Here is a 115,343-nt window from a genome sequence, read left to right as displayed (position 1 = left end):
TCAAGCGCTTCTTGAGATGCAGATGCGTCAACATCCATCACCAAGTAACCGATATCACCTTTGGTCATTAACGACTGACCAGAGATATTGATGCCTTGTTCAGCGAACAATGTATTGATCTTCGATAACACACCCGGCACGTTTTTGTGGATGTGAAGCAAACGGTGTTGACCATCAGAAAGTGGCAATGCGATTTCTGGGAAGTTCACCGCAGAAAGCGTCATACCTTTATCTGAGTAAGCAACGAATTTTTCAGCCACTTCTAAACCGATGTTTGCTTGCGCTTCCATAGTAGAACCACCAACGTGCGGTGTTAAAATCACGTTGTCTAAACCACGAAGTGGAGATAGGAACTCTTCGCCATTCGCTTTTGGTTCTTTCGGGAATACGTCAACCGCTGCACCAGCGATGTGACCTGATTTGATCGCATCTGCTAAATCTTCAATCACAACACATGTACCGCGTGCTGCGTTCAAGAAGATTGAGCCTTTTTTCATTTTCGCGAATTGTTCTTTCTTGAAGAAGTTACGCGTAGATGGAACATCTGGAACGTGTAGAGTCACGACATCTGCAGTTGCTAAAAGTTCATCTAAAGAGCCAACTTGACGTGCATTACCCAATGGTAATTTGGTCACAGCATCAAAATAGATGACTTTCATACCTAAGCTTTCTGCCAATACAGAAAGTTGTGAACCGATCGAGCCGTAACCGACGATACCCAAAGTCTTACCACGAGTTTCAAACGAACCCACCGCAGCTTTATTCCAACCGCCCGCATGCGTATCTTTCGATTTTTCAGGTACACGACGAAGCAGAAGAATTGTTTCAGCAAGAACCAATTCTGCGACCGAACGCGTATTTGAATACGGTGCATTGAAAACTGGGATACCACGAGACATTGCCGCTTTTAAATCGACTTGGTTAGTACCAATACAGAAGCAACCCACTGCAATGAGTTTGTTCGCAGCTTCAAAGATTTCTTCAGTCAATTGTGTACGGGAACGAATACCGATGAAGTGTGCGTCTTTAACCGCTTCTTTCAAAGCTTCGCCTTCAAGCGCAGTCTTGTGGTAGTCGATGTTGGTATAACCCGCTGCATTTAAGGTATCGATGGCATTTTGATGCACACCTTCTAACAGAAGGAAACGGATTTTGTCTTTAGGTAGTGATAGATGTTGGCTCATTACGGCTCCGCTACAAAGGCCAAAATTTAGTTGCAGTACTATAGCATAGAGCTTTGAGATATAAATATTTCGTTTAAAATTACCGCAGCAGAATTATTGATAATTTTTCAGTTCGAACTGAATTTTATTGGTTATACACATTTTGTTATTACAGTATCTTTATCCTAAGCTTTATCCCGTGCCTGCTTCTATGTAAAATGCAGAGATCTGATAGTCAAATCTGAAAACATCAGGTTTGCGCTGTTCTGCCGAGTTTCTATATGTTGAATACTGCATTTTAAGATATTGAAAAATATTGTGTTGTTATTCAAATGCTCTATCTTTACTTCTTGCTAGGCCTGTAAACGATGAATGCTTCAGTCGCTTTAACACCTGAGTTATTGACCCAATTAACGGCAATTGTGGGTGAAAACCGAATTAAAACCGATGCCGACAGTTTAGAAAATTGGGGACGAGATCACACGAAACATTTTGATCCGAACCCATCAGTCATCGTTTTCCCTTCAAGCACTGAACAAGTGCAGGCCATTGTTAAACTTGCCAATCAATTCAATGTCGCGATTACCCCATCGGGCGGTCGTACGGGGCTTTCAGCGGGTGCTGTCGCAACCAATGGCGAGATTGTAATTAGCTTTGACAAGATGAACCAGATTCTTGAGTTTTTCCCTGCTGACCGTATGGTCCGTGTTCAAGCAGGTGTAGTGACTGAGCAATTACAGAATTATGCCGAAGAACAAGGCATGTACTATCCAGTGGATTTTGCTTCAGCAGGTTCAAGTCAGATCGGCGGTAACATCGGTACCAATGCTGGTGGTATTAAAGTGATCAAATACGGCATGACCCGTAACTGGGTACTCGGTTTGACCGTGGTGACGGGCAAAGGTGATGTGCTGCGTTTAAACAAAGGCATGATTAAGAATGCGACGGGTTATTCCTTACAGCATTTGTTTATCGGTGGTGAAGGTACGCTAGGTCTAGTGACAGAAGCTGAGATCAAGCTTGAGCGTCAGCCACAAAACTTACAAGTAATGGTATTAGGCGCACCTGACTTTGAAGCAGTCATGCCGGTATTACATGCTTTCCAAAATGCAATTGATCTGACTGCGTTTGAATTCTTTGGTGAATTGGCAATGCAGAAAGTATTGGATCGTGGTCATGTACAACGTCCATTTGAAACGCAATGTCCGTTCTATGTGTTATTGGAATTTGAAGCACCGTATGAACCAATCATGGACAAGGCAATGCAGATTTTTGAGCATTGTATGGAACAAGGTTGGGTGATTGATGGTGTGATGAGCCAAAGTCTGGAACAGGCGCAAAGCTTATGGCGTTTGCGTGAAGATATTTCGGAATCGATTGCACCATTTATTCCATATAAAAATGACATCTCTGTGTTAATTACGCATGTACCTGCGTTTATTGCGGAAATCGATGCGATTGTTGCAGATAATTATCCAGACTTTGAAATCTGCTGGTTTGGTCATATCGGTGACGGTAACTTGCACCTCAATATTTTAAAACCTGAGAATTTGACCAAAGATGAGTTCTTTGCCAAGTGTCAGGTGGTGAACAAATACGTGTTTGATACCGTTAAAAAATATGATGGTTCGATCTCTGCTGAGCATGGTGTGGGGATGACCAAGAAGCCATATTTGGAATATTCACGTTCACCTGAAGAAATTGAATATATGAAAGCATTGAAGCTGGCATTTGACCCGAATGGGATTATGAACCCAGGCAAATTATTTGATCTTTAATGCTTGATTAGATAAAAGAAGTTCTTTTAAAAGCGTATCGAAAGATACGCTTTTTTATTGTGAAATAAAATCATAGTTAAGCTATATTTTAAGAAAATTTCGACACAGGCTTATACTTATCATGAGTGAGTTCTGAACAATGCTTATATGGGAGTTCTCTACTTTTGAAGGATCAAAAGGAGGCAAAAATCCTTTGTGGAACTGACAGTACATCCTTGTACAGCAGTTCCACATGGCGGCATCCATGCCGCCCGCACGATAGTAAACTGAGCTTTGACTTATCTATCTCCTATACGCTTTCCAACCCGTCAAAATATGATAAATCAGCGGTAAAAGGCAGAGTGTAAAGAAGCCACAGATTGCAACTGCCCATACAGGTAGATTCTGTGGATCTCCTAAAAAGAAATAAGCAAAAACGGAATAAGACAACATACCAAACATCACCATAGTGCCAAGGGGGAGAGTGATTCTAAAAATTAATAGGTTGGCAAAGTCTTTATAAGGTTCCATGTTTCGATTCAAAGCATAGGCAATAATCATGACCAGAATATAGCCCATGATAAACAGCATAAACAGAGTAGCGGCAAACAAGAGCCCTGTACGCCAACTCTTTTCTTGTGCAGAACGATCACCTGTTTCATAAACCACTTGAATATGATCTCCGACGACAGGCACATCACCTGAACGGACTGAATTATCCAAGAGCAATGTTCTGTTCTGATCATCTTTGAATTGAACTTGAGCGGTGTGCATGAGCGTTTGGGTTTTATATTTACGCCCGTTAGAGTCTGTACGTTCAGTATCAACCCACTCGGAAGTATAGCTCACGATGGTTGCATCATAGCTTGGCTTGGTTGCCAAAGCATAAACAGCTTGTGAAACCCAATAGGAAAAAGGGAAAAATAAAGAACTAATGCTAAAGATGACAACAAATAAATAAGCAAATTCGAACTTACTGCTATCACGATTCTTGGCTAAACGTTTTAGCCAAAATTTCGTGAGTACAAGTGACCAAATACACAAGATCGCAACGACCACCAAGAAAACCTGTCCCGCATAAGTCAGTTGCATGCATGATCCTATTTGTTATATTGAATGGAGATTGTCTTATCAGTCGATAATATTTATTAAATCAATGCGTACAGTAAAAAATATTATTGTCTCTCGCAAGTATAAATTTTTAAATAATGAAGTTATAGCAATGAACATCCATCAAGAAATCGAAAAACTGTTTCAACAACGTCAAGACATTCCATTATTTTATATTGAAAGTGGCAGTCGCTTATGGGGAATGGCCAGTCCTGACAGTGACTATGATGTGCGTGGCTTTCATTTACCGAGTAAAGACCAATATTTTGATTATAAAAAATATCGTGATCTGATTGAGATCATGGACGGAGATTTTGACTTTGTTTCTTATGACTTGGATAAAATGTTTGGGTTATTGGCAAAAAGTAACCCCACTGTTTTGGAGTGGGTCCGAGCACATATTGTATATTTTAATGCCTTTCCTGAATGGCAGGGTTTTCGTGATGGATTGCTAGAGCGAATCGACTATAGCGCCTTGTATCACCACTATTTATCACTGGCAAAAGGTGGGATGAAAGTGATGCAAACCGCAGATAACTTTACCTATAAGAAAGTCTTTTATTCGATTCGTGGTTTGATGTCGGCTGAGTTGGCAACCCAAGAACAGATGCCTGAGTTACTGATTACCGATCTGTTTGCGCAAGTGGATGCAAATGATCCATTACGGCATTGGGCAGAAGATTATCTGGAAATTAAAAAGCAGCAGAAAGAAAAGGTACAACTGCCTGAAGCAGAACAAGTCGCGATTCTTAATTTATTGGAACATAAGATCGAGCAGTTGGTGGAAAAGTCTATGCAGAAGGCAGATCGTCGTGCCAGTTTGGAAACGTATTTAACAGGCTATAGCCGTCATTTAAAACAGCATTATTATCAATAATATGATTCGTTTACTCATTACCTGAGTTCGACTTAAATATTCAATATGTCGAACTTAGGTTAATGGTTTTATCTGTTAAATCCCGCTGTTTAGAATGCGGATTTTTACATCCGCAACATGCTCTTTAGTGGCTTCAAAGTGTTGCTGCATATGTGCAGTTTGCATGTGCGCTGCTAAATGAGCTGTGCTTTGCCATTTCTCTAACATGATAATGCTATTTGCATCAGATGCTTGCATTTCTATCGCAGGAAGATGGTCAATCAGTGGCTCATAGCCATGACAGCCCTCTTCAGCCAGTACCGTTGGGATAATCTTTTGAAATGCGTCTAAGACCGCTTGGCGATGTTCCGCACCTGCATGGGTATGTATTTCAGCAATAATGGTTAGCATGATATTTTCTCACTTAATGGCTTGTGGCAAACAGCTGATCTAAATGTGCTTTGTACGCTTCAAGGTAACTTGGCACATTCGGCGCCTTGATGACATCATTGACGATAAATGTTGGTAGAGATTCCATACCCAAAAATTGATTGGCTTTATGGAAAGGTAAATAAACGCCATCAACGCCAACGCCGTGGAAGAATTGGTCTGGATCGGTAAAGGCTTCCATCGGTGCATTCCAAGTCAAAGACAACATGTATTTTTTACCTTGGATTAAACCACCAGAACCATACTTTTTAGATGCATCTGAACGGCTACGACCATCGCTGGCATAAAGTGAACCATGACCAATAGTGAAGATATCATCGATATACTTTTTCATGGTCCATGGAGCACCCATCCACCAACCTGGCATTTGATAGATCACCACATCTGCCCATAGATATTTAGCAATCTCGGCTTGAATATCATAGTCACTGTCGGTACGCGTCACTTGTACCTGATGACCTAAGGCAGTTAAATGTGCCTGAGAAAAATTGGTCAGGGTGTCATTTAATTCACCATTCGAATGTTCAAACTGTTTGGCACCATTAATAATTAAAATATTGCTCATGGGAGAACTCAGGAATAAATCTCTAAAAATATGCACGTATTTTAGGAAATCTATTCATGAGTAAAAATGCATAAATCAGCAAAATACTATTGATCAAAAGTCAACAATTGAGTTATTCGGCTTTTGATTTTTTAGTTTTATACCAACGACGAAGCCCCCATAAAATCACAATCGCTAAATACAGCGGCCATAGCATCACTAGCCAAATGATGGTTTCTCTAAAGCCATACAGTCCAATTTTAATGGCTTCCCAAACTCGACTGAGTAGTGGATCACTGTCCAATGTCGCAATGCGATGGATGTTGAGATCATGGGTTTTACGCACTTGTGACTGCTGGAAGAACTCCAGTCGAATGGTGCTATAAGCCAACCGATCTTTGACTTCTAAATTGGTCAGTTGCTGCAACTGATTGTTAACGGCATTTGATCCGCTGTTACTTTGATTGGCGGAATTCAGTTTTTCTTCGAGCAGTTTTAATTCATAACGCTTGGCTTCATAGCTCTGAGTATTAAAGTTCAGCATGAGGGGCAATAAATTATTTAGGAAAGTGGTCACCTGCGCATTGGGGATGCGGACTGTGAGCTGAACAGTCGGGGTAATTTTTTCATAGATGTCGACACTGCCATCAATTCGATCACGCTCAGACCGATCACTGACTTGATAATTAATCTGTTTTTCTTCGATATAGCCGTTGTATTGCAGTAATTGTTGTTCCAGTGCAGAGGTGGTTTTTAACACATCTTTCACTTCAAATTGCAGTTGTGCACTTTTCACCAATTGACGGTTTTGCTCTAAAGCACTCTGTTGATTGCTGACCAGTTGTTCTGGATTTTGAACTGCATTTTCTTGAGCAGCAGTACTGTCCATTGCAGCACTTTCAGTTGCGACAGCTGCATCGCTTGCTGCACCTTCTGGATGTTTGGAACAGGCAGCCAAAGTGCTACCCAAGATTAAAATAATGCTTAAATTCTTCGCTAAATCTGACATATCGGCATGTCCAAAGTAAGGTGATTTTGATGTTATAAACTGTGTTTTTTTAATCATTTGTTATGATCATCATCTTGCATGATGACAACAAATTTAATGCACGCCACATACATTTTGTTGCGTGGCAATTTAGTTTTGCATAGTAGCATAAATGAGCAAAATGGATTGGAGAGGTACAAAATGCATAAAATTGCGATGATCTTAGGCTGCATATTATTACTCAGTGCGTGTAATCAGCCGATTCCCCAATCTCAGCAGCAGGCAACGGTGCAAAAGAGTACGGTAATGCACGCGATTTTATCGGATCAGCCGGATCTGTTTCATGAAGAAAACAATTTAAAAATAGATCAGCAATTTAACCGCGCCGAAAATCCAACTGATGCGCAGGTCACTGTTGAACAAGCGCAGTTAGATGATTCAGTCATTGCTGTCCGTACACAATATCAATTAAAACGCGATCAGGATGTTTGGAAAGTGGTGAACAAGAAGCAAAGTTATCAATGTGCCAGAGGTGAAAATACGCAAAGTTTCCAATTTGAGTTATGCCCATAATCGGCAATTCAATTGCAGGGTTGGAGAAAACATAAGCAAAATTGTGGATAACTTTTTGCTTATACACATCTCAATCTTTGCCTTTTGGACTGTTTAAATTGCGGTCATTTTTAAAAAGTGCTAAAGTTGCGCGTGGCAATTTTTGCCAAAAGGTAAAACATTTACCAAGCTCACGTAATAAATCGTTTTTCTTCATACACCTTGTGAATACGGTGTTTTCACGTTTATCACATGCCTTCTCACAGCATGACATCAAAATTTAAATCTTAAACCATAAAATCTTGTGGTGATGATCCTATTTTCTATCGTTGAAAATGGGAGGCACGCCAGTTGGTTATTTTTGTGAACAAAACATGATGACGAATAATCAGAACATGACGTTAAACCGTATAACGCTCATGTTTCCTTTAGCTTTGGTGCTATTCGAATTTTCAGTTTATATCGGTAATGACTTGATTCAGCCTGCGATGCTGTCGATTACAGAACAATTTGCGGTCAGTGCAACGTGGGCACCGTCGTCAATGTCATTTTATTTGTTGGGTGGTGCCAGTGTCGCATGGCTGTTGGGACCGCTTTCGGATCGACTCGGCCGTAAAAAAGTGCTATTGGCAGGTGTGGCATTTTTCACGCTGTGCTGTTTACTAATTTTATTGACGCATAATATTGAACAGTTTCTGACTTTGCGCTTTCTACAGGGCATGGGTCTCAGTGTCATTTCTGCGGTTGGTTATGCGGCCATTCAGGAAACTTTTGAAGAGCGTGACGCCATTAAAGTCATGGCATTGATGGCAAATATTTCTTTGCTTGCGCCGTTGTTGGGTCCTGTACTCGGTGCTTTCCTGATTGATTATGTCTCTTGGCATTGGGGCTTTGTCGCCATTGCGGCGGTGTCTTTCATCAGTTGGTTTGGTTTAAAGAAATTTATGCCATCCACTCAGGAAAGCCGTAAACAACCAAAACAACCTTTTAGCCATATTTTTGATGACTTTAAAAAGGTATTCAGCAATCGCCGTTTCTTGGGGCTTAGTATTGCTTTGCCCATGGTCGGTATGCCTTTGATGCTATGGATTGCCTTATCTCCGATCATTCTTGTAGATGAGTTGAAGTTGAGTAGCGTGCAATATGGTCTCGCACAATTCCCTGTGTTCTTTGGCCTCATTGCCGGCAATATCATCTTGATCAAAATCATTGATCGTTTCCCGCTGGGTAAAACCATCTTGTTGGGTTTGCCGATTATGTTGCTAGGCACGCTGTTCTTGGTACTGGGTGTGATTTGGCAGGCTTATCTGGTGCCTTGTTTATTGATTGGGATGACTTTAATCAGCCTTGGTGAGGGGATTAGTTTCTCGGTGATGTACCGCTTTGCACTGATGTCTTCCGAAGTTTCCAAGGGAACAGTCGCAGCTGCGGTATCTATGCTGATGATGATCAGCTACTTTGTGGTGATAGAATTGGTTCGAGTGCTGTATACGCATTTCCATATCTGGGCTTTTGCTTTGGCAAGTGTGGTCTTGATCGTGTTGTGGTTTAGTTCACCACGCCATACTTTGAAACAGCATATGCAAGCCCGTGAACAGCAAGGAATACATTAAGTTTTTTGCTTTGATTTTCTGCTCACTTAATTTCTAAGCTGAGCAGCTTATTTTTTAACGAAACCAATTCAGTCAAAGTTTCTAGCAGCAGACTCATTTGTTTTAACAACAATGGATGTTGTTTAGAAACCTGTTCTTGCCGATTGAAGGCCTCAATTTCTGTCAGTAAATGTTCCAGATGATCTTGTTGAATGGGGGCTTGTTCGACCAGACTTTGCTGGAGTAGTTGTTCAATTTTATCCAGCAGATCGAGGATTTTGTCATCTTCGATTTTTTCACGTTGATGTCCCAAACCAGAGACATAGCTCAATTGGCTATGACTATAAACCAGATAACGAAAGGCATGTTGGATCAGTTCTTGATTGGGCTGAGGTTCAGTACTCAGACTGGAAATCATATTGGAGAGCTCGATTTGTGCATTGTGTGCCGCACGTCGTGTGGTTCGATATTTCAGATCAAGTTGGCGTCCTTGATGATATTGCTGTACCACCACATGCAGATACTCGAGCATGGTTTGATTGCTTTTCTTGATATTGTTGGAAATATTACGGAAATTCCAATCTGGCCAAATGAAATTGACCGCCAACCATGCAATTGCGCAGCCAATAAAGGTATCGATAATTCGTGGCAGAATAATACTAAAGCCCGCACCTTTTAAATTAAAAATCAGCAGCACCATCAAGGTTGCCATTACGGTGGCAAGTGCATATTTCTTTTGTCTTAAATAGAAAAATAATACCCCGCAAATCACAGTCAATACCAGTTGCCCCTCAATACTGGGAACAAAATACAGAATGGGAATCCCTAACAACACACCGAGCAAAGTACCGATCGTTCTGAGCTTGAGACGGCTCTTGGTGGCAAAGTAGGTAATCTGACAGACAAATAAACTGGTAAGTAAAATCCAATAGCCATTTTGGGCAAAGGGCAACAAGGAAATGGCATACCCAATGGCAAAAATCACCGCCAAACGAACAGCATGACGAAACAATGCAGACTGAGGGCTGAGCTGTTGTTTGATTTTCAAAATAAGATCTTGCACGCCTTGAATATCATCATCGAGCAAATTGAGGTGGTCTTGATGTTGCTGCGGTGAAAGCTGTTCGATATTTTGATTAAGTTGCAGTTGAGCAAATTGCTCATGCACACTTTTTAAATTATTTAAGATCAGTTCCAGATTTTTGACTTCAAGATTATCCGGATGCTGTTGGACCCAATCCTGCATGGAATATTCGAGATTTTCCAGTGCAGTACTGGCAGGCTCGCTCGGTTGAAAAGTTTGATGATGTAAAATGGCTTGGCTTAAATCATGGCAAGCTAAAGCCTGTAGCTGCATATTTTTTTGAATACGGAAAATCAAATCACTTCGGTTAAAGTTTTGATGAATTTTTTCATAGTGCAGATAGCTGGAAGTGACTTGTTCATGCATGTCTTGGGCAAAGTAATACAAATTGAGCCAATAAATACTGGTGCTGTTGACCCGTGATGCTTTTAAGCGAGTCAACAATGAGTTCTTGGCTTGATTCAAGCTATTTACAACTTGCGTATTCTTTTGCGAAAGTTCAAACAATAAAGTCTCAACATTGTTCCGATTATCTGGATCGAATAGGCGTGATTTGGCCTGTAGTAAGTCTGCAATATCCTGAAAAATGGTTGATATTTTTTCTTGTAAAGGCAAGGTTGGGCGAATAATAAAAAATAGGATTGAGGTTAGTCCGTACCATAAGGCACCCAAGACAAAATAACTCGGTTGCTGATACCAATCTGGATATTCGCCTAGACCGAACATGGTATAGATCGAAAGTAAAATCGTCCCAAAGGAAATGCTTGCATAACGTTGCCCCAATGCGCCTAAAAGAACTAATGCCGCACTGGAAAGACTGAGATAGACAATGAACCAAAATTTATAGGGTGCGAGAAACTCTAAAATAGTACTCACGCTAAAGAACAGCACACAGACATAAATCAGATTACGTAAACGAATACTGAGACGATCATCAAAATCGGTCAGTGCCGCAGCAATGGCGCCTAAGGTGACAGGAACGATCAGTTGTCCAAAACCGAGCTGATGTAACAGCAGGGTTGTACCACACAGCACAATTAAGATTTGCAGGCAATAAAGAAGAATCGAGTTGGAGCGAAAGCAATTGAACAGGGTAGATAAATTTTTCACGATTCTTATTCTTTGAAATGTTCTGGTTTCATCATACGAATAAATTTCCCAAAGGAAAGCATTGTTCGCCAGCAACGGGCACTATTTTTTAGCATAAATATTTGCATGATCTTTCAAATACTTGATTCTTCAAATAAGAGATAAGATGCAAAATTCATGCTCAGTTGTATTTTGTTATTGTGAAACTGGAAAATAAATAAAACTGCCTAAAAGCAGAGCAACTGTGGATAACTTGATAGATACCCACAGTATTCAAATTACTTAATTACACCGCAAGCGATACGATCACCGCCACCACCTAAAGGTTTTGGTGTATCTGAATAGTTGTCACCACCCACGTGAATCATGATGGCACGATTTTGAATATCAGCCAGCTTTAAACGTGGTGCAATCACAGGGGTGGTCGCAAAACCTTTATCATTGACCACCAACACGGGAAGGTCACCTAAATGTCCCGTTTCTGGCGTACCATGATGTGCAACCTTCTCCGGATTTAAATGGCTACCTGCCGCCAGTGCTGCACCCATTTTTCCATCTTTTAAAGCAGCTTCACAGGATGGATTTTCATGGATATGGAAGCCGTGTTCACCTGGAGACAGTTTCCAAAGTGCTGGTGTAATGAGTAAGCCTTTTGGGGTTTGTTGGAATGCAACAGTTCCGATCGAAGCACCAATGCCTTTCGCATCAACTTGATAGACTTGGATTAACTGTTTTTGATCAGCCGTGCTGGCCTGCGTTTGAATTTTTGACGCATTGTTATCTAAAGCAACTGAGGAACAGGCCGCGATACTTAAGCTCAAACAGCTCAGTAAAGAAAGTTTTTGAAGCATTGATGTCATTGCGAAGATATCCTTATAAATTATCTTTATTTGACGATTCAAACAAAGTCAGAGATATCTCGCAAGCGACATTAATCAATTGATGACAAAAAATTAAACAAAACGAACCTACTTCGGTTCAGGTGGTGCTTCCAGAGCTACAACAGGTTCATCGACATTTTCATGCAGCCATTCACGCCAGATCGCCAGCAAGATCGCTAAAATCACTGGACCAATGAATAGACCCACCAAACCAAAGCTGGCAATACCACCTAAAACTCCAAACATAATCAAAATGAATGGAATCTGGGTCGCACCTGAAATCACCAACGGGCGAATGACGTTATCCGAGCTGCTCACAATCAGTACACCCCAAACCACAACGCCAATGGCTTCCATGGTCTGACCTTGAGCAAATAACCACAGCCCCACACCGAGATATGAAATTGGAGTACCAAAAGGAATCAGCGCCAAAATAAAGGTGACCATAGTCAACAGCATTGGATTCGGTACGCCTGCAACAAAATAACTGAGACCCGCTAACAAGGCTTGTGCAACCGCAGTTAAACCGACACCGTAAACGACAGCACGTGTAGTTTCAGAAATCGTATCCAGATAATGATGTACGCGTGGACCAATCACCATTTCCAAGGCGCGGCTGACTTGCGCCAAGATCATTTGCCCATCACGGTAGAAGAAGAACAAGGTCATCAGGGCAAAGGTCAGCTTGACCAAATTACGGCTAATTTCGCTAAGGACAAAACGACCATAACTCAGGTGGCTTTGGATCCACTCAGCAATATTCTTGGTAATACTATTCGGGTCGTTACTCAGTTCATTGACGGTACGACTGATGTCTTGACCAATAATGGGCAGGTTTTTAATAAACTCAGGCACTTGTACATGACCTGAAAACAGTTGTCGTTGTAAATTAAAATATAAATTACGACCTTCCAGCTGCAACATAAAAATCGCGCAGATAAAAGGGACACCAATCACTAAAATCACCACCGTGATCATCAGGGTGGCATTAAGTGTTGGTCGGTTTTCACCAAAGAAACGACGTTGTACCCATAGATAAACAGGCCAAGTCATATAAGCAATAATTGCGGCCCAAAGGACAGGGACAATAAAGTATTTGAGAATACTAAATCCCAAAAAGAGCAGGACAAAGAACAGTCCAAACAGCAAAACGCGTTGTAAAATGGGAGCGTATTGTTGCACGATAGTATTTCTCTAGTGCTAGAAATTGAATAAAACCATCTTAACTGAAAAAGCGCTTAAGGGAAATTTTCATTTTCCACTTTTAAGATTTGATATCAAAAGATTACGTTTCTTTGCAAAGCTTAGAACCACTCGCTGGGATCATCCACCAACTGATTTAAAACAGGCTGCCATTGGCTTTGGATGCTGACATAATTTTTCTGGGTTTTATCAAAAACACTGAGCCCTTGCATCGCCAAAGTACCATAAGCACTGCGTTCTGAAATCCATGCCACAGGATCTTGTTCAATTTTGCTAAAGAAGTCTTGAATATCCTTTGAGCTGGCGCTGTTTGGTTTGACTCGATTGGCAATCAGCAAGATTTGCACTTTGCCTTTACGAATACGTTTGATGTCTTGCAGATGTTTTAAAAAGCGACGAGTACTATCGATATCAAAGAAAGAGGGCTGTAATGGGGTCACAATTGCATGTGCTTCACTGATCAATTGTTCGGCATGTTCACCCGAGAGTGCGCCTGGAGCATCAATAATTAAATAATCTAAATTTTTGGGCGCTTCACCAATCGATTTTTCATGTCGCCAATCCAGACTTTGAATGCCTGTGACAGTTTCAGGGCGTTGCTTTAACCATTGTAATGATGATTTTTGGTTGTCAGCATCTGCCAGCGCGACTTTATAGCCTTTTTGTGATAATGCGGCAGCGAGTGTAATAGCTGTCATAGTCTTGCCACAGCCACCTTTTTGATTTGCGATTAATATTGTCTTCATGAAATTAGATTTATTTAACTATGCGCTCATATTCATTCATACCTTAGCATCTTTTTGCGTCGAGTGTGTTACACATGACAAAAGTTTAATGTTGCAGTTAAATAGCGGCAGCACAGAAAAGGAAGGTTTGATATGTCGGTTTGGCTTGCAATGCTGATTGGTGGTTGTATTGGTGTCGTCATCACCACAATTATTTTGTCGAGCACACGTAACGGTCGGATTCAGGCAGAGTATGAAAAATATATCGCTGAACTTGAACTGGAACATAAACAGGCTTTGCTTGATGCGCAGAAGCGTAGTGTGAACACCAGTCGTGCAGTATTGAAAGGCAAAATGGCTGAACAATTTGCACCGATCTTGCCTGAATTTCGCTATCTGCCAAGCGATGCCAAGTTTTTAGGCGATCCCGTTGATTACGTTATTTTTGATGGTTATACCGACTTTCGCGATGGTGATGGCACCGCCGAAGATATTGAAGTTATTTTATTGGATATTAAAAGTGGTGGGGCGCGCTTAAGCAAAGGACAGCAGGCCATTGCTCAAGCGGTAACAGAAGGGCGTATCCGTTTTGAAACTTTGCGCATTGATTTTGATGATCAATGAGCAATCTCTAATTTTTGCACACGTGCCAACAGCATGGTCTGTGCAAGCATTGGAATACCTTCTGCATCAAAATATTCTTTTTCGATGAATTTAAATTTGGCTTGTAAGAGCTGACGTTCAATGTCTCGGTTCAGATGGCAGCCATCGGCAATGCGTTTTTGAATTGGGGTCAGCAACGTTTGCAAAGACTGTATTTTAGCAGAGCTTGGATGTTTGACATGCTCAACCAGATGAAAGGTTCCCGTCGGTTTAAGAACTCGATAGATTTCTGCCAGTGCTTGGTCTAAATGCGCAATGCTGCATAAGGTCCAAGTTGAGACAATGTGATCCAGAGATGCATCTGCAAAAGGCAGTTTCTCTGCGCTGGATTGAACATGTTTCACGTAAAAGGGCGCATGTTGCACACGATCAACCGCCAACAGATAAATATCAGGATTGGGTTCTAAGGCGTACACTGAATCCACATTGCCATAAAAGGGAATGTTTAGGCCTGTACCAAAACCAATTTCGAGAACTTCACCTTCAATCGGCAGCAGTAATTCACGACGTCGATCCATTAAGCTTGCCGTTTGCATGACTTGATTGAGTAAATGAGGAAACACCCGACGTTGATAGAATTGGTAAATCATAGAATTCCATTCGTTGATTCAGAAAAGAGGATACGGTAACTAAACCACAAAAACATGACTAAAGTGAGCTGGATTGTTACCAAATAAAGCACTTTTTTTCACCATCTAAGCATACTATGAAGAGAACTGCTTTTCTAAGTTTTTCGTTATTTTGAGGATGATTGAGCCATGAAGAAACGTCTATGGATGAGTTTATGCATGGTTGTTGCAATTGGGCAAACACATGCATCGACCAGTGGGGATGAATATAATATCGCCAATGGTTTATCACCAGTTGTGAAATATCAATCGATTTCAGTCCTTAAGCCTTTTGATGGCAACTTCCGTATTCTCGGATCAAAAGTCTACCATGATGATGAACAAGCTAAATTTTCTCCGATTGACTATGCTGTCAGCCTAGGTCTTTTTGCTGAACCTGAGATTGCACGGACGATTGACGTTCGTCAGTATGACCGTTATCTGAATTGGAAAATGACCAAACTGCCTGTGCCACCAGATCAAGCGATTAAAATGGTGTCCAATATGCACATTATTCCTGCCAATCCTGAAATTGCCAAACAAATCAAGCAGGTGAAGCGTGGAGATTTAGTGCAGTTAAAAGGTGAGCTGGTCGAGATTCGTGATAAGGATCTGGTTTGGAAATCATCACTGACGCCAGGTGGTATTGGCGATGGTGCGTGTGAATTATTCCGCGTGAGTTCGATTCAGTGGATCGAGAAACAAAATATTTAAGTAGATCTTCTAATAAATAAAAAATAGAGGGCAAAAACCCTCTTTTTTTATAGGCGAGAATTATTCAGCCTGCATTTTGGTTTCAGGTGTTTGTGCGCTTTTCCAGTGGTGTAATTGGCTTTGTGCATGCAAATATTCACTCAGATGATTCACTTGTTTATTTGCATCCGTTTGCGTCTGAGTCGATGCAGTTCCTTGATCGAGGACTTTAGCTTGCTGTTCCCAATAATCATAGAGCAAGCCTTGAATATAACGTCCTTGTTCCGTTTTTAACTCCAAATCTTTCAGCATAGCAAGTGCAGATTTCACATTGTCTTTTTGACGTTGCTGTTCAAATTCAGGAGTTAACGTATTGGCTTCTTTCATCTTGGCCAATTCAATTTCCATGCTATCGCTCATGTCGGTAAAGCGCTTGTCATAATCTTCTAAAATCGCAATATCATGACCATCATCTGCTGTGGCAGGGAACTGCTTGATTGGTGTTTGATTCAGCTGGCCAATCGCATCATTGGTTGAACTGCTTGGCTGCTCTTTATGGGCAGAAGGCTCTTTGTCTTTATTGCATGCACTGAGCATGAGTGCTGAACTGAGTACACAGGTGATGGCAAATGTGATTTTAAGATTAGGCATAGCTCAACTCGTTCAAGGATTAATTTGATATTTTCTGAAAATGATAGGCAAAAGTGGTATAGGGGAAACTAATCTGATCTTGCGCAGTTAAGCCCGTAAAATCAAATACAATTTGTTCAAACTTTGCTTTAAGTTGTTGTTGCTCTGCAGTGGGCATGGCTGCAATAAAACTGGTTGAAAGTAGGCGTTTACTGACCACTTGCTCTACCGTACCTACATGTTGCTGCTGAAAGGTGTGCAATTCGATCAAGTTAAACAACTGCTGGTTCTCGAAAACTTGTTTCCATAACTCACTATGGTAGCGTGGTGTATCTCCTTCGAGAGGCGCGATTTCATCAGCCAACGCTTTGACCCAGTCGACATCGGTATCCCGCTGATTCCAGATCAGCCCTAAATGACCGGATGGCTTGAGTACGCGATGCATTTCACTGAGCGTTTCGATATTGGCAAACCAGTGGAAAGATTGGGCACAGAGAATGGCATCAAGGGATGCATCTTTTAGAGGAAGTTGTGTGCTGGATGCTTGTAAACATTCAACCGAGGGATAGGCCAGCTGTAGTTGCTGCAACATTTCAGTAACGGGCTCGACTGCGATCACTTTGGCCTGTGTTTGAATCAGGTAAGGTAAGAATTTGCCAGTCCCTGCACCAAGGTCAATAACAGTGGAATTTTCACCTAGTTGGAGCCGATCTTGCAGCCAAACCGCTATTTCTTGCGGGTAACTGGGGCGTACCTGTTGGTAGAGTTCTGCCCCTAAACTAAAGCCTTTTTGTGCGGTAGGATGCAAGGATTGTGTCATTTTTTGCGCTTTTTAATCTGTCTTATCTCTATAAAATAAGATACTCCGCAATTATGGTTTGGCAAAGCCACCATTTGGTGACTTTTTGCTACAGGCCTAGGATCAACTTTTCAGTGTGAGCATGGATAAGCAAATAATATTTGAAGATGAGCATATTCGCGTTATTTTTTTAAAAGGTTCAAGTGACACTTTAGTGATTTCGTTTGGCGATCTGATTAGTCGCGCTAAAGGCATGTCTATTAATGCTGAAAAATCGTTAATAAAATATCAATACAATGTGATCGGCATCATGCCGAAACAGAAATCATGGTTTCCTAAAAGCAGCATGCTCCAGATGCAGCAGCAGATTCAGCCAATTTTAGAACAATTCAAAGGAATTGTTGGCTATGGTGGCTCTATGGGCGGCTATGCTGCGATCAAATATTCAAATTTATTGAATATGCAAAAAATAGTGGCATTTGTACCTCAGTATTCAATTGACCCTGATGTAGTACAGGATCGCCGTTATGCTGAGTTTTTTGATGCATCTATCCATCAGGATATGCAGATTCAGGCTGATGAGGTCGATTCATCACGTGAATACATTATCGTCTATGATCCTTACTATGCAGAAGATAAAGAGCATTTCTTAAAGATCCAGCCTTTATTGCCTAAAATGCACGTCATTCACTTGCCATTTACTGGTCATGAAGCACTGTCTGTTTTAGCAAGCTCGCAGTTGTTGAATGATTTTGTGGTTAAGCCATTTGAAATCACTTATTTCTATAAGCGGGTTCGAGAGGTTAAAAAGCAAAGCAAGTTCTATTATCGTCATGTGTTGGATGCTTTATTACCGCGGCATAATCAGGCTTTGCTCAAAATTTTGGAACAGAACGAAATTGCTTTAGATGAGCGTTATTTTGATGCCGTTCTCAAACAGAAGCTGGTACAGCAACTGTTTAATTTAAAGCAGGGTACGGAACAAAATTTGCATAAGCTTGGGGTACATCTGCACTTTGTTCAACATGCAGCGGCATTGCCAGCCAATGTGGTAACAGCACAAAATCACTTTGTGGTATTTAATTTAGCCAGCTTGAAACTGGAAAGTTATACGGCGGAAATCATTGCAGCAAACCAAGCGTATTTATTGCCCTTAAATCTCACGGCAAATACTTTGGTCAAACTAAGATTGAATGACGAATATTATTTTCTCACCATGAATGACCGTGGGATTCATAAACTGGTCAAAGATGGTGAGCCATTTGCACTGGATCAATCCCCACTGGTGTTTAAACACTATGCAGATTTTTATAGTCTGAGCTATAAGCAACTGACTTTAAGCTGTGATGCATCTGGCTTTACTCAATTTATTGAGAACAACGCAGACGAGCAAACCAAGCTACAACTCTGCTGAATCTTTTGATCGCAATAAACAGGCCCTTTGAATATTCAAAGGGCTTTTTTATATTTTATAGAAGGTTAATTCGCACCAATTTTAAAATCATGAAAATTAAGCTTTTGTTTTATTTAAATTAATTTAATTATTTCGATTAAGTTATAGTTTAGTTTTATAAATATTAAAATTTAGAATATCTAAATAGTATTAAGTTGATTGGAAAAAGATTAAACTCATCCTATGGTCTTGTTTGATATTGCTATGAAAAAATGATGACGATTTTTTGAAGCATATCTTGCAAGTATTAATCGTTTTTTCAGTTATTTAGGCAAATAAAAAAACAGTGCTGCATTGTTTGAGTATGGGATGTAAATCGTACTTTATTAAAAATATATGTGAAATACAAAGTGAATATTAGAGTTTATTCACATGGTTTTATAGAAAAAGAAGTGTGAACCACGCAGTGATCAATAAATAGAGAAATGGAGAATATGAATGAAACAAATTGCAGCATTTTTAATTGTACTACTCGCACTAGGTTTAGTGGTTTTCTATTTGAAGCCATCAGAGCAGACACCTTTAAAAGATGATGTAGAACATGCTCAGGTTAATGCTAAGCATTCGGACATCACTCCAACCCTGTCAGATAAAGAGGAGACTGTAACAACAGAACAGACCAATTCGCATAAGTTGAACGAACTTAAGAGCACTGAAAAAGACCCTCAACTTTATGATACGAAGAGCGATCCTTCGATACAACCGATCGATCCTGATACTGATCCAGCCAATCAAATCGAAAAACTTTAAATCATCTAGATTGTTTTATTCAAGAAAGAGCAGTTCATAAAACAGTTCTTTATCCAAGAACGATGGAGATTAATAGTGAATAATAAAACCTTATTGCTTTTAAGCCTATGTACTTTTTATACCACCACAACCTCAGCAGCACTGGATGCTGTGCAACTTAAACAACGACTCAGCACCGCGGCATTAAACAAAGTGTCGAATGGCAAAATTAATATGGATGCCTTAGCCGACAATGATTCCAATGATTTATTGATTGAATATGAGACCAGTGCAACCAGCACTGCTTTTGGGTGGGAAAAGCGCAGCCTGATTGCAGATGGTAAAAATCAGTTCAAAAATAAATTTGCCAAAGCAGCGGGTTTTCAAACCTTGCGTGAGTTTAATGGCATACCTCTGGGGCTATACCGTATTCAAAACCGTGAAACCTTAGCGCAGGTTTTAAATGATCCTTCCGTCAAAGGGGTTTATCCAAATCGTAAAAATGTGCCAACCACAATGCAAAGTTTACCCTTGATCAATCAACCTCAAGCGGTCAGCAATGGCTTTACTGGAGAGGGTTCAAGTGTGGCGGTGATTGATACAGGTGTAGATTATACACATGCTGATTTTGGCTGTACTGCAATCAATAGACCTGAATCAACTTGTCGGGTCGTTCTTTCGTTTGATGTTGCGCCGAATGATAATAGCCGAGATGATAATGGGCATGGTAGTAATGTTGCAGGGGTGATTGCTAAAGTTGCATCTAAAACTAAAATTATCGGGATTGACGTATTTCGAAATGTACGTGTGAATGGGCAAGCGGGGATAACTGCCTATGATAGTGATATTTTGGCTGGATTGAATTGGACTGTGAACAATGCGAGAGCCTATAACATTAAAGCTGTTAACCTAAGTCTTTCTGTATATGGCGTCAAGTACACATCTGAGTGTCGAAATAGTAGTTATAGCACGGCTTTTGCCAACGCGCGGGCGGCTGGGGTTATACCTGTCGTTGCGACAGGGAATGATGCATTTGCAGATGGAATTACTTCGCCTGCCTGTGTGGCGGGTGCGGTACGTGTTGGTGCAGTATATGATAGCAATGTTGGAGCATGGACATGGGGAAATCCTGTGAAATGTTCTGATCCAACCACAACAGCGGATAAAGTCACGTGTTTTAGCAACGGTGGTTCGTTGGTTACGTTGTTGGCGCCAGGCGCAATGATTACTGCTGGTGGTTATACTATGGGTGGAACATCTCAAGCGACACCGCATGTGGCGGGTGCAATTGCCGTGTTACGTGCCAATGGCGTGACACCTTCAGAGACAATCGATCAAACCGTAAACCGTTTGAGAGTTACAGGTAAGCCAATTACGGATACACGAACTGGTTTAGTGTTCCCACGTATTGATTTACTTGCTGCAACCGGTGGGCTAAATCCAAATTAAGGTTATTTATAGTTTAAAGATTGATCCAAAAAAGTTTAAAAAGCCATGACTCGTTGCAGCTAGAGATAGATGCAACGAGTTTTTTATAAGCTTAATAGTACTGCGCTAGAATCTGGCTTTATCAAGATTTATGAATACCCGCGTTACAACGCTGCTGAATCTTGCAATCACAATAAAAAAAGCCCTTTGAACATTCAAAGGGCTTTTTTTATATCTTAATAGGGGGTTAATTCGCACCAATTTTTGCATTGGTGTTGACGTTTGCATTCACGCCTAACACTTTAACGCCGACATTCGCACCTGTTTGCAGGTTCTTTTTATCAGCATTCAAACCTGTTTTTGCATTAACTGCAGTTGTTTTGCCATTCAATTGTGCTTTGGCATTGGTTTGTGCTTCTAAATTCAATGATTTCGATTTTGATGTTGCCTGTTTATCTGCAATACGCTGTTTTACATTTGCACTGGTATCCGCAGCGAATTCTTTACCATCAACTGCCTTGTCTACAGCATAGTCTTTGGTATTTTTTACGACTTCACCTGTTTTACTGACAACGTGTGAACCCACATTCGTTGCGGTACTTACGGTTTGATGAGTAGCTGCAACACCGGTGTTGACCGCAGCATGACCGACATTATGTGCAGTATGACCAACACCTTGAGCCACTTGACCCACACCTTGTGCTGTGCCTTTCACTGCACCCGTTACGCCTTTAATCAGGCCGCTCGGTTGTACATTGACTTGAGCTGAGCCGCTGGCATTTGCCCCAACGTTCTGTGCAAAAACTGAAGCAGAAGCGAGGATACTTGTTGTCACGATAGCTGTTTTGATCATTTTTTTCATTGCGATTTCCTTAAGCGATGTACCGTATTGGGGTACTTCATCAACGCAATTGCATCATAGCGAGCAAAAAGTAGAAATCTATGGATTTCATCAAAACGTTACAACCTGATTACAGCTTAAAAACACTTTAGAAGGGAATTGTGGAGATCGATTACATGTATTGGAACGTGAAAATGATCGCTTTTTTTATGATATAGGTATATGTAAATCATCAGTTTTCGCAAGATTTTAAGCTAAAAAATTCTCTTGGTTTGGTTATGTTTTAACAGAATGAATATGAAAATTATGAATAAATAAATAGCTTTTAACCGATTCAAAAAAGATCAAAATAATGGCATTTTTATTGCTTGGTATAACTATGTGAAATTGTGATTACAGTTTTTTAGCAATTTCATATTTTTTATTGTGTTTCCTGTGACTAGAAACGCCACTACATGAAGCACAGAATTAAACAGCATTATGCCGTTATATTTTTTAGATAAACCCACGATTCAGATCGTATTTTATTTAAAAATATATGTGAAATATAAAGTGAATCTTAAATTGTATTCGCATTATTTATAGAAAAAGAATTGAAAACCAAGTAATGGCCAGTAAATAAAGCGCTGGAGAATATAAATGAAACAGATTGCAGCATTTGTAGTTGTATTGATTGCACTGGGCGTGGTGGTTTTCTACTTTGAACCTGCCGAACCGACCAGTTCAACCGATGATACCGCAATTTATCAGATCAGCCCTGAGCCTTCAGGGACGATCTCAACCACTTTAACCAAACAGGAGACCGACACCACCGAACATACTACATCACATATGTTGAAAAAATTGGAGACAACTCAAAAAGATACCCAATTTTATGACACCAAAAGCGATCCTTCGATACAACCGATTGATCCTGATACTGATCCAGCCAATGAAATTAAAAAACTTTAAATCGTCTGGGTTTCTTTTATCCAAGAAAAACAGATATCAAAAAACCGTTCTTTACCCAAGAACGATGGAGATCAATAGTGAACAATAAAACCTTATTACTTTTAAGCTTATGTGCTTTTTATACCACCACAACCTCTGCCGCAGCACTCGATGCTGTCCAACTTAAACAACGACTCAGCACCGCGGCATTAAACAAAGTGTCGAATGGCAAAATTAATGTGGATGCCTTAGTCGACAATGATTCCAATGATTTACTGATTGAGTACGATAGCAGTGCAACCAGCACTGTTTTTGGGCGGGAAAAGCGCAGCCTGATTGCAGATGGTAAAAGTCAGTTCAAAAATAAATTTGCCAAAGCTGCAGGTTTTCAAACCTTACGTGAGTTTAATGGCTTGCCTCTAGGGCTATATCGTATTCAAAACCGTGAAACCTTAGCGCAGGTTTTAAATGATCCCTCTGTCAAAGGGGTTTATCCAAACCGTAAAAATGTGCCAACCACCCTGCAAAGTTTACCCTTGATCAATCAACCTCAAGCGGTCAGCAATGGCTTTACTGGAGAAGGCTCGAGTGTGGTGGTGATTGATACAGGGGTGAATTATAAGCATGCTGATTTTGGTTGTACTGCGGTAAATACACCAGCTTCGACCTGTCGCGTGGTCTATGCTTTTGATAGCGCACCTGATGATAACAGCTTGGATGATGATGGACATGGCAGTAACGTGTCAGGAATTGTTGCCAAAGTTGCATCTAAAACCAAAATTATTGGCATCGATGTTTTTAGAAAAGTCAGATCGCAAGGACAATGGGCCAGTACCGCATATGACAGTGATATTCTGGCAGGCATTAACTGGGCCGTGAATAATGCGCAAACCTATAACATCAAAGCCATTAATTTGAGTTTAGGTGTGCCTGGGGTGAAATATACATCTGAATGTAGCAACAGTAGTTATAGTACTGCTTTTGCTAATGCACGGGCAGCAGGTGTCGTACCTGTAGTTGCTTCGGGTAACGATGCATTTGCAGATGGAATTTCTTCACCAGCCTGTGTGGCAGGCGCGGTACGCGTCGGTGCAGTTTACGATAGCAATATTGGCGGTGTGTCATGGGGCAATCCATTGAAATGCTCTGATCCAACCACGGCAGCCGATAAAGTGACATGTTTCAGTAATGGTGGTTCACTCGTCACTTTACTTGCACCTGGTGCCATGATTACAGCAGGGGGTGAAACTCAAGGTGGAACTTCACAAGCTGCACCGCATGTGGCTGGCGCAATTGCATTGCTGCGTGCCAATGGCGTGACGCCATCAGAGACCATCGATCAAACCGTAAATCGTTTGAGAGTCACAGGTAAGCCAATTACAGATACACGAACTGGTTTAGTGTTCCCACGTATTGATTTACTTGCTGCAACCAGTGGGCTAAATCCAAATTAAGGTTATTTTATAGTTTAAAGATTGATCCAAAAATAGTTTAAAAAGCCATGACTCGTTGCAGCTAGAGATAGATGCAGCGAGTTTTTTTATAGGATTAATGACATTGCGCTAGCTTATTCGCGCTGAAATTACTTTGTAGTTTTTGAAAATTGGCTTGAACGGTCGCATCTTGCACATCAAAGGCAGTTGCTGTCGTTGGTTGAGCAAGCGATTTATCTTTATAGTGCTGAGTGGTTGAGCTTGCTGAAATTAAACCATTTTGATTAAAGGCCCAATGTTCAATGGCCTGACCGCCATCGAAATAGCCAGTAAACTCAATCATGCAGTGATTTTCCTGCTTGATCAGTTTTGCAAGATTACCTTCAGTTGAGGGTGATGCACCAATATTCTTTACTTGCTGCAAGGATTGGGCCGTGGTGTTCGTTGAGGAAAGTGTAGAGCAGGCAGTAAAGCTGATCGCACTGATGCAGGTGAGTAAAATAATTTTAAAAGGGTATCGCGTCATGTGCAAAATTCCAGTCCTATGAATTTATGCACTTGAGTGTGTCGGCAAAAATCGTGAAGTTCAAGGAATGTTTTGAGCATACACTGTAAATTTAAAGCCTATTTTTCAAATCACTATAACTGAAGCAATGTGAGCAAATGGTCTTTGATAGGGGGAAGGTAAAGCACTATTTTGCTGAACTACGCAGCATAAAAAACCTCTACTGCGTAGAGGTTCTGGATTTAGTTATTTGAAGGCTGGCTGAGTCCAGCTCGTTCGATTGGGACATTCCCTTCATTGGTTCCAACCACAGCATCTTTGGTGTCTTGCCATTTCTTCGCGGTATATTGTGTCGCTTTCTTGGTTTGCTCTTGCACAATTTCAGACTGTTCAGCAGTGTATTCTTTGGTGTTCTTCCATTTTTCACTCATCTTTTGCGATGTGTTTTCAGATGCGCCTTGGATTGAATCACCGAGATTCTGCATGCCTTTGCCAGTTTTATACAACAAGACACGACCTAAGCTTGGGTTATCACCATAGGGCATGGCTTTTTCAGGCACAGCATTAGATGCATTGGTTGTCGTGTTGTTGGCTGTATCTGCTGCCCATAGAGAAGACGATGCCACTAGTGCAGTCGTAACACATAATATTTGTACTTTATTCATCATCTTTTCTGTCCTTTCAGCGATAGCGTCGCAATCGAGATTTTATATCTTATCGGTCGGCAGAAGAAAAGAGTGGGGATGATATGAAATTGATACAGTTATGTATAAAGAATGAATTTCTATTGAGAAATAATAAAGGGATCTATCATAGATCCCTTTATTAAATCGTCATTTATTGCTTAACCCTGTAATACACTCACATCAGCAATCGCCGTGAATAAATCACGTAATTGAGCGAGTAAACGTAAACGATTGGCTTTTAATTCAGCATCATCTGCCATCACCATCACGCCTTCAAAGAAGGCATCAATTGGTGCACGAAGCGCAGCAAGCTTAGACAAAGCTTCGGTATAGTTACGTGCCGCAAGCAATGGCTGAACCACAGGCGTGAGCGCAGACAACTCTGCATAAAGTGCTTTTTCAGCAGCTTCAACCAGATTTGCTTCAACCACAGCACCTTCCGGTGTTGCTTCTTTGGCAAGAATATTGGCAACACGTTTATTTGCCGCAGCCAATGCCGCCGCTTCTGGCAAAGTACGGAAATGATTGACCGCAGTCACACGCTTATCAAAATCAAGTGGAGATTTTGGAGCAAGTGCTTGAACCGCCTGAATCACATCAACCGCTACGCCCTGATCTTCGTATTTAGCGCGGTAACGACCTTCAAGGAAAGCCACTGCATCGGTACGTGTCTTGTCATGATCCTTAACAACATCGCCATAACCTTGTAAGGCAAAGTTCACCAATTCTTCAATCGTAATGTCTAATTCATTTTCGATGATTAAACGTAAGATACCGATTGCAGAACGACGTAATGCAAATGGGTCTTTCGAACCTGTTGGTGCTTGACCGATACCGAAAATACCCACTAGCGTATCTAAACGATCCGCAAGGGCAATGGTTGTACCTGTCTTGGTTTGCGGCAATACATCACCCGCAAATTTCGGTAAATACTGCTCACCTAAAGCTTCGGCAACTTCATTATTCTCACCTTCAAGGCGTGCATAGTAAGTCCCTGCAATCCCTTGAAGTTCTGGGAATTCACCCACGAGTTCAGAAGTTAAGTCACATTTAGCCAGTAATGCTGCTTTCTCAGCATCAGCAACATTGGCACCCGTAATTGGAGATAATGCCACAGCCAATTTAGCAATACGTTCTGATTTATCCCAAAGTGTGCCCAATTGCGCTTGGAACACCATGTTGGCTAATTTTTCTTTACGAGATGCAAGCGGTTGCTTTTGGTCTTGTAAGAAGAAGAATTCCGCATCAGACAAACGAGGGCGTACAACTTTCTCATTTCCTTCAATAATTTGAATCGGATCTTTCGACTCAATATTTGAAATGGTAATGAAGTAAGGCTGTAATTTACCTTCGGCGTTGATTAAACAGAAATATTTCTGGTTATCCTGCATGGTGGTAATCAAAGCTTCTTGTGGAACAGCTAAATAACGCTCTTCGAAAGTAGCACGTAAAGCAACTGGCCATTCAACCAAGCTAGTCACTTCATCAAGCAAATCTGCTGGTACAATCGCAGTCGCATTCACTTCATCAGCTAGCTTTTTCACTTGCTCTTGAATCGTCGCTTGACGCTTTTCAAAGTTCGCAACCACATAGGCTTGTTCTAAAGTCGCCAAGTAGTCATTTGCATGTGCTAAAGTCACGGCTTCAGGCGCATGGAAACGATGACCATAAGTCACGTTACCTGCTTTGTGATCTTGAATCGTTGCTTCAACTACTTGATCATCTTTCAGCAATACCACCCATTTTACTGGACGTACGAATTCAGTACGGCTTGCCGCTGAACGCATACGTTTTGCGATAGGTAAGTTATCCAATGCTGTCTGTAAAATTTGCGGTAATAAAACATCAAGGCTTTGACCTTTGACATCTTTTAGGAAGCACACTTTCTCAACTTTACCAGCTTGGAAAGTTGAAAGTTGGTCAACCGTAATGCCTTGACCACGCATAAAGCCTTCAAGTGCTTTAGTTGCATTACCTTCAGCATCATAAGCCGCTTGTACAGCAGGGCCATCAAAACGTTTTTGTGTGTCTGCTTGAGCAGCATCGATATCAACAATCTTCAACGCTAAACGACGTGGCGCAGCATAGGCTTCGATAGAAGCGAAGTTTAAGCCTGCATCTTTTAGGCCTTTTTCAGTTTCTGCTTTGAGTGCATCACGCAAAGTTTTTAAGCTTTTTGGTGGAAGTTCTTCACAGCCAAGTTCGAATAAAACTGTATGTTGAGTCATTATTTATTCTCCTTCGCTTTTTCAGCTTGGGCTGCTTCTGCTTCAACTTGTGCTTTCAGTTGAGCCAATACTTCATCACGTAAATGTGGTTCTGCCATTGGGAAACCAAGTTTGGCACGGGCTGCCACATAACTTTGTGCAATTGAACGCGCCAAAGTACGCACACGTAAAATATAACGTTGACGTTCAGTCACAGAAATCGCACCGCGTGCATCGAGCAAGTTAAAGCAATGCGATGCTTTGATTACTTGTTCGTATGCAGGAAGTGGCAGTTCAGCTTCGATTAAACGAGATGCTTCAGCTTCGTAGAAGTCGAACAATTCAAACATTTTATCGACTGGTGCGTATTCGAAGTTATAGGTTGATTGCTCAACTTCGTTTTGATGGAATACATCACCGTAAGTTACTGTACCGAATTGACCTTTAGTCCAAACTAGATCGTAAACAGAGTCTACACCTTGCAGGTACATTGCCAGACGTTCTAAACCGTAAGTGATCTCACCTGTGACTGGATAGCATTCAATACCACCAACTTGCTGGAAGTAAGTGAACTGAGTCACTTCCATACCATTCAACCAAACTTCCCAACCTAAGCCCCATGCGCCAAGTGTTGGAGATTCCCAGTTGTCTTCGACGAAACGGATGTCGTGTGTGAGCGTATCAATGCCGATTGCTTTTAATGAATCGAGATAAAGCTGCTGGATATTGTCTGGGTTTGGCTTAAGTACCACTTGGAACTGATAGTAGTGTTGTAAACGGTTCGGGTTTTCACCATAACGACCGTCTTTCGGACGACGTGATGGTTGAACATAAGCCGCGTTCCAGGTTTCTGGCCCCAATGCACGTAAGAAGGTTGCAGTGTGGAATGTACCTGCGCCCATTTCCATATCATATGGTTGTAATACGACGCAGCCTTGCTCCGCCCAATAGTTTTGTAGGGCAAGAATCAAGCCCTGAAATGTGTCAATATGCGATATAGCACGACTCATGGTGCATCCACTGGAATCAAACAAAAATTGTGGTTAAGTATAAGGATTTTGTAGAGGAGTGGCAAAGGCTAGTTGGGGAATTTCAGCTTTGAAGAGGTCTGAGCTTTATGGATGCTTCTCAGTAATAAAATCCAGTTGGTGATGGCAAAGGTGAGAGAGAAGCAACAGAAAATCAGAAAAAATCTAAATGAGATGATATTGATTTGAGCGGTATTTAAAATAATGATTAGGCTAGGGACAACAACAGTAAATAAAAGGGCATAAGCCATAATGGAAAAGAAATACAGCACTTGGTATTTTCGTAGCAACAGTTGCACAAAATAGGTTGGAAGAAAAACGAGAATGAAATAGATCAATGCAATGTACAGGACAACCAAGAACACCTCATAGAATACTTTTAATATTTCTATGGAAAAGTAATTATCAGGTGCAAAAAAAGCGACAAATATAAAATAGATGGGAATACTGGCATAGAAGGGTGTTTGGATCAAACAGCGCCGAATTTGTGCTTTGCTGACAATAAGTTTTTGAGTGAATGGTTGCGCAAGTTTTTGAAGTATGGGTTTCATGGTTTTTTAAAATCTTTAGGTATTTCAATTGCTTATATTTTGGTGTGGAGTTAATCAAGCTATTACATTGAATTATCATAATTTTTGATCATCACAAATCCTCGATCCACAACTATACGTCACCTCATGACGTATTGCATCTCACATGCTCTTAATTTCACAACTTTGAAATGCTAATTTTAAAACGATATTCTCTGTTTTCTTCAGGTCGTTTGAAATGTCTGATCGCATTCGTGAAAAGCTGCAAATTTTAGCGGACGCTGCCAAATATGATGTGTCCTGTTCCTCCAGTGGCAGTGACCGTAAAAATAAAGACAAAGGTCTAGGCGACGCGAGTCGGGCAGGGATTTGCCATAGCTATACCGATGATGGACGCTGTGTTTCTCTGCTGAAAATCCTCTTCAGTAATGTCTGTATTTTTGACTGTGCCTATTGCGTATCACGTCGTTCCAATGATGTGAAACGGGCTGCATTTACAGTACAGGAAGTGGTTGACCTGACCATTAATTTCTATCGACGTAACTATATTGAAGGGCTGTTTCTGAGTTCAGGTATTTTTAAATCCGCAGACTACACCATGGAGCGCGTGCTTCAAGTGGTGAAAAAACTACGCCTAGAAGAAAACTTTAATGGCTATATTCATCTTAAAACCATTCCTGGTGCTTCCCCTGAATTGATTCATGAAGCAGGCCTGTATGCTGACCGAATGAGTATTAATTTAGAAATGCCTACCGAGGTGGGATTAAAAGCCTTTGCCCCCGAAAAGTCACATCAAGAGGTGCAAAAAGATTTAGGATTGGTTCGAGATCGGCTGATTCAGTTGAAAGATGAACGTCAGATTATCAAGCATGTACCGAAATATGTCCCCGCAGGGCAAACCACACAAATGGTGGTCGGCGCCCATCAGGAAACCGATCAAGATGTGTTGTTTATGGCAGATCGGCATTACAAGGAATTTAAATTAAAGCGGGTCTATTTTTCAGGTTATGTCCCGATCAATACCGAAAACAATTATTTACCTGCGGTCGGTTCAGCACCGCCGTTATTACGCGAAAATCGACTGTATCAAAGTGACTGGTTGATGCGTTTCTATGGTTTTCAGGTCAATGAAATTGTCAATGAACGTTTCCCGCACCTAGATTTAGACGTTGACCCAAAACTGAGCTGGGCATTGCGTCATCCAGAGCATTTTCCCGTGGATTTAAATCATGCCGACTACCACATGATTTTGCGTGTACCCGGGATTGGGGTGAAATCAACTAAGAAAATTGTGCAAGCTCGTCGTTTTGGCAAGATCCATATCGACTTGTTGAAACAGCTCGGTGTGGCGTATTCACGGGCAAAGTTCTTTATTCGCTGTGAAGACAGCCCTCGCTTCCAGAAAGAATTTTCTTCCAGTTTTATTCGTCAGCAAATTTTAACCCAAGGTTCATCCAAATACGTTAAACAGCTTTCACCTCAATTGAGTTTGGGATTTTAATCATGTTGGGTGGAGGTGTTGCTTATTATTATTTTGATGGTTCGATGGTGGGGCTGCTCAATTGTGTATTTCGTGCCTTTCAGTTTAAAGAGTTCCAAGTTCAACTGTGTTTAACTGAAGGTGCCCAGCATGGCTTATTTTCGACTGTGGTTGAGATTCCCAATCATGAGCAACATGCACAACGGGTCTGGTCGGCTCTACAGCAAAAACTATCTAGATCTGCGCTAAGACAATTTTACTTTGCTTCGTTATCTGAGTCGCTTGAAGCCTATCAGCATCTATTCAATTACTGTGTTTATGTGTTTCAGCAGCAGTTTTCAGTCGAAAAAGACTATTTACATCCGAGTGTATTAGCCATTTCGCAATGGACTAAAAAAGTTGGGCGTGAGAAGCATCGGATGGAAGCTTTTGTGCGTTTTAAGAAGACTACAGATGGATTGTTTTTAAGTTTGGTCCGACCCGATTTTAATGTTCTGCCTTTGATTCAGCCACATTTTAGACGCCGTTATCAGGATCAGCGTTGGCTGATTTATGATGAACAACGCAAATATGGACTCTACTATGATCTGCATGATGTCCATGAGGTGGGTATGGATGCCAATCAGATCGATCGTAATCTCCAAAATGGCAGCAGCCAGAGTTTCCAGTTGCAGCTGGATGAACAGGAAGTTTTATACGACCAACTTTGGAAAGATTATTTTAATAGTATCAATATCAAAGAACGGCAAAATATCAAATTGCATGTGCAATATTTGCCAAAACGTTATTGGCGTTATCTGAATGAAAAATATGTTTAACAACGTTTCTGATTATCTTTAAAAACCGCTCATTCAAACAAAGCTTAAAAATAGATGAATGATCTGTTATTGTTATGTTATAACGTAACAATAATTCAAAATTATTCATCCAATAAGGAAAATAGAGTGAAGCGTGTAAAACATCATTATGTACTTGGTGCATTATTGAGTAGTGTGTTGCTGTCGGCATGTGGAGGGGATTCATCCAGTTCAACTTCTGCTGTGACACCAAAACCAGAGCAACCTGCACAAAGCGATCAAGGTCGTTTAGTCATTGCCAACGCAGATGCAGTACGACCCTTACTGACCATTTATGATCTAAAAGAGCAGAAGTTAATCCATACAACAGCGTTGAGTTCGGCTCCCTCTGCGATGTATAGCAGTCCCCAATCGCGTTATGCCGTGATGTTGAGTCGCAACGAAGGAATTGTTCAGTTTGCGGATGGCGGAATCTTTAATAAAAATGGTGCTTTGCAACGTAATGCACCCAATTTATTGGCCTTTCAGCTGAAAGGAGCCACACCAGCACATTATCGGAGTTTTAATGGTCTGGCGGCATTGTTCTATGATGGAAGCGACTCGGAGGTTTCCAAGTTTGATGTATTTAATGATCTTGCAATTGAAACACAAGCAATTTCAACTCAGAAACTACCGAAAAAACATCATGGTGTTGCAGAACCACGTGGGGGCTATGTATTAAGTACTTACCTGCCGAAAGATGCAGAGACGCTGAGTCTGGTGAAAAGCTACGAGTTGCATGGCGATCATTTCCATGAAGAGCAAACGCTAAAAAATGCATGTAACCGTTTACATGGCGCTGCTTCAATTCAAACTTATGCTGCTTTCGGTTGTGAAGATGGTGTATTGATGGTCGAGCAGAAAGGTCAACAGTTTGCTGATAAGAAGGTCCTGATTGACCAGAGAATTACCACGATTGCAGCACATGAAAAGCTAGACAAGTTTGCAGCCTTTGCAACGGGGACCCACGCTTTATTTATTGTTGATCCGAAGAACTTGAATGCCACCAGTTTAGATTGGTCCTTAGCAGCAAAAGAAGCCGATGGAACGACACCAGTTAAACGCTTGCAACAGGTGGTCAATGCATCGGGTCGTTATTTAGCGATTTTGGATAGTGCTGGTGTTGTACATGTGATTGATAGTCAAAACTGGAAACGTCTTGGGCAAATCAAAGCAATCGCGAACGTCAATGCAACCGAACTTGCAAAAAGCCGTCTAGCAGTCAATGCAGCGACAGATACGATTTTCATCAATGATACACAAGCAAAAACGATTGTAGAGCTGGATTTGAACAATCTAAAAATTAAACAAACCATTCAGCTGAATGATGTACCCAATACCTTTACTTGGTTGGGTGTCGTAAAAGCATCTTAATCCTATTATGTGCGAAGAAGCAGCCTAAGCGTTGGCTGCTTCTTTTATATATCCAATGTTCTGATCGATTTTCGTATTGTTTTATCTAAAAGAGAATGTAAAAATTTTAGTCGTGATTCCGACTTCTCAAAAAAGTTGGGCAGCAATGTTTGATGATGATTTTAAAAGATAATGACAACAAAAGAGCTGAACAATGACGAAATTAATATTCAAAGTGGCATTGCTTGCAATGGTTTGTGTGAGTGCCAGTGTATTTGCCAAAGCGCAGGATAAAGCAGCAGATCCCTATAGCCAATGTGTTGATGACACCATTCAACAGCTAAAACTGGGGAATATCAATAATGCTGTGGTGGAGATCTGTAGTACCAGAACCAAAACTTTATATGCAAAGCAGATTGTGCAGTTATTGGATCAAATTAAAAAACAGAGTCAGGAATATAAGCAGCCTGAACGCTATAACGACATCATGAAATCACAACAGCTCTGGAAAAATTTTGTCGATCAAGAGTGCCGTAACGCCGGTGCTTATATCGGTTCACCGATGTATGAGTTTTGTCCGATGCAAAAATATAGTGAGCGATTGGAGCAACTCAGAGAATATTTAAATTAATTCTGAGCAGCTCGCCATTATTTAAAACTGTAATTTAAATACACCTTCAGCTTGAGTCAGCGTATACTGCTGCATCGAACGCAAACAAAACGATTCCAGCAAGGTGCATTGTGAGCTTGACCCAATCAGACTGGCTAAATTTTCTCAAACCAAATTATAAGGTCTTGCCCTTAAAAGAGAGGATGCTCTCAGGTGTCGGTGCTTTGTGCGGATTGGCAATCTCATCATTGATTAGCTGGTATGTCTTGGGTGGCATGAATGCATGGTATATCGCCCCGATGGGTGCATCTTCTGTGTTGCTATTTGCAGTGCCAAACAGTCCGTTGGCACAACCTTGGAATGTCATTGTCGGCAATACGCTGGCAGGTTTTATTGGTGTCGCCTGTACGCAATATTTGCCCGATCTCACCAGTGCTTTTAGTGTTGCGGTTGGATTGGCAATTTTTGTGATGATGACCACAGACTCTTTGCATCCGCCAAGTGGAGCAGTGGCGATTACTGCGGTATTAGGCGGTGAAGCGGTACATCGTTTAGGTTTTCATTTCATTTTGTACCCAGTTTTACTCAACTCGATTTTATTGCTGCTGTTTGCCGTCTTTTTTAATCGCTTGATTGGGCGTCATTATCCGATTACGGCACATGTGAATGAGCGTTCTAAAGATCCTACACCGACCCAGAAAGTTTCGATCCAGCCGAAAGATATTGAATATGCATTAGAGCATCACACTGAGTTGTTGGATATTAGTCAGTACGATTTAGAAAAAATCATTTTAGAAGCTCAATCGCATGCAAATGAGCGCTTGATTAACTCATTTGTCTGTCAGGATATTATGAGTCGTGATGTGATTAAATTGCATGAGCATGATGATATTCATCAGGCTTTGGATAAGTTTAAAGCCGTGAATTTAATGAGTCTACCAGTGGTAAATGCGGAAGATCATTTGGTGGGGACATTGGCACTCTATGAAGTGGTGGAGTGGTTTAAGGGTGCAACAGATCCACGTAATTCATGGCAGCACTATGTCAGACAAATTATGAGCCACAAAGTTGTGACAGTGAGTCCCTTACAACCGATTCAGGATCTGGTGCCTTACTTTGTCGAGAAATCATTTAACTATATTCCAGTGGTCGAGGAACATCGTTTGATTGGGATAATTAGTCGTGCCGATATGATTGCAGCTTTGCAACAACAGCTGAATCGACAGGTCTAAATTTAGATAAAAAAAAGCTACGGTTGGATTAGGGGTAATTTCAACCGTAGCGACCAAAAAGGTAACAGTGAATTAACGTTTTATGCTTTGGTCTTCATAAATCGTTTTTACGGGTTGGTTATAACCCTGCACGTGATCAACACGGGCTTGTTGCTGTTTTGGAATAACCAACCACAAAATTAGATAGACCAAAATACCCGGAAAGGCAGCACTCATGATCGAGATCACGAAAAAGATCAGACGTAATAAGTTTGCGTTCCAACCAAATCGTTCCGCAATACCGCCCATTACACCAGCGATCATGCTTTGTTGGTTTGAGCGATATAAACCAGAGTTGGCCATCGAGTTAGTCTCCTTAAATTAATGAAACAGCAGTAAAAAATAAATTCTTTCAGTTTGATTTGCTGTTAATTAAGAAATAGGGGCGAACTGATTTTTTTAAAGTTTAAACAGATGAGAGATTGGTTAAGTTGTGTAAATCATTGATGGAAAAACCAACACGATCGCCTAAAATGCACCGAATTAAAGCATACTGCTTTGTCAATTTGCTATTTCAATCCGGTCGCATTGGCTATTACCCATTTGGGGAATAGACGGACATTGAAATGATCCCTATATTTTTCCAAGTTTGGGATCGGTCAGTGCAAACCACGCGATAACGATATTGATGTTAGAGATTTATGAATATGCAGTTCAGGTTATTCTTACAGTATGTCAGTGTAGGAGTTCTATTGAGTTTAGGTTTGAGTGCTTGCGATAGCCATCATCCAGAACCAGTAAAGCAACAACCCCAGACGCAACCGAGTCGTGAAGCGAGCGAAGTGCTTGCAGATGAGCAAGAAGAACAGCTTGCATCTGATGCGCAAGGCGTGTCATTGACTCAAGTGGCAGGGCAAGCGACATTACCGCATCCTGCAACACATCAACTCAAGTTAAGCCCACCCTCTGAAGCCGATATGATCTATGTCGGGCGTTATCATGCGCGTATTCCATGTACCGATGCATTTGCTGGTTGTGTGAATAACGAAAAAGAATCGGAATATATCCTCAATTTATTGGGCGATGGTTCAGTGTATTGGACCAATACCAGTTTTAGCCGTTTAGGTTCAGACCCGACACGTAATACGGCAAAGATTGAGCAGACCTGTAAACAAGTCCAATGGCATGTCCATCAAGAACTCAATGAAATCATGATTCGTTGCGATGCTGCGGATGTGAATTTGTATTATAAAATTAATAGAAATAAAGATTTAGTGATGAATCTGGATAAAATCTGGAATGGCGATAATGGCCATAACCGTAAGTTTTTTAAAGAGTATCCATTTCCTGAACAAGCTTATGTATTTAAGAAGGTTGAATAAAATCACCTCGGCATAAAAAAAGAGCGCATTTAGCGCTCTTTTTTGTCGTTCCGATTAGTAATCGAAACTGAAGTGTTCTGGTGCAAGTGAAGTCAAGGTGCGAGATGTTGTCACCATTGATTCTGCATGACCTTGAGCACGTGGTAATAAACGGTCAAAGTAGAAGTCTGCAACTTTGATTTTTGCTTTATAGAATTCAGGCGTTTCGATTCCGTCACCTGCTTCTAATTTCTCAGATGCGATGACCGCTTGTTGTGCCCAAAAATATGCCATCATCACATAGCCAGAGAACATCAAGAAATCAACAGAAGCTGAAGAAACGATGTCACGGTCTTTACGTGCAGCTAGCATGATGCGGACAGTTAATGTGTTCCATTGTGCACAAAGCTTAGTTAAGTCCCACGCAAAACGACGTAAATACTTATTACGCGCGTGAGTCGCACAGAATTTCAAGATTTCAGCAGTATAGTCACGAACAACTTTACCTTTTGAGCTTAAAAGAACTTTACGGCCAATTAAATCAAGTGCTTGAATCCCTGTTGTACCTTCGTACAAGGTTGAGATACGTGCATCACGTGCGATTTGTTCCATACCCCATTCACGGATATAGCCATGACCGCCGTAAACTTGCATACCGTTATTTGCTGCCTCTAAGCCGAGTTCAGTCAAGAAACCTTTTAGAATCGGGGTGTAGAAGCCAAGCTTATCATCATATGCTTCATAAGCTGCCTGATCACCGCTCACCAATGCATCTGTCATTTTGTCTGCAAGTTTTGCAGCATGATAGATCATTGAACGACCACCTTCGGCAATCGCTTTTTGAGTCAAGAGTAAACGACGAACATCGGCATGGTGGATAATCGCATCACCAACACGCTCAGGCTCTTTCTTGCCAGAAAGGGCACGCATTGACATACGGTCTTTCGCATAAGGTAAAGCGCCTTGGAACGAAAGTTCAGCATGTGCAATACCCTGAACAGCAGTACCGATACGTGCTGTGTTCATGAAAGTAAACATTGCATGTAAGCCTTTGTTTACTTCACCGATCAAGTAGCCTGTTGCGTTGTCAAAGTTGAGTACCGCAGTTGCAGAGGCTTTGATCCCCATCTTGTGTTCGATTGAACCACAAGAAACAGTATTACGTTCACCTACACCACCATCCGCAGTCGGGATGAATTTAGGTACGATGAATAAAGAGATACCACGTGTGCCTGCTGGTGCATCTGGAAGACGCGCAAGTACGATGTGAATAATGTTATCTGTTAAATCGTGCTCACCTGCAGAGATGAAGATTTTAGTACCAGAGATTTTATAAGTACCGTCAGCAGCAGGTTCTGCCTTGGTTTTTACTTGACCTAAGTCTGTACCACATTGAGGCTCAGTTAAGCACATTGTGCCTGACCAAGTACCTTCAACCAGTTTAGGCATATAAGTATTTTTTTGCTCGTCTGTACCAAACTGCATGATCGTGTTCATACAACCTGTACTCAAACCTGGGTACATGGTGAATGACCAGTTTGCAGTCCCCATCATTTCAGATTTGATTAGGTTTAAAGACATTGGTAAGCCTTGGCCACCAAACTCTTCTGGATAAGAAAGACCTTGCCAACCACCCATTACGAATTGGTCATAAGCTTCTTTAAAGCCTTTAGGCGTCGTTACTTCGCCGTTGTTGAAAGTACAACCTTCTTCATCACCTGATTGGTTCAGTGGAGAAAGTACGTTTTCGCAATAATCTGCTGCACCTTCAAGAATCATATCCACTGTTTCAGCATCCGCATTTTGACCACTTGTCAAAGTTTGGTAATGTGCTGGATAATCTAACATTTCGTTCATTAAGAAACGAATATCACGGAGCGGGGCTTTATAAGCTGGCATAATCTTAATCCTGTATTTGAATCATTTTGGATTATCTGTTTCGATACTTTGATTATTCACAATAGTGATAAAAATACATTGATAATCACTAGGGAAAAGAATGTCAGAAAAGCGAATTTACTTGAAGAGATGTTTGTAAAAAAATCACTTTTCTATTGGCGTCAAAACTGATGTTAAATGTGAAAAGTACTCAATTTTATACTTGAAAATATAATGATATAAAGGTGTTTGGTAAAGCTATGCGTCTAAAATATTTAACTTTATGCTTAATGGGTCTTAGTCTTTCTGCATGTTCTCAACATGTCATTAAAACCAATTCGGCTACGAACAATTTAGAACAGAAGGCCATCAATAGTCTCAATGCGATGTATGAATATCCGAGCTATGATTATCGCGGAAAATTTAATATTCATGTTGAGACGAATCAAAATAAAGCAAATGCCAAGGTCGACAACGCGCCTTTAGATGCTGCGCTGAAGCAAAAGGTCGATCAATATTTGCGCGACCAGAAGGTCAATTTAAATAGTAAGCAAAAACAAGCACTCTATGTTGCGCTTGCTCAAGAACAAAAAACTTATGGTCAATCTAAAGTTGATAAATTTACCCAAATCATGGCCAATGTCCTTAATGACATGCAGTTTGAGTATGATGGCTCTGTGCATTATCGTCAAAAACTGGGTTCTTTTAACCTAACAGCACGCTATGAAAAGCCGACCTTATTGGTTCAAGCCAAAGTGCCGATGGTGCTTGATCTGAATAATTATAAGTTTTATATCAACTACTTTGCCTTGATGCCGTATTTGGTAAATAAAGAAAATCAAAGCAATCTTGCCTATCTAGATTTTTCAAAATATCAGGATTTATTCAAGCAAGTGGATTACAAAAAATTTGCTGAATATGTCAAAGCATCGAGTGCGATTTACTATCGTCTTGCCGATCAAAATAATATTCAGGCTTTGTCGGTTTCTTCCGCAGATCAAGCGGCAGGTGTGGTGGAGAAAATTCGTTTAAAAACCTCAATTGAAGAGCTGATTTTGCAGGCAAATTTATACAGCAAGGTCAATGAAAAATACTTCGTGCAAAGTGTGCTGAATATTAAAGAGCAGAACTTAGAAAAGCTGATTGCCAATGAAGTGGATGCTGCAAGTGAAACTAAGTCCAAATCAAAAGCCTCTTTATTGGATGCAAAAGATTCGGCAGATGATGCCAGTGTGGTCAGTCAACAGCTGTATCGCCTTGTCAATCAACATTTTGGTGTGGCGAATGATGATGAAGATGAAGTTTCGGCTGTAGATGCCACAGAGGATGCTGCTGAAGAAGCACGACAAGCTGCGGAAGATGCAACAGCGGATAGCGGAGTTGTTGCAACTGCCGATGAAGAAGGCGGTTTAACTGAAACGCAGTGTACTGCATTGCAACAGACCCCTAAAACCACGTATGGCGATGTACAGTACTGTCAAAGTATTTACGGCATTGATGTATTTGGTACCAAGCCCGCAGAAGCAGGTTTCCTGTCTTATTTTGAAAAGCTACAAACCGTAGAAAAAGAGTTTGTTGCCTACGATCAGAATCAGTTTATTGACGATCAAGCTTTTAAAGCACTTTGGATCAAGCACCAAGCCGATATTGATCAGGCCTTGCCACCAGTCGATAAGCGTAATCCATTTATTATGGATGTGGGGTTAGATGCACAAGGGCGTGCGGTCAAGCTTGATTATGATTTGAATTATGGCTTATCCGAGTTGAAGTCCCGTTTTAGTGTCAAAGCGGATATGTTGATCTCGAATTATGGCAAAGCAACGCCGATCGATCAGGCGCAGTTAAAACGTGCAAAAACGTGGGCAGAAGCAAGCAAAGGCTCAATGCTTGAACAGACGGTGAGTAGTTTCTCAGAGAAACTAGGGCAAGCAGGTATTCAAGAGCGTTCAGCAGAGCCTTATCGTTTATCTTTAGATGATCAACTGAAAGTGATTGCAGAACAACGTTTCGATGCAACGCATGCTTATGAGCAAACCTATAAGGCGGTATTTATTGCTAAATTGACGGAAAGTACCCCACAGATCGTGCAGCGTTATTCTAGTCAAGAGTTGCAGGAAATTGCCAGTGTGTATGCATATTGGTATGCCGATGAGGAGGTTTATAATCCTGAAGGTAAAGCCCTGCAAAGGATTGAAGCTTTGCAAAAGAAACATCATCTTGAAAATGAAGACCAGTTTGATGATAAATTGGGCCAAGCGGTGAATCGTCTTGTGGTTGATGCCATGCGTGGCGATAAAGACCGTCAAGCGTGGAACAAGCTGAAAGCACAATATAAGCAACCACAACAGTTATTTGCCAAGCAATACCAAATCCAGTTCGAACAAGAGAATGGTGCTTCAAGTGAAGAGAAAGTCCTGCTTGAACAAACGGCAAATATCTTGGGGCAAGTCTATGTGGATGCACGTAAGAATAAGCTTTCTGAGAAGTCAATTAAGTCATTAAAGCTTCAACATAATGAATTTATTGATTATGAGATTTTCAAAGAAGTGTATCAGAAGATGCTGACCATTAAATAATCAGCTGAACCTGAAGAAAAAACCTGCATTTGCAGGTTTTTTCTATTTTATTTTTCAAATGATTATAAAAAATCTTTCAGTTCTGGTTTAACACCATTCCAAATCGAGAAAGCTTCAATCGCTTGCCCGACCAACATGCCAAAACCATCAGTAGCAGGTACTTGGCGTTGTTTGGCCTGATCCAGAAAGCTAGATGGTTTGCCATAGGCCATTTCATAAGCATGATGGAATACTAAGCTTTCAGGTAGTTGCAAGGCATCGCCTGTTAAACTTGCAGAAGTTGCGTTAATCACAAAATCAAATTCACCTGAGAGTTGCTCTAGGCCAATGGCTTTAAGTTCAGTTTGAGGCACAGCATCTTTTAAATCGTCAACGAGTTGCTCAGCACGGGCGAGGGTACGGTTGGCAATGACAATGCGCTTTGCGCCTGCCTGTACCAATGGGTAGATCACGCCACGCGTTGCGCCACCCGCACCTAAAATTAAAATACGGCTATTTTCTAGGCTCCAGCCTAACGTCTGAATCGCTGCGACCAGACCTTGACCATCGGTATTATCACCATATAGTTTGCCATCTTGCATCCATAAGGTATTCACTGCTTTGGCAATCTTGGCACGTTCAGTCAGCTGTTCACAGAGTGCGAAAGCTTGCTCTTTAAACGGTACCGTAACATTCATACCGATACCATCCTGAGCAAAAAATGCTTTTGTGGTGCTTTCAAAACCATCCAACGGTGCAAGGATTTTTTTATAGTTGAGATCGACCCCAGTTTTTGCTGCGAATGCGTGGTGTAGCTCGGGTGAGCGGGATTGTTCAATCGGATTTCCAATTACAGCAAATTGTTTGGTCATGAGTGATCAACATGGTGAGGTTGTTTAAAGTTTATAAAGTTGAAGGGGATGCTGCAATATTGATTTACATCTATGAGATGGTAATGTTGTGATTTGTTCATTAGAACATGTTCTGATATTTCCAAATCATTATTTAAACATTAACCTCATTATGAGTATTTTCTTAATTCGACATGCACAAAGTGAAGCGAATATTAATGGGCGAGCTTTATCCCATGCATCGATTCGTTTAAGTGATCATGGTAAAGAACAAGCCAAACAACTATGTGAACTATTACCAGAAATCGCTCATGTTATTATTTCTAAATACCATAGAACCTATCAAACAGCAGAACCGATTTTACATAAATATCAGATCACAGCCGAAGTGGATGAACACTTACATGAGTTTAGTTATCTCTCGGAAGAGCGGTGCGCGAATACCAATCTGGATGACCGCAAGCAGTGGGTCAATGCTTATTGGGAAAGGATGGATTATGAATATCGTGATGCGGATGATGCAGAATCTTTTGCCGATCTCTATCTTCGCGTGCAACTGTTCCATGAAAAAATAAAACAATTGGCTGAAGCTTATGTAGAGAAGAATTTAGTGGTGTGTACACACGGTCAATTTTTACAATTATTGCTCACGTTAAAGCATGAACCACAACCTTTGAGCCGAGAGCTCATGCAAAATTTTAGATTAGATTTAATTCATTGGCCAATTCAAAATACCGCAATATTTTTATTTTAAGATCCCTAAAAAATCATCCCTAGCCACTAAACTAGGGATGAATGATCTAATTATTTCTGTAAACCCAACCAGTCTCGTGGTTTTAAATAATAATCGGTAAGCCGTTTTTCAGCCGAGTCCGCATCCCATTCAGGGCGATATGACCAACCCGCTAGATTGGGTAGGCTCACCAAGATCGATTCAATACGCCCACCAGTTTGTAGGCCAAACAACGTACCACGGTCATAAACCAAGTTATATTCAACATAGCGACCACGACGATACAACTGGAACTCACGCTGCGCTTCGGTATAAGGTTGTTCACGATGCTTTTCAAAAATAGGCAAGATCGCTTCTAAATAACCATTACCCACTGCTTGCATGTAATTAAAGCAGGTTTCGAAATCCCACTGGTTCAAATCATCAAAGAATAAACCACCGACACCACGCTGTTCATCACGATGCTTGAGATAGAAATAATCATCACACCATTGTTTATGTTCTGCATAAACATGTTCACCAAAAGGCTGACACAGGTCATAGGCTTTTTGGTGCCAATTGAGCACATCTTGTTCATCTGGATAGAATGGGGTTAAGTCAAAACCGCCACCAAACCACCAAACAGGATCTTGGCCTTCAGGTTCAGCAACAAATAAGCGAACATTGGCATGAGATGTCGGGATATTTGGATTTTTTGGGTGAATTACCAAGGACACGCCCAATGCTTGTGCTTTCGCTCCTGCGATTTGTGGATGACGTTCAGTTGCAGATGCAGGAAGCTTACTGATATTGATGTGGGAGAACATGACCCCACCTTTTTCAATCACTTCACCATTTTGCAAAACACGAGAGCGACCACCGCCACCTTCGGTTCGTTGCCAATCATCAATGATAAACTCAGCGGTACCACCGCCTGCACGTTCCTGTTGCTCTAGTCTTGCACAAATCCGTGCCTGTAGATCGAGTAAAAATTCGCGAACACGTTGAATATCAGCTGAAGTTGGATGCTGCATGATGATCCTCTGAAAGTGATCTAGGGATGAGTTACATCAAAACATAAATCCATAAAAAAAGTAAGGGATTTTTGAATCTATATTTAAAATGTTGTGATCGGGTATGACAAAATTCTGTGGAGCCAAAATGCTTCCTACTTTGACTGTGTAGAATGATTATCTTCTATAAGTTTGTTAATTTCTTCGTTATATATCCAAGTATTTAGAATTCCCTCTGAACTCTCCAAGCCAGTGATATCTAAAAAATGTTCAAATGTAGTCGCTACCTGTTCTCTATCTTCTGTATCGAGTGAATCAGGATCAATTTGATGGATACCATCAGAAAGTATTTTAAGTCGTTGTTCTTTATTTGGTTGTTGCGAGCCCTGATAAAGCTGGATATAAGCTTCAGCCGTCTGAGCTACTTTTTGATTCAGTAATTCTTTTTGTTGTTTGTCTTGAACACCTGTATATAGATAACCATCCCCCACAAAGTGATCTTGTTTCTGAAATTGATATAATTGCTTGATAATTCCAGTATTTAATGAGTTATCTGGATGCTCATTTGCTTTACTGCAGCCGCTTAGTAACAGGAAACCTGTTACTAAGAAAATCCTTAATAATTTCATTTTGATAAATACTCTTATCTAAGCAGCAACATGACTCTGAAGTCAGAAGTCATCTTTTTTATAAAGATGATCCATACGCTCACGTTTGGTTTTTAAATATTGTTCATTGAACGGATTACGTCCAACAGTCAATGGAACACGCTCAACTACATTGATACCGAGATCGGTCAATGCTTTTAATTTAAGTGGGTTATTTGTGATCAGTTTTACTTCTTTGACTTGAAGATGATCCAACATGATGCTGCACATATCATAACGACGTGCATCCGCAGGCAAGTTCAATAACAGGTTAGCATCAACGGTGTCATGTCCTTGATCTTGCAAGGCATAAGCACGAATTTTATTGGTTAAACCGATACCACGGCCTTCTTGGCGAAGATAGAGGATCACACCTTGACCTGCATCATTGATCAAGCTTTGAGTGGCTTGTAATTGTGGTCCGCAATCACATTTTAGTGACGCGAAAGCATCGCCAGTTAAGCATTCAGAATGGATGCGAACAAGCACTGGCTTATCTGGAGCCGTTTCTAAACCTTTAGATAGCGCCACATGTTCTTCGCCTGTTGCTGGGTCTTGAAACACGGAAATATTGAAGTCACCAAAAGCGGTGGGTAGCTTTGATGTTGCAATAAATTCAATTGGCACAGAGAGCTCACTATGATAATAAAAACAGTTCGAGTATAGCCTAATGTATGAAGATTGCGTGAATTGGAATTTCTGATTTTTCACATAACTTTTTCTTTTTCATACAAAGAACACAATAATGGTTGATAAACAGTGACATAATTCAGGATAATCTATCGGTCATTCTTTAAAATTTGCATGAGAATGTTCAGCACTACATCATTCGCACGTGTGGCTGATTGAAGGTATATCATATTTAATTGTATGATTGCCCCCATTTAAAACCCAGCTTCGGACTTGCCAGGCTTAAAAAGGCTTTGCCACATTATGTTGTATACCGAAATTCCAACTCAACGCCCTGTTACGCCATTGTTAGATGGAATTGACCATCCGCAACAATTACGTCAACTCGAGCAAAACCAACTTGTACAAGTTGCAGATGAGTTACGTCAATATATTTTGTATGCAGCAGGACAAAGTGGCGGTCACTTTGGGGCAAATTTAGGTGTAGTCGAACTAACAGTTGCACTGCATTATTGTTTTAATACACCAGATGATCGTTTAGTCTGGGATGTGGGTCATCAAGCTTATCCCCATAAAGTTCTGACTGGTCGTCGTGATCGTATTACCACGATTCGAAGTAAAAATGGTTTAGCTGCTTTCCCTGCACGTGATGAGTCTGAGTTTGACACCTTTGGTGTTGGTCACTCTTCAACTGCGATTTCAGCAGGTTTGGGCATGGCTTTGGCTCGCCGTTATCAAAAAGATCCGTGCGATGTCGTTGCAATCGTTGGCGATGGCGCAATGACGGCAGGCATGGCTTTTGAAGCAATGAATGATGCGGTTGCCCATGACGCAGACTTAATCGTGGTCTTAAATGATAATGATATGTCGATCTCGTGCAGTACGGGTGGTTTTGCAAAACACTTGGCGGCAATTTGGGAAACAGGTCAACTGGTGAATGTAAATGAACAAGGCGAAGCCTATGTTCAACCGCATCCAAAGTGGACCTATAACTCTCGTTTACACCAATCGGCAACCGACGCAGCAGATAATTTATTTAAAGCAATTGGTTTTGATTATTTTGGTCCATTTGACGGACATGATGTAGAACAGCTTGCACAAGTCTTCCATGCACTAAAAAAGCGTAAAGGCCCTCGCTTAGTCCATATCTATACAAAAAAAGGCAAAGGTTTTGCGCCTGCCGAAGCAGATCCGATTACTTATCATGCGATTACTAAAATTGCACCGACAGCATCTGCGCCAGTAAAAAAATCACCCCCTAAATATTCAGATGTATTTGGGCAATGGTTATGTGATGAAGCTGCTCAAGATGATCGTTTACTCGCGATTACACCTGCGATGTGTGAAGGTTCTGGGATGGTGCAATTCGCACAGCAATATCCTGAGCGTTTCTTTGATGTTGCCATTGCAGAACAGCATGCGGTGACTTTGGCTGCGGGTATGGCGTGTGAAGGTCTTAAACCTGTTGTTGCGATTTATTCAACTTTCTTGCAGCGTGGTTATGATCAACTAATTCATGATGTTGCCTTGCAAAATCTAGATGTCACGTTTGGTATTGATCGAGCTGGTTTGGTGGGTGAAGATGGCCCAACCCATGCTGGTGCTTATGATTATGCGTATATGCGTACCGTACCAAACATGGTGATTATGGCACCGAAAGACGAAAACGAATGTCGTCAAATGCTACATACAGCTTATCTTTATAAAGGACCAACTGCGGTACGTTATCCACGTGGTGTCGGTACAGGTGTTGAAATTCAACAACAGATGACAGCGATGGAAATTGGTAAAGCTGAAATCGTTGCAGAATTTAATGTGGATGCCGAACAGCAGATTAGTATTCTTGCTTTTGGTAGCCGTGTTGCAGCATCAATTGAAGCAGCTCAGCAATTGGCGGATAAACACGCGATGGGTGTGCGTGTCGTGAATATGCGCTTCGTGAAACCACTTGACGAACAAATACTTCGTGATTTGGCGCCTCGGACTCAACTCTTTGTAACCGTAGAAGAGCATGCGGTTATGGCTGGTGCGGGTAGTGCGGTGAATGAGTTCTTGGCACATGCGAAGATTCTTAAGCCGATGTTGAACATTGGTTTACCAGATAGCTTCCTTCATCAGGCAACACATCAACAGATGTTGCAAGATTGTGGTTTAGACAGTCAGGGAATTTTAGCTTCAATTGAGCAAGCTTGGTTTTAAGCGATAAGCTCATGTAAAAGCGAAAATAATTTTTCGCAACATTTTTCCCCTAAAAGCGCTTATATTTGCTAGAATATACGCGCTTTTATGCATTATTCTTTGTCAAAATCTTCAAATTTGTAGTGGGTGTTCAATGGAACCTATGGTGGTTATGGCTGCGCGTGCGGCTCAAACAGTTGGTCAAGAGCTTTTAAAGGCACATCAGAATCGTCATAAACTCGATTTGCAAGTTGAAGAAAAAGGCATTGACGGTCCAGTAACGCGTGTCGATCGTTACTTGGAGCAACTTACAATTGATACCCTCCGCAAAAGTTATAAAAACCACAGCTTCCTTGGTGAAGAGTTTGGCATGCAAGAAGGTAAAGGTCACGATGCAGATTGGTGCTGGGTGATTGATCCTTTAGATGGTACACAAAACTTTATCAACGGTTTGCCACATTTCTGTATTTCTATCGCTGTACAACACAAAGGTGTAACTCAACACGGTGTGATCTATGATCCTGTGCGTGATGAGCTATTCTCTGCAAGCCGTGGTCGTGGTGCAGTGATGAATCAACGCCGTATCCGTGTTAATGTCAAAGAAAGCTTGGAAAGTACATTCCTTGCAGTAGGACATCCATACCGTGCCAAGCGTAATGGTGAAATTGTTTCTTATGCAGAACAGCATTTCGCTTCATTATTGGCTGTAACTAAGTCTGGTGCACAAATTCGTCGTGGCGGTTCTGCTGCGTTAGATTTGGCTTATGTTGCTGCGGGCCGTTTTGATGGTTTCTTTGAGCTTGGCTTAAAACCGTGGGATATCGCTGCGGGTGAGTTGATTGTGAAAGAAGCGGGTGGTGTGGTTGTTGATGCTCGTGGTGGCAATGATTCATTTGATAATGGTCAGGTGATTGCAAGTTCACTTAAGATGTTAAAGCCATTGATGCAAACAGTTGTTCCTGCTTGGGGCGATGCTGTAAAATAATTTGTAGATTTTAAAAAAGCCCTCAATATCTGAGGGCTTTTTTATGCGTCATTAGGAATAAGGTAAAATCAATTGCTCATTTATTTTATTGGTCCAGGTGGTGCTGGTAAGACAACCACAGCCAAGATACTCTCGGCACAGTTTGGCTTTGATTATTATGATTTAGATGAATATTTTATGCAGAGGGAAGGTGATATTGCTCAGTATATTATTCAAAATGGTTATAAAAAATATGCAGTGCGTAATATTCAGCTTTTTATGCAGCTTCAAAGAAAATACGATTTGAATAAAATAATGATCATTGTGTGTTCCTCTGGATTTATGACCTATCCCGATGATACTGATCAAGACTATATAAAAATCAAAGATGAAATAGAAAACCATATCTTTACTTTTTTAATGCTGCCTTCATTGGTCTTGGAAAAATGTGTTCAAGAAATTGTAGTAAGGCAGATGAGTCGAGCTTACCTGAATCCTGTTCTAACAAAAGAAGAATTAAAGATTAGACAGAGATTTAAGCTTTATTCGAGCTTGAGATGTCAAGTGATCTTGACGAATCAGATTCCTGATCAAGTTGCTGCAAATGTGAAAAAAATATTAGATCGTCTGAATAAAGGATAGCAATGGTCTTATAAATCTCAGTTTAACCATGGAATAAGAGAATTAAAAAAGATGAAGTTTAATGGGATTTTAACTTGCTGATAATTATGTTTATATTTAAAGAAAAGTGGTCTTAAATAAGTTGTTTTGAGGCAGCTATTATCGTCTGGATACAAATAATAAAGGTGACGCAATAGAAAAACCTATTAAAAAAGGTGACTTTTAAAATTATTCTGCTATAATCCGCCCACGCACTTAAATTCCAGTTCATTACCTGAACATTCAGTTCTATTCATATTAGCGCACGCTGTCCGTAGAGAGGACCACATCTTGCGCCCAAATCGCTTAGCGATTCTTCAGGTTGAAGCAGTAATCAAGCGTGCGTTTAGTCCACATCGTCGTTATTCGGATCGCCGCTGAACTTCATATATTTTTCAGCTTGAGTCGCTTTGCCGCTTGTTGCCGATGTCTATTTTTTTGTATTTATTAAAATGGAGCACCCATTAGGGTGAAACTCTCTATGAGCAAAACTTTTGCCGAATTTTCTTTACACGAAACCTTACAACAAGCGCTTGAAGGTTTAGGTTTTACCACTCCAACTCCTGTGCAAGAACAAGCGATTCCCGCTGCGTTAGAAGGGAAAGATTTATTAGTTTCGAGCCAAACTGGTTCAGGTAAAACAGCTGCATTTTTACTTCCAACGTTAAATGCATTAGCAGGCGAAGAAGCATTCGTTTCTTTTAAAGACCGTATGAAAGCGGTAACTCAGCCGACTATTTTAGTTATTTCTCCTACACGTGAATTGGCTCAACAAGTAAGCCAAGACGCGATTGCATTTGTACGTCACATGAAAGGTGTTCGTGTTGCTGCAATTATGGGCGGTATGCCTTTTGGTAAGCAGATTCAACAGCTTAAAGGTGCACAAGTTGTCGTTGCGACACCAGGTCGTTTACTTGACCTTGTAAACCGTCGTCAAATTAAACTTGATAAAGTTGAATCATTAATTGTTGATGAAGCAGACCGTATGCTTGATCTAGGTTTCTCTGAAGATCTAGAAGCAATTGGTGAATTAGCTGGAAATCGTAAACAAACATTAATGTTCTCTGCAACATTTGCGGATCGTATTATTCGTCTTGCTGAACGCATGATGAATGATCCACAACGTATTGCAATCGAAACTGGTCATAGCACCAATACTGATGTAACGCAAACATTGCATTGGACAGACGGTTTTGAACACAAGAAAAAATTACTTACGCATTGGTTATCTGACGAATCAGTAGATCAAGCTGTTGTATTCGCAAGCACGCAAGAAGATACAGATATGCTTGCTGAAGAGTTGGCTGAAGCTGGTCACTCAGTTGTTGCATTGCATGGTGCGATGCCACAAACCGTTCGTAACCGCCGTTTACGTAGCATTCGTGAAGGTCGTGCAAAAATCTTGGTTGCGACTGACGTTGCAGCACGTGGTTTAGACGTACCAACAATTTCACACGTAATCAACTTCGGTTTGCCGATGAAAAATGAAGACTATGTACACCGTATTGGCCGTACAGGTCGTGCGGGTCGTACAGGTCAAGCCGTTACTTTAGCGACTTACCGTGAGCGTGGCAAAATCCGTGCTTTAGAAGATTATTTAGATGCACGTTTAAATGTATCTGAAATCGAAGGTTTAGAGCCATCTCCACCTCCTGCTCGTTCAGGTCGTGATGGTGGTGGTCGTGGCCGTGATGGCGGTGGTCGTGGTCGTGGCGGCCGTGATGGCGGTCGTGGCGGTTTCGGTGGTGGTCGTCGTTTTGAAGGTGAAAGCAGCTTCAAACGTCGTGAAGGTGGTGATGACCGTCCACGTCGTAGCTTCGATGACAAGCCTCGTGGCGAACGTCCATCATTTGGTGGTGAAGATCGTCCACGTCGTGAGTTCAACTCAGATCGTCCGCGTCGCGAAGGTGGTTTTGAAGACCGTCCAAAGCGTAGTTTCGGTGGTGAAGATCGTCCACGTCGCGAATTTAATTCAGACCGTCCACGCCGTGAAGGTGGTTTTGAAGATCGTCCAAAGCGCAGCTTTGGTGGTGAAGACCGTCCACGTCGCGAGTTCAATTCTGATCGCCCACGTCGTGAAGGTGGTTTCAACGATAAACCGCGTTTTGACTCGAATGATGACAACCGTGGTAACCGTGTAGATTACAAACCACGTCGTGAAGGTAGCTTCGGCGACCGTCCAAAGCGTGATTTTGGTGATCGTCCTGCTCAACGTGAAGGTGGTTTTGGTGATCGTCCAAAACGTAGCTTCGGTGGCGAAGATCGTCCAAAACGCAGTTTCGGTGGTGAAGACCGTCCAAAGCGTAGTTTCGGTGGTGAAGATCGTCCAAAGCGTGATTTTGGTGATCGTCCACAACGTGAAGGTGGTTTTGGTGACCGTCGTCGCAAAAACGATTTTTAATCGTTAAAAACCGATAAAAAGAAGAAGCCAGTTGAAAAACTGGCTTTTTTATTTTCTGTTAGTCATGTAAAATGTAAAAAATGTGTACTAATTCAAATTTTATATAAGAAATGAATAGCGTTAAGCAAAATAACAGTCTTCTGAGTCAAATATGGTCATTCATGTGTAGTGAAGGGCTGCCGTGTCTATTCGTCATTTTGATGCTATGTAATGGCTTATTTTTCGCTTATGCGCTTTTTGATACCAACCATTCTGATTCTTTTAATGTCAATTCTCATCAAACGACCAGCCAAGTTGTTTCAAAGAATAACTACATAAATTAAATACTCTTGATACATCCTTTATCAAAATAAAAACAAGCGTTTAATCTTTCAGTGTATAGTATGCGTGCATAAAAAGTGCAGGAATATGCCATTATGAATAACAAATCTCCTCTCGATACAGAAGCCTTAATTGAAGTTAAAAACTTGAGCTTTAATCGAGGAGAACGCGTCATTTATGACGATATCAGTCTTAAAATTCGACGTGGTCAAATTACTGCAATTATGGGACCGTCCGGTACGGGTAAGACGACTTTATTACGTTTGATCGGTGGGCAATTGGTGCCTGATCACGGTGAAGTGCTGCTCGACGGTAAAAATATTGCGACAATGTCGCGTCAAGAATTATTCGCTGCACGTGCGCGTATGGGAATGCTCTTCCAGAGTGGTGCATTATTTACTGATATGTCGACGTATGAAAATGTCGCTTTTCCAATCCGTGCACATACCAAATTACCGGAACATATTATTGCAGAGTTAGTTGGCTTAAAACTTGAATCAGTGGGCTTGCGTGGTGCTGAGCAGTTAATGCCATCGGAGCTATCAGGCGGGATGAATCGTCGTGTGGCTTTGGCACGAGCAATTGCCTTAGATCCTGAACTGATTATGTATGACGAGCCATTTGCAGGCCAAGATCCAATTGTAATGGGCGTTTTAACCCGTTTAATCCGTTCTTTACGAGATGCTTTAGATTTAACCACGATTATCGTCTCGCATGATGTTGCTGAGACTTTATCGATTGCTGATTATATTTATGTGGTGGCAGAAGGCAAAATTCAGGGTGAAGGTTCACCTGAACAATTAAAAAATCATGCATCGCCATTTGTACGTCAGTTTTTAACAGGTTCAATTGAAGGCCCTGTGGAATATCAATTTACTCACCAAGCATATTTAGATAACGAGGTTCGTCCATGAATGCGATTGCCTGGTTAGGTAGACTCGTTATTGAGCGGATAAAGGGGATTGGTGCTGCGGCATTGATGCTCTTGCAAGTTTTATTTGCCATGCCATCGAAAGGCGGATTTCAGCGTTTTGTGTATCAAATGTATCGTGTCGGGGTGATGTCCCTGCTGATTATTGCTGTTTCAGGCCTGTTCATTGGTGCTGTTCTTGGTTTGCAGATGTATAGCATTCTGGTCACTTTTGGTAGTGAGGCAATGCTAGGTACCGCAATTTCACTCACCTTATTGCGTGAACTTGCATCTGTGGTTGCTGCCCTGTTATTTGCTGGGCGAGCAGGTTCAGCCTTAACTGCTGAAATTGGTTCCATGAAACAGAGTGAACAACTTGCCAGTATGGAAATGATTGGTGTTGATCCACTTCGCCAAATTGTGGCCCCGCGTTTATGGGCTGGTATTGTCAGCCTGCCAATGCTCACCGTGATTTTTGCAACCATTGGTATTATTGGCGGCAAACTGGTTGGCGTTGATTTTTTAGGGGCGGATGAAGGGTCATTTTGGAGTGGTATGCAAAGCAGCGTACAATTCTGGCATGACATCTTTAATGGCACCATTATCAAAAGCATTGTATTTGCTTTAATTTGTACATGGGTAGCGGTATATCAAGGTTATGCTTGTGATCCGACGCCAGAAGGTATTGCGACTTCGATGACGAGAACGGTCGTATATTCTTCACTTTGTGTATTAGGTTTTGATTTCGTGTTGACTGCGGTCATGTTCGGAGGGATTTAATGAAATCACGTACTAGTGAGCTGGCCGTAGGTATTTTTGTCATTATCTTCGGTATCGCTCTATTTTTTCTTGCAATGAAAGTTAGTGGTTTAGTCGGTACGAATTTACGTGATAGCTACAGCATGACAGCGCAGTTTGATAACGTAAATGGTTTAAAGTCGCGTGCGAAAGTGACCATGAGTGGTGTGACCATTGGCCGTGTTGAATCAATCACGCTGGATCCTGTAACGCGTTTAGCAACCGTTAAATTTGATCTGGATGGTAAATTAACCAGCTTTAGTCCTGAGCAACTCAAAGAAGTGCAAAAGAATGCGCTTGAAGAATTGCGCTATAGCTCTGATTATCAACAGGCTGATACTGCGAAACAAAAAGAAATGGAACAGCAACTTATCAGTAACATGACATCCATCACAAGTTTGGATGAAGATGCTTATATAATGGTTGCAACCAATGGTCTTTTGGGTGAGAAATATTTGAAAGTTGTTCCAGGTGGTGGTGTGAATTACCTTAAACGTGGTGACGTCGTTTCAAATACCCAAGGTACAATGGATTTAGAAGATTTAATCAGTAAGTTTATTACTGGTGGTGCGGGTAAAGCCACATCGAGCTCAACCTCTGCAGAGAGTCCTGCTTCTCAGCCAGCTACGGCAGAAGCAGAACCTTCTTTTGTTGAGTAATTCAGGTTAGGAGATTGAAGTGAACACATTATTGAAACAAACTCTAACAGCAAGCGTATTATCAACAATGCTTGCAAGTGCGGCATTTGCAGCACCAACAGAGACCCCACCTGATTTTGTTAAACGTGTGGCTGATGGCTTAATTACACGTTTAAAAGCAGACAACGCTAAATTACAGAATAACCCTGCTTTAGTAAGAACTATTATTCGTCAAAACCTTGATCCGTATGTAGATTCGCAGGCATTTACACGTATTGTGCTCGGTACATATGCGAATAATCAATATACGACTGCTGCACAACGTGCTCAGTTTGAGCAGAACTTCCGTGCCGTGATTATTGAAAACTACGGTGGTGCTTTCGCGAAATATACCAATGAAAGCTACACCATGCGTCCTTTCAAATCGACCAACAGCAAGAACCCAGTGGTAACATTGGACTTTATACATAATGGCGAAAAAATCCCTGTATCGTTCCAGCTAACTGACAAGGGCGATCAGTGGAAAGTACGTAATATCAATGTTTCTGGTATTGATCTTGGTTTGCAATTCCGTAACCAGTTTGCTGCGACCGTTCAGCGTAATGGTGGCGACATCAATAAAGCGATTGCAACCTTTAAACCAGATGCAGATGCTGCAACCAGCAAAAAATAAGTAGGTGACGGGTGATTCAGTATATTGATCAGCAGTTGGTCGTTTCAAAAACGATTAACTTTGCCAATGCAGAACAGATTTATCAGGCAGGTTTGAAGCATATACGACAACATAAGGATTTTCCTTTGGTTGTGGATTTGGCTCAGCTTGAACAGGGTAATACCTTATCTTTGGCGGTCTTGGTGCAATGGTTGCGTCAAACACCTGAAAATAAGGGGCTGCATTTTAAAAATGTGTCTGAAAAAATGCTGAAGATTATCCAAGCCTGCCATTTACAAGATGATTTGAAATTGATTTGATGAAATCTTGTCGATATAAAAAAGCACCGTAAGGTGCTTTTTTATTAGATCCATTTCTTCCAACGGAAGTAAAACATGGGCAATACTAAGAACGCCATCAAAATACCAATGACAATCCAAAAACTTAAGCTGCCATGCGCAAAAGGTAGCACATCGGTATTCATCCCATAAATACTGGCAATCAGCATCGGTGGCGCAAGCATGCTTGGTAAAATCGAGAATCGACGAATGGTATCGTTCTGTTCGGTGTTAATAAATCCAGAGGTGGTATCCAGCAAGAATCGTACTTTTTGGAATAAGAAGGCATCATGTTCGACCAACGAGCGAACATCCTCACTCAACTCGCGAATGTCAGCATCATAAATATGACTGCCCAATGCGCGTGGGCGTGCTAAAAAGGTCAATACACGACGTAAATCAATTAAACAGAGTTGTGCCTTTCCCAGCATATCTTCTTGTTGGGCTAAGCGCGTAATCATGTCATCTAGATCTAAAATTTTCTCGCGATGATGGTTATTCAGAACTTCTGTGGAATATCGTTCCAAGTCCTTGTGGATATCTTCCAAGATATCCGCAAGCTCATCCAGTTTTGCTTCAAGTAAACCGAGCAAGATCCAGGTTGGATCTTTATAGTCCATATCATAGTCATTACGACGAGCGCGGGCACGGAAGGCACGGAATGCGACTAGCTTTTCACCACGCATGGTGAACAAGCGATCTTTATGCAAAATAAATGCAACCGTTTGTACCATGGCCAACATGGGTAAAGAGTCGTCTGCATCGCCATCGACTTGATAATTTTTATTCTTTGTTAAAAAATAGGTGCTGATATGCAAAATTCCATCATCATCACGGTAAAATCGTGCAGATGAGGAAATGTCTTCAAGTGATTTTAAGGTCGGTAAGTTTTGCTCATAGGCATCCAAGACCCATTGTTGTTCTTCTTGGGATGGAGCGATGAGATCAATCCAAACCAGTTCGGGATGGAGATCAAAACTTCCGTTAATGGTTGCATCTTCTAGACTACCGCGCTCTGTGGCATAAAAGGCTTCAAGCATGTCTTTTTTCCTCGCGCAGTCGATGTAAATTTTCGGCCTTTTACCGAAAAGCAGCGTGTATTTTAGACAAGGATGAAACGAAAAACACTTGCCTAAACGCTATTTTCTCAAAAATCTTGTTACATAGCCTACTTTATCAGCATGACAGTTATATAAAACGGTTTTAATTGTATGAATTCTATATGTGTTTTCTGTGGTTCTTCTTTCGGTAATGATCCCATTTATCAGCAAATGGCGCAGGCAACAGGTCAGGCAATTGCAGCACAGGGTAAAACCTTGGTGTATGGTGGTGGTCGTTCGGGGCTAATGGGTGTGGTGGCGGATAGTGCCTTGCGGGCGGGTGGACGAGTGATTGGGGTCATTCCAAGTGCTTTGGTTGATCGAGAGCTGGCTCACACTGGTTTAACTGAATTGCATATTGTGAATAATATGCATGAACGTAAAACTAAAATGGCTGATCTATCTGATGCTTTTGTGGCATTGCCGGGTGGGGCGGGAACCTTGGAAGAAATTTTTGAACAATGGACCTGGAGCCAGCTGGGGATTCATCAAAAACCTTGTGCATTTTTAAATATTGATGGTTTTTATGATGACTTGATTAAGATGCTTCAAACTTCGGTTGAGCGCGGTTTTAGTCAGGAACGTTTTGTGGATCGCTTAATCGTAACTGAGCAAATTAATGATATTCTGGCCGCATTTTCGGCCTATCAACCAGTGACACCGAAGTGGATGTCGACCGCTGAAATTCAAGCTTAAGGATCAATTCGTGAAAACCATCACTGTGGCAGCTGCCGTCATTTTAAATAAAAAAAACCAATTGCTGTTAGTACGTAAGCAAAATACGCAGGCATTTATGCAAGTGGGTGGCAAGCTCGAAGTTGACGAAGCGCCTGAAGTCACGATGCAACGTGAAATTTTGGAAGAAATTGGCTGTGAATGTGAGCTGACGCAATTCATTGGTCAGTTTGAGACTGCTGCCGCGAATGAACCTGATCATGTCTTGGTGAGTTATGTCTATGCGGTTGAACTAAAACAGACGCCACAAATTGCAGCGGAAATTGCGGAAATGAAATGGATTGAACTCGATGATCAATCCACTTTATTAGCCCCGTTGACTAAAGAGGTTGTGATTCCGTGGTGTCAGCAAAATCGAATGAATTGATTGATGGATTTTGTGCGGCTGCTACGCAGACACTGTAGATTTGTTGGCAGCCGAGTTGTTCCAAGACTTTGGATAGTGCCGTAATTGAACTGCCAGTCGTGAGTACATCATCGACAATTAACACTTTGCGGTAACGAATCGGGTTGGGTGGTGCAGCGACAAATTGTTGTTCTATATCTTCAAGCCGTTCCAAACGTGACAGGCCTTTTTGTGAATGCTGTGCCAAGCGTTGTACAGGTTGCCACACCGGAACATTTAAGTGTGTGCTGAGTGATTTGGCCAAAAGCAGGGCCTGATTAAAACCACGTTCGGTTAGACGATCAACCGAAATGGGCATAGGTACAATCGCATGCACTTTAGGAAGTTTGAGCTGCAGTAACAAGCCATTTAATAGCCTTTGATGATGCAGTTTTTGCTCATATTTGAATTGTTGAATAATACGGTCAATCGGGTATTGATAATGACAGGCGACGAAGACGTGTTGCTGATTGCGTTCGATGCCTTGTTTCAGCCACGGTAGTTGTTGCCAACAACTGTGACAAAGGCCGAACTGCCGTTTCATGCCGATGTCACAGAGACTGCAAGGCGTAAAATAATCAAACAGCTGCTGTGCTGATGTGCCAAGTCGTTTAAACATAGGCATATCTTGGTGCTTCAGGCAGCCAGCGTTTTAATAATCCTTCCGCATGTTGTGGATAGTCTTTTAAAATTTGTTCAGCGACGTAATGCGCTTGTGTGAGTAAATGATCATCGCGTTCTAAGCGTGCGACACGGAAGCCCATATCCCCCGTTTGCTTGGTACCTAACAACTCGCCAGGACCACGTATTTCTAAATCTTTTTCTGCAATGATGAAACCATCATTACTTTCACGGAGAATCGAAAGGCGTTCCTGACCATTTTGTGATAAAGGTGTTTTATAGAGTAAGGCACAGAAACTGGCGGTGGCACCACGACCCACACGACCACGAAGCTGATGCAGTTGCGATAATCCTAAACGTTCCGCATTTTCAATCACCATAATAGACGCATTCGGTACATCGACTCCAACTTCAATCACCGTGGTGGCAATCAAAAGCTGTGATTGATTGTCCTTAAACGCTTGCATGACGGCTTGTTTCTCATCTGCTTTCATCTTGCCATGTACCAGACCAATATTGATGTCTGGAAAGCGATCTTTAATCTCTTGGTACGTAGCTTCTGCAGCTTGTGCATCCAGCGTTTCGGATTGTTCCACTAAGGTACACACCCAATAGGCTTGCTTGCCTTCGCGGCAGTTGCTGGCAATACGTTGCAGTACCTGTTCACGACGCTCAAGTGGGATTGTTACCGTCTGAATTGGCGTTCGTCCAGGCGGCAACTCATCAATAATAGAAGTATCCAAATCACCATAGGCACTCATGGCTAAAGTACGAGGAATAGGGGTTGCCGTCATCACCAATTGATGCGGGGTAAATTGATCAGCCCCTTTGTTGCGTAAAGCAAGGCGTTGATCGACCCCGAAACGGTGTTGTTCGTCAATAATGACCAAGCCTAGTTTGGAAAATCCAACCGTATCTTGAAATAGCGCATGGGTACCTACAATCAGTTGAGCATGACCTTCTTTGATTTGTTGTTCCGCTAGAGTTCTGGCTTTACCTTTTTGTTTGCCAGAAAGCCATGCAACCTGAATGCCCAAAGGCTCAAACCAACGTTTAAAGTTTAAATAATGCTGTTCAGCTAAAATTTCAGTTGGTGCCATAAGTGCCACTTGCCAATCTGCCTCTAGGGCGTGACAAGCCGCAACTGCGGCCACTAAGGTTTTACCAGCGCCTACATCGCCTTGTACCAAGCGTAACATCGGTTGATCTTGTTTAAGATCCTGCAAGATTTCTTTGGATACACGCTTTTGTGCGTTGGTCATTTGGAAAGGCAAGCCTTCTAATAGCTTCTTCACGAGTACTTTACTGCTGCTAAAGCGTGGCGCAGCAATCTGGCGAATATAAGCACGACGTGTTAATAAACTAATTTGATGTGCGACCAGTTCTTCAAAAATCAGACGTTGTTGCGCTGGATGAGAACCTTGATTGAGCTGTAGCATGTTGGCATCAGTCGGCGGTTCATGAATGTAATGCAAGGCTTGTTTAAGCTCATAACCATTGCTGTACTTACTAGGCAGTAATTCAGGTAAGTCATCACTATGATGCTGCAAGGCTTGGCGCACATATTCGCGTAGCTTGGGTTGGGTCAGACCCTCGGTACTCGGGTAAATCGCAGTAAGTTGCGTTTTGGGTAAAGGCGTGTGTTGCTGGATCACTTGAATTTCAGGATGATAAAGCTCTAAACCACGTGCACCCACTCGAACTTCACCAAAAATTCGCAGTTGTTGCCCTATCTTGATGCGATCAGTCAGTCCCTTATAAATGTGGTAAAAGCGCAAAGTCACTTTGCCAAAATCGTCTTGCACTAAGGCGGCAAGAGATTTCTTTTTCCCAGGCGGGAAATCCACAGACCGTACTTCACCTTCGAGTAAATAACTTCGTCCAACGATCAGCTGATTCATTGGAATAATAGTGCTACGATCTTCATAGTCACGGGGAAGATGGAATAACAAATCATCCGTGCTAAAAATATGAAGCTTTTCTAATAGGGTCGCTGCGGCAGCACCAACGCCTTGTAATTGCTGAACTGATGTCATCTCTGCTCAAAGGTGTGTATGCATATTTTATTTATTGGTTATGGTAAAACATCTCAGCGTGTCGCTAAACACTTATTTGAGCAAGGTCACCACATTAGCACAATTAGTCGCAGTGAAAAAACAGATTGTTACGCGACGCATTATACTCAGGACATCCAGCAACTTGATTTAACTGTGCTACCGCCTGTTGAGATGGTATATGTATTACTTGCACCTGCACAAAGTGGTATTGAGGCATATCAACAGACCTATTTGGATAGCGTTGAGCCAATTGTACACGCACTCAAAGCGCATCCTGTACAACGCATCATTATAGTTTCGTCTACCCGTGTTTATGGTGAAAATGCAGGAGAGCGAATTGATGATGAATCGCCGATACAGCCTGCTGATGAGCAAGGGCAGATCCTGCGGAAGATGGAGTTACTTTGGCAGGCGCATTATCCAAAGCAGAGTGTTATTGTTCGTCCTACAGGAATTTATGGTACATCGATTGTACGGTTAACCAAGCTGGCCGAACAAACAGCAACATATCCAGCGATTCATTTTAGTAATCGTATTCATATTGATGATTTAGCAAAGTTTTTGGCACGATTAGTTAATTTATCTAAAGTGGAAAAGAGTTATCTCATCACCAATAATACGCCTTTACCGATGCATGAAATTCTGTTGTGGTTTCAGCAGCAATTAAATTTACCGCATTTAAAACTATTGTCAGAGCAACACACGGGTAAGCAAATCTACGCCACACGCTTGGGTGACACAGGCTTTCAATTTGACCATTTGATTTGCTTTAATGACTATGCAGCAGCCTTGTTGGTACATAGTAATGAAAAATAATTAGATTACACTGTAAAGAAAGTTTAAATAGTTGGTATGTATTTTGAATCTAAAATACGAACAGATTCCGTAAAGGAACCGCCTGAATTGAGCACATGGTTTGCGGCGAGGCGTAAAGGTGATACATGAGAAAAATAATTTGCATGATCTTACTGGGATTGATCACGACAGCGAGTTGGGCTGTTGAGCAGACATGGTGCGTGTTTGATCCTTTAAGTACTCAGGGTGATATTAGTCGTCGTTTGCAAGACATTCGTCTGTATGCATTGCAGAATCAAGTTCAGTTAAAACTACAAACATTTAAGAATGAAAGTGAGGCGATACAAGCATTTGATCAGCGTAAATGTTCGGGCTTGGTAGCATCCAATTTTAATACCTATCGTTATAACCGTTTTATGGGAACAACGGGGGGGATTGGTCTGATTCCCAATAATCGTATTGCGCGGGTGTTTCTGCAACTGCTGAATAATTCAAATATCGAAAAACGAATGATCAGCAGCAATTATGAAGTGGTTGGGATGATTCCTATTGGCACCGCATATATGATCATGAATACTCAGCAAATCAGCAAAGTCTCTCAGTTAAAGAATAAAACAATCGGGATACTCGCAGATAATCCACCGCAACAGGCTTTGGTGCAAAGTGTCGGAGCAAAACCAATTTATATTGATTTTGCCAATGCGATTGAATCGTTTAAGCAGAAGAAAATTGATATTTTGGCTGCACCTGCTTATGGCGTACTGCCTTATAACTTAAAAAAAGAGTTTGGTGAGTCGACTCAAGTGGTCAATTTTCCTGTCGCTTATTTTGCTGTAAATGTGGTGATTCGTCCGCAAGCGTATCCTGCAGGTTTTGGACATAAGATTAGAGCTTGGTTTGTCAATAATAGTCATATTTTGGCTGCACAAGCGATGCAGTGGGAAAATCATTTACCAGCTTATTATTGGGCTGATGTATCAAACTTTGAAAAGCAAGGCTATGAAGCGATGGTTGCCAAGATTCGAAATCGTTATGTCGATTCGGGCTATTACGATGCTTATTTTGTCGAGTTGATCAAACGCTTAAGATGTTTGGATGATCCAAAATATTTAGAGTGCCGCAGATAATCATGAAAGAAAAAGGCAACCGAAGTTGTAATATTAATCAGTGAATCATAATTTTGTGATGACTGATTTAAAATCTCCCCTAACCCCTCTTTAAAAAAGAGGGGAATATTGGGAATCTAAGAGAATTTTAGATGTCTGAAACTCCCTCCTTTGAAAAAGGAGGGTTTGGGAGGATTTATTTTCTATGCTTAAGCTTTCTTGCGTTTTAAGCGGCGCTTGGCTTGTTGAGACGCCATAGCCTCTAATGCTTCTGCTAACTCTTCATCGCTAAATGTGGTGATGTGCTGCAACATTTGGAGCGTGGTCTCGTCTAAGACCAGCTGTGCACCTGCCGCCATTTCACTAAAGTTATCATCATATTCAATGAAACCTTGCTCATTATTACGAATATAATTTTGCTGAGTCAGTACTTTAATAAAGCTTTGGAATAACGCTTTATCGAAGAACTCTGGTGAGTTGAACTCATACAACACCGATAAGCGTTGACCTAACAGGTGACTAAGCTCTTCAACTTGTTTGGTTGAAATATTGCCTGAACCACGCTGAGTAATCAGTGCAAGCGTCATGTAGTAGCGTTCTAAACTCTGCTTTACTGGCAGCGCTAAAGTGACTAGCTTTTGATGCTCTTCGCTGTTTGGTGTCGGGCTGAATAAATTGCCGTCATGATCTTGGAAAATCAAACCAATTTGAACCAAAGCATCAATATAATTATCAATCTGCTTTTGCAATTCAGCAGGTTGCCATTTCATAAATAACTCAGCTTTTAAGAACGGGTACAAAGTACGGATCACGTTGCTTAAATCATTCTTATGAATTTTACCATTGTGCTCAACCAAAGAAGCCACTAACGATGGTAAAACAAAGGCGTGCAAAATATTGTTGCGGAAATAGGTCAGTAATACAGCTTGATTATCTTCAATCGCAATAATATCGCCTAACACATGTTGTACACGTTTGATGAGCTTGAGCTTAAGGCCGTAAGCAATAATCTCTTTGCCTGACAATGACGTGACTTGTGTGCGCTCATCATATGGTCGTTGCGTTGCCAAATCGCGGTAAATGTCGAGTTGCTTCGCGCAAATTTCTTCATCTAAAGTGTGTTTTGGTGTTGCCAATAAAATTAAAGAAAGCAATGACACTGGGTTGATCACCACAGCACGGTTGATATTTTCTAAAATCAGATTGGCTGAGCTTGCAACGACATTGGAGATTTCTGTGGTGCTTGCAGTATCCGCTTGAATATTTTCAGCGCCCTGTTGTTTCAAAATATCATTCAGGAATACAGGCTCACCAAAGTTGACATGCACTTTACCGAAGATACGTTCAATTTTACGTAAGGTTTTTACGATACCAAAAATGGACTCCGCTTCTTTGGGTTGGCCTTGCATTTCACCCACATAGGTAGAGCCTTCCATCAAACGCTCATAACCAATATAGGTGGGTACAAAGACGATTGGTTTTGCTGGACCGCGTAAATGACCTTGAATGGTCATCGCCAACATACCGGTTTTAGGTGGTAATAAACGACCTGTACGTGAACGACCACCTTCAATAAAGTATTCGATAGGCGTATTGCGCGATAAAATACTATACAAATATTCTTTAAATACGGAAGTATAAAGTGCATTTCCGCGGAAAGAACGACGAATAAAGAATGCGCCACCACCACGTAATAACTGACCAACGAATGGAAGGTTAAGGTTATCACCAGCGGCAATATATGGAATCATCAAGCCACGTTTATAAATCACATAGGACAATAATAAATAGTCAATGTGACTGCGATGACAAGGGGTATAAACGATTTCATAGTCTTTTGCCAGCTCACGTACAGTACTGAAATTATGGACTTCTACACCGTCATAAAGCTGTGTCCATAAACGGGTTAAAGCCATATCGGCAAAACGTACCGCAGATGCTGAATAGTCAGACACGATTTCATTGACATAACCAATGGCACGACGCTCAGCTTCGAGCATACTGATTTTATGCTGAATGCTTTCACGACGAATGGCATCTTGTACCTCAGCGGACTTAACCACCGATTGCATCACATTGCGACGGTCTGACAAGTCAGGACCAAGTACTACTTCACGTTGCTGATCTAAATAGGTATCTAAAGAACTGGCAATATAGGTTGCTGGCGAAATATTTGGGTGGTTGCTCTTGGCATAATCTACCAACTCGCGCAAAGATTGCGGTTCATGAAACTCTAAATAAGACTGGCGACCATGCAAACCAATATTCATCAGTTGTTTGACTGTACCTGGTGTTGCCCAAGTGTCTGAGAATAATAATTTGAGCCAAGAATCTTCTTTATCGGGTGAACGTCCCCAAAGTACAGTCACAGGGACCAATTGAATATCGGTATCTGCATTTTGTTCTAAGGCTTCGACCAGTTGTAACAGGCGAGGGGGGAATGTTTGGGTATTAAAAAAATTATTTTCGTTATGATGTAAAAACAAGACTGAATTTTTTTCTTGATAGCTCCCAAAACTCAAGGGATCTAATGCTGGTTTTAAATTGAGACGGCGGGTTTCACCATCAACAACCAAGGCATTACTACGCGAATAATTTTGTAAAACATAGCAAACTAACTTATTTGAATCGGTTGTGTTTGGCTCTGTAGTGGTGGATTCTGTAGGAACTTCACCAAGAACATGTGGGGTTACCACAAGGTCAAGTAACTTACTCGAAAGTTGGCGATACATTTGACCAAATCCAGTCTTGGACATTACAAACTCCTAAATAATAATCCTGACATCGAGTCATGATGAACACGACATTCTGCGATATTCTTACATGAAACGGTATGTTATTTTCTGACAAAATATAGCGTATTTGGTAGATTTTATCGTTAAAAATCGTATTTTTAGCCGCTATAAATACATATTAAGATAATCAATACATCATTATCGTGACGGATGAATCATTTTATCCTGACCATTGTCATTTGAATTTGTGGCACAATCAAAATTATCAACCCTGAAAGGATTGGTTGATCTCTCCTCATTGATGTTGGAAGGCTATTACATGAATGCGTTAACTCAAGAATTGGTAGAACTGTTGACTCTGGAAAAGCTTGAAGAGCATATTTTTCGGGGCAATAGCCGCAATTTGGTAGGCAAGCGAGTATTCGGTGGGCAGGTTCTTGGACAAGCCTTGAGAGCGGCATCGTACACTACAGATCGTCCAGCACACTCTTTACATGCCTATTTCCTGTATGGCGGTGATGTCAATGCACCGATCATTTATGAAGTTGATCCACTCAGAGATGGCAAGAGCTTCGCCAGTCGACAGGTGCGTGCGATTCAGCATGGTCGTACTATTTTTTCTGCCATGGTCTCTTTTGCCAACCCAGAAGAAGGCCTGAACTATCAACATAAAGAGCCCGAATATCCTGAACCAGACACATTAAAGTCTGAGAACGAGCTGAAAGAAAGCCTGATTAATTTTGTGCCTGAAAATGTACGTGCCAGTTTTATGCGTGAACGTCATGTGGAAATCAGACCAACACAATTGATTAATCCGTTTCAACCCCAGCCTGAAGCGCCATTTTATGCGCACTACATTCGTACGCATGATCAAATCCCGCAAAATATTGATGAGATTTCATTACATCAGGCGATTGTGGCGTTCTATTCAGACTTTACCTTGATGACGACGGCTTTACGTCCACATGGTTTGTCATGGATTTCGCCAAATTTACAATGTGCCAGTATTGATCACACCATTTATTTCCATCGTCCATTACGTGCGGATGAATGGATGCTGTACGACATGGAAGCAACAATTAGTGCCAGCTCACGTGGCTTGAACTTTGGGCGGATGTGGCAAAATGGACAATTAGTCTGTAGTACCGTCCAAGAAGGTTTGATTCGGCTCAGAGAAATCGAAACCCAGTAAAAAATAAAGCAGTACTAAAGCCATCATTATGATGGCTTTTTTTATCATAAGGATGTGACAAAAAATTGCTCGATTCTTCAACATGAGCATGCCATAGTACCGATAAGTTAAATGTTTACCCATTAAACAATGAATTTAAATACACAAATTTTAATTGCAGCAGTGCTTGGCGTGGCCTTTGGTTTTCTATTGATAGCCTATCCGCAAACTGCATTTGTTGAATATAGTCTTTACGGGCTAGGCATCCTAAGTAGTGTTTTCATTGGTTTGTTGAAAATGTTACTGATCCCATTAATTTTTAGTTCGATTGTGGTCGGTGTTTCCAACTTACAGGCAGGCGGGCAGTTTGGACGTGTCTGGAAAATTACCGCACTGAGCTGTTTGACCACCACTACTTTGGCACTTATTTTGGGGATTAGCTGTGCGCATCTGTTTGATGTGGGCAAAGGGGTGGATATCCAGCTGTTTCAAGCTGCAATGGACAACCACCAAACCCCAGATACCTTAACACCATCAAGTTTTGTCACCACTTTTATTCAAAACACTTTAATTAATCCATTTAAGGCATTCAGCGAGGGCAATGTTCTTGCTGTGGTGGTATTTGCCTTATTTCTTGGCGTGGCTTTGGTCAAGGGTGGGGAGCGTTTTGCCTTAGTTCGCAATATCAGCCAGCAATTCTTTGACATCATGATGATGTTAGTGGGCTGGGTGATGAAGCTTGCGCCAATTGGTATTTTTGCTTTATTGGCTAAGTTAATCGCCACAGAAGATCTCTCGGTGCTCAGTCGTTTGGTTGAGTTTGCTGCGGTGGTAACAGGGACAACCATTTTCCATGGCGTGGTGGTGCTACCTGCTTTGTTGTGGATTTTTGGGCGTATGGACCCCATCACCTTCTTTCGAGGGGCGAGAACGGCCTTGGTCACGGCATTTGCCACCAGCTCAAGTTCAGCGACCATGCCGCTGAGTATGAAGTGTGCACAAGAAAATTTGGGTGTGAGACCGCAAACCGCAGGTTTTGTGATTCCTTTAGGTACACAGCTGAATATGGATGGTACGGCTTTATATGAGGCTGCTGCGGCCTTATTTATTGCAAACCTGATGGGTTTGGATTTGAGTTTAACCCAGCAGATTATTGTCTGTTTAACTGCCATGATTGCTTCATTGGGTGCACCGGGGATTCCGAGTGCGGGTATGGTGACTATGATTATGGTGTTACAGTCCGTTGGTTTGCCTGCGGAGGCAATTGCGATTTTACTACCGATTGACCGTGTGTTGGATACAGTTCGTACTGTGGTCAATGTACAGGGCGATATGATGATTAGTGTGGTGGTTGATCGCTACGCAAAACAGGCAGAAGCTGAATCAAGTTGATTGTCTTGGATGCAAAAAAGCAGGAGATGACTCCTGCTTTTTTTATTCTATAAAAGCATGTTTATGCTGCGGGTTGTAAGGCACGTTTTGCCGCTGGAGAATTATTCAAATAATTCACTGCATCTTGTGTATTGCCTTCTTTGAGAGGGTCATACCACGGCATCAGGTAATCAATCTGTTGTGCAATCAACCATGCAGGACCTGGCAAGATTTTAGCGTCTTTTAATGCGATCTTCGACCATTCGATCCAGATCCACGGTTTAAATAAGCTTGGTTTCTTGTCCGCAAAACGAGGATCTTGGCTCATGATATGTGCTGCGCCATCTACCCATAAACCGAGTACACCGATAATGACCGCAACACTCATGTAGTAACGTGCGATATAACCACCACCCAAATGACGATAGAGGTCAAATGCAACGGTACGGTGCTCAATTTCTTCCGAGCCATGCCATTTAATCAGATCGATCATTTCTGGATCTGCGCCAAGTTCTTCCCAACGCTTGTTGTACAGTGCATATTTGCCCAGTACACAGGTCATGTGCTCAACAGTTGCAATCACACCTAAGCGGAATAAATCCCACTGATGCTCGAGTGCTTTCGGAATTTCTTTATCAAAAGGTTTGTCTGCCAAAACCTTGGTAAATAAAAAATCCATGATGTCGAGGTTACGCTGAATATCAATATTGCGTTGCGTCAAATATTCTTTATTGGCTGAGGTATGGGCAACGGCATGCATTGCTTCCTGACGAATAAAGGCTTGAACGTCTTGCTTTAATTTTTCATCGGTAATTTCTGGAAGGACTTTGTTATATAAACGGCAAAACCAAAACTCACCAGCAGGTAAAATATTGTTAATTTCATTAATAAAATAGCTGGCAAAAGGCTGGTTTGGAATCCAATCCACTGGCGTATTTTCCCAGTCAAATTTTACTTTGCGTGGGAGGATTTTATAGTCAATCGAAGAACCAAGAACTTTGTTCTTCACAAATGATAGTAATTTCATCGTTTAGTCCTAATCGATAGTGCAATGAACCAACACTAAGCAGTATATGAAAACTACCTAGTGTTTGTGTTTAGCAATTCGGGACAATTAAAAATTATTTTATGCAACTTGATGCATAAAATGCACTTTTTATTCTTGAATGTCGGTTTCTGATGCTTCAGGGATTTGGCTAAGGTCAAATTCCGTCGGTTGATCAAGGGTGTAATTCAAACGGCCAGCCATGACAGTTGCCAGTTCTTCTAGGCCAATACGATTGAGTGATGAGAACAGTTGAATCGAGAAATCGAGTTTGATTTTCTTCAATTGCTGTTTTACATCGAATAAAACTTCGTTGGCTGGACCACGGTTCAACTTATCTGCCTTGGTCAGCAGGATATGTACAAATAAATGACGTGAATGTGCCCATTCCAACATCATCAAGTCAAAGTGTTGTAAAGGATGACGAATGTCCATCAATAACACCAGGCCTTGTAAGCTTTTGCGATGGATCAGGTAATTTTCCAGTTCTTTCTGCCACACGATTTTCATCGCTTCAGGCACAGCTGCATAACCATAACCAGGTAAGTCGACCAAGCGTTGATCTGGATTACCCAAGCTGAAAAAGTTGATCATTTGGGTACGGCCCGGTCTTTTTGAGGCGCGTGCAAGTTGTTTTTGATTGGTTAATGCATTGATTGCACTTGATTTACCCGCATTAGAACGACCTGCAAATGCAATTTCATAGCCTGTATCTTCTACGCATAAAGCCAGTTTTGGCGCACTCATCAAAAATTCAGCTTGGCGTAACCAAGTTAAAGACTGTACTGCATACTCAGTTAATGCAGGGTCAGCCTTTTTTTCATAACTGATTTTTTGTTTAGGTGCGAGTTTGGCTTTGGTGTCTTTCGATTTTTCACTGCGGCGCATAGAAGCTTACTTTTGAATAGGAATAGCAACGACTATTATAAAGGATGTGAGCCGTTCGTGCGAATCCTCATCTGTTGCAAAGCTTAAGCTTTCTGAATCAGTTCTAAAAAATCGATATTCGAGCGTGTCGAAGAGGGGAGAATGCCGTGCTGGATCACTTCACCTAGCGTATATTGATCAAGGCTTTGATAAAAGCATTCTAACGCTTGGTCTAAAATTCCTTTCAGCCCGCAGTTGGCGCGGAGTACACAAGGTGGAGTATTACACTCAACTATTTGATGATTGCCTTGTAAGGTTCGAACAATTGCACCTAATTTCAGATTCTTGGCTTCCGGATTAAGGCGCAGGCCACCGCCTTTACCACGAATGGTGACAATCCAGTGTTGTTTACCCATGAAGTGAACGACTTTTACCAAGTGATTTTGCGATACATGCAAGTCTTCTGCGATATCTGCAATCGTATAAGGTACATCACTCGGACGAGCGACATACATCAGAATTCTGAGTGCATAATCAGTAAACTTATTGAGTTGCATGTGGTTTCACTCAATCTAGTGCAAGAAATAGAAAGGGCTAGTCTAACATAGACTAGCCCTATGCAAAATGTAGCATGGATTAGCTGAGTTTAACGCCACCTGTGCCAAAGGCTTCACTGTGAATATTTGTAGCAGGAATACCGCGAGCAACTAAGGCTTTATGCTGTTCTGCCATAAATGGCATTGGACCACATAAATAATAATCGGCATTGCTCGGTAATAACGCAGTATCTACAAGACTTAAATCAAGACGGCCCGCTGCATCATAATCTTCACCAAGAACATCATCTGCATGTGGAAACTCATAAGCAGTGAATGTACTTAAGCGTGGATATTTAGTTTTGACGTCTTGAATATGTTGCTTCATGGCATGCACTTGGCTACTGCGGCAGGCATGAATAAAGTTGACGGGTTGTGGCATATCCAAAGTCACTAACTGATTCAGCATGGCAATCATTGGTGTTAATCCAACACCGCCACTAATAAATACATTACGTTTAGTGCTATTGATCAGATAGAAATTCCCTGTTGGCGCAGACACTTCAATTTCTGAACCTTCAGCTAAACCGTGTAAAGTACTAGATACCCAGCCACCAGCGAGCTCGCCTTTTTCATCTTCACGTTTAACTGAGATGCGTAAATAATCTGCCTGTGGGCTGGTCGAAAGTGTGTATTGACGAGGTTGTCTTAAATTCAACTCGGGTACAAACACACGGACGGAAATATATTGACCCGCTTCATATTTTGGCAATGTGCCACCATCTACAGGTGCAAGGTAGAACGAGCTAATCTCATCACTTTCTACAACCTTCTTGGCAATTTTGAAATTACGCCAACCTAGCCAACTCCCTTGAGTTTGTTGGTGTTGATCATAAATGGCTTTTTCAGTGCTGATAAATAGGTCCGCCAATTGACCATAAGCGGCAGCCCATGCACCAATCAATGGGTCTTCCATTGAAATGTTCAGGACTTCACTAATCGAGTGGAGGAGGTTTTCACCAACAATGCCGTAGTCAGGTGATTGAATATTTAAACTGACATGCTTATGCGCAATCATTTCAACCACAGGTAAAAGCACAGAAGGATCTTCGATATTTTCTGCATAAGCCAGAACTGCGCCCGCTAGCGCTTGGGCCTGCGCACCACTACGTTGATGACCCATGTTAAAGGTTTCTTTTAATTCCGGATGATTACCCAACATACGGTTATAAAAGTATCCAGTCAGTGCAACGCCATTTTCACGTAATACAGGAACAGTGGCTTTTACTAGGTCAATTTGCTGTGGAGTCATGCTTGATCTCTCTTGGCTATCATTTATAAGATGTATTTAAAATACATCTTATAAGGTGTATTTGCAATGCATATTTAAATAAAAGCCATAAAAAAATTAAGGGATAATAAATTATCCCTTAATTTACAAGTAAGTATGGTTTTATTTTTTGCCGAATAATGAACCCAGTAAGCCACGGACAATTTTCTGTCCAGTAGAGCCACCTAAACTACGCGCTGCACTTTTGGCAAAAGTACCTACGATATCTTGAGTGAGTTTCTCACGATCACGCTGTGACTTTTCTGCAGCTTTTTGCTGTTCGCGAGCAAAACGTTCTTGCTCTTTGGCCTGCTGTTTTGCCAGTGCTTCCTGTTCTTTATCTTGCTGTTTTGCAAGCTGATCAGCTTCTTTCGCTTGAGATTGTTGTAGTACTTTCTTTTGCAGCATTTCATAGGCACTGTCACGATCAACGGCCTGATCGTATACACCTGCCACAATACTTTGCCCAATAATCACTTGGCGTTCTTCGGGAGTAATCGGGGTAAAGGAGGAGTAAGGAGGCATGACCCAGCCACGTTCCACGATTTGGGGTGTTCCTTGTTCATCTAGACAGCTGATCAAGGCTTCACCGACCGCAAGTTCGGTAATGGCTTGGTCGACTTTAAAGTCTGGATTGGCGCGGAAAGTATCTGCTGCGGTTTTAACTGCCTTTTGATCTTTAGGTGTAAAGGCGCGCAAAGCATGTTGTACACGGTTACCGAGTTGACCTAATACACTTTCTGGCAAATCCAGTGGATTTTGAGTGATGAAGTAAATTCCCACACCTTTAGATCGAATCAAGCGTACTACTTGTTCAATCTTTTGTTGTAAAGCAGGGCTGGCATTGTCAAACAGTAAATGCGCCTCATCGAAGAAGAATACTAACTTCGGTTTATCCATATCACCTACTTCAGGCAACTGTTCAAACAGTTCTGACATCATCCACAGTAAGAACGTTGCATAAAGCTTCGGGGTGTTCATCAGCTTGTCAGCAGCCAAGATGTTGATATAGCCATGACCATTGGTGTCGGTCTGAATAAAATCGAGGATATTCAGGCTTGGCTCACCAAAGAATTGCTCACCGCCTTGATCGCCCAAAGCCAGTAAATTACGTTGAATTGCTCCAAGACTCGCTGGAGAAAGGTTGCCATATTCAGCTTTTAGTTCAGCCGCATTTTCACTGACATAGGTCAGCATTGCTTTCAGATCTTTAAAATCGATCAGCAGTAAACCCTGGTCATCTGCAACACGGAACACGGCTGAAAGTACACCTTCTTGCGTGTCATTCAGATTCAGCATTTGTGCCAGTAACAGAGGGCCGATTTCTGAGATTGTGGTACGAATGGGATGGCCTTGCTGACCAAATAGATCCCAGAAAATAACCGGTGAAGCGGCAAAAGGGATCGCGTCTAATTGCAAGCTTTTCAGGCGTTCATCAAATTTGGGGTTGCTGGCACCGGGTTTGGCGAGACTAGAGACATCGCCTTTGGCATCTGCAAGGAATACTGGCACACCAAGCCGAGAAAAGCTCTCGGCTAATACCTTTAGGGTAACCGTTTTACCCGTACCGGTTGCACCAGCAATCAAACCATGTCGGTTTGCAAATTTAGAATGTAAAACAATATCTTGTGTTGTATCTGTGGTTTTTTTCGCAATAACGATTGGTGTACTCATTCTTCACCTGTTGTTCAATATCATTCGAGCTGTTTTAATGCGTTTTGGATATCTTGAATTAAATCTTCTGGATGTTCTAGTCCTATACAGAAGCGAACCAATAAACCTTGTTGTAAATGTGTATTTTCCAAAGTTCGCATATGTTTTAAATCATAGAGCATCGCTAAGCTCACTGGGCCACCCCAACTAAATCCGAGTTTAAACAGCGTTAAGCTATCGCAGAACTTTCGAATTGCTGCGAGATCATATTCAGGTTTGAAAATGACGCTGACTAAACCTGCACTTTTTCCTGTGGTGCAGGTTTCTGACCAGAATGAATGGCCTGCAGAATCTGCAAGGCTTGGATGAAGTACTTGGCTGAATTGTGACTGTTGTTGTAACCAATTCAACAGGGTGAGTGCACTTTGTGCTTGTTGTTCATAGCGCAGTGACATATGTGCCAAACTGCGTTGAATTTGTGCAGTATCATCGCCTGAAACAGAAATCCCTTGGATTGCGTGCATACGATACAGCTTATGGTGCAGCTGTTGATCACGTGTAACCACTGAACCCATTAAGATATCGCCACCACCACTTGGATATTTGGTCAGTGCATGTACGGTAATGTCGACTGCCAGATGCTCATCCGAGAAATCGAAAGCATTAAAGGCCAGCCCTGCACCCCATGTGTTATCTAGTGCAGTCAGTACATTGGCTTGTCGTGCCTTTTTGACCAGATTTTTAAGGTCAGGGAATTCTAAGGTGACAGAACCTGCTGCTTCGAGCCAAATCAATTTGGCTTTTTCGGTTGGTTGAAAGCTGTTGGCATCAATTGGATTATAAATTTTAACGGTGATGCCATAACGGTCTTGCAAGTTGTTTAAATGCTCCAGATTGGGTCCATAGATATTGTCTGCGACCCAGACTTCATCACCTGAAGTTAAAATGGCACTATTCACGAGATTAATCGCAGATAAACCGCTTGGCGCAAGCAAGCAATAACGTCCGCCTTCAATTTGGGCAATGTTGTCGCCTAGCGTGAATGTCGTAGGCGTGCCATGTGTACCATAACTATAATCATAAGCATCGGTCCAATGACGATCAAAAAGGTGCGCTGTGCTTTTAAAAATAATCGTAGATGCACGAAATAGGGGAGGTTGAACTGTTTCAATATATTGAGGGGCTTGTCGTGGTGCATGAATCAGATTGGTTTGTGCTTTATTGTGTGTTTTCATAGTGCAAAATCAAATTAATATAATGAGTTAGGTTAAGAGAAAATTAACAAAGCTGCTAGTGCTTTGCTGCTTTTGTACAGAATCGGTACAGATTAAAGTAATTGCTTAAAACTGGCTTTATTTTTGCTAAGACTAATTATCATTCTAACGATAAATAGGTTTTAGCGCATGAAGTCGCATTTAAGAGTGCATTATTTTCAGCACATTACTGGAGAGGGTTTTGGCAGTTGCTATGACTTTCTAAAGGCACATAAAGCCAAGATTACAGCAACCGAATTTTTTGCTTTGCCAGTCGATTTACCACTTGAATTGGAAGCTCTACCACGGGTAGATGAAGTTGATCTCCTGATTATTATGGGGGGCACCATGAGTGTGAATGATGAGGCAAATTATCCTTGGTTAAAACTCGAAAAAAGATGGTTGCGGCGGTATTTGGCTGCGGGAAAGCCTGCAATTGGGTTGTGTTTAGGTGGGCAGTTAATTGCCAATGCCTTGGGGGCAGCTGTGAGCCGAAATCCGCATCAAGAACTCGGCTGGATGGATGTTGGGCGCGCATCTCATGTACCTGAAGATTATTTTCAGATTCCAGAGCAACTGAATATTTTGCAATGGCATAGTGAGACCTTTGAAATCCCAAAGGGTGGGGTGCGCTTAGCTGAGAATAAGGTCTGTCGAAATCAAATGTATCAGATTGGGCGTAACGTTTTGGGATTTCAGTTTCATCCAGAAATGACCCCCCAGACTTTGGCACTCTTGATTGAGAATGAAGAGGATATGGCGGTTTTTAATGGTGAATATGTACAACCGATATCTGAATTAAAAAGAACAATGAAAAGTAAATTTGAACAGGGGAATCGCTTGCTGAATCAGGCAATCGATTATGTCGTGAGTGCATAGCAGGATTGATTGCTTAAAAAATGAAAAGAAGAATTGCATAAGACTTAAACAATCGTTATAATGAGCGACCCTCAAATGGAGGGCGTTTACTACGAAGAAAGTAGTTAACGCATTACAGTCGTGGCATCGATCATGACCTTAGTGATTTTCACTGCCCTTGACACTTACCACAATGGTGAGGTGCGTCATGGGTGATTCTTTATATATTTGGCTTGGAGTTTACTGGTATGTCTAACCAGAGAATTCGTATCCGTTTGAAGTCTTTTGATCATCGTCTGATTGATCAATCTGCTCAAGAGATCGTAGAAACCGCTAAGCGTACTGGCGCACAAGTGTGTGGTCCAATTCCGATGCCTACTCGCATCGAACGCTTCAACGTTCTTACTTCACCACACGTCAACAAAGACGCTCGTGATCAGTACGAAATCCGCACTTATAAGCGTTTGATCGACATCGTTCAACCAACAGATAAAACTGTTGATGCATTGATGAAGTTAGATCTTGCTGCTGGTGTTGATGTTCAGATCGCTTTGGGTTAAGGCTTTCGGTTGATTAGCTTTATAAGTTAATTAGGCCGCTTTTTTAGAGGTTTATGCACATGGCTATTGGTTTAGTCGGTCGCAAATGTGGTATGACTCGCGTCTTTACGGATGCTGGTGTATCTGTACCTGTTACAGTTATCGAAGTCGATCCAAACCGCATTACGCAAATCAAAACACTTGAAACTGATGGTTATCAAGCAATTCAAGTAACTACTGGTGAACGTCGCGAATCGCGCGTAACTAACGCTCAGAAAGGTCACTTCGCGAAAGCTGGTGTTGCTGCTGGTCGTTTAGTTAAAGAGTTCCGTGTTACTGAAGCTGAGCTTGAAGGCCGTGAAGTGGGTGCTTCTATCGGTGTTGATCTGTTCACAGTTGGTCAAATTGTTGACGTAACTGGTCAGTCAAAAGGTAAAGGTTTCCAAGGTGGTGTTAAGCGTTGGAATTTCCGTACGCAAGATGCTACTCATGGTAACTCTGTATCTCACCGTGTATTAGGTTCTACAGGTCAAAACCAGACTCCTGGTCGCGTGTTCAAAGGCAAGAAAATGGCTGGTCACTTAGGTGACGAACGCGTAACAGTTCAAGGTCTTGAAATTGTATCTATTGACGCTGAACGTTCTGTTTTAGTTGTTAAGGGTGCTATTCCTGGTTCAACTGGCGGTGACGTTGTTGTACGTCCTACCATCAAGGCCTGAGGGGAAATACTGTGAATTTAAAAACTGTTTCCGGCTCTGCTGTTGAATTGTCTGAAGTTGCTTTCGGACGTGAATTTAACGAAGCTCTTGTACACCAAGTTGTTACAGCTTACTTAGCTGGTGGTCGTCAAGGTACTCGTGCTCACAAATCACGTGCAGATGTTTCTGGCGGTGGTAAAAAGCCATTCCGTCAAAAAGGTACTGGTCGCGCTCGTGCGGGTTCTATTCGTAGCCCTATCTGGGTTGGTGGTGGTAAAACTTTTGCTGCTCGCCCACAAGATTGGTCTCAAAAAGTAAACCGTAAGATGTACCGCGGTGCAATGCAATGTATCTTAGCTGAACTTGTTCGCCAAGATCGTCTTGTATTAGTTGAAGAGTTTGCTGTTGCAGCTCCAAAAACTAAAGACTTGCTTGCAAAACTTACAGACTTGAATGCAACTCGCGCATTGATCATTACAGATGCTGTAGATGAGAACTTGTATCTCGCAGCTCGCAACCTTCCACACGTTGATGTGGTTGATGCTACTGCTATTGATCCTGTTAGCTTGATCGCATTTGATAAAGTTGTAATGTCTGTAGCTGCTGCTAAGAAAATTGAGGTAGAACTCGGATGAACAACGAACGTATCTATCAAGTCCTATTAGGACCAGTATTCTCAGAAAAAGCACAAGTTTTAGGTGACACTGCTGGTGTTCAAGTGTTCAAAGTTGCATTAAATGCAAACAAACTTGAAATCAAGAAAGCAGTTGAGCAGCTCTTTGGTGTTGAAGTTGTAAAAATCAATACAACGATCACTAAAGGTAAAACAAAACGCTTTGGTAAAACATTAGGACGTCGTTCTGATGTGAAAAAAGCATACGTCACCCTGAAAGCTGGCCAAGATGTAGAAATGGCTGACTTGGGCGATACCGCTGAAAACGCAGCGGAATAAGGACGAGAATTATGCCAATTCAAAAATGTAAGCCAACGTCTCCAGGACGTCGCTTTGTAGAGAAAGTGGTTCATGACCATCTTCACAAAGGCGCTCCTTATGCACCGTTGGTAGAAGCTAAAAAACGTACTGGTGGTCGTAATAACAATGGTCACATCACTACACGTCACGTGGGTGGTGGTCATAAGCAAAACTACCGTATTGTTGACTTTAAACGTAACAAAGATAGTATTCCTGCGACTGTAGAGCGTATCGAATACGATCCTAACCGTACAGCTCATATTGCTTTATTGAAATATGCTGACGGTGAACGTCGTTACATCATTGCGCCTAAAGGCCTACGTGCTGGTGATAAAGTTCAATCTGGTAACGATGCTCCAATTCGTCCAGGTAACTGTTTACCACTTCGTAACATGCCAATCGGTTCTACCCTTCATAACCTTGAACTTAAAATCGGTAAAGGTGCTCAATTAGCACGTTCTGCTGGTACTTCGGTTCAGTTGTTGGGTCGTGATGGTTCTTACGCTATCGTTCGTTTACGTTCTGGTGAAATGCGTAAAGTCCATGTTGAATGTCGTGCTGTAATTGGTGAAGTTTCTAACCAAGAAAGCAACCTTCGTTCATTGGGTAAAGCTGGTGCTGCGCGCTGGCGTGGTATTCGTCCTACCGTTCGTGGTATGGCGATGAACCCAGTAGACCACCCACACGGTGGTGGTGAAGGACGTAGTAAAGGTATTCAACCTGTAAGTCCATGGGGTCAAAAAGCTAAAGGGTACAAGACACGTACCAATAAGCGTACGACTAAGATGATTATTCGCGACCGTCGCGTCAAGTAAGGGAATCTGAATAATGCCTCGTTCATTAAAAAAAGGTCCATTCGTCGACGCGCATTTGTTCGCTAAGGTTGAAGCTGCTGTAGCTGCTAACAACCGTAAGCCGATCAAAACTTGGTCACGTCGTTCAATGATCCTTCCAGACTTTGTTGGTTTAACAATTTCTGTTCACAATGGCCGTAACCACGTTCCAGTAATTGTTACTGAACACATGGTTGGTCATAAATTGGGTGAATTCGCGCCAACTCGTACCTATCGTGGTCACGGTGTTGATAAGAAGTCTAAACGTTAATAGGTGCTATGATGGAAGTAACTGCTAAATTACGCGGTGCCGCTATCTCGGCACAAAAAGCACGTTTAGTTGCTGATTTGATCCGTGGTAAGTCGATTGCGCGTGCGATAGATATTTTAAACTTCAGTAACAAGAAAGCAGCTGTGCTCGTTAAAAAAGCATTAGAATCTGCAATCGCAAATGCTGAACACAACAACAGCTTAGATGTTGATGACCTTAAAGTAACTACGATTTACGTTGATGAAGGCACTAGCCTTAAACGTATCATGCCACGTGCTAAAGGCCGTGCAGATCGTATTACTAAGCGTACTTGTCACATCACCGTTAAGGTAGGGGTTTGATATGGGTCAGAAGGTTCATCCAATCGGTATCCGCCTAGGTGTTGTGAAACGTCATAACGCTAACTGGTATGCGAGTCCGAAACAATACGCTGAATACTTGCTTAAAGATCTTCAAGTTCGTGAGTTTTTAATTAAAAAACTTAAGAGCGCGATGATCAGCAATATTCTTATCGAACGTCCTACAGGCGCTGCTAAAGTAACTATTAGCACTGCTCGTCCTGGTATCGTTATCGGTAAGAAAGGCGAAGACATCGAGAAATTACAGCGCGAACTCACCACTATTATGGGTGTTCCAGCTCAAGTTAGCATCAATGAAATTGATCGCCCTGACTTGGACGCACGTCTAGTTGCTGAAGCAATTGCTTCTCAATTGGAAAAGCGTGTTATGTTCCGTCGTGCTATGAAGCGTGCGGTTCAAAACACAATGCGTGCTGGCGCTAAAGGTATCAAAGTTGAAGTTTCTGGCCGTTTAGGTGGTGCAGAGATTGCTCGTACTGAATGGTATCGTGAAGGTCGTGTACCTTTGCATACACTTCGTGCAGACATCGACTATGCTACTATGCGTGCAGAAACAACATACGGTACGATTGGTGTTAAAGTTTGGATTTTCCGTGGTGAGATTTTAGGTGGCATGAAACAAGTCATGAACCCTGCTCCTGCTGAAGATCGTCCAGCTAAACGCGGTCGTGGTCGTGGTGAAGGTCAAGAGCGTCGTGGTCGTCGCGGTGACCGTGCTGCTGACAAGGGAGAATAATCCATGTTGCAACCTAAACGTACCAAATTCCGTAAAGTGCACAAAGGCCGTAACACTGGTCTAGCGCATCGTGGTAGTACAGTATCATTTGGTTCGATTGCAATTAAAGCAACTGAACGTGGTCGTATGACTGCGCGTCAGATTGAAGCTGCACGTCGTACCATTAGCCGTCGTATCAAACGTGGTGGTAAAATCTTCATCCGCGTATTCCCAGACAAACCAATTACCGAAAAACCATTAGAAGTACGTATGGGTAAAGGTAAGGGTAGCGTGGAATACTGGGTGTGTCAGATCCAGCCAGGTAAGATCCTGTACGAAATTGAAGGTGTTAGCGATGAGTTGGCGCGCGAAGCTTTTGCTTTAGCTGCTGCTAAACTTCCGTTTAAAACCACTATCGTGACTCGGACGGTGATGTAATGAAAACTAAAGATCTACGTGAAAAGTCGGTAGAAGAGTTGAAAGCTTTGCTTGATGAGCAACAGCTTAACCAATTCCGTCTTCGTATGGCGAAAGCAACTGGTCAATTAGGCAAATCGCATGAAGTGCAAATTGCTCGTAAGACAATTGCTCGTATTAAGACACTCCTTACCGAAAAACAGGGGAACGGACAATGAGTGAAAAAACAGTCCGCACGTTAACTGGCAAAGTCGTAAGCGACAAAATGGACAAGTCTATTGTTGTGCTTATTGAACGCCGCGTTCAACACCCGTTGTATGGCAAATCAATCCGCCGTTCAACTAAATTACACGCTCATGATGAGAACAATGTTGCTAAAACTGGCGACTTGGTAACCATCAAAGAAAGCCGCCCAATTTCTAAAACTAAAGCTTGGACTTTAGTGGAAGTAGTTGAAGCTGCTGCTGAGTAATTAGACGTTCTTGTTGCATCATCGGACAATTTCGAGTACTCTTTGAGCCTTTCGAAATTGTGACCGGTGATGCTCGGTTTTGGAGTAGGGCAATGATTCAAACCGAAAGTATGCTCGACGTAGCAGACAACAGTGGTGCACGCCGCGTACAATGTATTAAAGTACTTGGTGGTTCACACCGTCGTTATGCTTCAGTTGGCGATATTATTAAAGTTACTGTAAAAGAAGCAATTCCACGCGCACGTGTTAAAAAAGGTGACGTGATGAATGCTGTAGTTGTTCGTACAAAATTCGGCATCCGTCGTCCAGACGGTTCAGTTATTCGTTTCGACGATAACGCTGCTGTTATTTTGAACAACAACAAAGCTCCGATTGCGACTCGTATCTTCGGACCAGTGACTCGTGAACTTCGTACTGAACAGTTCATGAAAATCATTTCATTGGCTCCTGAAGTTCTATAAGAGGCAATCATGGCTAAGATTAAAAAAGGCGATCAAGTAATTGTGATCGCAGGTAAAGAAAAAGGCAAACAAGGTGTTGTTTTGTCTGTTTCTGAAGAACGAGTTAAGGTCGAAGGTCTTAACTTGGTGAAGAAGCACCAAAAGCCAAATCGTGTAACTGGCGCTGAAGGCGGTATCGTTACTCAAGAGGCTACGCTTCATATCTCAAACGTGGCAATTTTTAATGCTACAACCCAAAAGGCTGACCGTATTGGTTACCAAGTGATTGATGGCGCGAAAACTCGTGTTTATAAATCAAATGGTGAATCAGTGGCGGTAGCGAAGTAATAGGTTGAAAAAGGCAATGGCCAGACTTAAAGCACGTTACAACGACGAACTTAAAGCGAAGTTACAAGAAGAACTTAGCGTTAAGAATGTGATGGATATTCCTCGCATCACAAAAATCACTCTGAACATGGGTGTAGGCGCAGCTGCAACTGATAAGAAATTATTAGATGGCGCTGTTGCTGATATGCAACTCATTGCTGGTCAAAAGCCAGTTGTGACTCTTGCTCGTAAATCAATCGCTGGTTTTAAAATCCGTGATGGTTGGCCGATCGGTTGTAAAGTTACTTTACGCGGCGACCAAATGTACGAATTCTTGGATCGTTTGATCTCAATCGCAATCCCTCGTATCCGTGACTTCCGTGGTTTCTCTTCGAAATCATTTGATGGTCGTGGTAACTACTCTATGGGTTTAAAAGAGCAAATCGTTTTCCCTGAAATCGATTTTGACAAGATTGATCGTATCCGTGGTTTAGACATCACGATTACGACCACTGCTCGTAGCGATGACGAAGGCCGTGCGCTTATGCGTGCATTCGGCTTCCCGTTCAAATAAGAGGTCGATATGGCTAAGAAAGGTATGATTAATCGCGAATTGAAACGCGAAAAGACAGTTGCTAAATACGCTGCAAAACGTGCTGAATTAAAAGCAACGATTGCAAACGTAAATGCAAGTGACGAAGAACGTTTCGCAGCGACATTAAAGTTACAGGCATTGCCACGTAACGCATCTCCAGTACGTCTTCGTAACCGTTGTGGTTTAACTGGTCGTCCTCATGGTTACTTCCGTAAGTTCGGTTTAAGCCGTAACAAATTACGTGACACAGTAATGCAGGGTGATGTACCAGGCGTTGTTAAGGCAAGCTGGTAAGGAGCGACTAAATGAGTATGCAAGATACCGTTGCCGACATGTTAACACGTGTTCGTAACGCACAAATGGCTAAGAAACAAACTGTTTCTATGCCTTCTTCTAAGTTGAAAGTTGCTATTGCAAACGTTCTTCAACAAGAAGGTTATGTTTCAAATGTAGAAGTTGCTTCTGAAGAGACAAAATCTACTTTGACCATTACATTAAAATATTTCGAAGGCAAGCCTGTTATCGAAACCGTTAAGCGTGTAAGCCGTCCAGGTCTACGCCAATATCGCGGTAAAGATAAAATTCCTAGCGTTAAGCAAGGTTTGGGTATTGCAATTGTTTCTACAAGCAAAGGCATCATGACTGATCGCGCTGCACGTGCTGCGGGCGTTGGTGGTGAAGTTATTGCTTTTGTTTCTTAATAGGTGATTCCTCATGTCTCGTGTGGCTAAAGCCCCAGTAACTGTACCGAATGGTGTAACAGTTACTCAGAACGGCCGGCAGGTCGAAGTGAAAGGCAGCAAAGGTACATTGTCTTTCAACCTGCATGCGCTGGTCGAGCTAAAACAGGAAGAAGGTAAACTTCAACTTGCTCCAGCTAAAGAGTCGAAAGACGCTTGGATGCAAGCTGGTACTGCTCGCGCTGTATTGAACAACCTTGTAAAAGGTGTTAGCGAAGGCTTCGAACGTAAGTTACAGCTTGTTGGTGTTGGTTATAAAGCTGCGGTTAAGGGTACTTCTGTAAACCTTAACCTTGGTTACTCACACCCGATTGACTACGCTTTACCTGAAGGTGTAACAGCGGAAACTCCAACTGCTACTGAAATCATTTTGAAATCAGCAAACAAGCAGTTGTTAGGTCAAGTGGCAGCGGAAATCCGTGCATACCGTGCTCCTGAACCATATAAAGGTAAAGGTGTTCGTTATTCGGATGAAGTTATTCTTCGTAAAGAAGCTAAGAAGAAATAAGGCGCGAGGTTCTTATGAACGAAAAGAAACAAACCCGTTTGCGTCGTGCGAAAAGCACACGCTTGCACATTCGTGCATTGGGTGCGACTCGTTTGTGTGTAAACCGCACTCCGCGTCACATCTATGCGCAAGTTATTTCAGCAGATGGTGGCAAAGTTTTAGCGCAAGCTTCAACTTTAGATGCATCTTTGCGTAGTGGCTCTACAGGTAATGTAGACGCAGCTACGAAAGTTGGTGCTTTGATCGCAGAACGTGCTAAGGCAGCTGGTGTTACTAAAGTTGCATTTGACCGTTCTGGTTTTAAATATCATGGTCGTATCAAAGCCTTGGCTGATGCTGCTCGTGAAGGCGGCTTGGAGTTCTAATCATGGCGAAAGTTGAACAAAACGAAGGTCTCGTTGAAAAGCTGGTTGCCGTTGATCGTGTAGCCAAGGTTGTTAAAGGTGGTCGTATCTTCTCTTTCACAGCATTAACTGTTGTGGGTGATGGTAACGGTCGTGTAGGTTTTGGTCGTGGTAAAGCACGTGAAGTTCCAGCTGCTATTTCTAAAGCACTTGAAGCTGCTCGTCGTAACATGATCACTGTAGACCTCGCGGGTACTACTTTACAACACCCTGTGAATGCTCGTCATGGCGCAAGCCGTGTATACATGCAACCTGCTTCAGAAGGTACTGGCGTAATTGCTGGTGGCGCTATGCGTGCTGTTCTTGAAGCTGCAGGTGTACATAACGTACTTGCTAAATGTTATGGTTCTACAAATGCTGCTAACGTAGTAAACGCAACTTTCAAAGGTTTGCGTGATATGACTTCTCCTGAGAAAGTCGCTGCGAAACGTGGTCTTTCAGTAGAACAAATTCAAGGGTAATCAATCATGAAAACGATTAAAGTTACCCAGACTAAATCTTCTTCGCATCGTTTAAAAAATCATAAACTTTGCCTTCAAGGTTTAGGTCTGCGTCGTATTGGTCATACTGTAGAAGTGCAAGATACGCCTTCTAACCGCGGTATGGTCAACAAAGTTTACTATATGGTTAGTGTAGAGGAATAAGCCATGACTCTGCGTTTGAATGAACTTGCGCCTGCAGAAGGTGCAAAACGTGAAAATCGTCGTCTAGGCCGTGGTATCGGTTCTGGCGTTGGTAAGACTGGTGGCCGCGGTGTCAAAGGTCAAAACTCACGTAAAAGTGGTGGTACTCGTCCAGGCTTTGAAGGCGGTCAAACAGCGTTATATCGTCGTTTGCCTAAATTCGGCTTCACTAGTCAAATCGCTTTAAAAACTGCTGAAGTACGTTTGTCTGAGTTGAATAAAGTTGAAGGTGATGTTGTTAGCCTAGAAACTTTGAAAGCTGCGAATGTTGTTCGTCGTGACCAAATTCGTGCTCGCATCGTTCTTTCTGGTGAAATCACTCGCGCATTCACTATTCAAGGTGTTGTGTTGACTAAAGGCGCTAAAGCTGCTGTTGAAGCTGCTGGCGGTAAAGTCGAGGAGTAATCTCGAGTGTCTATGACTCCTAGTTCTTCAGGTCATGTAAACATGATGAAAGGCCAACCATTTCATGTGAAATACCGTGAAATTATTCGTCGATTAATGTTTTTGATTGGCGCGTTGTTGGTCTTTCGACTAGGAGCGCATATTCCGTTGCCGGGGATTGATAATGTAGCGCTAGCACAGTTTTTTAAAGCTAATGAAGGTACCTTCTTAGGTTTATTTAACATGTTCTCTGGCGGTGCATTAGAACGCATGTCGATTCTAGCGTTAGGAATTATGCCGTACATTTCTGCATCGATTATCGTGCAGTTGATGTCTACCGTAATTCCTTCGCTGGAAGCTTTGAAAAAAGAAGGCGAGCAAGGCAAACGTAAGATCAATCAATATACGCGTTATGGCACCTTATTTCTTGCACTTGTGCAGGGTATAGGGATGTGTGCTGGCTTGATTAGTCAAGGTATTACCTTAACGTCAGGCTTGGCATTTTATGTTCCAGCATTAACTTCGTTAGTTGCAGGAACAATGTTCTTGATGTGGTTGGGCGAGCAAATTACCGAACGTGGTGTTGGTAATGGTATCTCAATGATCATTTTTGCGGGTATTGTGGCAGGTTTACCAAATCTCGTGATTCAGTCGTTAACGTCTGTACAAAATGGTCAGGGTAGTTTAATCGGTTTGGTTGTTTTCGGTTTATTATCGTTGGCAGTCTTAGCAGCGATTGTGTTTATTGAAAAAGCACAACGTCGTATTCCTGTAAACTACGCACAAAAACAGCAAGGGCGTCGTGTGTTTACTGCACAGCAAACACATTTGCCGTTAAAAATTAACATGGCAGGTGTAATTCCAGCGATTTTTGCAAGCTCATTGTTATTATTTCCAGCGAGCTTGGGACAATGGTTAGGAAGTGCTGATCCAAATGCAGGGATTGTGAAGCGTAGCCTACAAGATCTGGCATTGGTGTTATCGCCTGGACAGCCGTTGTATTTAATGCTTTTCGGTGCGTTAATTATCTTCTTCTGTTATTTCTATACCGCGCTAGTTTTTAGCCCGAAAGAAGTATCAGAGAATTTAAAGCGTAGCGGAGCATATGTACCTGGCATCCGCCCAGGTGAGCAAACGGCTCGTTATTTAGATCATATTCTTAACCGTTTGACCTTCATTGGTGCAATCTACATTACCGTAGTATGTTTAATGCCTATGGTTCTACAAAGTTCGTTCGGTATTCCATTCCATTTGGGTGGGACATCGTTACTGATTGTAGTGGTAGTCGTAATGGACTTTATGGCGCAACTCCAAGCGCACCTTACGTCGCATCAGTATGATAATCAAACGTTAATGAGAAAAACGACTGCTCATCCTAAGGGATAAGCGCACTTAGAAGGTTTCATCATGAAAGTACAAGCTTCTGTAAAGAAAATTTGTGGTAGCTGTAAAGTTATCCGTCGTAATGGGGTTATTCGCGTAATTTGTAGCGCAGAACCTCGTCATAAGCAGCGTCAAGGTTAATTTAATTAAGACCTGTTGATTTCAGTAGGCTAATTAGGTTATTATCCGCCCCTCAAGATTTTTGTGGGGCGGTTGATTATCTTGACTGCCTTTTTGGAGAAAATTGAATGGCTCGTATTGCCGGTGTAAACATTCCGGATAACAAGCATGCTGTTATCTCTCTCACGTATATTTTTGGTGTAGGTCGCCACACTGCTAAGAACATCTTGGCTGCTGTAGGTATTACTGAAACTACAAAAATCCGTGAATTAGATGATGCTCAGCTTGATGCGATTCGTGCAGAAGTTGCTAAGGTTCCGACCGAAGGTGATTTACGTCGCGAAATTTCCATGAACATTAAACGTTTAATGGATTTAGGCTGCTACCGCGGTCTTCGTCATCGTCGCAGCTTGCCTGTCCGTGGACAACGCACCAAAACTAACGCACGTACCCGTAAAGGTCCGCGCAAACCGATTAAGAAATAAGATTTCTGGAAGCTAAAAGATGGCTAAAGATACTCGCGCACGCAAGAAGGTCACTCGTACCGTCTCTGAAGGTGTCGCACACATTCACGCTTCTTTTAATAACACCATTGTTACGATTACCGATCGTCAAGGTAATGCATTGGCTTGGGCTACCTCAGGTGGACAAGGCTTCCGTGGATCACGTAAATCAACACCGTTTGCTGCTCAGGTAGCTGCTGAAGTTGCTGGTAAAGCTGCTTTAGATTACGGTTTGAAAAACTTGGACGTCCTTGTAAAAGGTCCTGGTCCTGGTCGTGAATCTGCGGTTCGTGCATTAGGTGCAGTGGGTTATAAAATTAACAGCATTACCGATGTGACTCCAATTCCGCACAACGGTTGCCGTCCACCTAAAAAACGTCGCGTGTAAGGAGAAACATTCATGGCTCGTTATATTGGTCCAAAATGCAAACTCTCTCGCCGCGAAGGGACAGACCTGCAATTAAAATCTGGCGTTAAACCGTTTGACGTTAAGACTAAAAAACATGCTAAAGCTCCTGGCCAACACGGCGGAGCTCGTGGTAGCAAACAATCTGAGTACTCACTACAATTACGTGAAAAACAAAAAGTACGTCGTATGTACGGTGTGTTAGAGCGTCAATTTAGTAACTACTACAAAGAAGCTGCTCGTGTGAAAGGCGCAACAGGTGAAAACTTGTTGAAATTGCTTGAAAGCCGTCTTGATAACGTTGTTTATCGCATGGGTTTTGGTTCTACACGTGCAGAAGCTCGTCAGTTAGTATCTCACCGTAGCATCACTTTGAACGGTCGTCGTGTTAACATTGCATCTATCCAAGTTAAAGCTGGTGATGTAATTGCAGTACACGAAGGCGCTAAACAACAATTACGTATTAAAAACGCAATTGAATTAGCTGCTCAACGTGGTATCCCTGCTTGGATGGAAATTGACCATTCTAAGTTAGAAGGTACGTTTAAAGCTGCACCAGATCGTTCTGATTTACCTGCTGAAATCAACGAAAGCTTGATTGTAGAATTGTATTCTAAATAATCCTTGAGGTAGCAATAAATGACGCGTACTGCAAACGAGTTTCTAACTCCGCAAGCGATCAAGGTCGAAGCGGTGAGCGGGACCTCGGCAAAAGTGATTCTGGAACCTTTAGAGCGTGGCTTTGGTCATACTCTAGGTAATGCTTTACGTCGCATTCTATTGTCTTCTTTACCTGGCGCCGCTGTGGTTGAAGTAGAAATAGAAGGTGTCGAGCACGAGTACAGTACTTTAGAAGGCTTGCAGCAGGACATCGTCGAGCTCTTGCTGAACCTAAAAGGATTGTCTATTAAGCTGTTCGATCAAAACGAAGCATATTTGACATTAGAGAAACAAGGGGCAGGTGACGTAACTGCAGCTGACCTTCGTTTACCTCACAATGTTGAAGTGGTTAACCCTGATCATTTAATCGGTACTTTGAGTTCTACAGGTTCATTAAAAATGCGCCTTAAAGTTTCTCAAGGTCGTGGTTATGAAACATCTGACTCACGTTTCCCTGAAGGTGAAACACGTCCTGTAGGTCGTTTACAGTTAGATGCATCTTATAGCCCAATCAAACGTGTTTCATACACAGTAGAAAATGCTCGTGTTGAACAACGTACCGATCTTGATAAGTTAGTGATTGATCTTGAGACTAACGGAACTGTTGATCCAGAAGAAGCAATCCGCAAAGCGGCAACAATCTTGCAACAACAAATTGCAATTTTTGTTGATCTTCAGAAAGATCAAACTCCTGTTGCTCAAGAACCTCGCGAAGAAGTTGACCCAATCTTGCTTCGTCCAGTAGATGATCTCGAGCTAACTGTTCGTTCTGCTAACTGTTTGAAGGCAGAAAATATTTACTACATTGGTGATCTTGTTCAACGTACTGAAGTTGAGTTGTTAAAAACTCCTAACTTAGGTAAAAAATCGTTAACAGAGATCAAAGATGTTTTGGCATCGAAAGGTTTACAACTCGGCATGCGTTTAGAGAACTGGCCACCAGCTAGTCTCCGTATGGATGACCGTTTTGCCTATCGTAGCCGTTAATTAAGTAGGACTATCACCATGCGTCATCGTAATAGTGGTGTGAAATTAGGCCGTACCAGCAGCCACCGTAAGGCGTTGTTCCAAAATTTAACAAATGCTTTAGTTGAGCACGAGTTAATTAAAACAACTCTACCTAAAGCGAAAGAACTTCGCCGCGTTGCTGAGCCTTTAATCACTTTAGCTAAAAACGATACAGTAGCAAACCGTCGTTTAGCGTTTGCTCGTACTCGTTCTGCAGCAACTGTTGGTAAATTATTTACCGTTCTTGGCCCTCGTTACAAAGAACGTAACGGCGGTTATCTTCGTGTTCTTAAAGCGGGCTTCCGTGCAGGTGATGCTGCACCGATGGCTTACGTTGAACTCGTTGACCGTGAAGTAAAATAATACTTCTACGTGTAGAATAGTCAGTTGTTCCAAAAAAGGCCGGTGTAATAACCGGCCTTTTTTATTCTTCATTTTTAATTAATTTTGAGCATAATTTTAATCAAGTATTCTGCTAAATTAGGTCGCATGGCTATAAAAATTCAAATAGACAAATATGTTAAATATTGAGATTAAAATTCTAGGTATGAACGAGCTGAATGATTTTAGAACCATCAGACTTTCAGCATTAGCAAAAGCCCCTGAAATGTTTGGTTCTACTTACAGTATAGAAGTAGTGAAACCTTTAAATTTTTTTGAAAATTGCTTATCAAGTTCAACGATCTTCGGGGTTTATCACAAAGACAAAATCATCGGTTTAGCGACTTTAACGCGAGAACTTGGCATAAAGCTTTCTCATAAGGCTCATTTATCCAGCGTATTTATTGAGCCTGAATTTCAAAGACGAGGCATAGCCAATAGATTGCTCATGACTGTTATTGAACACAGCAAAGACCATCTAGAACAAATTTTACTTATTGTCGCTGATGATAATCAGCCAGCAATTAAGCTTTATAAAAAGTTTGGCTTCCAAACCTATGGGGTAGAGTCCAAAGCATTAAAAAACAACGCAGAATATACGGATGAGCTTTTGATGAAACTTTTTTAATCTAAACACATTTGTACATTTTGTTTGATAGCAGACTTATGATCTGTGCAAGCATCTATTTCTATAGCGCTTCTTATACAGGTCATTCCCTGAGGCTATTTAAGGGAATGTTTTTCAAGTAATAGATTTATTTTCTTAAATACTGTTCCTCATCTAATCTTAAACAGAATAGCGCTCTAAGTATTTCGTGTGCGTATATAATTTTATTGTTCTGCTACGCTTTTTGAAAAACAAATCCAAGTGAAAATCTCAGGATTTTTTAGCGCTCTTTTTTCTAAAAATGTCCCGAAGTGATATGAAAAAACCGATGAATGACCAAACTTGACATTGCGTATTGTCAAATTTGTGCTTTAATAAAGTCATGGTTTATACAGGGTATAAAAAAAATGGAAAAGCAAGTTGATGTATTAATTATTGGTGCAGGTATCTCTGGGATTGGGTTAGCTGTACATCTCTCAAAGAATTGCCCACAACGCAAATTTGAAATCTTAGAGCGTCGTGATAGTTTTGGCGGAACATGGGATTTATTCCGTTACCCTGGTATTCGCTCTGACTCAGATATGTCAACGTTTGGTTTTAATTTTAAACCATGGGCAAAAGATAAAGTATTGGCAAGTGGTGCTGAGATTAAAGGTTATTTAAGCGATGTCATCAGTGAAAATCAGTTAAAAGAGAAAATTCACTTCGGTCATCGTGTATTGTCTGCAAACTACGATTCTGCAAAGAAAAAATGGGCTGTCGAAATTGAAGACAGCAATAAGAAAAAACAAACTTGGTCAGCAAACTTTGTGATGGGTTGTACGGGTTACTACAACTATGATCAAGGTTATGCACCGAAATTCCCGAAACAAGAAGATTTCAAAGGCCAATTGATCCACCCACAACACTGGCCTGAAAACCTAGATTACACAGGTAAGAAAGTCGTTATTATTGGTAGTGGTGCAACCGCAATTACCCTTGTTCCTTCAATGGTGAAAGGTGGAGCAGGACATGTGACCATGTTACAACGCTCGCCTTCTTATATTGCGACGATTCCTTCGATTGACTTTATTTATGAAAAAACGCGTAAATTTATGTCTGAGGAAACAGCTTATAAATTTACTCGTGCACGTAACATTGGGATGCAGCGCGGTATTTATGCCTTAGCGCAAAAATATCCAAAAACAGTACGTCGTTTATTGTTGAAAGGCATTGAGTTGCAGTTAAAAGGTAAAGTGGATATGAAACACTTTACACCGAGCTACAACCCTTGGGATCAACGTTTATGTGTCGTACCAGATGGTGATTTGTTTAAGGCGTTGCGTGAAGGTCGTGCCAATGTTGAAACGGATCAAATTGAGAAGTTCACGGCAAATGGTATCCAGTTGAAGTCTGGTAAACACCTTGAAGCTGATATTGTGATTTCAGCAACAGGTTTGGAAATCCAAATCTTGGGTGGCGTAAAAGGCACAATTGATGGCAAGCCAATGGATACCTCTCAACACATGCTCTATCAGGGTGTGATGGTAAGTGATGTACCAAATATGGCAATGATCATTGGCTATATCAATGCATCTTGGACATTGAAAGTTGATATTGCAGCGGATTATATCTGTCGTTTGCTGAATCATATGGACAAAAATGGTTATGACGAAGTGATTGCACATGCTGATCCAGCATTGCGTGAGCAAGATACGATCATGGGCAAAATGTCTTCTGGTTATATTGCACGTGCAGCAGATGTGATGCCAAAACAAGGTAAAAAAGCACCGTGGAAAATCACCAATAACTATCTTGCAGATCGTAAAGACTTGAAAGATGCTAAATTTAGCGATGAAGTTTTACAGTTCCACAAACGTGGTGATCAAGCTGATCGTAAACCTAAGCTTGTATCATAATTACTGAACTGAATATCTTAAAACCCTATGCCAATGCATAGGGTTTTTTATTTTAAAGAGGGTTTTAATCATGCAAATATCGCGTATATTGAGCAAATTAGAAAATTCAGATTAGGGATAGTTTGATGAAAAAACTCATCATTATGGGGATACTCTTATCGAGTAGCGTGGCTTTTGCCGATGATATAAAACAAAAGGAAACCATTGCACAAAAATTGGTCTCGGTGGATGGCACGGAACAGGGTTTGCAAAACACCGATAAAATGATTTTAGAGCAAATCCGTATGCGTTTGCCGAAGGATCTACCCGAAAGCTTTTATACCGATTTGAGTAAAAATCTGAATAGTGAACAGCGTAAGCAGTTTATTGTGCAACGTTATGTAGAAAGTTTTAGTCAGAAAGAGTTACAGGCCGCTTTGACTTTCTATCAATCTGTAGAAGGAAAGGCATGGGCAAAGAAGGCCAGTGATGTAGGTAGTGAAGTGGCGCATTTCACGACACAAAATGCGCGTACTGCGCTGAATACCACCATGCAACAATATATTGACAACCCTAAAGTGAAGCAACTGATGACAAGGATGAATCCACCGCCAGTGCAAACTGCTGAAAAAGCTGAATCGAAATAAATAAAAAAAGGGATCGTGCATAGAAGTACGATCCCTTTTCTCTATTGATATTTAGAGGGTACGGGAAATCAGTTCTTTCATGATTTCATTGGTACCTGCATAGATACGGTTAGCACGGTTGTCGATATAAGCACGTGCAATTGGATATTCCAACATATAGCCATAGCCACCATGCAGCTGTAAGCACTCATCGACGACTTTTGAGAACATATCTGAAATTTTGTATTTTGCAGCTGCCGCAGCATCCACCCCTAAGTTTTCTTCAAGCTGTAGTTCCATACAGCGATCTAAATAGGTACGGCAGAAATCAATTTCTGTGCGTAATTCTGCCAATTTAAAGCGAGTGTTCTGGAAAGTTGAAATTGCTTTACCAAATGCTTTACGGTCTTTGGTGTATTGCACGGTATGTGCGAAAGCTGCTTCAGCACCTGCTTGGCAGATAATCGCGACCAGCATACGTTCCCAAGCAAGCTCTTTCATTAACATGATAAAGCCCATGCCTTCCATACCTAATAAGTTTTCTTTAGGAACACGGACATTATCAAAGAACAGTTCACAGGTATCTTGGCCTTTCATCCCAATTTTATTCAGTGGTTTACCTTTGCTGAAACCTGCGCGATCTGCTTCTACAATCAGTAGGGATAAGTTTGCTGAACCCTTTTCATTGTTTCCGGTTTTACAGACGACAATCGCCATGTCGCAAAGGTAGCCATTGGTGATAAATATTTTAGAACCATTAATTACATATTCATCGCCATCCAATACCGCTGTTGTGCGAACTGCTTGTAAGTCTGAACCTGTACCTGGTTCAGTCATCGCAATTGCTGTAACTGCTTCACCTGTTGCCATCTTCGGTAACCAGTGCTGCTTTTGCTCTTCATTGCCGAAGTTATTGATATAGTTGGCAACGATGTCAGAATGCAAAGAAAAACCCGTGCTGGAATCCATGGCATAGGCTTGCTCTTCAATGAGAATCATACTGTAAAGACGATCTACACCCGAACCACCGTATTGTTCTGGCATGGTGGTACAGAGCAGACCAAGCGCCCCTGCCTTATTCCATAAATCACGATCTACATGTTGTTGTGTTTCATATTTTTCAATATTGGGAACAACTTCTTTCTCATAAAATTTACGGACCGTTTCGCGGAACGCTTCATGGTCTGAAGTAAACAGTTTGCGTGGGAGCATGTTTGGAATTGGACGAATAGCACCTGATTGCATTTGTTATTTTTCCCTAGTGTGTTGGATTTAAATCATCGATATCACCATACAAGAAATCGAAAATATTGAACAATGTGATCAATGCTCAATTTGATTGATGTATTTGGTCACTTGGGAAAAATCTCTAAGAACTTCATCGGGGAGATCGGGTACACTATGGGGAAATTGTTGCATTGCGGAGCCAATAATGTCTGATGAAATGACACTGGAAGAGCGTAAGGTTGTATATCGTGCACGTCGCGGTTTAAAAGAAATCGATGTGTATTTTGATCCTTATGTTAAAAACCACTACCTGATAGCAGATATCGCTGAAAAGGCATTATTTGCGGAGTTGGTTGATCAGGAAGATCCAGATTTATTGGATTGGTTTATGGAGGTTGGAGAACCGCCTCGTGCAGAATTAAAAGATTTTATTTTAAAATTAAAACACTATGTCCATGGCTAATGGTGTTTTTGAGTTGCAGCGCAGTCGTTTTGCGATTGTATTGCAACTCATGATTTTCATTGCCATTCTGAGTTTAAGCTATGTCTTGCTTGCATTATGGATTTGGCTGCTGTGCATCTGCATGATGGCAGTTGCGTGGGTCTTATTTCTGAAACGACCTCAAATTAAACGTTTTGAATACTTGGATCATCAAGAGTGTTCATTTGAATTTTCTGCTCCAGCCTTGCTGATCCAGCGCAGACAAATTGTCAAAATATTAGATCATCACGCTTATATCACGCTGTACTTTGCTCATCCTAAGCAACCACCTTGCGTAATTTGGTGGGATCAATTATCACATTTGCAGTGGAAAAAGCTAAAATTACGCGCAAAACTGACATAATTGTTTGACAATTCTACAACTGTATAAAATTAATAAAAATATAAATTTCAATAGTTTGATTAAAATTAAGCTTTATTTTGTTTAAATTGTTAGATTAAATACTCTAAAAAATCGTGAAAATTATGATTGTCAGACAATCTGGCAATCAACGCTGAGTTATTTTCGTTAAAGTACAAACACCAACGTAAAGTATGGTGGAGGTCCAAAATGGAAATTCCAACATGGTCGTTTCTGGTGGTCGCAATCATTTTTGCGATTGTAATAGGAAGAGCAGGAACTTTACTCAGGGAATTTCTTGAATCACGCCAACCTCAAGTTGTAGTGACCAAGAGAAAGAGATTGAAAGTGTCATCAATATATCACTCTCCCGTGAATATCGATGATGAACGCCAATCTAGTATCTATCAAAAGTAGATACGAAAAGTGTAGGAGGTCTCTATGGAGATTTCAATGTGGATGTTTCTGGTAATTGCGATCGTTATGGCGATTGTAGTAGGAAGAGCTGGAACATTACTCAAGGATTATTTTCAACAAAACTAAAATATAAAGAGTTTCACGATTTTACCAGTTAATAAGTAGCATGTGCTGAACCGTCGCAATGCTACTTTTTTTTGCCTGAAATTTCTGTATTGCTGCGTATCTGTCAATTCTTTCATTTGTGAATTATGTCAAAATGTCCTCGTTAAATTAGAGCAATTACTCTTTAATTCAAGTATTGCATCTGATAATGTACAGCTAAAAGGAAAAAACAAATTATTAGAGGGACAGGAAGTATGTCTAAACTCCAGAAAATTGGGCAAGGTGTGGCGGTTGCAGTATTAACAACATCAATGCTGTCAGGATGCTCGTATGTGATTAAAACCGGTGCCAATGTTGCACTTGGTTTTGGTGAAAAGCATATCGTTCCACCGATTTTGTCGATGGATGATGCCGAAATGGTGTGTAACTCAGGTAATGCTTTAACGCCTGCAGTGATGTCAACCAAAGATATGGGTGCTGATCCGACGCGTATGGCGGTATTGCTTTATACAGCAGCTGGTGTGTGTGCCGAGAATCAAGCCCTAGAAGCAGAATTACGTTATTTACGTGCCTCTAAAGCGGGGCAAGTGTCTGAAGCGCAAGATGCGCGTATTGAACAGAAACGTTGGGCTGCGATTGCTGCTGAACGTCAATATGCAGGTTATCAACTTTTTGCGAATCGCTGGGAAACCAAATACAAATATAAATTAGGCGATTCATGCCCAACCATGCGTAATGATTTAGATCAAACCGTTTATTTACTGGGTATGGTGAGTGGTCTTCAGGCCATGACCAATGATATTAACTCGGGCGGTGCGATTAATGTCCCTAAAGATATTGCAGGGATTGTTGAACGAGGCATGGCGTGCTTGGATAATGAAAAATTCTGGGGTGCGCCGATGGCAACCCGTGCGGTGATCTGGACCTTATTACCAGGTGCGGGTGATGGAAAGCCTGAACCGTATGCCACCATGAAGCAATCCATGGCAATTGGCGAGAAAAAAGGTGTTCGTTTAGCGCATGCACTTTATGCGGTTGCTGCACAAGCCAGTGGTGATGATGCAAAACTACGTGATGCTTTCCGTTCATATGCAGCAGCAACCGGTGAGGATAAGCCGGCTAACCCACAATTCAGATTGATTGATAAAATGGCGGGCTTGATGGTCCGTGGGATTGCAGATCGTTATTGGACTGAAAATACGGGTGTGAGAGCGAGTGATGAAGGTCTGACTTCATTCTGGGATGATAAACAAGAAAGCTCAGCAGAGTTAGATTCATTGTTTGATGGTGGCGGCGATGCCGCACCTGCACCAGCTCAAGATGAATCAGCGCCAGCATCAGAAACACCAGCACAGTAACCTGAATTAAACGACCTTTTACATTTGAAACATCTAAACTTGTAAAAGGTCTGTTTTTTAAGAGGTGATAGATAAATGAAAGATCAAATATGGATACGGAAAGTCATTTTGATCGCGATATGTATTTCCATATCGGCTTGTCTACAAGTGTTTGCAGATCATTTTATTTATTGGAGACCCAGTCTGCTGACTGAGTTTTGGCGGTTATGGACCGCGCATTGGGTACATGTGGGTTGGATTCATTTCTTGCTGAATATGTTGGCATTTGCATGTTTACCATTTATTTTTCCTCATGTACGCAATTGGCATCTGTGGGCTTTGTTGTTGCTACTTCCCCCATTCATTAGTTTAGTTTTTTATTTCTATTTGCCTTATATTGATGCTTATGCAGGCCTTTCAGGGGTTTTGCATGGTTTATATACCGCAGTCGGATTGGTGTATTTGCAATATAAGAATGAACGTAAATTTGCAATGTTAGTGTTGGCACTGATCGCTGCGAAACTGATCTGGGAAAACTCTTTTGGACAAACAGGGACGGCTCAGCTCATTGGTAGCCCTGTACTGACCGAAGCGCATCTGATTGGTGCGATTGGTGGTGTGATATGTGGTTTAAGCTATTTATTGATAAGAAGGAAAACAGAGAACATATAAATTGATAAAAATAACCAACAATAAAGTGATTGCAGTCATTCTTTTTTGAAAAAGTTTGCTGCAAATTTAATCGGTTTAAAAGGGATTGGTTAAGAAGAGGGTAAATTCATTTATCTATCAACCATGGACATCGCATGATTCAACATCTTTGGATGGATGTTGATAACAATAAACTGGAATAGACATGCAAAATGATCAAGAGAATAAATCCGGATTAGCCCGGTTAGGCTATATCTGGAATGATTGGATATCAACATTCATCATTCTTGCTTTGTTGCTAATGACTTTGCTTATTGGTACAGGCGAGATGATTCACGGTCAGATGCTTCGTATGGGGGAGCGTCTGTATGGTGATCAAACAACAGGGATGCAGTACTCATTTTTACGTGCGGAACCTGAAAAACCATCTTGTGATCGACATCCTAACATTGATGCACAAGTTCAAGAGCAGATGAAAGCCAATGCTGCCGATGAATTTGCCAGTATGTTTGGTGCGGCTTCTGAATCTGATGTGCGTGCATCGTTACTCGCAGCACAGCAACAGTGTGAAGAAAAATATCAATTCTATGATAAAGCAATGAAGCACTTGGAAGCTCATCCAAGCATTCGTACTTATCGTAAAGTTGAAACCACCTTCTTCGGTATCTTTAAACTAGGATCTGAAAACCAAACTGTTATTTTATTAATCATGGTGTTGTTTGCTTCGATTACAGCATCTTTGCGTTATCACCATATTGGTTTGCGTGCACCAAAAACTAAAATTGACTTCCGTGTTTATTCGGCGTTGATGGTTGCAGGTAATGCTTTACTCAGTTATTCAGTGATTAGCCAATACCACTCGGTATTGAATTCTGGGGTCGAGGTTGCGGGTAAAACAGCTGTCTTGTATTGGTTGTGGATTGCACTGTTTGTATCGCTGACCATTATCAGTATTTTCCAGTTTATCTTTATTCCAAAAACTGCACAGCCGAAAGGTAACTTTGGTTTAGCTTTACTCAGTGTCCCACTGTATGCCTTCATGTCCTTGGTGACAGGGATTGTATTTACCTTCTTCATGGATTATCCGATGGGGCAAGGGATTTACTTAGGTATCTTGGTTGAGTTCTCGGGGATTTTCTTAAATCTTGCATTGTTTATTTGGGCAGGTATGTTGCTCACTCAAACACGTGTGATGGATTTATTCTTAAACATCCTACGTCCATGGAACTTGGCACCTGAAACATTAACATGGTTAATCTTGATTGCAGCAGCGATTCCAACAGCATATACAGGTGCTTCTGGTATTTTCGTTATTGCAGCGGGTGCAATCATCTATAAAGAAGTCTGGAACTCTGGTGCACGTCGTCAATATGCACTCGCTGTATCTGCGATGTCAGGTTCTTTAGGTGTGGTCATTCGTCCATGCTTACTTGTGATCTTGATTTCGATGTTGGACAGCCGTCATGTGACCTCTACAGAATTATTTGATCATGGTATCTATGTATTCTGGTTAACAGCATTCATTTTCCTTGGTGTTTCTTTAATTCTTGCTGAAGAAAAATTCCGTGTGAACTCGCCTAAAATTGCAGTTCCTGGCATGTTGCGTGCGTGCGTACCTGTGATTCCTTATGTGATCATTGGTTTTGCCGTTGTGATGTTCTATAAGCTTGCTTTAGATACATCGATCAATGAATTCACTGCACCGATGATTTTACCGTTGGTGTTGATTGCAATGATCTTGTTTGACAAGTTGTTTTCAGCAAAACTTGCACCTGCGCCAGTCGTTGATGCCAAGCATGAAGCACTGGTTCGTGAGCATGAAAAGAAATCAGAATTCTTGAAATCACATGATCCACATGGCAGTAAGAGCTTTGGTTTTGGTGGTGCATTACGTTTTGCAACCTCAGAAACGGTTGGACATATCGGTGCATTGATTCTGCTTATGGCATTATCTGCAAGTGTCGGTGGTTTAATTGAGCGTGCTGAAGTGGTTGAGTTATTACCGACACACTTGGGTAATATCTATATTTCACTTGCCTTTATTGCGCTGTTACTTGCCATTATTGGTATGACAACAGATCCATTTGGTGCGGTGATTTTAGTTGCTGCAACGGTTGCACCTGTGGCCTACGAGAATGGTATCCATCCGATCCACTTCTGGATGATCGTATTGGTTGCATTCGAATTCGGTTATGTAACGCCGCCTGTTGCTTTGAACCACTTACTGACGCGACTCTCCGTCGGGGATGAAGAGGTTACGGCCGCCGATAAGGAAGCGAAAGAGAAATACACCAGTTTCTACTTCCGTTATGAGCGCTGGTTATTGCCGATTATCGTATTGTTCTCATCTTTGGTCTTGGTGACCTATGCACCGTATATCTTCCAAATGTTTGGTTGGTATAAACACTAACTATTGAAACTAAAAAAGCACCTTCGGGTGCTTTTTTAGTTTATGCAGGAGTGGTTATCGAGTGAATTTCTTTTCCCTTTGCGTTAATGGGCTACATAATAAAATTGCCAATAGGATAATCCCGAAGCCGATCATGCTAGAAAGATCAGGGACTTCATTCCAAAGCAAAAAGCCCCAAATCCCTGCGAAGATAATCGCTACATAATTAACGGGTGCAATTTGTCCTGCAGGAGCAAGACGATAGGCATGAGACATAAAAATCTGGCTGACATTGGCCAGTACACCAGCTGCAATTAGAAAAAACAGTTCATGTAAATGGTAAGGCCGCCAGACCCAGAACATCGGAATCACGGACAAGAGTGAACCAATAAAGCAGAAATAAAATACGATGCGTTCAGGTGGTTCAGTTTGCGTCAGAGCACGTACTGTCACAAAGGCCATCGATGCTAATAAACTCGAACTGATACCTACGATTGAAATCCAATTCAGTAAACCCTGATCAGGTTTTGCCACACAGAACACGCCTATAAAACCCAAACCTGCTGCAAACAGCATCGCCGTAGTGACTTTTTCTTTGAGGAACAGCCACGCGATTAAAGGAATAAAAATCGGAGAGGAATAGGTAAATACCATGGCATTGGAAAGTTTTAAATGGGCAATGGCATAGAAAAACCCATACATGGCTGCGAGTCCAACAATACTGCGCCATGTATGCATCCAGAGTTTTTCTGTTTTTACAAAGCTTGTCCCTTGCTTCAAAAGAAAAGGGACGAACAGAATCAGCCCGACCACATTGCGGAAAAATACAATGGTGTAGTTATCTACGGTATGTGAGGCATAACGAATACAGATTCCCATCACTGAAAAAAGCAGAGCAGAAAGGGTGAGACAACCAATCGCGAGGATAAGGTTGCGATTGGAGTGAGGCGTGTCCATAGTGATTATTATATTGGGAGATTATGCCTATTTTATGCCTCTACGCAGAGGAAAGGAATGCAATTTCACCTGAATACCTCAAACAGAGGCTCAAGTATATGTTTCAGAAAACTGTTTAAGATAGACGCTCGGTGTCATGCTGGTTTCACGCTTAAACATGGCACTAAAGGCGCTCGGGCTGTCATAACCCAAGTCCAGTGCGACATTTAATACGGGCTTGTTCATGCCCAAGTCAATCATGGCTTGCATGAGTTTGGCTTGACGGACCCAATGGGAAAAATGGAGTCCAGTTTCTTTTTGGAAATGACGTGCCAGCGTTTTACTACTCATATGTAGTTGCTCTGCGGTATCTTCTAGGGTCCACGCCACTGCTAAATTGTCTTTAATTCTTTGGCATAGCTGCTGAAGTTTGGGATTTTGAGGATCAGTTAGATTGAAGGCGAGTGTGGGCAATAACCGAACTTCATCTAAAATCAGTTGCAGTAGTCGTTCATTACGGCTATTCGTCTGAATACTCGTCCGTATTTGCATGGCACTGCTCATCAATTCTCTTAATAAAGCGGGAATTGCAACGACGCGACATTGATCTAGCGTATTGGTTTGAGGTGAGACTTCGATAAAAACGCCTCGGGCTTTGACATCGCCACTACTGAGTAGGGCATGTGGTTTTTGCGCAGGAATCCAGACACCACGCCCAGGTGGAGTAATCCAGATCCCTTCATGGGTTTGAACACGGATCACACCTGATAGCGTATGAATTAATTGGATTCGATCATGGCTATGCCAATCTTCAATATGTCCATGTGGGTAGTTTTCAGAAAACGCATACACTGGATAATCTAAGAATCCATGTTCAAAGTTCTTGCCCATCTCAAGTCTCTCAAACTTTTTGTCTTTTTCTCGATAGAAGTCGTCTTATTATCGAGAAACGATGATTCGATTATTTTTTAGCATGATTGATACTGCAATGTATAGGTCTCGTTCATGTTTCAGAAAGCTTATTTTTATCCCTTATTCGCCATTTTATTTTGGGCGGGAAATGTCGTGGTCTCCAAAATGGCCAGTCATGCTATTTCTCCTGTGGCGATTACTTTTTATCGTCTAGTACTGGCGCTTACTGTGATGAGTACTTTTGTGCTGATTCCTGTCTGGAAAAATCGGAAGACGATTCAGCAATATTGGAAGCAATTGGCGCTGGGAGGTTTTCTTTCGGTGTCTTTATTTCAGTTTTTATCTTATCAAGCGGCAGCGACCACCACCGCAACCAATATGGCGATTGTGACCGCATTGATTCCGTTACTGACCATGATCTTGAGTAGTTTAATGCTGAAAGATCGTATCAGTTATGGCATGTTGTTTGGTGGTGCTTTATCTTTCTATGGCATCTTGTACTTGCTGAGTCATGGTTCAATTGTTGATATTTGGCAGCAAGGCGTTCATCTCGGTGATGGCTTAATGTTGATTGCAGCAGCAGGCTATGCTTTATATGGCGTGTTGCTGAAACGCTGGAAAATGCCGATCCCTGCTTGGCAATCTAACTTCGTACAATCCAGTTTTGCCATTATATATGTATTGCCATTTTTTATATTTTTGCCTGCCAAAGACATACAGTTGAACCAACAGACCATTCCCCTGATTGTATATGCCAGTATTTTTTCATCGGTGTTATTGTCTTATTTATGGATTGAAGGAGTGAGACATTTAGGGCCGAATCGCAACAGTATTTTTATGAATTTACTGCCTTTGTTTACCGCCATGATCGCAGTGGTATTATTGGGAGAACATTTGCAGATGTTTCATTATATTGGTGGGGGATTAACCTTAATTGGTATTCTGATTGCCCAAACCATTCAGAAACCCATCCAGCTGAAGCAGGACTCGAAGCAAATTTTAGATTAACCATATTGCGAACAAAAAAGCTTTAACCGAGGTTAAAGCTTTTTCTTTTAAGATTTACTCTGTGCAGCGATTTGGGCTTCCAAGAGCTTAATTTGATCTTCTTTCAGCTTGAGTAACGTATCAACATCGCTATTCTGCTGTTTCAAATCATGTTGCTGGTCTTGCAGTTGTTGATGAATATCATCCAATTTTGCGATTTCTTCTTTCGCTAAACTATCATTGGCAGGAATTGGATCCTTAATGATTGATGCTTCAACCAATTGAATTGGCTGGGCAACATCAGGTGTTGCTGCGGTTTCTTCAGCGGTCGTTGTTGGCCCTGCGGGTGTTGCAACGGTTTTTGTGGCAACAGGCTGAGTTGCGAGGGGCGTTGTTTGCTGGTCTTTTTGTGCTAAAAACCATTGGACAGCAAGGAACAGAACCACTGCAACGCTCATTCCGGCAATTATCATCCATAATAATTTGGAATTTTCAGTTTGGTATGTGGACATCATTTTTAACCTTCTAGTCAAAATGACGAGGTTTGAACTGTATCACCCCAATTTCATCTGGCTCAGCGGGTTGTTGCTCTTCCACGTGGGTCGGGCGTTTTTCGCTATAAGCACATTCGATACATTCAATCCACTCGTCATCCACAGTGATGATCTTAACGACACGATCTAAGGCGCCACATTTAGGGCATTTTGCGCCCGCGATGAACTGTCTTTTCATGTCAGTTAATTACACCCTGTGAATAATAATGACATAGTTTAAGCGGTTTTATCTGTGTTCGTCCAACCTTGATGGCGTAATAACGCATCTATTTTCGGCTCTCTTTTTCGGAAATTGCGAAACGCATCAAGTGCTGTATCTTTTCCGCCAACTGCTAGAATAAACTTTCTAAACTCTTTTCCAGTTTCGGTATTAAAAATACCTTCACTTTCGAAACGGTCAAAGGCATCACTCGCTAAAACTTCTGCCCATTTATATGAGTAGTAGCCTGCAGCATAACCACCCGCAAAAATATGACTAAAACTGTGCTGGAAACGGTTATAAGCAACAGCAGGTACAACCGCAAATTTACTGCGAATATCATCTAAAGTCGCTTGGATTTGCTGGCTGTTTAATGCGGGAGCTTGGCGATGAATCGTAAGATCAAATAAAGCAAATTCAATTTGACGCAGGGTTTGCATACCTGATTGGAAGAAACGTGCATCGAGCAAAGCAGATAACAATTCTTGTGGTAGCGTTTGCTTGGTTTCAGTGTGCTCACTGAGAACGTCTAGGCTCTCATTGTCCCATGCCCAGAATTCCATAAACTGACTTGGTAATTCAACCGCATCCCATGCCACGCCGTGTGTACCTGCAACCGAGATGTTATCCACTTCGGTCAACATATGATGTAAGCCATGTCCAAATTCATGGAATAAAGTAATTACTTCATCGTGAGTAAGTAGGGCAGGTTGATCACCAATGGGTGGCGTGAAGTTACACACCATATAGCAAATTGGTTTTTGCAGACCGGTCGCTGTTTGCACACGAGAGCGGAAACCACTCATCCATGCGCCACCACGTTTACCGTTGCGTGCATATAAATCAAAGTAGAAACCACCAACCACTTGATCTTGATCTTCAATTTCGAAATAACGTACGTCATCTTGCCAAACAGGGGCTTGGCGTTCAACGATCTGGATACCGTAAAGGCGTTGCACGATCTGGAATAAACCGTCAACAACTTTGGGTGCAGGGAAATATGGCTTAAGTGCTTCTTGAGAAAGATTGAATTGTTGTTGTTTCAATTTCTCAGAATAGTAAGTTGCATCCCATGGTTTTAATTCTTCAATTCCATCTTGTTGCGCAATGGTTTTGAGTTCTGCAATTTCAGCCAGCGCAGGAGTACGGGCATGTTCTGCCAAATCCACTAAGAATTGATGAACAGTTTCAACATCAGGTGCCATTTTGCTGGCAAGTGAATATTCAGCGAAATTGTTAAAACCAAGCAGTTGCGCCATTTCCTGACGTAAGCTCAGAATATCTTCCATCACAGGGGTATTGTCAAATTCGGTCTGGTCGGATTGTTCTGAGGCACGTGTCACATAAGCTTTGTAGAGTTCTTCTCTTAATTCACGATCATCGGCATAGGTCATAATCGCAAAATAAGCAGGGAAGTCGAGTGTGGCAACAGCCTGTTCAAGCTCGCGTTGTTGTCCGTATTGTTTTAACAGTTCAACACTGCTTTGTGGTAAGCCTTTGAGTTGGGCTTCTGCCAAAGGTTTGAAATACGCTTGGGTTGCATCCAGCACATGGTTAGAGAAATCTGAAGACAATTGGGATAATCGTGCTGAAATTTCCGCATAACGTTTTTTGGCTTCACCTTCGAGCGCAACGCCAGACAGTTTAAAGTCACGTAAAGCCAGTTTAATAGCACTTTGTTGTGCTTCGCTTAGTGTTTGAAAAACAGCACTGTCATGAACCTGTTGATAGGTTTGATAAAGCGCCGTGTGTTGACCCAACTGGGTGTAATATTCGCTTAAGCTGGGTAACAAGGCTTGATACACTTCACGGGTTTCAGTATTGTTCATGACGGCATTGAGATGTGATAAAACACCCCAAGCTTCACTCATATTATTTTCAAGTTGATCGACTTCGCTCAGCGTGGCAAGTTGAGCTTCTGTCGTTGCTGGCACTTCATTGAGTTGATTTAAGAAATTTTGACCATTTTGAATGCTATGTTCAATCTGTTGTTTTAAGTCGGCAAGTTGAATTTGATCAAATTGAGGAACGGGAAGCGTTGCTTGCTGTAGTGTCATTGTATTTTTGCCATTTCATCTTTAAACATAGTTATAGATGTAGGGCTTAGTGCAGAGGAAATCAAGGCTGATTTGTTGATTCAGGCATAATTCCTTGAAAACGCTCTACAATTGTACCTAAGTGACTTTGCTTAGTGGAAAGTTTGACCATTACGTTTTGGTCGGGAGGGAATTGTTGATATTGTTGGGCGGTGAGACAGTAATCAAAGAAAAAGTAATTGAAAGTCTTACTTGTTAATTCATAATGACATTTTGCCTTGTTGTTATTTGAAACGACTGCGGTTGCAATAACCTGTTTTTCAGCTGTATCGCCAAAGTAAGAGGTATATAAATAAGGGGTGATACCACTGACGGTATAATAGATGAGTATCGCTATCAGTGGGGCAATACCTATAAAATTGAAAATATGCTGAAAGGGGGAAGAGATCTGTTTTGTGAATTTCTCTGACATTTTCCATTGCGTGCGATAAACAAGATAATAGCCTGTCAGGACAAACCCATATGCTGCGATGATAGAGAAATACAATCCAAATTTTGCAACATTATTCGTCGGAACAAAATGAGCGCTTGTGGAAAAATGTTCGAAGAATCCAACAGTTAAAATAAGAACATAGATCGAAATGATCATTATTTTTTGAAGTTTCTTGATTGCAGAGTAATACATCATTTTCTTATTAATATATCTTGGTATTTTATGATTGTATGCGCTTAAGTAAAAAGAGCAAGCTCAGGGTTGAACTTGCTCTTTCAGAATCAGTCCTGCTTTGCTTTCGCATTCGACTTTTTCTTTTTCACTTTCTTCTTGGCTTTCTCTTTGGCCTCAGGTTTAGCAGAAGACTTCTTACCCGATTTCTTGGCATAAGAACTTGGACTGTTTTTGTCCTTTTTCTTGCGCACAGGCTTTTCACCATCTTCACTTAATTTTGCTTTAGCTGGTGCTTTGCTAAAAACCTCTTCTGTGCTTTGAATACGATTTGGCGTCGAAGTACGAGGTGCTTTTTGACGAATGACTCGGCCTAAATGGGTTAATTGCTGCACCAACTGGAAGTCGATCTTACGTTCTTCCAAGTTTACACCTGCCACTTGGATTTTCACTTCATCGCCAAGACTGAATGACTGGCCACGGTTTTGACCAATCAAGCTTTGGCTGGCTTGGTCATAGACGAAGAAGTCATCGCCCAATTGGCTGACATGAATCATCCCATCGACATATAAATCTTTGAGTGTGACAAACAGACCAAACTCTGTGACAGCGCTGATGACTCCGACAAACTCATCACCGATATGCTGTTGCATATAGTGGCATTTTAACCACATGGTAACGCTACGTGATGCCTCATCGGCACGACGTTCAGTTTTAGAGAAATGCTCACCTGCATCATCTAAAGCTGCGCCTGACAGTGGATATGCCTTTTTGTCTAAATACGCTTTGATGGCACGGTGTAATAATAAATCAGGGTAACGACGAATCGGCGAAGTAAAGTGGGTATAGGCCTCATACGCCAAACCATAATGGCCTGAATTTTTTGCGCCATAGTAGGCCTGCATCATTGAACGTAACAGCACCGCATGGATACTCGGCGCATCTAAACGATCTTTGGTCGCTTCAATGACGGCTTGATAATCTGCTTGGGTTGGCTGCTCAGGGAATGGCAAGCCCAGTAATTTGACAAAGTCACGTACTTTTTGAATACGTGAAAACTCTGGTGCTTCATGTACACGATACAACATCGGAATATCATGCTCTAACGCATATTCTGCTGCAGCCACGTTGGCCAGCAACATACATTCTTCAATTAATTTATGCGCATCGTTACGACTACGCGGCAAGATTTCTTTGATACCACCTAACTCATCAAAGGTCATATAGGTTTCAATGGTTTCAAATTCCATTGCATGGCGTTCAGCGCGTAAGCCTTTCAGGGTTTGATAAAGTTGGAAGAGCGTATTGAGTGACTTATGAATGGTCTTATCTTCAGGGATCGCATGGGTTGCGCCCTCAAAATATTGTCCCACTTGGGTATAAGTCAAACGCGCTTTAGAATGCATCACCGCAGGGTAGAACTCATAACCTGTGACTTTACCTGCACGAGACAGTTTTAAATCACAGACCATACATAGACGGTCAACATGTGGATTTAAAGAACACAAGCCATTCGACAGAGCTTCTGGCAGCATCGGCAAGACAAAGTGCGGGAAATAAACCGATGTACCGCGTTCTTCGGCTTCTTCATTTAAAGGTGAGTCTAAACGAACATAATGGCTGACATCGGCAATTGCGACGACAACACGATAACCACCACCTGCACGTTTTTCTGCAAATACGGCATCGTCAAAGTCACGTGCATCTTCACCATCAATGGTGACCAGTGGCAAATCACGTAAATCAACACGTCCTTTAAGATCTTTCGCCGATGGTTCCTTGAAGCTTTCAGCTTCTTTCACCAGGGCTTCAGGGAATTCGTAAGGTAGACCAAATTCTAAAATCGTTTGTGGAATGATAATTTCGGTATCTGCTTTATCTGCCATCGATTGCACGATATGACCTGTCGCCAGTTCTTCACGTGTTGGATAGTCATCAATTGCGACACGCAGCATATCCCCAACTTTGGCATTGGCATGCTTAATCAATTCTTTTTCTAAAGTAATGGGTTGGTGTTGGTTTGGATTACTTGGTTGAATAAAGTATTCACCTTCATGTTCAGACAATTTGCCAATAATCTGTTTGACACGATGCTGTACCACTTCGGTGATAAAGCCCCAAGGCTTACCTTTACGGTCAACCGAAGTCTGACGCACTTTAACGCGGTCGCCATTAAAGACCAGACGCAGTTCGCGCTCAGGTAAAAGGACATCTTCCTGACCTGAAATATTGGCAGTACCCAATCCCTTACTATTGATATAGACCGTTGCTTCATGGCTTGGCAGATCGGTTGCAGGTTGGTATTTAAAACCATCCTTCATGAGTTGTCCGTCACGCACCATGGCACTTAAACGGTGATTCAATGCATCAATACTTTTTTGATCTGGAATATTAAAGTGATCAACGAGTTCTGCATGAGACTGTGCAGCTTTTAATTGTTCTAATGTAGTTAGAATAAGAGTTCGGCTAGGAATAGGATTATCGTAACGTTGCGCTTCTGCTTTTGCTTCGGGATCAACCCAATTTGTAGTCATATCGTTTCATTTCACATCTGGCAGATCGGTTTAGCATAAGTCATTCAAACTTTAACTGCACGTCAAAGATTGCAAGATTCTGTTTATTGCCCAATCTGAATAAAGGAGAGAACGCTATATTAACAAGCGTTGAGCCAAAAAATGCTGAAAAAACACAAGAATTGGTTAAAAAACATTTGATTGGTTTAAAAAAGGAGAAAAAAACAGGATCATCCCTTGTGTAATGTAGTTTTAGTTTGTATTATTGCGCTCGTGTTACGGTGAGATGGGTGAGTGGCTGAAACCACATCCCTGCTAAGGATGCGTACGGGTAACTGTACCGAGGGTTCGAATCCCTCTCTCACCGCCACTTTACTTAAAGCGCTCATAGCTCAGCTGGATAGAGCACTTGGCTACGAACTAAGGGGTCGGGAGTTCGAATCTCTCTGAGCGCACCAAGTAAAGATTGAAAGTAACACACGCCTGAATAGGCATATAAGTAATGCGCTCATAGCTCAGCTGGATAGAGCACTTGGCTACGAACTAAGGGGTCGGGAGTTCGAATCTCTCTGAGCGCACCAACTTAAATGAAAGAAACCGCTTAATTGCGGTTTTTTTGTGCCTGAATTTTAGCTTTTAGAAGGGTTTGGTTTGAGAACCTTGATCGAATCAGATTCCGTCACAATGATGGTTTAGCTTTATTTTGCTGTAACTTTTCAAAAAAACGATATAAATATCCAGTTGTTCCGAGCACACCAATCATCCGAACCACATGAAAGGCCGTTACGATTGGAACACCGAGTTGTAAGATTTTTGCGGTAATGGTCATTTCTGCAACGCCGCCCGGTGCTAAACCTAAGCTGAGTGTCGCTACCGGAATATTTGTCCATTGGGAAATCGCATAAGCGCTCAGTCCTGCAAGCAGGAGTGCACTGAGATTAATGATCGCGACAATGCTGAGAAATTGTGGTGCAGTATTAAAAAAATCAGGTTTAAATTTATTGCCTAGCGACCAACCGAGTAAAACTTGCCCCAAATGTAGGACTGGGGTTGGAATGGCAGAGAGGTGAATATTCTGTGCAGTCAAGATAACAGCAATAAACAATGCGCCAAAGGTCCATGGATTTGGGAGCTTATAGTGTTGCAATATACGACTACAGAAATAAGAAAGGAGTATCAAAACACAAAAACCGAACCAATCAACATCCATGTTGAGATCAAGAGCACGATGGTCTAATCCATGCCAACCCATCAACTGATAGAAGAATGGAACAATAATCACAACCATCAAAACACGTAATGTATGTGCTGAAGCAACGTGATCAACACGGGCTTGATAATGTTCTGCTAAATGAGACATTTCGTTTGCCCCGCCAATTGCTGAAGCAAACCATGCGGTTTTAAAATCTACTTTCCCCCAACGGTGTAAAATGATCGTACCGACTCCGCCAAGTAATAAAGCAAAGATCAAGCCGAGTAATAATACCCACCCGTGTGTTGCAATCAGTTGCAGCATTTCTGGTGTGAAATATAAACCGAGTGTCAGGCCAATAATAGATAAGCCAAGTTTACGGGCTGTAGGAGGGCATTCGACTGGCAAGCGATTGATTTTGAGTAAAGCGGTAATCAATAAGGGACCGAGTAGCCAAGGAATAGGAAACTGTAGCCATTGCGCCAGATAAGCACCTAACAAGGCAATGGCTAGACTCGAAATATACTTGAGGTACATCATGAATAAAGTCGCCTGTAAAGGAGTCGTGGGGAGGAGGGGCCAATAGCGATCAATAATGGCTATTGGCTGAATGATTAGTGGATTTGGTGACGACTGCGTAACCAGCGAAGTAAAGGTAAAACAATCATGATCCCCGCTAAAATCCAGAGGGTTTTAGTGATGTAACCATCAAAGAGGATAGAGAGTTCACCATGAGAAATAGAAAGTGCACGACGTAAGCTAGACTCCATTAACTCGCCCAGAACAAAGCCTAAAATCAGGGCAGAGAGTGGGAAATTGAGCTTACGTAAAATATAGCCAAACACGCCAAGTGCAACCATTAAAACGAGGTCAAACATGGTGCTGTGGATTGCATAGACCCCGACAAAACTCACTGCTGCAATTGCAGGCAGTAAAATAAAATTCGGAACGCTCAGTAGTTTGGCAAAGTAGCGAACCAGTGAGATATTCATAAATAGTAATAAGGCGCTGGCAATAAATAAAGAAGCAATCAGTCCCCAAACGATGGTGGGTTGTTCGGTAAAAAGTTGCGGACCGGGTGTGATGTTATACAAGGTCAATGCACCAAGCATGACAGCTGTCGTGCCCGAACCTGGGACACCTAAAGTGAGCATTGGGATAAACGAGCCACAGGCAGAGGCATTATTGGCAGCTTCAGGCGCAGCAATACCACGTAAATCACCTTCACCAAATTGACTGTCTTTACCTGCAAGTTTACGTTCACTGGTATAGGCCATTGCACTGGCAATGGTTGCACCCGCGCCTGGTAAAATACCGATAATAAAACCAAGTATTGAACTGCGGAGGGTTGAACCAAGCGTGAAGCTAAACTCTTTGAGATTGAATAAACTGCGTTTACCTTGTCCTAAAGCTTTCTGTCCGATACTGGTTTTTTCCAGCATGATCAGGATTTCACTAATACTGAAGAAGCCAATGACAATGGTGGTAAATTGAATCCCATCACTTAAACTGACCGAATTAAAGGTAAAGCGGTACACGCCAGTGACAGCATCGACTCCGACTGTAGCCAATAATAAGCCGATTAAGGCCGATACCGCAGTTTTAACCGGTTGATCACTCACAAGGCCACTTAAGCAGGTGAGGGCGAATACCATCAGCACAAAATATTCAGCAGGACCAAATACGATGGCCCATTTAGCTAAAATCGGAGCAAATAAAATAATGCCGAGGATGGCAATAACACTGCCGATGAATGAGCTCATGGCTGAAAGTGACAGAGCAATACCTGCTTTACCTTGTTTGGCAAGTGGGTAACCATCAATGGTCGACATGATGGCAGCAGCATCACCAGGGACATTGATGAGGATTGCTGAAATTCGACCACCATATTCACAACCAAGATATACCGCTGCCAAGAGGATGAGCGCACTTTCGGGAGGAAGTCCTAAGGCATAGGCAAAAGGTAATAACAATGCAACGCCATTGATGGGACCTAATCCAGGAAGTAGCCCAACAATCGTACCGATAAATGCGCCAATCAGCGCGATAAGTAGATTTTGTGGTGTAAGTGCGACTTGAAAGCCGTACATTAAATATTCAAAAACATCCATTGATTCATCCTTGATTAACTCAAAAATCCGAGTGGTAGTGGTACATCCAAGATGTAATCAAATAAGCCGTAGAACAGACAGCCAAAAACAATCCCAGAGATTGCTGCGGCTTTAGGATGACCTCCAAACAGGATGCCGACAGCGAAGAACATCAAAGCTGTTGCAATCGGGAAGCCTAAGAATTCAAACGTCAGGGCATACATCAGCATGAACAACATCAATAAACCGATTTTTTTGAGTACCAATGGGCTGTAGCCTAAATCAATGGATTCAGCTAATTTCTTGGGCCTAAGCGCCAGATAAAAACAAGACACCATTAACAGCACTAGCAGGAGAACAGGGTAAGGTCGAGGCCCTAAAGGGTCATAAGCGATTGGAGCAACGTAGCCCCAAGCCAAATACAGAAGGCCTAGACTAACAAAGCCTAAAATTCCTGCAAAAATCCTTTCTGCGGACATAAATCATTCCTTTTTGCATGCACATTCAAGCGTATTTCAATGTTGGTTCTTCATTCGATGAAAGATCAGCGGCTAAAATAGGCTGATTGTTTGGGTGTTATTCTGAGATGAGATCGAACTCTTTAGACAAATCTCTAAGCTGATGGGTTTGTTGCATGACAAAATGATCCAGTTCTGTACCTGTCATGGAAAGTGGCAGTAAATCAAACTGTTCTCGTGATTTTGCAAATTTAGGATCAGCCATCATTTTCTCAAATGAGGTTTTCCACCATTGATAGGCTGCATCACTCACTTTAGGGCCGACATAGTAACCACGGACCACAGGCCATTGAATGTCATAACCTTGTTCTTTTGCTGTTGGAATATTTGCGAGTGCGTTGGGAAGGCGTTCAGGTGCAAATACAGCCAGTGCGCGTAATTTCCCTGATTTGACATGAGGAATAACTTCTGCGATTCCAGCACTGACGACTTGGATATGATTGCCTAAAACAGAGGTAATCGCTTCACCGCCACCTTCTAGGGCGATATAGGTCATTTGTTTTGGATCAACGCCCGCAGCTTTGGCGAGCATGGCGGTTTGCATCCAGTCTTGACCACCAACACTGCCACCAGCACCGAAGCTGACCGCTTTAGGATCTTTTTTAAGAGCTGCGATCAAGTCATTCAGGTTTTGGTACGGTGATTCTGCATTAACCGCAACAACACCGTAATCTGTTCCGACAATGGCTAACCATCGTACATCTCTCTCGGTGTACTGACCAAACTTACCTTGTGCCAGATTTAATAAAGAACCTGTGGAAAAAGCGACAATGGCATTGTTATTTGCAGGGTCATTGGCAACAATCTTGTTGTAGGCAACAGCTCCAACGCCACCAGGCATGTAAGTAACCCGCATCGGTGATTTTAATAATTGGGTTTCTTTAAATGCATTTTGTGTCAGTTTGCATGTGAGATCGAAACCACCACCAGGTTTTGCTGGTGCAATACATTCGGGTCGTTTGGGTTCACCCACTTCTCCTTTATTTTTTTGACATGCTGTTAACGTTAATCCGATAGCGATTATAGTGCTGGCTAATTGAATTCCTCTTAACATGTTAAACGCGTCTCCATAAGTGATGGTATTTTAGAAAAAGAGCAGCATCGTTATATCGGCATCATTGCCTAATATTTTAAAATTTGAATAGGGTGATTGGTTTTAATCCAATATGATTCCGCTATTATTTATTTTGATTAAAAGATGCCAGAAAAGATTAACATTATATATTCTTTAATAATGATTCATTTTTAAAATATGGTTAAGGCGATAATTTAGTTGCGAAATAAATATTGGTTTTATTGGGTGTGGTCAGCGCTTTCATAATTTTTTTTGTTGGAATGGGATTATATTGTTGATATTTAGGGTCGGCGGTGTTTTTTAATGAATAAATTTTACTTTGATTTGATCATAAAGAAAGGCCTTAAAGCGAACTTACTTTAAGGCCATATTATTTAAAATATTCTCTTTGATGGTTAAAATTTAAACTCCAAACCAGTGCCAATCACAGGTTGTTTATCTTTTGCATCAGCTTGTTTGAATGTTGCATACGCAGTATAGCCATAGGCTTTAACTTGTTTGCTGAATGAATAATCGAGACCTGCCATAAGTTGCATTGCATCATAATCAGCTGCTTCATTTTTAAAACTGGTTGAATTTTGACTATATTGTGCTTTTACATTCCAATTTGCATAATTTGGAATTTTGTATTCTGCACCAATAAGCCAACCAATCGATTGATCAATATGACTTGCTTCTATTGGATTACCATTGGCTGGTTCAATCTCAGATGTTTGAACCAATGCTTTTAAAGTCATTCTATCGATTGGTTTAATGACGCTGGTTAAACGCAAAGTATTTGCAGCAGCAAATACTCTGTCAATATTCGTATGCGGAGTGGCTGCGTTTAAGAAACCTTGACCCAAGAAATTACTTGGAATTGCTTTGTCATAGGCAATTCCTGCTAAAAACATGGGTGTGGTGTAGCTTAGCGAAGTTGACCAGGCATCACCCAAACCCTTTCCATCTACGGTCACGCCACCTTGATTACTTTTAATGCCCTGTGCTTCACCTGTTGCAAGTAAAACACTGACTGCAATATTTGCTTCATGCCCGACCTCAAACTTAGGTGAATCATACACCACAGAATTATTGATCCGGTTTTCACCTGGCATGATTCCTCTTATATCCGCAGTATTTCGCATATAGTTATTAAAACTATCTACCGCACTTGATAGCTTTTTCAATGGAGAATTATTTTTACCAATTTTCAGTGTCCCAATGTCCTTGTCTTTTAATCCAATATATCGATCTCGTTGAGACCAATCACTTCCATCCCCATCAGCATTAAATGCCCATTCTATTAAATAAACTGCGCTTAAACGATCTGTCAGTTTTTCCTCACCTTTTACCCCAAGAAAAGAACTATTGCTGTTCATTTTCCAAACGTCACGATCAGCAGTATTGGCATTTTTCTCTGGTATATAATCTATACTCGCATCAATCTCACCATAAAATTGGGGTGATGCAAATGATGGGCTTGCTAAAATGCTGAGTATACTAACCATTAAAAATTTAAATTTCATTGATGTCATCCTAACAATTTAAAATTATGAATAAGCAATTTCCCCTAATGTTGAGTAGGGACTTAAGCATTGATTAATTATTGATTTAAATTTTTAATTAAAAAATCTTAATTGATAAATTGCTGTTTTGATTTTATTTAATTTTTATAGTGTGTGATATTTAATTGGCTTATATTGTATTTTTTTATATTTGAATTTTATTATAAATACTGGTTTTTATAGTGTTGAGATTTGGTTGTTAATTCTTATTTGATCTTTTATTCTTTTTGATTTTACATAATAGGCCTATTGGTCATGGGGTAGATAAGATTTTACCTGTTTTATATATTAAAAAGCCGCTGAGATCAGCGGCTTTTTTAGTTGGTCTATTTAGAAGTGATTGACTGAACTGAATAGATGGTCGGTTAAATTGTTTAAAGAAGATGGAAGCGAAATAAGATCTGTTAACGAACCACCATTTGGATTCGGTTCACCCACAGCGATGCCTGAGGTGACTGTTCCTGTTAGTGCATCCAAGATTCCATCCACACTTCCGTGAGCACTGTAATCTCCATTGCCAACACTGACACTGATCAGATTATTGATACTCTCTAATGAACCATCTGTGAATAAGGTGCTGACATGATCTTGTAGTGTGTCAACAGCGATGTTGCCATTACTAATTACAGTCTGAATTGGTTGGGCAATACCTGAAATTACATCTCCGCTATTCACGCCATTGCTGATGGTTGCAAAAATATCGGTTAATGAGCCCAAAGGCCCGCCGTCACCACCACCGATACCGCCAGTAATACCACCAATGATGCCTGTGATTGCACCTAAAGGCCCGCCATCACCACCACCAATTCCACCAGTGATACCACCGATAATGTCAGTGATTGAACCTAGAGGCCCACCATCACCACCGCCAATACCGCCAGTAATACCGCCGATAATGTCAGTGATTGAACCTAAAGGCCCACCATCACCACCACCGATACCGCCTGTGATGCCACCGATGATGTCAGTGATTGCACCTAAAGGCCCGCCGTCACCACCACCAATTCCACCAGTAATACCACCAATAATATCAGTGATCGCACCTAATGGACCACCTTCGCCACCACCGATTCCACCAGTCACACCGCCGATGAGGCCACCGACATCTGTCAGGTCACCTGCAATATGTTGAACCAGACCAGAAGCAGTTGAGCCATTATTAATTAATGTGCCGACAACACCTGTTAATGAGCCAGCAGCGCCACCAATATCTGCGCCAGCCAAATCAGAAATTGCTTCAAGTGTTCCATTTACCGTATCGCGAGACGTTTCAAAGGTGAGGGTTCCGAGATTGGTGAGGTCTATGACAGGATGAACGCCCGGAAGAACACCGCTGATTGCACCACCGACAGTGCTGATACCTGTGTTGATAATATCTGTTTTGAGGCTTTCAACACCTTGAAGCACATCGATCCCTGTTTGAATCACGCCTGTGACAGGATTATTGCCTAAATCACCACCTGTAATACCGCCGATGATGCCTGTGATCGCGCCAAGAGGACCGCCATCACCACCACCGATACCGCCAGTGATGCCACCGATAATGTCAGTGATTGAACCTAGAGGCCCACCATCACCACCGCCAATACCACCAGTAATGCCACCGATAATGCCAGTAATTGCACCTAAAGGCCCACCGTCACCACCACCGATTCCGCCAGTAATACCACCAATAATGCCTGTGATTGCACCTAAAGGTCCGCCGTCACCACCACCAATACCGCCCGTGATACCACCAATGATGCCAGTGATCGCACCTAAAGGACCACCTTCGCCACCGCCGATGAGGCCACCGACATCTGTCAGGTCACCTGCAATATGTTGAACCAGACCAGAAGCAGTTGAGCCATTATTAATTAATGTGCCGACAACACCTGTTAATGAGCCAGCAGCGCCACCAATATCTGCGCCAGCCAAATCAGAAATTGCTTCAAGTGTTCCATTTACCGTATCGCGAGACGTTTCAAAGGTGAGGGTTCCGAGATTGGTGAGGTCTATGACAGGATGAACGCCCGGAAGAACACCGCTGATTGCACCACCGACAGTGCTGATACCTGTGTTGATAATATCTGTTTTGAGGCTTTCAACACCTTGAAGCACATCGATCCCTGTTTGAATCACGCCTGTGACAGGATTATTGCCTAAATCACCACCTGTAATACCGCCGATGATGCCTGTGATCGCGCCAAGAGGACCGCCATCACCACCACCGATACCGCCAGTGATGCCACCGATAATGTCAGTGATTGAACCTAGAGGCCCACCATCACCACCGCCAATACCACCAGTAATGCCACCGATAATGCCAGTAATTGCACCTAAAGGCCCACCGTCACCACCACCGATTCCGCCAGTAATACCACCAATAATGCCTGTGATTGCACCTAAAGGTCCGCCGTCACCACCACCAATACCGCCCGTGATACCACCAATGATGCCAGTGATCGCACCTAA

Annotated in this window: 119 protein-coding genes, 3 tRNA genes and 1 pseudogene (1 of these 123 only partly in view); 76 read left to right on the top strand and 47 right to left on the bottom strand. The window is 41.8% G+C overall.

Annotated elements, in window-relative coordinates:
• Positions 1 to 1,184: the 5' portion of a phosphoglycerate dehydrogenase gene (serA, locus tag F887_RS01610; RefSeq protein WP_005297305.1), read on the bottom strand. Its footprint begins 49 nt before the window's first position; 1,184 of the gene's 1,233 nt are visible here — the first part of the coding sequence; it begins with the start codon at positions 1,182 to 1,184; its stop codon lies beyond the left edge, outside the window.
• 347 nt (positions 1,185 to 1,531) lie between these two features.
• Between serA and F887_RS01615 the strand changes: the two genes are divergently transcribed.
• Entirely contained in the window at positions 1,532 to 2,941 is a 1,410-nt protein-coding gene (locus F887_RS01615) for an FAD-binding oxidoreductase (protein ID WP_004803999.1), read from the top strand.
• Positions 2,942 to 3,223: 282 nt separating this feature from the next.
• Here F887_RS01615 and F887_RS01620 read toward each other — a convergent pair whose 3' ends face one another.
• Positions 3,224 to 4,012, bottom strand: a complete 789-nt coding sequence (locus F887_RS01620) for a hypothetical protein (RefSeq protein WP_005297303.1) — start codon at positions 4,010 to 4,012, stop codon at positions 3,224 to 3,226.
• A 130-nt stretch (positions 4,013 to 4,142) separates the two neighbouring features.
• Here F887_RS01620 and F887_RS01625 point away from each other — a divergent pair, with 130 nt between their 5' ends.
• A complete protein-coding gene (locus F887_RS01625; protein ID WP_032863200.1) occupies positions 4,143 to 4,907 on the top strand; it encodes a nucleotidyltransferase domain-containing protein in 765 nt (254 codons plus the stop codon).
• 75 nt (positions 4,908 to 4,982) lie between these two features.
• Here the strand turns inward: F887_RS01625 and F887_RS01630 are convergent, their stop codons facing one another.
• From F887_RS01630 to F887_RS01640, 3 genes are all read right to left on the bottom strand, one after another.
• Positions 4,983 to 5,297, bottom strand: a complete 315-nt coding sequence (locus tag F887_RS01630) for a putative quinol monooxygenase (protein ID WP_005297300.1) — start codon at positions 5,295 to 5,297, stop codon at positions 4,983 to 4,985.
• 13 nt (positions 5,298 to 5,310) lie between these two features.
• Complete coding sequence (locus tag F887_RS01635) at positions 5,311 to 5,901, bottom strand: NAD(P)H-dependent oxidoreductase (RefSeq protein WP_005297299.1); 591 nt, start codon at positions 5,899 to 5,901, stop codon at positions 5,311 to 5,313.
• A 112-nt stretch (positions 5,902 to 6,013) separates the two neighbouring features.
• A complete protein-coding gene (locus F887_RS01640) occupies positions 6,014 to 6,889 on the bottom strand; it encodes a DUF4349 domain-containing protein (protein ID WP_005297295.1) in 876 nt (291 codons plus the stop codon).
• Between the two features lie 180 nt (positions 6,890 to 7,069).
• Here F887_RS01640 and F887_RS01645 point away from each other — a divergent pair, with 180 nt between their 5' ends.
• Entirely contained in the window at positions 7,070 to 7,441 is a 372-nt protein-coding gene (locus F887_RS01645; protein WP_005297293.1) for a putative periplasmic lipoprotein, read from the top strand.
• Between the two features lie 356 nt (positions 7,442 to 7,797).
• Positions 7,798 to 9,033 (top strand): chloramphenicol efflux MFS transporter CraA, encoded by a 1,236-nt coding sequence (locus tag F887_RS01650; RefSeq protein ID WP_416201969.1) that lies wholly within the window; start codon positions 7,798 to 7,800, stop codon positions 9,031 to 9,033.
• A gap of 22 nt (positions 9,034 to 9,055) precedes the next feature.
• Here F887_RS01650 and yccS read toward each other — a convergent pair whose 3' ends face one another.
• The 4 genes from yccS to F887_RS01670 form a co-directional block, all read right to left on the bottom strand.
• Positions 9,056 to 11,131 carry a YccS family putative transporter gene (gene yccS / locus F887_RS01655; RefSeq protein WP_005297289.1) on the bottom strand — a complete coding sequence of 692 codons (2,076 nt, stop codon included), beginning with the start codon at positions 11,129 to 11,131 and terminating at the stop codon, positions 9,056 to 9,058.
• A gap of 332 nt (positions 11,132 to 11,463) precedes the next feature.
• Entirely contained in the window at positions 11,464 to 12,045 is a 582-nt protein-coding gene (gene sodC / locus F887_RS01660) for a superoxide dismutase family protein (protein ID WP_005297286.1), read from the bottom strand.
• Positions 12,046 to 12,153: 108 nt separating this feature from the next.
• Positions 12,154 to 13,248 carry an AI-2E family transporter gene (locus tag F887_RS01665; protein ID WP_005297281.1) on the bottom strand — a complete coding sequence of 365 codons (1,095 nt, stop codon included), beginning with the start codon at positions 13,246 to 13,248 and terminating at the stop codon, positions 12,154 to 12,156.
• A gap of 122 nt (positions 13,249 to 13,370) precedes the next feature.
• Entirely contained in the window at positions 13,371 to 14,015 is a 645-nt protein-coding gene (locus F887_RS01670) for a ParA family protein (RefSeq protein ID WP_032863004.1), read from the bottom strand.
• Between the two features lie 132 nt (positions 14,016 to 14,147).
• Between F887_RS01670 and F887_RS01675 the strand changes: the two genes are divergently transcribed.
• Positions 14,148 to 14,618 (top strand): Holliday junction resolvase-like protein, encoded by a 471-nt coding sequence (locus F887_RS01675; RefSeq protein WP_005297276.1) that lies wholly within the window; start codon positions 14,148 to 14,150, stop codon positions 14,616 to 14,618.
• Here F887_RS01675 and F887_RS01680 read toward each other — a convergent pair.
• Positions 14,612 to 15,247 (bottom strand): class I SAM-dependent methyltransferase, encoded by a 636-nt coding sequence (locus F887_RS01680; RefSeq protein ID WP_005297274.1) that lies wholly within the window; start codon positions 15,245 to 15,247, stop codon positions 14,612 to 14,614. The two genes, F887_RS01675 and F887_RS01680, sit on opposite strands and share 7 nt — an antisense overlap.
• 168 nt (positions 15,248 to 15,415) lie before the next feature.
• On the opposite strand from F887_RS01680, the gene F887_RS01685 reads away from it, so the two are divergent.
• Entirely contained in the window at positions 15,416 to 15,979 is a 564-nt protein-coding gene (locus F887_RS01685) for a hypothetical protein (protein WP_005297272.1), read from the top strand.
• 60 nt (positions 15,980 to 16,039) lie between these two features.
• On the opposite strand, the gene F887_RS01690 is transcribed toward F887_RS01685, so the two are convergent.
• Complete coding sequence (locus F887_RS01690; protein ID WP_005297270.1) at positions 16,040 to 16,609, bottom strand: hypothetical protein; 570 nt, start codon at positions 16,607 to 16,609, stop codon at positions 16,040 to 16,042.
• Between the two features lie 19 nt (positions 16,610 to 16,628).
• Positions 16,629 to 17,408 carry a class I SAM-dependent methyltransferase gene (locus F887_RS01695; protein ID WP_005297267.1) on the bottom strand — a complete coding sequence of 260 codons (780 nt, stop codon included), beginning with the start codon at positions 17,406 to 17,408 and terminating at the stop codon, positions 16,629 to 16,631.
• 121 nt (positions 17,409 to 17,529) lie between these two features.
• Between F887_RS01695 and F887_RS01700 the strand changes: the two genes are divergently transcribed.
• The 3 genes from F887_RS01700 to F887_RS01710 all read left to right on the top strand — a co-directional run bounded on the left by F887_RS01700 (position 17,530) and on the right by F887_RS01710 (position 21,018).
• Entirely contained in the window at positions 17,530 to 18,801 is a 1,272-nt protein-coding gene (locus F887_RS01700) for a hypothetical protein (protein ID WP_005297265.1), read from the top strand.
• Positions 18,802 to 19,278: 477 nt separating this feature from the next.
• Positions 19,279 to 19,590 carry a hypothetical protein gene (locus tag F887_RS01705; protein ID WP_005297263.1) on the top strand — a complete coding sequence of 104 codons (312 nt, stop codon included), beginning with the start codon at positions 19,279 to 19,281 and terminating at the stop codon, positions 19,588 to 19,590.
• A gap of 75 nt (positions 19,591 to 19,665) precedes the next feature.
• Positions 19,666 to 21,018, top strand: coding sequence for a S8 family serine peptidase (locus tag F887_RS01710; RefSeq protein ID WP_005297261.1), 1,353 nt, complete (start codon positions 19,666 to 19,668; stop codon positions 21,016 to 21,018).
• Positions 21,019 to 21,244: 226 nt separating this feature from the next.
• On the opposite strand, the gene F887_RS01715 is transcribed toward F887_RS01710, so the two are convergent.
• Entirely contained in the window at positions 21,245 to 21,859 is a 615-nt protein-coding gene (locus F887_RS01715) for a hypothetical protein (protein WP_005297260.1), read from the bottom strand.
• Positions 21,860 to 22,477: 618 nt separating this feature from the next.
• Between F887_RS01715 and F887_RS01720 the strand changes: the two genes are divergently transcribed.
• A complete protein-coding gene (locus F887_RS01720; protein WP_005297257.1) occupies positions 22,478 to 22,789 on the top strand; it encodes a hypothetical protein in 312 nt (103 codons plus the stop codon).
• 77 nt (positions 22,790 to 22,866) lie between these two features.
• Positions 22,867 to 24,222, top strand: a complete 1,356-nt coding sequence (locus F887_RS01725) for a S8 family serine peptidase (RefSeq protein WP_005297256.1) — start codon at positions 22,867 to 22,869, stop codon at positions 24,220 to 24,222.
• Positions 24,223 to 24,316: 94 nt separating this feature from the next.
• On the opposite strand, the gene F887_RS0118075 is transcribed toward F887_RS01725, so the two are convergent.
• The 4 genes from F887_RS0118075 to glyQ all read right to left on the bottom strand — a co-directional run bounded on the left by F887_RS0118075 (position 24,317) and on the right by glyQ (position 28,609).
• Positions 24,317 to 24,727, bottom strand: a complete 411-nt coding sequence (locus tag F887_RS0118075; protein WP_032863001.1) for a hypothetical protein — start codon at positions 24,725 to 24,727, stop codon at positions 24,317 to 24,319.
• Positions 24,728 to 24,948: 221 nt separating this feature from the next.
• A complete protein-coding gene (locus F887_RS01730; protein WP_005297247.1) occupies positions 24,949 to 25,374 on the bottom strand; it encodes a hypothetical protein in 426 nt (141 codons plus the stop codon).
• 176 nt (positions 25,375 to 25,550) lie between these two features.
• A complete protein-coding gene (gene glyS / locus F887_RS01735) occupies positions 25,551 to 27,620 on the bottom strand; it encodes a glycine--tRNA ligase subunit beta (RefSeq protein WP_005297245.1) in 2,070 nt (689 codons plus the stop codon).
• A complete protein-coding gene (gene glyQ, locus F887_RS01740; RefSeq protein WP_004775941.1) occupies positions 27,620 to 28,609 on the bottom strand; it encodes a glycine--tRNA ligase subunit alpha in 990 nt (329 codons plus the stop codon). Before glyQ ends, glyS begins: the two co-directional genes overlap by 1 nt.
• A 786-nt stretch (positions 28,610 to 29,395) precedes the next feature.
• Here glyQ and F887_RS01750 point away from each other — a divergent pair.
• The 5 genes from F887_RS01750 (at position 29,396) to F887_RS01770 (ending at position 34,668) form a co-directional block, all read left to right on the top strand.
• On the top strand, positions 29,396 to 30,658 hold the full coding sequence (locus tag F887_RS01750) for a putative DNA modification/repair radical SAM protein (protein ID WP_005297241.1): 1,263 nt from the start codon (positions 29,396 to 29,398) through the stop codon (positions 30,656 to 30,658).
• Between the two features lie 2 nt (positions 30,659 to 30,660).
• Positions 30,661 to 31,455, top strand: a complete 795-nt coding sequence (locus F887_RS01755; RefSeq protein ID WP_005297238.1) for a TIGR03915 family putative DNA repair protein — start codon at positions 30,661 to 30,663, stop codon at positions 31,453 to 31,455.
• A 126-nt stretch (positions 31,456 to 31,581) separates the two neighbouring features.
• Complete coding sequence (locus F887_RS01760) at positions 31,582 to 32,847, top strand: YncE family protein (RefSeq protein ID WP_005297236.1); 1,266 nt, start codon at positions 31,582 to 31,584, stop codon at positions 32,845 to 32,847.
• Between the two features lie 193 nt (positions 32,848 to 33,040).
• Positions 33,041 to 33,457 (top strand): lysozyme inhibitor LprI family protein, encoded by a 417-nt coding sequence (locus F887_RS01765; protein ID WP_005297233.1) that lies wholly within the window; start codon positions 33,041 to 33,043, stop codon positions 33,455 to 33,457.
• A gap of 110 nt (positions 33,458 to 33,567) precedes the next feature.
• Positions 33,568 to 34,668 carry an HPP family protein gene (locus tag F887_RS01770; protein WP_005297231.1) on the top strand — a complete coding sequence of 367 codons (1,101 nt, stop codon included), beginning with the start codon at positions 33,568 to 33,570 and terminating at the stop codon, positions 34,666 to 34,668.
• 72 nt (positions 34,669 to 34,740) lie between these two features.
• Here F887_RS01770 and F887_RS01775 read toward each other — a convergent pair whose 3' ends face one another.
• Positions 34,741 to 35,010: a PspC domain-containing protein gene (locus F887_RS01775; RefSeq protein ID WP_005185370.1), complete on the bottom strand. Its 270-nt coding sequence runs from the start codon at positions 35,008 to 35,010 to the stop codon at positions 34,741 to 34,743.
• A 344-nt stretch (positions 35,011 to 35,354) separates the two neighbouring features.
• Between F887_RS01775 and F887_RS01780 the strand changes: the two genes are divergently transcribed.
• Entirely contained in the window at positions 35,355 to 36,029 is a 675-nt protein-coding gene (locus F887_RS01780; protein WP_005297227.1) for a hypothetical protein, read from the top strand.
• Positions 36,030 to 36,083: 54 nt separating this feature from the next.
• Here F887_RS01780 and F887_RS01785 read toward each other — a convergent pair whose 3' ends face one another.
• Positions 36,084 to 37,907 carry an acyl-CoA dehydrogenase C-terminal domain-containing protein gene (locus F887_RS01785; RefSeq protein WP_005297224.1) on the bottom strand — a complete coding sequence of 608 codons (1,824 nt, stop codon included), beginning with the start codon at positions 37,905 to 37,907 and terminating at the stop codon, positions 36,084 to 36,086.
• A 239-nt stretch (positions 37,908 to 38,146) separates the two neighbouring features.
• Here F887_RS01785 and F887_RS01790 point away from each other — a divergent pair, with 239 nt between their 5' ends.
• A complete protein-coding gene (locus F887_RS01790) occupies positions 38,147 to 40,462 on the top strand; it encodes a hypothetical protein (RefSeq protein ID WP_005297222.1) in 2,316 nt (771 codons plus the stop codon).
• Between the two features lie 62 nt (positions 40,463 to 40,524).
• Here the strand turns inward: F887_RS01790 and aroE are convergent, their stop codons facing one another.
• A complete protein-coding gene (gene aroE, locus F887_RS01795) occupies positions 40,525 to 41,313 on the bottom strand; it encodes a shikimate dehydrogenase (RefSeq protein WP_005297219.1) in 789 nt (262 codons plus the stop codon).
• 151 nt (positions 41,314 to 41,464) lie between these two features.
• Between aroE and F887_RS01800 the strand changes: the two genes are divergently transcribed.
• Positions 41,465 to 42,046 carry a histidine phosphatase family protein gene (locus F887_RS01800; protein WP_005297216.1) on the top strand — a complete coding sequence of 194 codons (582 nt, stop codon included), beginning with the start codon at positions 41,465 to 41,467 and terminating at the stop codon, positions 42,044 to 42,046.
• A 50-nt stretch (positions 42,047 to 42,096) separates the two neighbouring features.
• On the opposite strand, the gene hemF is transcribed toward F887_RS01800, so the two are convergent.
• The 3 genes from hemF to ribA all read right to left on the bottom strand — a co-directional run bounded on the left by hemF (position 42,097) and on the right by ribA (position 44,291).
• Entirely contained in the window at positions 42,097 to 43,038 is a 942-nt protein-coding gene (gene hemF, locus F887_RS01805; protein WP_005297214.1) for an oxygen-dependent coproporphyrinogen oxidase, read from the bottom strand.
• Between the two features lie 134 nt (positions 43,039 to 43,172).
• Entirely contained in the window at positions 43,173 to 43,646 is a 474-nt protein-coding gene (locus tag F887_RS01810; RefSeq protein ID WP_005297212.1) for a DUF4844 domain-containing protein, read from the bottom strand.
• Positions 43,647 to 43,688: 42 nt separating this feature from the next.
• The gene (ribA, locus tag F887_RS01815; RefSeq protein WP_005297210.1) at positions 43,689 to 44,291 is read right to left on the bottom strand and encodes a GTP cyclohydrolase II; all 603 of its coding nucleotides are present in this window, start codon (positions 44,289 to 44,291) and stop codon (positions 43,689 to 43,691) included.
• A 306-nt stretch (positions 44,292 to 44,597) separates the two neighbouring features.
• Here ribA and dxs point away from each other — a divergent pair, with 306 nt between their 5' ends.
• The 9 genes from dxs (at position 44,598) to F887_RS01860 (ending at position 54,136) form a co-directional block, all read left to right on the top strand.
• Positions 44,598 to 46,493 (top strand): 1-deoxy-D-xylulose-5-phosphate synthase, encoded by a 1,896-nt coding sequence (gene dxs, locus F887_RS01820; protein ID WP_005297208.1) that lies wholly within the window; start codon positions 44,598 to 44,600, stop codon positions 46,491 to 46,493.
• Between the two features lie 133 nt (positions 46,494 to 46,626).
• On the top strand, positions 46,627 to 47,457 hold the full coding sequence (locus tag F887_RS01825; protein ID WP_005297206.1) for an inositol monophosphatase family protein: 831 nt from the start codon (positions 46,627 to 46,629) through the stop codon (positions 47,455 to 47,457).
• 72 nt (positions 47,458 to 47,529) lie between these two features.
• Positions 47,530 to 48,078, top strand: a complete 549-nt coding sequence (locus F887_RS01830; protein WP_005297205.1) for a shikimate kinase — start codon at positions 47,530 to 47,532, stop codon at positions 48,076 to 48,078.
• Positions 48,079 to 48,577: 499 nt separating this feature from the next.
• Positions 48,578 to 50,497: a DEAD/DEAH box helicase gene (locus F887_RS01835; RefSeq protein ID WP_005297203.1), complete on the top strand. Its 1,920-nt coding sequence runs from the start codon at positions 48,578 to 48,580 to the stop codon at positions 50,495 to 50,497.
• A gap of 416 nt (positions 50,498 to 50,913) precedes the next feature.
• Positions 50,914 to 51,732: an ABC transporter ATP-binding protein gene (locus tag F887_RS01840; RefSeq protein ID WP_005297202.1), complete on the top strand. Its 819-nt coding sequence runs from the start codon at positions 50,914 to 50,916 to the stop codon at positions 51,730 to 51,732.
• Positions 51,729 to 52,508, top strand: coding sequence for a lipid asymmetry maintenance ABC transporter permease subunit MlaE (mlaE, locus tag F887_RS01845; protein ID WP_005147184.1), 780 nt, complete (start codon positions 51,729 to 51,731; stop codon positions 52,506 to 52,508). The genes F887_RS01840 and mlaE overlap by 4 nt, the downstream gene beginning before the upstream one ends.
• On the top strand, positions 52,508 to 53,185 hold the full coding sequence (locus F887_RS01850; protein ID WP_005297200.1) for an outer membrane lipid asymmetry maintenance protein MlaD: 678 nt from the start codon (positions 52,508 to 52,510) through the stop codon (positions 53,183 to 53,185). Before mlaE ends, F887_RS01850 begins: the two co-directional genes overlap by 1 nt.
• A gap of 19 nt (positions 53,186 to 53,204) precedes the next feature.
• Complete coding sequence (locus F887_RS01855; protein ID WP_005297198.1) at positions 53,205 to 53,837, top strand: MlaC/ttg2D family ABC transporter substrate-binding protein; 633 nt, start codon at positions 53,205 to 53,207, stop codon at positions 53,835 to 53,837.
• Positions 53,838 to 53,848: 11 nt separating this feature from the next.
• Positions 53,849 to 54,136, top strand: a complete 288-nt coding sequence (locus F887_RS01860) for an STAS domain-containing protein (RefSeq protein WP_005297196.1) — start codon at positions 53,849 to 53,851, stop codon at positions 54,134 to 54,136.
• A gap of 44 nt (positions 54,137 to 54,180) precedes the next feature.
• On the opposite strand, the gene F887_RS01865 is transcribed toward F887_RS01860, so the two are convergent.
• Positions 54,181 to 55,194, bottom strand: a complete 1,014-nt coding sequence (locus F887_RS01865) for a magnesium and cobalt transport protein CorA (RefSeq protein WP_005209109.1) — start codon at positions 55,192 to 55,194, stop codon at positions 54,181 to 54,183.
• Between the two features lie 171 nt (positions 55,195 to 55,365).
• On the opposite strand from F887_RS01865, the gene F887_RS01870 reads away from it, so the two are divergent.
• On the top strand, positions 55,366 to 55,950 hold the full coding sequence (locus F887_RS01870; protein WP_005297193.1) for an LOG family protein: 585 nt from the start codon (positions 55,366 to 55,368) through the stop codon (positions 55,948 to 55,950).
• A 10-nt stretch (positions 55,951 to 55,960) separates the two neighbouring features.
• Positions 55,961 to 56,356 (top strand): NUDIX hydrolase, encoded by a 396-nt coding sequence (locus tag F887_RS01875; protein ID WP_005297192.1) that lies wholly within the window; start codon positions 55,961 to 55,963, stop codon positions 56,354 to 56,356.
• Here the strand turns inward: F887_RS01875 and F887_RS01880 are convergent.
• Together F887_RS01880 and recG are read right to left on the bottom strand one after the other, a co-directional pair.
• The gene (locus tag F887_RS01880) at positions 56,310 to 56,993 is read right to left on the bottom strand and encodes a ComF family protein (RefSeq protein WP_005297189.1); all 684 of its coding nucleotides are present in this window, start codon (positions 56,991 to 56,993) and stop codon (positions 56,310 to 56,312) included. The genes F887_RS01875 and F887_RS01880 overlap by 47 nt on opposite strands.
• Positions 56,986 to 59,031 (bottom strand): ATP-dependent DNA helicase RecG, encoded by a 2,046-nt coding sequence (gene recG, locus F887_RS01885; RefSeq protein ID WP_005297186.1) that lies wholly within the window; start codon positions 59,029 to 59,031, stop codon positions 56,986 to 56,988. The genes F887_RS01880 and recG overlap by 8 nt, the downstream gene beginning before the upstream one ends.
• 18 nt (positions 59,032 to 59,049) lie before the next feature.
• Between recG and F887_RS01890 the strand changes: the two genes are divergently transcribed.
• Together F887_RS01890 and F887_RS01895 are read left to right on the top strand one after the other, a co-directional pair.
• Entirely contained in the window at positions 59,050 to 59,868 is an 819-nt protein-coding gene (locus tag F887_RS01890) for an NAD-dependent epimerase/dehydratase family protein (RefSeq protein WP_005297184.1), read from the top strand.
• Between the two features lie 125 nt (positions 59,869 to 59,993).
• Positions 59,994 to 60,974 (top strand): putative solute-binding protein, encoded by a 981-nt coding sequence (locus F887_RS01895; protein ID WP_005297182.1) that lies wholly within the window; start codon positions 59,994 to 59,996, stop codon positions 60,972 to 60,974.
• 188 nt (positions 60,975 to 61,162) lie between these two features.
• Here the strand turns inward: F887_RS01895 and plsB are convergent, their stop codons facing one another.
• The gene (gene plsB, locus F887_RS01900) at positions 61,163 to 63,709 is read right to left on the bottom strand and encodes a glycerol-3-phosphate 1-O-acyltransferase PlsB (RefSeq protein ID WP_005297180.1); all 2,547 of its coding nucleotides are present in this window, start codon (positions 63,707 to 63,709) and stop codon (positions 61,163 to 61,165) included.
• Between the two features lie 298 nt (positions 63,710 to 64,007).
• Between plsB and F887_RS01905 the strand changes: the two genes are divergently transcribed.
• Both F887_RS01905 and F887_RS01910 read left to right on the top strand, forming a co-directional pair.
• Positions 64,008 to 64,880 (top strand): acyl-CoA thioesterase, encoded by an 873-nt coding sequence (locus tag F887_RS01905; protein ID WP_005297178.1) that lies wholly within the window; start codon positions 64,008 to 64,010, stop codon positions 64,878 to 64,880.
• Positions 64,881 to 65,009: 129 nt separating this feature from the next.
• Positions 65,010 to 66,251 (top strand): dicarboxylate/amino acid:cation symporter, encoded by a 1,242-nt coding sequence (locus F887_RS01910; RefSeq protein WP_005297176.1) that lies wholly within the window; start codon positions 65,010 to 65,012, stop codon positions 66,249 to 66,251.
• A 61-nt stretch (positions 66,252 to 66,312) separates the two neighbouring features.
• On the opposite strand, the gene F887_RS01915 is transcribed toward F887_RS01910, so the two are convergent.
• The 6 genes from F887_RS01915 to F887_RS01940 all read right to left on the bottom strand — a co-directional run bounded on the left by F887_RS01915 (position 66,313) and on the right by F887_RS01940 (position 72,896).
• Entirely contained in the window at positions 66,313 to 67,257 is a 945-nt protein-coding gene (locus F887_RS01915; RefSeq protein ID WP_005297173.1) for a metal-dependent hydrolase, read from the bottom strand.
• 129 nt (positions 67,258 to 67,386) lie between these two features.
• Complete coding sequence (gene yihA / locus F887_RS01920; RefSeq protein WP_005297170.1) at positions 67,387 to 68,163, bottom strand: ribosome biogenesis GTP-binding protein YihA/YsxC; 777 nt, start codon at positions 68,161 to 68,163, stop codon at positions 67,387 to 67,389.
• 83 nt (positions 68,164 to 68,246) lie between these two features.
• On the bottom strand, positions 68,247 to 68,699 hold the full coding sequence (locus F887_RS01925) for an RrF2 family transcriptional regulator (RefSeq protein ID WP_005297167.1): 453 nt from the start codon (positions 68,697 to 68,699) through the stop codon (positions 68,247 to 68,249).
• A 79-nt stretch (positions 68,700 to 68,778) separates the two neighbouring features.
• Positions 68,779 to 69,990 carry an NO-inducible flavohemoprotein gene (gene hmpA, locus F887_RS01930; protein ID WP_005297165.1) on the bottom strand — a complete coding sequence of 404 codons (1,212 nt, stop codon included), beginning with the start codon at positions 69,988 to 69,990 and terminating at the stop codon, positions 68,779 to 68,781.
• Between the two features lie 141 nt (positions 69,991 to 70,131).
• Positions 70,132 to 71,682: a helicase HerA-like domain-containing protein gene (locus F887_RS01935; protein ID WP_005297161.1), complete on the bottom strand. Its 1,551-nt coding sequence runs from the start codon at positions 71,680 to 71,682 to the stop codon at positions 70,132 to 70,134.
• A gap of 20 nt (positions 71,683 to 71,702) precedes the next feature.
• Positions 71,703 to 72,896, bottom strand: a complete 1,194-nt coding sequence (locus tag F887_RS01940; protein ID WP_005297159.1) for a PLP-dependent transferase — start codon at positions 72,894 to 72,896, stop codon at positions 71,703 to 71,705.
• Positions 72,897 to 73,064: 168 nt separating this feature from the next.
• Here F887_RS01940 and F887_RS01945 point away from each other — a divergent pair, with 168 nt between their 5' ends.
• The 32 genes and pseudogenes from F887_RS01945 (at position 73,065) to F887_RS02100 (ending at position 90,722) form a co-directional block, all read left to right on the top strand.
• Positions 73,065 to 73,793 (top strand): type 1 glutamine amidotransferase, encoded by a 729-nt coding sequence (locus F887_RS01945; protein ID WP_005297157.1) that lies wholly within the window; start codon positions 73,065 to 73,067, stop codon positions 73,791 to 73,793.
• Positions 73,794 to 74,020: 227 nt separating this feature from the next.
• A complete protein-coding gene (rpsJ, locus tag F887_RS01950; protein WP_000070912.1) occupies positions 74,021 to 74,332 on the top strand; it encodes a 30S ribosomal protein S10 in 312 nt (103 codons plus the stop codon).
• A 59-nt stretch (positions 74,333 to 74,391) separates the two neighbouring features.
• Positions 74,392 to 75,030: a 50S ribosomal protein L3 gene (rplC, locus tag F887_RS01955; RefSeq protein WP_004775888.1), complete on the top strand. Its 639-nt coding sequence runs from the start codon at positions 74,392 to 74,394 to the stop codon at positions 75,028 to 75,030.
• Positions 75,031 to 75,041: 11 nt separating this feature from the next.
• A complete protein-coding gene (rplD, locus tag F887_RS01960; RefSeq protein WP_004804113.1) occupies positions 75,042 to 75,644 on the top strand; it encodes a 50S ribosomal protein L4 in 603 nt (200 codons plus the stop codon).
• Entirely contained in the window at positions 75,641 to 75,961 is a 321-nt protein-coding gene (rplW, locus tag F887_RS01965) for a 50S ribosomal protein L23 (RefSeq protein WP_004641070.1), read from the top strand. Before rplD ends, rplW begins: the two co-directional genes overlap by 4 nt.
• Positions 75,962 to 75,972: 11 nt before the next feature.
• On the top strand, positions 75,973 to 76,797 hold the full coding sequence (gene rplB / locus F887_RS01970) for a 50S ribosomal protein L2 (RefSeq protein WP_004804114.1): 825 nt from the start codon (positions 75,973 to 75,975) through the stop codon (positions 76,795 to 76,797).
• A 13-nt stretch (positions 76,798 to 76,810) separates the two neighbouring features.
• The gene (rpsS, locus tag F887_RS01975; protein ID WP_004775885.1) at positions 76,811 to 77,086 is read left to right on the top strand and encodes a 30S ribosomal protein S19; all 276 of its coding nucleotides are present in this window, start codon (positions 76,811 to 76,813) and stop codon (positions 77,084 to 77,086) included.
• Positions 77,087 to 77,097: 11 nt separating this feature from the next.
• Positions 77,098 to 77,427 (top strand): 50S ribosomal protein L22, encoded by a 330-nt coding sequence (gene rplV, locus F887_RS01980; RefSeq protein ID WP_005147130.1) that lies wholly within the window; start codon positions 77,098 to 77,100, stop codon positions 77,425 to 77,427.
• Between the two features lies 1 nt (position 77,428).
• A pseudogene (gene rpsC / locus F887_RS01985) lies at positions 77,429 to 78,245 on the top strand (30S ribosomal protein S3).
• Positions 78,185 to 78,598, top strand: coding sequence for a 50S ribosomal protein L16 (rplP, locus tag F887_RS01990; protein WP_004657678.1), 414 nt, complete (start codon positions 78,185 to 78,187; stop codon positions 78,596 to 78,598). Before rpsC ends, rplP begins: the two are co-directional and overlap by 61 nt.
• Positions 78,598 to 78,795 carry a 50S ribosomal protein L29 gene (gene rpmC / locus F887_RS01995; protein WP_000849927.1) on the top strand — a complete coding sequence of 66 codons (198 nt, stop codon included), beginning with the start codon at positions 78,598 to 78,600 and terminating at the stop codon, positions 78,793 to 78,795. The genes rplP and rpmC overlap by 1 nt, the downstream gene beginning before the upstream one ends.
• Positions 78,792 to 79,049, top strand: a complete 258-nt coding sequence (rpsQ, locus tag F887_RS02000) for a 30S ribosomal protein S17 (RefSeq protein WP_004641057.1) — start codon at positions 78,792 to 78,794, stop codon at positions 79,047 to 79,049. The genes rpmC and rpsQ overlap by 4 nt, the downstream gene beginning before the upstream one ends.
• Before the next feature lie 92 nt (positions 79,050 to 79,141).
• Positions 79,142 to 79,510 carry a 50S ribosomal protein L14 gene (gene rplN / locus F887_RS02005; protein ID WP_004657680.1) on the top strand — a complete coding sequence of 123 codons (369 nt, stop codon included), beginning with the start codon at positions 79,142 to 79,144 and terminating at the stop codon, positions 79,508 to 79,510.
• A gap of 9 nt (positions 79,511 to 79,519) precedes the next feature.
• Positions 79,520 to 79,837 carry a 50S ribosomal protein L24 gene (rplX, locus tag F887_RS02010; RefSeq protein ID WP_005147125.1) on the top strand — a complete coding sequence of 106 codons (318 nt, stop codon included), beginning with the start codon at positions 79,520 to 79,522 and terminating at the stop codon, positions 79,835 to 79,837.
• Between the two features lie 16 nt (positions 79,838 to 79,853).
• Positions 79,854 to 80,390: a 50S ribosomal protein L5 gene (gene rplE / locus F887_RS02015; protein ID WP_004804116.1), complete on the top strand. Its 537-nt coding sequence runs from the start codon at positions 79,854 to 79,856 to the stop codon at positions 80,388 to 80,390.
• A gap of 9 nt (positions 80,391 to 80,399) precedes the next feature.
• Positions 80,400 to 80,705: a 30S ribosomal protein S14 gene (gene rpsN / locus F887_RS02020; protein ID WP_005147122.1), complete on the top strand. Its 306-nt coding sequence runs from the start codon at positions 80,400 to 80,402 to the stop codon at positions 80,703 to 80,705.
• 11 nt (positions 80,706 to 80,716) lie between these two features.
• On the top strand, positions 80,717 to 81,112 hold the full coding sequence (rpsH, locus tag F887_RS02025; RefSeq protein WP_005147121.1) for a 30S ribosomal protein S8: 396 nt from the start codon (positions 80,717 to 80,719) through the stop codon (positions 81,110 to 81,112).
• Positions 81,113 to 81,125: 13 nt separating this feature from the next.
• A complete protein-coding gene (rplF, locus tag F887_RS02030; RefSeq protein WP_004657685.1) occupies positions 81,126 to 81,659 on the top strand; it encodes a 50S ribosomal protein L6 in 534 nt (177 codons plus the stop codon).
• A gap of 14 nt (positions 81,660 to 81,673) precedes the next feature.
• Positions 81,674 to 82,024: a 50S ribosomal protein L18 gene (rplR, locus tag F887_RS02035; RefSeq protein ID WP_005147119.1), complete on the top strand. Its 351-nt coding sequence runs from the start codon at positions 81,674 to 81,676 to the stop codon at positions 82,022 to 82,024.
• A gap of 2 nt (positions 82,025 to 82,026) precedes the next feature.
• On the top strand, positions 82,027 to 82,524 hold the full coding sequence (gene rpsE, locus F887_RS02040; RefSeq protein ID WP_004657688.1) for a 30S ribosomal protein S5: 498 nt from the start codon (positions 82,027 to 82,029) through the stop codon (positions 82,522 to 82,524).
• 6 nt (positions 82,525 to 82,530) lie between these two features.
• Entirely contained in the window at positions 82,531 to 82,707 is a 177-nt protein-coding gene (rpmD, locus tag F887_RS02045) for a 50S ribosomal protein L30 (RefSeq protein WP_003653652.1), read from the top strand.
• Between the two features lie 3 nt (positions 82,708 to 82,710).
• A complete protein-coding gene (gene rplO, locus F887_RS02050) occupies positions 82,711 to 83,151 on the top strand; it encodes a 50S ribosomal protein L15 (protein WP_005147117.1) in 441 nt (146 codons plus the stop codon).
• A gap of 45 nt (positions 83,152 to 83,196) precedes the next feature.
• Positions 83,197 to 84,516, top strand: coding sequence for a preprotein translocase subunit SecY (gene secY, locus F887_RS02055; protein ID WP_171067178.1), 1,320 nt, complete (start codon positions 83,197 to 83,199; stop codon positions 84,514 to 84,516).
• Between the two features lie 21 nt (positions 84,517 to 84,537).
• Positions 84,538 to 84,654, top strand: a complete 117-nt coding sequence (gene rpmJ, locus F887_RS02060) for a 50S ribosomal protein L36 (protein ID WP_000867907.1) — start codon at positions 84,538 to 84,540, stop codon at positions 84,652 to 84,654.
• Between the two features lie 107 nt (positions 84,655 to 84,761).
• Positions 84,762 to 85,118: a 30S ribosomal protein S13 gene (rpsM, locus tag F887_RS02065; protein ID WP_004657696.1), complete on the top strand. Its 357-nt coding sequence runs from the start codon at positions 84,762 to 84,764 to the stop codon at positions 85,116 to 85,118.
• Positions 85,119 to 85,137: 19 nt separating this feature from the next.
• Positions 85,138 to 85,524, top strand: a complete 387-nt coding sequence (rpsK, locus tag F887_RS02070; protein ID WP_004281491.1) for a 30S ribosomal protein S11 — start codon at positions 85,138 to 85,140, stop codon at positions 85,522 to 85,524.
• A 12-nt stretch (positions 85,525 to 85,536) separates the two neighbouring features.
• Positions 85,537 to 86,163 (top strand): 30S ribosomal protein S4, encoded by a 627-nt coding sequence (rpsD, locus tag F887_RS02075; protein WP_004657698.1) that lies wholly within the window; start codon positions 85,537 to 85,539, stop codon positions 86,161 to 86,163.
• Between the two features lie 18 nt (positions 86,164 to 86,181).
• Positions 86,182 to 87,189, top strand: a complete 1,008-nt coding sequence (locus F887_RS02080; protein WP_004804125.1) for a DNA-directed RNA polymerase subunit alpha — start codon at positions 86,182 to 86,184, stop codon at positions 87,187 to 87,189.
• A gap of 18 nt (positions 87,190 to 87,207) precedes the next feature.
• Entirely contained in the window at positions 87,208 to 87,573 is a 366-nt protein-coding gene (gene rplQ / locus F887_RS02085) for a 50S ribosomal protein L17 (RefSeq protein ID WP_004641032.1), read from the top strand.
• Between the two features lie 154 nt (positions 87,574 to 87,727).
• Positions 87,728 to 88,219: a GNAT family N-acetyltransferase gene (locus F887_RS02090; protein ID WP_005297141.1), complete on the top strand. Its 492-nt coding sequence runs from the start codon at positions 87,728 to 87,730 to the stop codon at positions 88,217 to 88,219.
• 386 nt (positions 88,220 to 88,605) lie between these two features.
• Entirely contained in the window at positions 88,606 to 90,096 is a 1,491-nt protein-coding gene (locus tag F887_RS02095) for a flavin-containing monooxygenase (RefSeq protein WP_005297138.1), read from the top strand.
• 125 nt (positions 90,097 to 90,221) lie between these two features.
• Positions 90,222 to 90,722, top strand: a complete 501-nt coding sequence (locus F887_RS02100; protein ID WP_005297136.1) for a DUF2059 domain-containing protein — start codon at positions 90,222 to 90,224, stop codon at positions 90,720 to 90,722.
• A gap of 51 nt (positions 90,723 to 90,773) precedes the next feature.
• On the opposite strand, the gene F887_RS02105 is transcribed toward F887_RS02100, so the two are convergent.
• The gene (locus F887_RS02105) at positions 90,774 to 91,946 is read right to left on the bottom strand and encodes an acyl-CoA dehydrogenase family protein (protein ID WP_005297134.1); all 1,173 of its coding nucleotides are present in this window, start codon (positions 91,944 to 91,946) and stop codon (positions 90,774 to 90,776) included.
• Positions 91,947 to 92,133: 187 nt separating this feature from the next.
• Here F887_RS02105 and F887_RS02110 point away from each other — a divergent pair, with 187 nt between their 5' ends.
• The 6 genes from F887_RS02110 (at position 92,134) to F887_RS02135 (ending at position 97,690) form a co-directional block, all read left to right on the top strand.
• Positions 92,134 to 92,391: an FAD assembly factor SdhE gene (locus tag F887_RS02110; protein WP_005297131.1), complete on the top strand. Its 258-nt coding sequence runs from the start codon at positions 92,134 to 92,136 to the stop codon at positions 92,389 to 92,391.
• Complete coding sequence (locus F887_RS02115; protein WP_005297129.1) at positions 92,384 to 92,773, top strand: hypothetical protein; 390 nt, start codon at positions 92,384 to 92,386, stop codon at positions 92,771 to 92,773. The genes F887_RS02110 and F887_RS02115 overlap by 8 nt, the downstream gene beginning before the upstream one ends.
• Positions 92,774 to 92,980: 207 nt before the next feature.
• Positions 92,981 to 93,187, top strand: a complete 207-nt coding sequence (locus F887_RS02120) for a hypothetical protein (protein WP_005297125.1) — start codon at positions 92,981 to 92,983, stop codon at positions 93,185 to 93,187.
• 359 nt (positions 93,188 to 93,546) lie between these two features.
• Positions 93,547 to 94,650 (top strand): hypothetical protein, encoded by a 1,104-nt coding sequence (locus F887_RS02125; protein WP_005297123.1) that lies wholly within the window; start codon positions 93,547 to 93,549, stop codon positions 94,648 to 94,650.
• A 75-nt stretch (positions 94,651 to 94,725) separates the two neighbouring features.
• Positions 94,726 to 95,301: a rhombosortase gene (gene rrtA, locus F887_RS02130; protein ID WP_005297122.1), complete on the top strand. Its 576-nt coding sequence runs from the start codon at positions 94,726 to 94,728 to the stop codon at positions 95,299 to 95,301.
• Positions 95,302 to 95,485: 184 nt separating this feature from the next.
• Positions 95,486 to 97,690 carry a TRAP transporter large permease subunit gene (locus tag F887_RS02135; RefSeq protein WP_005297120.1) on the top strand — a complete coding sequence of 735 codons (2,205 nt, stop codon included), beginning with the start codon at positions 95,486 to 95,488 and terminating at the stop codon, positions 97,688 to 97,690.
• A 54-nt stretch (positions 97,691 to 97,744) separates the two neighbouring features.
• Here the strand turns inward: F887_RS02135 and F887_RS02140 are convergent, their stop codons facing one another.
• The gene (locus F887_RS02140; protein ID WP_005297117.1) at positions 97,745 to 98,626 is read right to left on the bottom strand and encodes a DMT family transporter; all 882 of its coding nucleotides are present in this window, start codon (positions 98,624 to 98,626) and stop codon (positions 97,745 to 97,747) included.
• A 90-nt stretch (positions 98,627 to 98,716) separates the two neighbouring features.
• Entirely contained in the window at positions 98,717 to 99,496 is a 780-nt protein-coding gene (locus tag F887_RS02145; RefSeq protein WP_005297115.1) for an AraC family transcriptional regulator, read from the bottom strand.
• A 114-nt stretch (positions 99,497 to 99,610) separates the two neighbouring features.
• Here F887_RS02145 and F887_RS02150 point away from each other — a divergent pair, with 114 nt between their 5' ends.
• On the top strand, positions 99,611 to 100,525 hold the full coding sequence (locus F887_RS02150; RefSeq protein WP_005297112.1) for a DMT family transporter: 915 nt from the start codon (positions 99,611 to 99,613) through the stop codon (positions 100,523 to 100,525).
• A gap of 47 nt (positions 100,526 to 100,572) precedes the next feature.
• Here F887_RS02150 and F887_RS02155 read toward each other — a convergent pair whose 3' ends face one another.
• From F887_RS02155 to rnr, 5 genes are all read right to left on the bottom strand, one after another.
• Positions 100,573 to 101,019, bottom strand: coding sequence for a hypothetical protein (locus F887_RS02155; RefSeq protein ID WP_005297109.1), 447 nt, complete (start codon positions 101,017 to 101,019; stop codon positions 100,573 to 100,575).
• Positions 101,020 to 101,029: 10 nt separating this feature from the next.
• Complete coding sequence (locus F887_RS02160; protein ID WP_004660391.1) at positions 101,030 to 101,236, bottom strand: YheV family putative metal-binding protein; 207 nt, start codon at positions 101,234 to 101,236, stop codon at positions 101,030 to 101,032.
• A 38-nt stretch (positions 101,237 to 101,274) separates the two neighbouring features.
• Positions 101,275 to 103,314, bottom strand: coding sequence for a M3 family metallopeptidase (locus F887_RS02165; RefSeq protein ID WP_005297106.1), 2,040 nt, complete (start codon positions 103,312 to 103,314; stop codon positions 101,275 to 101,277).
• A 61-nt stretch (positions 103,315 to 103,375) separates the two neighbouring features.
• The gene (locus F887_RS02170; protein WP_005297102.1) at positions 103,376 to 103,981 is read right to left on the bottom strand and encodes a hypothetical protein; all 606 of its coding nucleotides are present in this window, start codon (positions 103,979 to 103,981) and stop codon (positions 103,376 to 103,378) included.
• An 86-nt stretch (positions 103,982 to 104,067) separates the two neighbouring features.
• Entirely contained in the window at positions 104,068 to 106,491 is a 2,424-nt protein-coding gene (rnr, locus tag F887_RS02175) for a ribonuclease R (RefSeq protein WP_005297101.1), read from the bottom strand.
• Between the two features lie 259 nt (positions 106,492 to 106,750).
• Between rnr and F887_RS02180 the strand changes: the two genes are divergently transcribed.
• The 3 genes from F887_RS02180 (at position 106,751) to F887_RS02190 (ending at position 107,051) form a co-directional block, all read left to right on the top strand.
• Positions 106,751 to 106,840, top strand: a tRNA-Ser gene (locus tag F887_RS02180).
• Between the two features lie 11 nt (positions 106,841 to 106,851).
• Positions 106,852 to 106,928: transfer RNA gene (locus F887_RS02185), tRNA-Arg, on the top strand.
• 46 nt (positions 106,929 to 106,974) lie between these two features.
• Positions 106,975 to 107,051, top strand: a tRNA-Arg gene (locus F887_RS02190).
• 98 nt (positions 107,052 to 107,149) lie between these two features.
• Here the strand turns inward: F887_RS02190 and F887_RS02195 are convergent.
• From F887_RS02195 to F887_RS18385, 6 genes are all read right to left on the bottom strand, one after another.
• Entirely contained in the window at positions 107,150 to 108,202 is a 1,053-nt protein-coding gene (locus F887_RS02195) for an AbrB family transcriptional regulator (protein WP_005297099.1), read from the bottom strand.
• 74 nt (positions 108,203 to 108,276) lie between these two features.
• Positions 108,277 to 109,773 carry a tripartite tricarboxylate transporter permease gene (locus tag F887_RS02200; protein ID WP_005297096.1) on the bottom strand — a complete coding sequence of 499 codons (1,497 nt, stop codon included), beginning with the start codon at positions 109,771 to 109,773 and terminating at the stop codon, positions 108,277 to 108,279.
• 14 nt (positions 109,774 to 109,787) lie between these two features.
• Complete coding sequence (locus tag F887_RS02205; RefSeq protein ID WP_005297093.1) at positions 109,788 to 110,231, bottom strand: tripartite tricarboxylate transporter TctB family protein; 444 nt, start codon at positions 110,229 to 110,231, stop codon at positions 109,788 to 109,790.
• 97 nt (positions 110,232 to 110,328) lie between these two features.
• A complete protein-coding gene (locus F887_RS02210) occupies positions 110,329 to 111,324 on the bottom strand; it encodes a tripartite tricarboxylate transporter substrate binding protein (RefSeq protein WP_005297091.1) in 996 nt (331 codons plus the stop codon).
• A gap of 416 nt (positions 111,325 to 111,740) precedes the next feature.
• Positions 111,741 to 112,850 (bottom strand): porin, encoded by a 1,110-nt coding sequence (locus F887_RS02215; RefSeq protein WP_005297090.1) that lies wholly within the window; start codon positions 112,848 to 112,850, stop codon positions 111,741 to 111,743.
• 369 nt (positions 112,851 to 113,219) lie between these two features.
• The coding region (locus tag F887_RS18385) for a hypothetical protein (RefSeq protein WP_005297087.1) at positions 113,220 to 115,343 on the bottom strand (2,124 nt) is incomplete at its 5' end.

Origin of the sequence: Acinetobacter sp. NIPH 2100, from assembly GCF_000369805.1 — a bacterium.
GTDB lineage: Bacteria > Pseudomonadota > Gammaproteobacteria > Pseudomonadales > Moraxellaceae > Acinetobacter.
Note: the sequence above shows the minus strand (reverse complement) of the source record. Positions and strands in the feature narration are given on the sequence as shown.

Bases quoted from the DNA above. Each gene is read 5' to 3' on its own strand.
- F887_RS02140 (WP_005297117.1), bottom strand. From the start codon at position 98,626: ATGGACACGCCTCACTCCAATCGCAACCTTATCCTCGCGATTGGTTGT.
- F887_RS02125 (WP_005297123.1), top strand. From the start codon at position 93,547: ATGTCTAAACTCCAGAAAATTGGGCAAGGTGTGGCGGTTGCAGTATTA.
- F887_RS01765 (WP_005297233.1), top strand. From the start codon at position 33,041: ATGACGAAATTAATATTCAAAGTGGCATTGCTTGCAATGGTTTGTGTG.
- F887_RS01730 (WP_005297247.1), bottom strand. From the start codon at position 25,374: ATGATGAATAAAGTACAAATATTATGTGTTACGACTGCACTAGTGGCA.
- hmpA (WP_005297165.1), bottom strand. From the start codon at position 69,990: ATGACTCCACAGCAAATTGACCTAGTAAAAGCCACTGTTCCTGTATTA.
- F887_RS02200 (WP_005297096.1), bottom strand. From the start codon at position 109,773: ATGGATGTTTTTGAATATTTAATGTACGGCTTTCAAGTCGCACTTACA.
- F887_RS01780 (WP_005297227.1), top strand. From the start codon at position 35,355: ATGCAGTTCAGGTTATTCTTACAGTATGTCAGTGTAGGAGTTCTATTG.
- F887_RS02100 (WP_005297136.1), top strand. From the start codon at position 90,222: ATGAAAAAACTCATCATTATGGGGATACTCTTATCGAGTAGCGTGGCT.
- sodC (WP_005297286.1), bottom strand. From the start codon at position 12,045: ATGACATCAATGCTTCAAAAACTTTCTTTACTGAGCTGTTTGAGCTTA.
- F887_RS01850 (WP_005297200.1), top strand. From the start codon at position 52,508: ATGAAATCACGTACTAGTGAGCTGGCCGTAGGTATTTTTGTCATTATC.
- F887_RS01680 (WP_005297274.1), bottom strand. From the start codon at position 15,247: ATGATTTACCAATTCTATCAACGTCGGGTGTTTCCTCATTTACTCAAT.
- F887_RS01755 (WP_005297238.1), top strand. From the start codon at position 30,661: ATGTTGGGTGGAGGTGTTGCTTATTATTATTTTGATGGTTCGATGGTG.
- rplQ (WP_004641032.1), top strand. From the start codon at position 87,208: ATGCGTCATCGTAATAGTGGTGTGAAATTAGGCCGTACCAGCAGCCAC.
- F887_RS01810 (WP_005297212.1), bottom strand. From the start codon at position 43,646: ATGAAATTATTAAGGATTTTCTTAGTAACAGGTTTCCTGTTACTAAGC.
- F887_RS01925 (WP_005297167.1), bottom strand. From the start codon at position 68,699: ATGCAACTCAATAAGTTTACTGATTATGCACTCAGAATTCTGATGTAT.
- F887_RS01890 (WP_005297184.1), top strand. From the start codon at position 59,050: ATGCATATTTTATTTATTGGTTATGGTAAAACATCTCAGCGTGTCGCT.
- F887_RS0118075 (WP_032863001.1), bottom strand. From the start codon at position 24,727: ATGACGCGATACCCTTTTAAAATTATTTTACTCACCTGCATCAGTGCG.
- rpmC (WP_000849927.1), top strand. From the start codon at position 78,598: ATGAAAACTAAAGATCTACGTGAAAAGTCGGTAGAAGAGTTGAAAGCT.
- rplV (WP_005147130.1), top strand. From the start codon at position 77,098: ATGGAAGTAACTGCTAAATTACGCGGTGCCGCTATCTCGGCACAAAAA.
- F887_RS02150 (WP_005297112.1), top strand. From the start codon at position 99,611: ATGTTTCAGAAAGCTTATTTTTATCCCTTATTCGCCATTTTATTTTGG.
- F887_RS02195 (WP_005297099.1), bottom strand. From the start codon at position 108,202: ATGATGTACCTCAAGTATATTTCGAGTCTAGCCATTGCCTTGTTAGGT.
- rnr (WP_005297101.1), bottom strand. From the start codon at position 106,491: ATGACTACAAATTGGGTTGATCCCGAAGCAAAAGCAGAAGCGCAACGT.
- rpmD (WP_003653652.1), top strand. From the start codon at position 82,531: ATGAAAACGATTAAAGTTACCCAGACTAAATCTTCTTCGCATCGTTTA.
- F887_RS02135 (WP_005297120.1), top strand. From the start codon at position 95,486: ATGCAAAATGATCAAGAGAATAAATCCGGATTAGCCCGGTTAGGCTAT.
- F887_RS02080 (WP_004804125.1), top strand. From the start codon at position 86,182: ATGACGCGTACTGCAAACGAGTTTCTAACTCCGCAAGCGATCAAGGTC.
- rplR (WP_005147119.1), top strand. From the start codon at position 81,674: ATGAACGAAAAGAAACAAACCCGTTTGCGTCGTGCGAAAAGCACACGC.
- rplN (WP_004657680.1), top strand. From the start codon at position 79,142: ATGATTCAAACCGAAAGTATGCTCGACGTAGCAGACAACAGTGGTGCA.
- rrtA (WP_005297122.1), top strand. From the start codon at position 94,726: ATGAAAGATCAAATATGGATACGGAAAGTCATTTTGATCGCGATATGT.
- F887_RS01775 (WP_005185370.1), bottom strand. From the start codon at position 35,010: ATGGCCAACTCTGGTTTATATCGCTCAAACCAACAAAGCATGATCGCT.
- F887_RS01645 (WP_005297293.1), top strand. From the start codon at position 7,070: ATGCATAAAATTGCGATGATCTTAGGCTGCATATTATTACTCAGTGCG.
- F887_RS02115 (WP_005297129.1), top strand. From the start codon at position 92,384: ATGGCTAATGGTGTTTTTGAGTTGCAGCGCAGTCGTTTTGCGATTGTA.
- F887_RS01785 (WP_005297224.1), bottom strand. From the start codon at position 37,907: ATGCCAGCTTATAAAGCCCCGCTCCGTGATATTCGTTTCTTAATGAAC.
- F887_RS02090 (WP_005297141.1), top strand. From the start codon at position 87,728: ATGTTAAATATTGAGATTAAAATTCTAGGTATGAACGAGCTGAATGAT.
- F887_RS02095 (WP_005297138.1), top strand. From the start codon at position 88,606: ATGGAAAAGCAAGTTGATGTATTAATTATTGGTGCAGGTATCTCTGGG.
- F887_RS01670 (WP_032863004.1), bottom strand. From the start codon at position 14,015: ATGAAGACAATATTAATCGCAAATCAAAAAGGTGGCTGTGGCAAGACT.
- glyS (WP_005297245.1), bottom strand. From the start codon at position 27,620: ATGACTCAACATACAGTTTTATTCGAACTTGGCTGTGAAGAACTTCCA.
- F887_RS01790 (WP_005297222.1), top strand. From the start codon at position 38,147: ATGCGTCTAAAATATTTAACTTTATGCTTAATGGGTCTTAGTCTTTCT.
- F887_RS01905 (WP_005297178.1), top strand. From the start codon at position 64,008: ATGAATGCGTTAACTCAAGAATTGGTAGAACTGTTGACTCTGGAAAAG.
- F887_RS01650 (WP_416201969.1), top strand. From the start codon at position 7,798: ATGACGAATAATCAGAACATGACGTTAAACCGTATAACGCTCATGTTT.
- F887_RS01675 (WP_005297276.1), top strand. From the start codon at position 14,148: ATGTCGGTTTGGCTTGCAATGCTGATTGGTGGTTGTATTGGTGTCGTC.
- F887_RS02120 (WP_005297125.1), top strand. From the start codon at position 92,981: ATGGAAATTCCAACATGGTCGTTTCTGGTGGTCGCAATCATTTTTGCG.
- F887_RS02105 (WP_005297134.1), bottom strand. From the start codon at position 91,946: ATGCAATCAGGTGCTATTCGTCCAATTCCAAACATGCTCCCACGCAAA.
- F887_RS01940 (WP_005297159.1), bottom strand. From the start codon at position 72,896: ATGAAAACACACAATAAAGCACAAACCAATCTGATTCATGCACCACGA.
- F887_RS02210 (WP_005297091.1), bottom strand. From the start codon at position 111,324: ATGTTAAGAGGAATTCAATTAGCCAGCACTATAATCGCTATCGGATTA.
- F887_RS01945 (WP_005297157.1), top strand. From the start codon at position 73,065: ATGAAGTCGCATTTAAGAGTGCATTATTTTCAGCACATTACTGGAGAG.
- F887_RS01870 (WP_005297193.1), top strand. From the start codon at position 55,366: ATGAATTCTATATGTGTTTTCTGTGGTTCTTCTTTCGGTAATGATCCC.
- F887_RS02205 (WP_005297093.1), bottom strand. From the start codon at position 110,231: ATGTCCGCAGAAAGGATTTTTGCAGGAATTTTAGGCTTTGTTAGTCTA.
- F887_RS01630 (WP_005297300.1), bottom strand. From the start codon at position 5,297: ATGCTAACCATTATTGCTGAAATACATACCCATGCAGGTGCGGAACAT.
- F887_RS01635 (WP_005297299.1), bottom strand. From the start codon at position 5,901: ATGAGCAATATTTTAATTATTAATGGTGCCAAACAGTTTGAACATTCG.
- secY (WP_171067178.1), top strand. From the start codon at position 83,197: ATGAAAGGCCAACCATTTCATGTGAAATACCGTGAAATTATTCGTCGA.
- rplW (WP_004641070.1), top strand. From the start codon at position 75,641: ATGAACAACGAACGTATCTATCAAGTCCTATTAGGACCAGTATTCTCA.
- F887_RS01695 (WP_005297267.1), bottom strand. From the start codon at position 17,408: ATGACACAATCCTTGCATCCTACCGCACAAAAAGGCTTTAGTTTAGGG.
- rplF (WP_004657685.1), top strand. From the start codon at position 81,126: ATGTCTCGTGTGGCTAAAGCCCCAGTAACTGTACCGAATGGTGTAACA.
- rpmJ (WP_000867907.1), top strand. From the start codon at position 84,538: ATGAAAGTACAAGCTTCTGTAAAGAAAATTTGTGGTAGCTGTAAAGTT.
- F887_RS01825 (WP_005297206.1), top strand. From the start codon at position 46,627: ATGGAACCTATGGTGGTTATGGCTGCGCGTGCGGCTCAAACAGTTGGT.
- glyQ (WP_004775941.1), bottom strand. From the start codon at position 28,609: ATGAGTCGTGCTATATCGCATATTGACACATTTCAGGGCTTGATTCTT.
- F887_RS01640 (WP_005297295.1), bottom strand. From the start codon at position 6,889: ATGTCAGATTTAGCGAAGAATTTAAGCATTATTTTAATCTTGGGTAGC.
- F887_RS01865 (WP_005209109.1), bottom strand. From the start codon at position 55,194: ATGCTTGAAGCCTTTTATGCCACAGAGCGCGGTAGTCTAGAAGATGCA.
- rplP (WP_004657678.1), top strand. From the start codon at position 78,185: ATGTTGCAACCTAAACGTACCAAATTCCGTAAAGTGCACAAAGGCCGT.
- F887_RS01625 (WP_032863200.1), top strand. From the start codon at position 4,143: ATGAACATCCATCAAGAAATCGAAAAACTGTTTCAACAACGTCAAGAC.
- F887_RS01935 (WP_005297161.1), bottom strand. From the start codon at position 71,682: ATGAGTACACCAATCGTTATTGCGAAAAAAACCACAGATACAACACAA.
- rpsH (WP_005147121.1), top strand. From the start codon at position 80,717: ATGAGTATGCAAGATACCGTTGCCGACATGTTAACACGTGTTCGTAAC.
- rpsN (WP_005147122.1), top strand. From the start codon at position 80,400: ATGGCTAAGAAAGGTATGATTAATCGCGAATTGAAACGCGAAAAGACA.
- F887_RS01915 (WP_005297173.1), bottom strand. From the start codon at position 67,257: ATGAAATTACTATCATTTGTGAAGAACAAAGTTCTTGGTTCTTCGATT.
- F887_RS01690 (WP_005297270.1), bottom strand. From the start codon at position 16,609: ATGCCTAATCTTAAAATCACATTTGCCATCACCTGTGTACTCAGTTCA.
- rplC (WP_004775888.1), top strand. From the start codon at position 74,392: ATGGCTATTGGTTTAGTCGGTCGCAAATGTGGTATGACTCGCGTCTTT.
- F887_RS01910 (WP_005297176.1), top strand. From the start codon at position 65,010: ATGAATTTAAATACACAAATTTTAATTGCAGCAGTGCTTGGCGTGGCC.
- F887_RS02110 (WP_005297131.1), top strand. From the start codon at position 92,134: ATGTCTGATGAAATGACACTGGAAGAGCGTAAGGTTGTATATCGTGCA.
- F887_RS01705 (WP_005297263.1), top strand. From the start codon at position 19,279: ATGAAACAAATTGCAGCATTTTTAATTGTACTACTCGCACTAGGTTTA.
- F887_RS01895 (WP_005297182.1), top strand. From the start codon at position 59,994: ATGAGAAAAATAATTTGCATGATCTTACTGGGATTGATCACGACAGCG.
- F887_RS01620 (WP_005297303.1), bottom strand. From the start codon at position 4,012: ATGCAACTGACTTATGCGGGACAGGTTTTCTTGGTGGTCGTTGCGATC.
- rplB (WP_004804114.1), top strand. From the start codon at position 75,973: ATGCCAATTCAAAAATGTAAGCCAACGTCTCCAGGACGTCGCTTTGTA.
- rplX (WP_005147125.1), top strand. From the start codon at position 79,520: ATGGCTAAGATTAAAAAAGGCGATCAAGTAATTGTGATCGCAGGTAAA.
- F887_RS01715 (WP_005297260.1), bottom strand. From the start codon at position 21,859: ATGAAAAAAATGATCAAAACAGCTATCGTGACAACAAGTATCCTCGCT.
- yihA (WP_005297170.1), bottom strand. From the start codon at position 68,163: ATGCGCCGCAGTGAAAAATCGAAAGACACCAAAGCCAAACTCGCACCT.
- rpsK (WP_004281491.1), top strand. From the start codon at position 85,138: ATGGCTAAAGATACTCGCGCACGCAAGAAGGTCACTCGTACCGTCTCT.
- F887_RS02155 (WP_005297109.1), bottom strand. From the start codon at position 101,019: ATGATGTCCACATACCAAACTGAAAATTCCAAATTATTATGGATGATA.
- rplE (WP_004804116.1), top strand. From the start codon at position 79,854: ATGGCCAGACTTAAAGCACGTTACAACGACGAACTTAAAGCGAAGTTA.
- dxs (WP_005297208.1), top strand. From the start codon at position 44,598: ATGTTGTATACCGAAATTCCAACTCAACGCCCTGTTACGCCATTGTTA.
- rpsS (WP_004775885.1), top strand. From the start codon at position 76,811: ATGCCTCGTTCATTAAAAAAAGGTCCATTCGTCGACGCGCATTTGTTC.
- rpsM (WP_004657696.1), top strand. From the start codon at position 84,762: ATGGCTCGTATTGCCGGTGTAAACATTCCGGATAACAAGCATGCTGTT.
- F887_RS02215 (WP_005297090.1), bottom strand. From the start codon at position 112,850: ATGAAATTTAAATTTTTAATGGTTAGTATACTCAGCATTTTAGCAAGC.
- F887_RS01880 (WP_005297189.1), bottom strand. From the start codon at position 56,993: ATGTTTAAACGACTTGGCACATCAGCACAGCAGCTGTTTGATTATTTT.
- mlaE (WP_005147184.1), top strand. From the start codon at position 51,729: ATGAATGCGATTGCCTGGTTAGGTAGACTCGTTATTGAGCGGATAAAG.
- F887_RS01615 (WP_004803999.1), top strand. From the start codon at position 1,532: ATGAATGCTTCAGTCGCTTTAACACCTGAGTTATTGACCCAATTAACG.
- F887_RS02145 (WP_005297115.1), bottom strand. From the start codon at position 99,496: ATGGGCAAGAACTTTGAACATGGATTCTTAGATTATCCAGTGTATGCG.
- F887_RS01750 (WP_005297241.1), top strand. From the start codon at position 29,396: ATGTCTGATCGCATTCGTGAAAAGCTGCAAATTTTAGCGGACGCTGCC.
- F887_RS01800 (WP_005297216.1), top strand. From the start codon at position 41,465: ATGAGTATTTTCTTAATTCGACATGCACAAAGTGAAGCGAATATTAAT.
- F887_RS01840 (WP_005297202.1), top strand. From the start codon at position 50,914: ATGAATAACAAATCTCCTCTCGATACAGAAGCCTTAATTGAAGTTAAA.
- aroE (WP_005297219.1), bottom strand. From the start codon at position 41,313: ATGACCAAACAATTTGCTGTAATTGGAAATCCGATTGAACAATCCCGC.
- F887_RS01700 (WP_005297265.1), top strand. From the start codon at position 17,530: ATGGATAAGCAAATAATATTTGAAGATGAGCATATTCGCGTTATTTTT.
- plsB (WP_005297180.1), bottom strand. From the start codon at position 63,709: ATGTCCAAGACTGGATTTGGTCAAATGTATCGCCAACTTTCGAGTAAG.
- rpsJ (WP_000070912.1), top strand. From the start codon at position 74,021: ATGTCTAACCAGAGAATTCGTATCCGTTTGAAGTCTTTTGATCATCGT.
- F887_RS01835 (WP_005297203.1), top strand. From the start codon at position 48,578: ATGAGCAAAACTTTTGCCGAATTTTCTTTACACGAAACCTTACAACAA.
- rpsD (WP_004657698.1), top strand. From the start codon at position 85,537: ATGGCTCGTTATATTGGTCCAAAATGCAAACTCTCTCGCCGCGAAGGG.
- rplO (WP_005147117.1), top strand. From the start codon at position 82,711: ATGACTCTGCGTTTGAATGAACTTGCGCCTGCAGAAGGTGCAAAACGT.
- F887_RS02160 (WP_004660391.1), bottom strand. From the start codon at position 101,236: ATGAAAAGACAGTTCATCGCGGGCGCAAAATGCCCTAAATGTGGCGCC.
- rpsE (WP_004657688.1), top strand. From the start codon at position 82,027: ATGGCGAAAGTTGAACAAAACGAAGGTCTCGTTGAAAAGCTGGTTGCC.
- F887_RS01685 (WP_005297272.1), top strand. From the start codon at position 15,416: ATGAAGAAACGTCTATGGATGAGTTTATGCATGGTTGTTGCAATTGGG.
- F887_RS02165 (WP_005297106.1), bottom strand. From the start codon at position 103,314: ATGACACTACAGCAAGCAACGCTTCCCGTTCCTCAATTTGATCAAATT.
- rpsQ (WP_004641057.1), top strand. From the start codon at position 78,792: ATGAGTGAAAAAACAGTCCGCACGTTAACTGGCAAAGTCGTAAGCGAC.
- recG (WP_005297186.1), bottom strand. From the start codon at position 59,031: ATGACATCAGTTCAGCAATTACAAGGCGTTGGTGCTGCCGCAGCGACC.
- hemF (WP_005297214.1), bottom strand. From the start codon at position 43,038: ATGCAGCATCCAACTTCAGCTGATATTCAACGTGTTCGCGAATTTTTA.
- F887_RS02170 (WP_005297102.1), bottom strand. From the start codon at position 103,981: ATGATGTATTACTCTGCAATCAAGAAACTTCAAAAAATAATGATCATT.
- F887_RS01720 (WP_005297257.1), top strand. From the start codon at position 22,478: ATGAAACAGATTGCAGCATTTGTAGTTGTATTGATTGCACTGGGCGTG.